Genomic DNA, 101,871 nt, shown 5'->3' on the forward strand with positions numbered 1-101,871 from the left:
GTCTCCATATTTTTATTAAGCAAGAGCAATAGCTTCTTGTAACTTTTATCTTTAAGGAGAATTAGATGGCCAGTTCTGGTTTATATCGCTCGAACCGACACAGCATGATCGCCGGTGTAATGGGTGGTATTGCTGAACGTTTTGGTTGGAACGTAACTTTATTACGTGTCATTTTTGTTTTGATCTCAATTATGAGTGCTGCCTTTCCAGGAATTTTAGTTTATCTGGTTTTATGGTTAGTGATTCCAAAAAAACAGCCAGAACATATTGAAGGCTATCGACAATCCGTCCGAACAGTAAATGAAGAACAAGTACGTTAATTAATAACTTTGGTCGCTACGGTTGCAGCCCCTAATCAACCGTAGCTTTTTTTATTCTAAAAATTATAACTTTCGATTTAACTGTTGCTGTAATGCAGCAATCATATCTGCACGGCTAATCATTCCTATAAGCTTGCGATCTTCAACCACAGGAATGTAATTAAAAGACTTTTCAACAAAGTATGGCACCAAATCTTGAATAGGTTGAGTTGGCAGTACGGTAATCACTCTACGGCTCATAATTTGTTTTACATAATGCTGCCAAGAATTTCTTGGGTCGGCTGCGCCTTTAAACCATTCTACGACTTCATATAACGCTAAAGTTCCGACCAAATGATTTTCTGTATTTACTACAGGTAGGCTCATTAAGTTCACTTGTTTAAACTTATCGAGTGCCTGATGAATATCATCATCTTCATGTAGTTTAATCACATCACGGCTCATAATATCCTGACAGATATATTTATTTACCATACGCTCATTGGCATGTTCCTGAGCTTCTAAAATGATTTTTTCTAAGTCGTATTGGCTAATATCTAAAAGTTCAGTGTGATGCCCTAATGCATACTCAATATCTTTCGGCTGAATCGATACTTTTTGAGTTGGCGTTGGGTCCTTACTTCGCTCATTTAAATGCGCGGTAACCGGATAATGTCGCCCAATCAATCGATTAAAGAAAACAGCAAACCCAAGTAGAAGTAACGAATTGAGTAAAACTGGATAAAAAATAAAGTAAAAGCCCAACTTATGAATTGTGGCCCCACCTAGTACTGCTGTAATCGCAACCGCTCCACTCGGTGGGTGCAAAGAGTCGGTGGTCATCATTAAAAAAATGGCAAAAACAACTGCAACACTAAAAGCTGTGGTTAAATCCGGAATCCACTGCGCACAAGCAACCCCAATAATTCCAGCCAACGTATTACCGACAATAACATTCCATGGTTGGGCCAAAGGACTAGTCGGCACAGCAAACAATAGAACAGATGAGGCGCCCATTGGGGCGATGTACCATGCATTAATTCCACCGAGAACATACCAGCTAATTAAGGAGGAAATTGCTAAACCACACAAAGCCCCAATACCGCAAAGTAACCGTTCTTTTAAGGGTAAAACTTTAAAATTTGGCTTTAAAATCTGTAACCATTCTCGCTGTATAACACTCACAGTACACCTTAGGGGATATGCCGTCATTTATAACGGGCAAAAGTATACGCCCAAAGCCACATAAAGTGCATTTAAATTATACCTTTTAACTATCAGAAAACTTATTAAACCTATTCTTACTATTCTAAAACTTTAATATTCCATCAATTTTTCATTTAAATAACGCCAATAACGCTTCGGCAAATATTGCACATGAAGTTTTATATTTTGCCGTTCAGTAATATTAACGCTCTTAAAATAATCCTTCCAAAGCTGATCATATAAAACTTCCTGCTCATCAAGCTCAAGCTGAAAGCTTTGGCTCATTCCATTTTTTAAATTACGATCAACATCCGAGGCTTCTAATGAAACTTCATGTATTTCACGTAAATCATAATAGATTCCAAACTTGCGTTGTTCGTCATAAATAAGCCAACGTTGATCTTGATAACGCCGTTTAAAATGAGGCTGAATAAGCGGTAAAACATTAAAATCAGGACGTACTAAACTTAAAAAAAGTTCATCCTTGGTTTTCTTAAACCGAATAAAAGCCTCCATCCGATGCTTCTCTCGCCCGACCTTTTTCGTCCACTGCGCAATCGCTAAAACACTAGGATTTGAATAATCTTTTTCAATGGAAACATGGCTAGTAAACACATAGATACAATAATCAAATAAGTGCTGATAGGCGTCTAAAGATTCAGATAAAGAGGCAAAATAAAATTGTTTTAACGAAGATGGTGAAAGCTTTTTTTGTAGCGCTGACCAAACACGTTCAGCATGCCGTTCGTTATTTGCAACCTCAATTTTATCGGCAAATAAGCCATGTTGAGCTGCATTATTTAAACAGAGCCTGACCTGTAATTCTTTAAATTGAAATGCACGAAAAACACAGCTCAGCAGCCCAACCATTGAACCATCAAAATAGTAAGCCACTTCCTCATTAAACATGGCTAAAACCCAAGGCTTAATTGTGGCGAGAGTTGCTGCACATATTTCGAGGAACCCTGCGTTAAAATCTGTTGCCGAATGTAGCCAGAAGATAGTTCTTTTTGGAATTTTGGACTGTCTTCGCAGCGAATAAAGAATTTTGCACGCTGATAGGCCACGCCTAGTTTTTTTAATAAATCAATATGGATTTTTCCAAAACGGCGAGCTTGCACAATTTTCTTCGCCGATTTCACACCAATGCCTGGTACACGCAAAATCATCCGATAATCAGCACGATTTAAATCTACCGGAAACTGTTCGGGATGCCTTAATGCCCAGCTTAATTTTGGGTCTACATCAAGGTCTAAGTTTGGGTGTTTTTCATTGACGATTTCATTAACCTCAAAACCATAAAAACGCATCAACCAATCGCTTTGATAGAGTCGGTTTTCACGAAGTAATGGCGGTGCAGAACCTACTGCGGGTAAATAATTATTTTCATTATTAATTGGGATATAGCCAGAAAAATAGACGCGTTTGAGTTTAAATTCTTTGTAGTGCTTGTCTGCCATAAACAAGACATCTTGGTCTGACTCTTGATGAGCACCAACAACCATTTGCGTAGTCTGCCCTGCCGGCACATATTTCGGTACATGCTTAATGATTTGCCGTTCATCTTTAAGCTGAATCAGTCTATCACGGACCAAACCTAAATCTTTTTGCACTTCCTGATGTGATTTTTCTGGTGCAAAAGTTTTTAGACCAATTTCGGTCGGCATCTCTAAATTAATACTCATCCGGTCAGCATATAAACCTGCTTCATGAATCAGTTCAGGAGATGCCCCCGGAATGGTTTTTAGATGAATATAACCATTAAAGTTTTCTTCAAGACGCAACTTCTTTACGACTTGAAGCATACGCTCCATCGTGTGATCTGCCGATTTAAAAATGCCTGAGCTTAAAAATAAGCCTTCGATATAATTACGGCGATAAAAATTAATGGTTAAATCTACAACCTCTTGCACCGTAAATGCTGCACGTTGGACGTCATTGGAACGGCGTGAAACGCAATAGGCGCAATCAAAAATACATACATTACTAAATAGAATTTTTAAGAGAGATACACAGCGGCCATCTTCAGTATAGCTATGGCAAATTCCTGAATGGCTGGCATCTCCTAAACCTTTATCTTTATTTTTACGGTCACTGCCACTTGATGAACAAGACACATCATATTTAGCAGCATCAGCAAGAATCTGTAGTTTTTCCCGAATGCGATCAGACATATCAAACGACTCATTTATGGCATCGTTTAAAAAATATCATTTTGCATTCTTAAATTTAATCCAGTGAAGTACGCTCGGCGTCATGAGGTGACGTTTAAAATAATCCGCCTTAATTAACATATTCTTCTAGTTGCTTTACACGCTCGGCATACTCTTGCATTGGGCAATATGAATACATCGGTGAGCCAATGTATGAGCCTGCATTACTACATTCCTGATCTACATAAGCTTTCCAAAGTCTCTGAGATTTTAAAATATCTTGGTAACGTTCTGGCTGTTTGTATTCTTCGCTTTGTGTACGAATTTGATCAATCAGAGCAACAATTTTTTCTTCATAAGTCTTTTTAGCTCGTTCAGAGCAACTATGCACAACCATGTTATTAATACTCTCGAGCTGCATTTCTTTAATAGTCTGCTCTACACATTGGTTGTATTCATCTTGCTCGTCAGCATCAGTCTGCGCATATAGCCATGGACTACAAAAAAGACTGGATAAAACAATGAGTTTGCAGCAAAATTTCAGCATAATTTATTCTCGATTCTATAATTTTTAATATGCTTCAATATAACAAAAAAATGATTATTCGCGCACTTGCGCTAGCTCCCATCCCTTTGTTGAGTATATCTGCCTTAGGAATAATCATCTTCAATGCGGAATTTAGTCTTTATTCGGTTGCAGTTATTTTTCTAGCCCATTTCTTATTTTATTTACTTTTTTATGGCCTTCTAGTTATTCCTTTCGCATATATCACTTCATATTTTCTCGTGCGTAAAAATCGTTTAAATCTGATGAGTATTTTTATCTGCGCAACTGTCATCTGGATTTTGATTAGCCCTATTACACGCTTAATTTTTGTCGGTTCATTCCCTTCTCCTTGATGGCATATTTATAAGATCTATAGTTTTTATCTTATGATTTTATTTACCAGCTTTTGCTACTGGCTAGGCTTGAAATGGCTGAGGCGAAAACAAATAGGCTAAACACATATTCCTGTGATTAAGCCTTTGCCACTCCCCCACAAAATCCTTATACTTAGTGGCAATTTTTCTCATAAATTCGTGGATGCTACATGAGTCGCGCCATCTCGCACATTGATACATTTCAGGGCTTAATTCTTGCCCTACAAAACTATTGGGCCGAACAAGGCTGCGTCGTATTGCAACCTTACGACATGGAAATGGGCGCTGGAACATTCCACACCGCAACATTCTTACGTGCTTTAGGGCCTGAAACTTGGAACGCGGCATACGTTCAACCTTCACGTCGTCCAAAAGATGGCCGCTATGGTGAAAACCCGAACCGTTTGCAACACTACTATCAGTTCCAAGTGGTACTTAAGCCAAACCCAGACAATATCCAACAGCTTTATCTCGATTCTTTAAAAGCAATCGGGATTGATACGCTTACTCATGACATTCGTTTCGTAGAAGACAACTGGGAATCTCCAACGCTAGGTGCTTGGGGCTTAGGTTGGGAAGTTTGGCTTAACGGTATGGAAGTAACTCAGTTCACTTACTTCCAACAAGTCGGTGGTGTTGAATGTTACCCAGTAACAGGCGAAATCACTTACGGTTTAGAACGTCTTGCAATGTACCTTCAAGGTGTTGACTCGGTTTATGACCTTGTTTGGACTAAAGGCCAATTTGGTACTGTAACTTACGGCGACGTATTCCATCAAAATGAAGTTGAACAATCGACTTATAACTTTGAATACGCTCCAGTTGAAAAACTATTTGAACTGTTTGATTTTTACGAATCAGAAGCAAACCGTTTAATTGAAGCAAAACTTTCTCTTCCTGCTTATGAGCAAGTCGTTAAAGCTTCTCATACCTTTAACTTGCTTGATGCACGTGGTGCAATTTCTGTGACTGAGCGTCAACGTTACATTTTACGTGTACGTACTTTAGCGCGTGCTATTGCACAAAGTTATGTACAAGCACGTGCAGAACTTGGCTTCCCAATGGCAGAACCACACTTACGTGATGAAGTATTGGCACAGCTAAAAGCACAAGCTGAAAGTGAAGCGGCAAAGGCGGAGAAAAACTAATGAGCAAACATACTGTTTTATTCGAACTTGGCTGTGAAGAGCTTCCACCAAAAAGCTTAAAAACGTTACGTGATGCATTACAGGCAGAAACGGTAAAAGGCTTAAAAGATGCTGGCTTAAACTTCGCATCAATTGAAGCTTATGCAGCTCCACGTCGTTTAGCGCTCAAAATTGTCGACATCGATGCTGCTCAAGCGGACACTCAAAAACGTTTTGATGGTCCTGCTGTTCAAGCGGCTTACGATGCTGAAGGCAAACCGACTAAAGCGCTCGAAGGCTTTATGCGTGGTCAAGGTATTACAGTTGATCAGCTTTCTACTTTCCAAGCAGGTAAAGTTGAAAAAGTTTGCTATTTAAAAGATGTAAAAGGTCAAAGCCTTGACGCTTTACTTCCACAGATCTTACAAACTGCATTAGACAATTTACCAATTGCTAAACGTATGCGTTCTGCTGCAAGCCGTACCGAGTTTGTACGTCCGGTTAAATGGGTTCTTTTACTCAAAGACGACCAAATTATTGACGCCACTATTCAAGATCACAAAGCTGGTAATGTAACTTATGGTCACCGTTTCCATGCACCAGAAGCTGTGACTTTAGCGCATGCAAATGACTACTTAGCTGCTTTAGAAAAAGCGTATGTTGTTGCGAACTTTGAAAAGCGTCAAGCAACCATTCAAGAACAAGTGAAAAAGTTAGCTGATGAAGTGAACGCAACTGCAATTGTTCCAACTGACTTACTTGATGAAGTAACAAGTCTGGTTGAATGGCCTGTAGCTTTACGTGCAACTTTTGAAGAGCGCTACCTAGCTGTTCCTCAAGAAGCTCTTATTACGACAATGCAAGACAACCAGAAATATTTCTGTTTGATCAATGCGGAAGGTAAATTACAGCCTTACTTTATTACTGTTTCAAATATTGAGTCTAAAGACCCGACTCAAATTATTGAAGGTAACGAAAAAGTTGTTCGCCCTCGTTTGTCTGATGCTGAATTCTTCTTCTTACAAGATCAAAAGCAACCGCTTGCATCTCGTAAAGAAAAATTAGCAAACATGGTATTCCAAGCACAGCTTGGTACGCTTTGGGACAAATCAACACGTATTGCAAAACTTGCAGTTGCATTATCTTCAATCACTGGTGCAAACCCAGCTGATGCTGAAAAAGCTGCATTACTTGCTAAATGCGACTTAACCTCTGAGCTTGTTGGTGAATTCCCAGAACTTCAAGGTATTGCGGGTACTTACTACGCGCGTATTGAAGGCGAAAACACTGAAGTTTCAGAAGCTTTAGGTGAACAATACTTACCAAAATTTGCAGGTGATGTTTTACCTAAAACCAAAACAGGTACAACTATTGCTCTTGCTGATCGTTTAGATACGCTGGTTGGTATTTTCGGTATTGGACAAGCGCCTACAGGTTCTAAAGACCCGTTTGCTCTTCGTCGTTCAGCAATTGGTATCTTACGTTTAATCATTGAAAATGAGCTAGACGTAACAATTGAAGAGTTAGTGAATCTTGCACTTCAAGGTTATGGCGATATCGTTAAAGACCACGACAAAACTCGCGCTGATGCTGTTGCGTTCTTGGAAGGTCGTTACCGTGCTAAGTATGAAGACCAAGGCGTTGCTGTTGACGTACTTCAAGCAGTTCAAGCTCTTGCACCAAAATCTCCACTTGATTTTGACAAGCGTGTAAATGCTGTTAACCACTTCCGCACATTACCTGAAGCTGCTGCACTTGCTGCTGCAAATAAACGTGTTGCCAATATTCTTGCCAAAGAAGCAACACCTGAAGGTTCTGTAGTTGAAGCAAACTTGGTTGAAGACGCTGAAAAAGCATTATTTGCTGAACTTCAAGCAGTGACACCTGTGGTTGAACCATTACTTGCAGCAAAAGATTACACAGCTGCCCTTTCTAAGCTTGCAGCACTTCGCGCACCGATTGATGCATTCTTTGATGGCGTAATGGTTATGGCAGATGATGCTGACCTGAAGGCAAACCGTTTACGTTTATTAGCTCAGTTGCGTAACTTGTTTACTGCTGTGGCTGATGTGAGTGTGTTGCAAGGCTAAGCTCTGTAATTCATTGAAATAACTTAGAAACCCTGCTAATAATAGTGGGGTTTTCTTTTTAAACAGATCTACTCAAGTATGTCTAAGTTATCACAAACGCAAAAAGTCGCAGAATTCTTAAAAACGTATCCAAATAAAAAATTTAATGCACGAGAGATTGCCGAATCTATCATTCAAAAATATCCAGAAGATTATGACCAAAAAAGGAAAAATAATCGTTTTGAATCAGAAGCAGACTTCTTACAACAAATTGTCCGTGAAATTAGTAGCGGAGCAAAAACCAATATTCTAAAAGTATCCCCACATATTCACCTACAAGATCAACCTCGGCCAAGACAATTCTGGTTTGATCCCCACACAATTTATGAAGCAAACCATAATATAAATTCAGATATTAGCGAATCTCTTTTAGACAGTTTAGAACCTGAAATTAATTTGCCAATTATAAAGTCTGGGAATTTATCTGAGCATGATTTATACCCTATTCTTACCGAATTTCTAAAGTCAGAACTCAATTTATATTGCCTCAGAATAGATGAAAAACGATCTAAGAATTCTCGAGGACAAAATGGTAATCAATGGTTGCATCCCGATATTGTTGCCATGCAACCTTTAGACAGACACTGGAATGAACTAGTTAAAAGTTGCGTTAAACACGGTTCTGGACAAAATGCTCGCTTATGGTCATTTGAAGTAAAAAAAGAACTCAATAGCACAAATATTCGTAGTAGCTTCTTTCAAGCTGTAAGTAACTCAAGCTGGGCAAATGAAGGATATTTAGTTGCAACCTCGATTTCTACAAGTGATGTTGAAGATGAACTCCGTATGTTATCTGCATTACACGGTATTGGTGTCATTTTATTAATACCAGAAAACCCAACTGAAAGTGAAATTTTATTGCCCGCACGCAGACGAACAGAAGTTGATTGGCAATCTATTAATCGTATTGTGAATGAAAATGCTGACTTCAAAAATTTTATTGAGCTTGTATCTATCTATTATCAAACTGGTCGTATTCGTACACAGGATTGGAACCATTAATAAGAAAGGAGAAGGGGTCCCATCACACCCCTTTCTTTCTCCTCCAATTCATCCACACCAAACTCCCCACAATAATCACTCCACCTAACAGCACCATCATTGACGGTTTTTCATTTAAGAAAACAACTGCCAAACTCATTGCGACAATCGGCGAACAATATAAAAAATTCGATGCAATTGTTAACGGCATATTTTTAAGAACATAGCCCCAAAGTACATAAGCCATCGCACTTGGGAAAATACCCAACAAAACTATAGACATATTGGCTTGCCAAGTAGCATGTAAAATTTCATGGGGTAAATGAGTACTATAAAATAGTAAAGGAATGGTTCCGAACCAAATGATGTAGCACATCATGCTCAAGGCATCATAATTTAAAGCAAATTTCTTATATAAATTAAAGTACAGCCCCCATGCAATTGCAGCTAAAACAATTAATAAACTATAAGGGCTCGGTACACCAAAACCATGATCTCCACTAACCACCAACACGGCGCCGCAAAGCCCCAATAAAATACATAGCCACTGTTTGAACCGAATTTGCTCTTTAAAAACTAAAGTTGAAATAATAAAGGTAAATAGCGGAATAGATTGACTTAAAATGCTGGAGGCAACCGCAGTCACATATTGTTGCCCTGTATTTATCAGCAAATGATGCAGTGTTACAGAGAAAAATCCTAACACCCCAAGCGCAGGAGCATCTTTCCACTTTAAAGGCTGAATGCCTTTTTTTATGACCAAAAGCAGTAAAGAAAATGAAGCAATTAAAAAGCGAAGCAAGGCAATATGCTGCGGTGTATATGAATGCAAAGCACTATGCACACCAATAGGTGAATAACCCCAACAAAAAACGGTCACAGCAATACACAAATAGAGCTTAAATGCGGGAGGCTGGGTTTCGGCAGCAAGAGGAATTGCCATGTTAAATCTGCACTAATGAAATGGAACTCTTTCATCATATGCGCATGGATAGTTCAATAAAATTAACTTATATTGAGTTTAATATTCATTAAAAGTGAATAACAAAACATGGATATCTCTCAATTAAAGATGTTCCAAACCGTGGTTGAATGCGGAACAATGACTAAAGCATCAATGCAACTGCATTGTGTACCATCCAACATTACGACACGGATTAAACAACTCGAAGAAGAGCTTGGTGCACCTTTGTTTTATCGTGAAGGTAAAGCTTTAAAACTCACTCCATCAGGAGAAATCTTTATAGATTATTGCCATAAAATTTTAGCGCTATGCGATGAAGCTAAACGAAGCATTCATCCAGATGCACCACCTTCTGGCCCATTAAAAATTGGAGCAATTGAATCTTCTGCCACAACACGTTTACCCAATTTACTTGCGAAATATCATCAACGTTTTCCAGAAGTTTCCATTCAAATTATTACCGGCACATGGAAACAGCTATTAGTCGATATTTCTCAGCACAAACTTGATGGGGCAATTGTCGCAGGTAATATTGAGTTTCCGATGCTCAATAAGCTCAACATTTACCAAGAAGACATGGTCTTAATTGCATCTGAATCTTTGGGAGAAATTCATTGCCAAGAAGATTTGATTGGTAAAGAAATTTTTATGTGGACTGAAGGCTGTCCTTACCGTGCAGCTCTCGAAGAATGGCTTAAGCTTAAAAACATCTCTCTTCCCATCACCAGCATTACCAGCTATGCCACGATTATTGGTTGTGTCAGTGCAGGCTCAGGGGTGGCTCTGGTGCCTAAAAGTATTTATGAGCAATATAAGAATTTGGCTCATATCCAAAGTTATAAATTTGAATATCTTGCCTTTATGCAAAATCACTTTTTCTGGCACAAAAATGTGAGCAACCATAAAGCCAGAGACATGTTTATAGAATTGATTAAGACTGAATTTAGTTTATGAATCATTGCAATGATCCGTTTAGCGCTATTAAATGATGATTTATCGTAATCAAATCGTATGGGTTTTATCTCATTGCAGTACAAGCTTTATTTTTAACAGTAAGATCATCACTTCATCTTTTGATTCTGGTTGGGGAGATTGATCCATATGAAAACCTTACAAGTGTTATGCGTTGCAAGTTCTATATTGGCTTCATCAACCTTATTTGCAGAAACAACACAGCCACAGCAAGTTGTTGAAACGACACCTAAAACACAACCTTATGGTGACAATCCTAGCTTAGGGCGCGTACTGTTGTATAAAACAGGCAAAGGTATACAAAATTTAGGAAACTCTATTCAAGGTGCTTCTGAAAAAACATCGAATAAAATTAGTGAGAAATGGCAAAACACCAAAGAATTTACTGCTGAAAAAGCAGAAGTGGTTCAACAAAAAACAGATACCGCCAAAGTATTTACCGAACAGAAAATAGAGCAAGCCAAACAAAATATTACCAGTAGCCGAAATGGTGAAAATATTCCGATCGAGCAAGGTGAATTAAGTAAATCGAGCACAACAGCTAACTAATTTTTGGATAGCGCGATAACTTCACGCTCTTATAAACACAGATATTCATCTAGAAATAATGTCATTAACTATAAGAAAGCTAGGAATCTGCCTTATGAATAGTCAAAAACTCCTCTTTTCAACACTATGCTGCTTAGCATTAACTGCATGTGCGACCTCTACACCTCCTTCTTCACCTTATTCTCAGGCACAAGTTTTAGAACAAGATACGAATATCGAGGCTTATCCCTCTACCACAGGTAATGTAGCCAAACTCATTAAACAAGATAAACAAGCTTGTATGATTGAATTTACTGGCTATTTAGGGGGTGGACATGTAACTGAGCACTGGACTTTTAATAATAATGGTCTGATTTCAGCGACCTCATCGACTATGCAATATCCTGATGAATCAGGCATATTAAATCAGGCAACTAACTCTACAACTAAAAGCTCAACGACATTTAATATTCAAGATCCAGAAATTCAGAATAATTTCAAGAAGCTCCAAAACAACTTTAATCCAGCGAATCTAGCAAAGTGTAATTAATACTTTTTACATAAAAAGCCCGTTGCAGAAGTTACCCTTTGCAACGGGTTATAGCTATTTATAAATTTCTTGGACCTAATTTAAAAAATTATAAATAAGCTATTTAATTAATAGTCAAACCATTTGTTGCAGCCATTAAATCAATACGAGGGAAAACCAATCCCGTTCTTGGGTCAGTAATTGGTTTACCGGTCGTTTTTAAACGACTAATCGTTTGATCAATACTTTCTGTCGGACTCACACGATTTGCTCGTAATAAAGCAATTGCACCTGCCACATGTGGTGTCGCTTGAGATGTACCTCCCATGGTATAACCACCCGCCGTGATCATTGCTCCCGGTGCCAATAAGGTCACAAGACTACCACCATTACTAAAGCACGCTACCTTATCTGCCGCTGTGGTTGGGTCGGAACATTTCACTGGATTCCCCCATGACACACCACCAATATTACTATCATAAACAGCACCTACTCTTACTGCACCAGCTACACAAGCAGGAGATGAGATGCCATCTGAAAATGCATCATTACCTGAAGCGACTACAGGCACCACACCAGCAGCTCGTGCATTGGCAAATGCAGTTCCATAACTGCTATCACTACACTCAGAGGTATATTTAACACCCGGTACGCCAAGGCTCAAGTTAACTGCTTTAATATTATAGGTTTGTGCATTATTTACAGCCCAGTTAATCCCTGCGAGGATATCACTATCATAAGCTGTGCTTACCCATTTACCTTGGGATCTCACTTTTCTAAAGACATCAATGCCTATAATTTTGGTCTTGGTAGCAACCTTAGATACGATCCCTGAAACATTACTACCATGCCCATCATCATCTAAAGCGCCATCATCTGGTGCACTATCAAATGAATAAACCACTCGACATGTGTTTGATGGTGTATTTACTGCCGTACAGCCAAAATCAGAGTGAAGATAATTCACACCTGTATCAATCACCGCCACACTAGAGCCTTCGCCCGTAAAACCATTGGTATTGGCTTGTGGTTGATTAATTAAAGGTAAACTTTCATTGGTCGTAGTCTGGTTAATACGGTTCGGATAAACCGCTTTAACATTTGGATCATTTAATAAAGTCACCAAAGCTTCGCGATTACTAATTCGATAGAAAGCTAAAGGCAAATTATTGTAGTCCCGAAGTACTTGTACACCACCAGCACGGTTAAACCTTGCCTGTATATTCTTTTTATTTGTTGCAATATAACTCCGCCGTTCTAAACCGGAAGGCACACTCACCGAAGGAATATTGTATTCGACGATTAAATCATTCGAATCATTATTAACCAAGGCATCCAAATCAATTTTGCCCTGAAATACTTTTTGTTTTGCTGCTTGATTTAACCGCTGTTTAGCACCTTTAGAGTCCAAAGGAAGAGCGGATGCAGTTGTACTTAATATTGTACATAGACCTAATAGAAATAACGTTTTACTTTGCATTATTTTTCTCCGTAGTTTTTCAACTAACAATTTGCTTATTTCGCTTTTATTTCATTTGCTGGATCTTTTTCTGGATCAATCGGTTGAATAGAAAGATCACTTTTTGTGTCATAAAAAGGGACGGTATCAGCTGATACCGATTGAGGATGAGTTGAATGTTGAGATAGATTTTTAGGTTGAGTAGGCTCCTTAAGTTTAGAAAGAAAGGACGCGGTGTCTGGTTGTGGCGAATTCGACTCATGTAAAGCAGAATTGAACACATCAGATGCACCACTTGTTGGCTTAAGATAAAGAACAACGGCGACCAAGCCGACCAATACAAGAAGGGAAGCAATAATTTTCATCTGTCATATCTCTGTTTTTTTGTTTATAGATATCTATTTTTATTTTTGATTATTCGAAATAAAGTGTCATTTCTTTCAATATATTTCATGTGAAATTTCTATTTCATGAAATATACAAACCTGAGAAAAGCCAAAGTACCTTTTCCCGAATAAGCAAAAATACAGTTCTGCCCTGTACATTTATATTTCTGGCAGAAGATGGTTCAAAAAAGTGCTAAAAAAGCACTCCATTCTCATAATAAGCAATAATTATGCCGTTTCCTCTAATAAATAATTAGATTCACATCACATTTAAAGATATAAAGAACAAGTCAGGAAAAAACGAAAGAGAAAAAATTAAAGGATCTTTTTTAAAAAAGGAAAGACAATGGAGTTTAATTAGAATATCTAACAAATAAATGTTCTTTTTCACTTTATTATTAATTTTTATTAATCTTCACAATTTATCCCTAGTCTGTTTACTCAACGTAACACTGTTGTAACATTTTTATGAAGTTAGTTCCCAAGCCCATATTTCCTTGGCTATGATTCGTTTGCGTTTATGAAATACCTCACTAAAAGGGTATATTCTTTGAAGGATATCGCAATGAAAATTATGAAAACAGCTATCGTTACTGCAAGTGTTCTTGCTTCTGCCTCTATTTTTGCACAAAGTGCGGGCGTTAATGCAGGTGCTTCTGCTCAAGTAAATGTACAACCGGGTGGTCTTGTTAGTGGCGTAGCCAATACAGTCAAAAATACTGCACATACTGTGGGTAGCACAGCCAAGCATGCTGGTCATGTAGCGGCTGACACTACAGTTAAAGCAACAAAAAAAACAACAGGAAAAGTGACTGAACTTTCTTCTAAAGCTGCAAATGGTACAAAACATTTTGCTGCCGAAGCTGCGACAGGTACTAAAAATGTAGCAACTAAAGCTGCAAACGGTACTAAACATTTTGCTACCGAAGCAGTAACAGGTACTAAAAATGTAGCGACTAAAGCTGCAAACGGTACTAAAAATCTAGCAGTTGAAGCGAAAGCTGATACAAAAGCAAGTGTTGATGCTGTAAAAGCTAAAGTTGCAGACAAACAAGCAGACCAGAAAGAATTTACTGCTGAAAAACAAGCTAATGCTCAAGCACATGTAGATGCTGTAAAAACTCGTGTAGCTCAAAACCAAGCCGAGCAAAAAGAGTTTGTAGCTGACACAAAAGCAGATGCTCAAGCGAAGTTAAATGCAGCTCAACCAGCACATGAAATTAATGCTCAAACTGGTGTAAATGTTGGTGTTAACGTTGGTCCTGTTGGAGTTAACACAAATGCAAATATAAATGCTGGTGCTCAAGCATCTACACAAAAAGCTGAAAAGAAATCTTGGGTTAAAGGTCTTTTCGGCACTAACTAATCAGTTATAAATAAAAAAGGGCAATTAATTGCCCTTTTTTTATTTCTCAAAAAACAAGTATTCAATTCGCTTCAGTTAAAATTAAGCCCGCACGCAAACCAAGCTTCACATTTGGATTTGGAAATAAAATCCAGACCTGATCTTGCTCAACCACATAATTACCAGAAGGTTGAGTTGCAATGATTTCACCTTTGGTAAAAGTTGAAAAATTCGGAGCTTCAGCAGATAAATTCATCTGGAAGTCTTCATCTTTTTTAATTAAAGAATCAGACACTTTAAAGACTCGAATTTTTGTTTTATTGCGTAGCGGTAAGGCTTGCTCAGAAACTACATTACGAATGACTTCATCAATTGCTGCAAATTGGCTCAAGTCATTTTGCCCAAATGGTAAGGCTTTACCTAACTCTAAAGTTGCGCTCGCCGCTTTAAAATTCTCACTCGTAAAATGTGTAAACGTTTTACCTACTGCATTGTGATAAACCAAAGCATCTAAATCGGCTGCTTCAAGACTTGCTGTTAAATCAGCATCATAGCTATGGGTTTGATAGGGAAATAAAGCAAATGTTGGTAACAATGAAGCACGAATTGCTGTATGTAAATCATAGTGATAGCGTTTAGCGTCACTTGCACTTTCTTGAAAGAAGTTTGTGACAACTTGCTCCAAAACTTCAGCACGCTTTGATTCTTCAGTCACGGGTAGAGTTTTATACCCGCCACAAAACATTCGATTTACATCGTCATGCACATAGCGTTTGCCTTGACGCATTGCATAAGGGTTCCCCAATACAAGCAGCAACCTCACAGCAAGGTTTAAACGCCCTGCAAATAAATCCGTGCAAAGATGAGATAATAATTCAATTGGCGCTGTTTCATTACCATGCACTCCAGCTGACAGTACGACAGCTTTGTCGTACTGTGCGTTTGGGGTACATTCAAGAAGTCCTTCACCTAACCAACGCCAAGAAAAGTTATTTTGCTTCCCTTCTAACGCTGTAGGTTGCTCACCTTGTAAGGTTAATGCTAGAAAATCTTGCATGTCACCTCCTCATTATTTTTGGAAAGGATAAACCGAACCTAAACCTAAAATTTTGGTTAGTTCGTCAAGTGCCATACGGCTTTCCATTAACAAATGCGGATCAGCCAAATCTTCTTGTGCTAAACGATCACGATAATGTTTATCAACCCATTGATTGAGTGTGCCAAACAATTGATCGTTCATGAGTACTTTTGGATTTACGGCATTTAACTCAGTTTCGTTTAAAGCTACACGTAAACGTAGACAAGCTGGACCACCACCGTTACGCATACTTTCGCGTAAGTCATATACCTGAATAGCATCAATTGGTGTGCCCATTTGAATCATGTCATTCAAATAGCCCCACACTGCTGCATTTTGACGAGACTCTTCCGGTACAACAATAGTCATTCCACCATCTGGACGAGTCAAAATTTGGCTATTAAATAAATAGGTTGCTACGGCATCATCAACGGTAACACGGTTTTCAGGGACTTCAATCGAAATAAAATCTTCACCGATGCTTGCCATTTTTTGACGAATTTCAGCAAAGGCCTGATCTTGATTTAAAAAGGCATGTTGATGATGGAATAAAACCTGTTGGTTACTTACCGCGATCACATCATTGTGGAAAACGCCCTGATCAATTACATCCGGATTTTGCTGAACAAAAACAGTATGTGCATCATCTAAACGATGCAAACGTGCAATTGCTTCACTTGCCTCACGCGTTTGACGAGCCGGATAACGTTTTGGTCCCGGCAAGCCATTATTTAAATGTTGTTGACCATAAACAAACACCTGAACACCGCGCTTAGCATAATCACCACCTAAGCGGTTGTGATTGGCTGCACCTTCATCACCAAACAAAGCCACTTGTGGCAATGCTTCGTGATGTACAAAGTGGCGTTCATTTTTAAAGATGGCTTGTAAAACTTGGCTTGTAGTTTCAGCTTCAATTGAACGGTGAAACTTATTGTTCAAGTTCGCTGCTGTGAAATGCACACGCTCATCTTGGCTATCTGCCGAAGGTGAAACAGTAGCCGCATTGGCAGTCCACATTGGAGAAGCTGAACTTAAAGATGACAATAGTTCAGGTGAATGACGCATTGCTTGAGCAATAACGCTAATGTCATCACCTGTAAAACCTAAACGGCGTAACATTGGAACATGTGGACGCTCATGCGGAGCAAGTACACCTTGTTTCATTCCCATGTCAGCCAAGGCTTTCATCTTTAGCAAACCTTGTTTCGCTGCTAATTTTGGATTCGAGGTATTATTACGGTTTTTCGTCGATGCTTCATTACCAAACGACAAACCCGCGTAGTGATGTGTTGGTCCCACTAAACCATCGAAGTTTACTTCATATCCTTTCATTTTTTTCTTTCCCTAGTGTTTAAGGCAACACAATCCCTGGAGATAATTTTTCTGGTAAAGTTAAGCTGTCACTTTCAAGTGATGCCATTGGCCAAGCACAATAGTCGGCAGCGTAAAAAGCACTCGCGCGGTGATTACCTGACGCCCCTACACCACCAAACGGTGCAGCACTTGAAGCCCCAGTTAATGGCTTATTCCAATTCACAATACCGGCACGTGCTTCAATGAGTAAGTCATCAAACAGTTCGCGTTTTGGTGAAACCAAACCAACTGACAAGCCAAAACGAGTTGCGTTAGCAATTTTTAATGCTTCATCAAAGTTGTCATAACGTTGAATAGTCGTAAGCGGACCAAAATATTCTTCATCTGGAATATCTTTCACGCCTGTGACATCAACAATGCCTGGCGTAAGTAACGAACTATCTTCTTGAGGACGCGTCATGGCTAATAAACTTTTTGCACCCAGCTCAAGTATTTTTTGCTGAGCATGCATCATGTTTGTTGCAGCAACTGACGAGATTACCCCACCCATAAATGGTTGTTGCTCGTCGTTCCAACGGCCAACTTTTAGGTTTTTAGCAACTTCAACAAAACGTTGAATAAATGCATCACCTTCAGCACCATTTTTTACCAAAATACGGCGCGCACATGTACAACGCTGACCTGCCGAAACAAAAGCAGATTGAATAGCAAGATTAACTACTGCATCAACATCGATAATTTCATCAATAATCAATGCATTATTGCCGCCCATTTCAAGCGCAAGAATTTTTTCAGGTGCACCTGCCATTTGCTTATGCAAGTGATAACCAGTGTTTGCACTTCCGGTAAACAATAAACCATCAATTTCATGTGAAGCAGCTAGCGCTTCACCCGTGGTACGTCCACCTTGAACCAAGTTCATCACACCATTTGGCAGACCAGCTTGTTGCCAAAGTTTTACAGTTTCTTCAGCAGTCCAAGGCGTTAATTCACTTGGTTTAAATACAACTGTGTTGCCAGCAAGCAATGCAGGAACAATATGCCCATTTGGTAGATGGCCCGGGAAGTTATATGGACCGAAAACCGCAAGTACACCATGCGGACGATGACGTAAAGATGCTACACCATCGGCCATTTCAGTTGAGCTTTCGCCTGTACGCTGGTGGTAAGCACGAATCGAAATCGCAACCTTGCCAATCATTGATTGAACTTCAGTTAACGTTTCCCAAAATGGCTTACTGGTTTCTTGGCTAATGACTTCTGCTAAATGCTTTTTATTTTCTTCAAGCAAAGCGGCAAATTTTTCAACAATCGCTACACGCTCTGCAAGTGGTAAACGCGCCCAAGCTGGAAACGCAGTACGCGCTGCCTGACAAGCTTGCTCTACATCAGTAGCAGTAGCCTCGGCACCTGACCATACAGTTTGGTTATCAACCGGATTTGTTTTTTCAAATATTGCACCGCTGCCTTGTAACCAGACACCGTTTATAAATAAAGAGTTTGACATCAGGATACTTCCATTGGATTTAGTGATAACACACGAACAACGTGGCCTTCTTGCACACCGAGTTTTTCAGCTTGTTCATGTGTTAAATTTATTGTGTTATCAACAAGATCAAGCTTTAACAACATTGCCTTATAGTCATGATAATTATCATTGGCAATGAGATATTGGGTCTTACCGACCACAACTTCACTTATAATTTTGACGTTTAGTAACTGACTTTCTTTTACTGCTCGCAATTCATCAATATTGGCTTCAATGGTTGGACCCGCATCAAAAATATCGACATATCCTTGATAGCGTAAGCCTTCCGACTCAAGCACATGATAAGCAGGTAAAGTTTGTGGATGCATTTTTCCAATTACCTCTTGCGCATCTTTTGGCAAGAGATCTACATAGACTGGGAAACGTGGCATAAGCTCTGCAATAAACACTTTTTGCCCAATTCCACTTAAATAGTCTGCTGTTGAAAAATCCATATTAAAGAAATGGTGACCAATAGCATCCCAAAATGGAGAACATCCATTTTCGTCTGAGAAACCACGCATTTCAGCAATTAACTTTTTCTCGAAATATTGCTTAAAGGCAGCGATAAACATAAAACGGATTTTCGATAAGAATTTACCGTTTTGGTTTTCACGACGCTCTGGATCTAAAAATAATGTACAGAGTTCACTACTACCTGTTCTGTCATTACTTAAAAATAAAGTAGGTAATGACTTATACACATTTAATGCTTTTGAAGCGTGTACTTGAGTACCAACATGAAAGTTGTACCAAGGTTCAATGAGTCCAACAGCAACTTCAATTGCACTTAACCCAATAACACGTTGAGCTTCTGTATCTTCAAGAACAAACAGATAACCTTGTTCACTTTTATGGACATTGCCATTTAAAGTATTGCGAGTACGTGAAATTCGAGCCGAAAGTGTATCCATATTTTGTGGCAAGGAAGTCAGGCCTACACCTGACTTACCTGCTAATTTATAAATATCTTCAAGATCTCGAAACTCGGCATGACGGACGATCATCATGGCTAGCTTTCCTTTTTTTTATTTAGCCAACTTTGCCAATGCGCGTTTTAAACGAGCAATTCCTTCATCAATATCTTGTTCAGGAATAATCAGAGACGGTGTAAAACGAACCACGTTAGGTCCTGCGATTAAAGCAAGTAAACCTTCTTCGCCTGCCCATGTGGTAATGTCTTTCGCTTTCCCTGCATACTCAGCTTTTAATACACAACCAATGAGTAAGCCTTGACCACGAATTTCTTCAAAAATCGGGTACTCAGCATTTAATTTATTTAATGCGTCGATGAAATATTGATGACGATGTTTTACACCCTCAAGCACTTCAGGTGTATTAATAAACTCAAATACTGCACCAGCAACCGCACTCGCTAACGGGTTACCACCGTAAGTCGTACCATGTGTACCGACAGAAAAATGCGGTGCAAATTTATCAGTTGTTAGCATTGCACCGACTGGGAAACCACCACCTAGTGCTTTTGCAGTAGTTAATACATCTGGAATAACACCAGAGTTCATGTAAGCATATAGTGCACCTGTACGGCCAACACCAGTTTGTACTTCATCAAAAATCAGCAATGCACCAAACTCATCACACAGTGCACGTAAACCTTTTAAAAATTCAATATCAGCAGGAATAACGCCGCCTTCACCTTGGATCGGCTCAACAATCACGGCACAAGTTTGTTCATTAATGACCACTTTTGCAGCTTCTAAATCATTAAAGGCAACATGGTTGATACCGTTTGGAAGTGGTGCAAAGTCTTGTGAATATTTAGGTTGACCACCCGCTGAAACGGTAAATAAGGTACGGCCATGGAATGCATTGTTAAATGCCACAATGCCACTTTTGCCAGCAACACCGCTATCTAGTCCAACTTTACGAGCTAGTTTTAATGCCGCTTCGTTCGCTTCTGCACCTGAGTTACAGAAGAACACTTTATCTGCAAATGTATTTTCAGTGAGTTGTTTTGCAAGGCGTAGAACCGGTTCATTTGTATAACCGTTGCCTACATGCCAAAGTTTTGTTGCTTGTTCTGTTAAAGCATTCACTGCCACTGGATGCGCATGACCTAATGCGTTTACTGCAATCCCGCCTGCAAAATCGATATATTCTTTATTTTCTTGATCCCAAATACGTGAACCTTCACCACGTACCGGAATGAAATTTGCCGGTGCAAAAACTGGAACCATCCAGTCGTTAAAGTTGCTTCGAGTTACAGAAATTGGCTGTTCCATGCTTACCTCAGTATTTATTTAATATATTCGATAACACTTAAATTTGAATAATTCAGAAAAAGGGACTGAACAAATGAACCCTATAACATCCTTTATATTTGCTCAGACCACTTTTTCTAAAAGTAATTTCCGCAGATTAGCCTGGGAAAATACCGCGCTCTTTACGAGCTTTTAAGATACGCTCACATGCCAAGATGTAAGCTGCTGTACGTAAAGTACAAGCGTTGCTGTTCGCTGTATTCCAAACATCATCCATAGCTTGAACCATCAACTTGTCTAAACGCTCGTTGATTTCTTCTTCGCTCCAGAAGTAGCTCGCCATGTCTTGAACCCATTCGAAGTAACTTACAGTTACACCGCCGGCGTTACATACCACGTCAGGAACTACAACAATGCCACGCTCAACTAATACATCTTCAGCTTTAGGATATGTCGGGCCGTTTGCGCCTTCTAAAATCAACTTAGCTTTAAGTTTTTGAGCACGTTCAACAGTGATTTGGCCTTCCAATGCAGCTGGAACAATAATGTCAACTTCAGCTGTCCAGAAATCTTCGTCAGCAATTGATTGCGCGCCAGCAAAGCCACCAACACCTTGATTTGCATTTACGTGATCACGTAATGCTTCAAGATCAATACCATCAGCATTGAAAATTGTGCCAGTGTGGTCTTGAACGTGTGTAACTTTCGCTTTTGATTCAACAAATAAGAAAGCTGCTTCACTACCTACGTTACCAAAACCTTGAATAGCAACTTTCGCGCCTTCAATTGGCAAATTAATTTTTGCTGCTACTTCACGACCTGTAACGAATACGCCACGACCAGTTGCTTTCACACGACCTAAAGAACCGCCTAAGTGAACTGGTTTACCAGTTACAACACCAGTTACAGTGTGACCTTGGCTAGTAGAATAAGTATCCATCATCCAACCCATGATATTGGCATTAGTACCAACGTCTGGAGCAGGGATATCTTTTTGAGGCCCAATAATATGACCAATTTCAGTCGTATAACGACGAGTCAAACGCTCTAATTCACGAGTTGATAATTTACGTGGATCAACACGGATACCACCTTTTGCACCGCCAAATGGCAAGTTCAAAACAGCAGTTTTAATTGTCATCCATGCAGACAATGCCATTACTTCATTCAAATCAACATTTGGATGGTAACGAACACCGCCTTTACCCGGACCACGAGACAAGTTGTGTTGTACACGGTAGCCTTCAAAGTGCTGGATCGAACCGTCATCCATCACGATTGGCACGTCAACAATAAGCGCACGCTTAGGACGTTTTAAAGTATCGATATAATCAGCTAAGTGTTCTAAATATGGCGCTACACGGTCAATTTGTGCCAAGTAAGTTTGCCATGCATCGCTATGTTCGTTTACGTATGAAAGATCTGACATCTTTTTTCCTATATACCTTCATAGACTCAGATTTGATAAATCCGTAGTCTTTATTATTCAGCAACTAAAACCTTGCAATAACAAAGTCTTAGTTTATTTACTAAACCTTCTGCTCTTCTAAAGCATTAGGTTTTTTAAATTCCATTTGTTGATACTAAAAGTACGATCTACTTTTATATATCGATATCTTTTACAAGCTTTCTTTCATTTAACTTACTGTTTATAAAGCTATCTTTATAAAAGCAAAGTTTAACCACAACCCACTTAATCCAGTCGGCTGAAATATAAATACAAAAGAAATGGCATAACCGTTTGGGAGTTAAAAAGAACGATGATTTATAAAAAAATCATATGTCCATAAAAATTATTTTGACTAATCGATAGATCCCTCCATTAGTCTTTTTAAAAATAAAAATTGTTCAATAATGCTACAGATTAATTATCTCTACACATACCGCTTAAAATTAAGCCGGAACATAGCTATAAAATCTTCCAATAAATATAGCATAGAGCACACCCATTTAGAACATTTTAAAATAAATAAGCAGAGAAAAAATAATCAAATCGCAGTAATCCTTATAATAAAAAAACAACAAATATTAAAAAAACCTTAACTTTAATAAAAAAAATTTATAGGAAACATAAAATCATAATTTAAAAAAATATAAAAAATTAAAATTATAAATAACAATAACTTAAAAATTAATCATCTTCGTAAAATTGTCAAAAAACTATACCCTCTCTACATTAAATCTATAATAAGTCCATTTCTAATTCATATTTCATAAAATCCCAAAAACCTCTTTATCAAATAACCAGGCTAAACATAGACTTAATCAAATATTAATAATAAATAAATATTAATAAGAATCCGATAAATGGTAATTTCACAAAACAATATTTGTTTTCATGATCAAAAATAAAACTTCATTTTTAAAAAAAATATATAAATTCCTTCTTTTTTAACTTCCAGTAAGACACAAAAAAGGCCCCTTACGGGACCTTTAAAAAGACATTCTTTAGACTCTAGAAAGCTCAGCTCTGCACCAGATCTTTCTTTCGATAAAAAATGAAGTAGCTTGCATAGCATAGAAGTATAAAAACAATACAACAGATAAAACCAACTTGCATGGATGGGTCAAAGACCATACTGATGCAGGTAACGAGACAGAACAACCCACCCACAATTGGGGTAAGAGGGAAAAGAGGTGCCGCGAAACGCAAATCTTTTGCTGTTTTTCCTGACTTATACCACTGTCTACGGAAGTTAAACTGCGAAATACAAATGGCAATCCAAACCACAACCATCGTAAAAGCTGCAACCCCCAATAGATTCTTAAAAATTGTTTCTGGTGCGAATTGTTCTGAAAGCAATCCAGGAATTGCACCAAACATAGTTACAGTAATAGCAACAATCGGTGTTCCAGAAGGAGTTAATTTAGAAAATATTTTTGGTAACTGATTTTTCGCCGAAAGCGACCACATCATACGTGAAGCAGCAAACAAACCAGAATTTGCAGCAGAAAGTAAAGCCGTAATAATTACAAAGCGGATAATATCTTCTGCATATGGAATACCAATATAGTTAAATACCGTCACAAAAGGACTATTACTTACTTCATTTGCACTAAGGCCTGCAAGTTGAAACGGCAGCAATGAACTAATCACCACAATTGTACCAACAAAGAAAATTAGTAACCGCCAAATAGCCGCATTGATTGCTTTAGGAACTGTCTGTGCTGGATTCTCAGCTTCCCCCGCCGCTACCCCAATTAATTCTGTGCCCGAAAAAGCAAAGTTAACAATAAGCATAGTGGCAAAAATTGGGAAGAGACCGTTTGGGAACCAACCGTGGGCAGTCAGGTTACTAAATAATGGCGCTGTTTCATGTCCGTGGTAAGGAATAAAACCGAAAATTGCCAGTAGACCCAAACCAATAAAACAGATGATTGTAATAACTTTGACGAGTGCCAACCAGAATTCAGATTCGGCAAATAATCGAGTTGAACTGATATTAAGAAAAAAAACTAAGGCACCAAAAAAAAGAGTCCAAGCCCATACCGAGGTAGATGGAAACCACTCCTGCACCAATAAAGCCGCTGCAGTAAACTCAGTCCCCAAAGTTGCAGTCCAAGTTAACCAATAGAGCCAAGTAATCATATAGCCCGTACCAGGACCAATATAACGGCGGGCGTATTCACCAAAAGAACCTGATTCCGGCACATGAACCGCAAGCTCACCAAGGCATAACATCACGGTATAGGCAATTAAACCGCCCAAAAAATAAGAAATAATTGCGCCAATTGGGCCTGCTTGGGAAATTACATCACCAGACCCTAAAAAAAGACCTGTACCTATGGCACCGCCAAGGGAGATCATCACCAAATGTCGAGTACTCATTGCTCGTTTCAAAGGTGCAGAACTTCCATGTTGCGATGCATCATTATTCCGATAATTTAATGATTGCATATAAAAAACTGTAACGACAATTTAGTAAAAAATCATTTTAGGAGAAAAAAATAAATATGCAATTATCTTTGAATAGTGAACTTATTTTAACCAAGCTCTTTATGTAAAAATAAAATATATAGAAAAAACATTTAGTTATATTTTTTTATAGCTATATCTGTATTTTAATTAATCTTATATTATTTCTATAATTTATGTAGTAGAAAAACCCATTTATCTTTAAATATAGTATTTATATATATTACTGGTTATGCCTACTTTAAATACAGCAGATCACTATATAACAAACCTACTATTTATTTAAATAATGAGTTTTAAAAAAATATACAAATAAGTTTATAAAAAAATATTTTTTAAGCAAAAAATAAAGCCCAAACCTAAAGGTCTGAGCTTTATTTAAACACTATAAAGGTTTAATAGCTGATGGTGCTCAACTGTTCGGTAGATTGAATTGAACCTTCCGTAAACTCACACAGCCCTTGTTCATCACAAGATAAATTTAATTGCTTATAGCTAATCGCTAAAGAATCCGAATATTTTTTGATTACAAACGGACTCATATCCGATGTTAAGGGCTCTTCACGCTTGAAAAATTTAATAATCTTACGATCATTCATCGCTAACAAATAAATTTCATTATTTAATTCAATGTGCACTACACCAGTTTGCTCAGCCACAATTGGAACCAAATAAGATTTATTCGCCAGTAGAGTATCTACTGTATAACTTTCAAACTTTGAATTGATGAGGTTAAATACCAAAATTAAACCAAAGCTAGTCTGCAAGCCTTCTCTATAATTTGCATCTTCTTGAATTCGCTGCACTTTAATACCGAGCTTTTGAAAGTCCAACTCAGTTGCTTGATTTGTTTTTATCAGACTACGTGTAATAGCCTGTTTAAGGGGATTATCAAAATAACGTTCATCTAACTGAAAATCATTTTGATGCAATATTTTTAACAGCATTTCATCATGATGAGTAAGAACATGGGCAAGTACATTACGGAAGTAAAACTTACTTTGTTTTTTGACCTTACGAACCTGCTGATAAAAATAGATTTCATCGAAATCATGTTCAATAAAATCATGTAATAAACTTGAACTAGCCAATACTGACAATGCTTCATGACCAGTAAATGGCAAATGAATCGTATGTAAGCTTGGTAACAGCTCTTTTATTTTTAAGTAATGTTCGCGATCAATTGAAAAGTAAGGGTCATAAACAATAATGTATTCACGCGCTGTATTGACATCTTGTGGCTGAATCTGCATGTCCTTGTTTGCTACCGAATCAAAAAACTCAGCATAGCGTCGGTCTTCAACATGTTCAGGGTCAATTGAATATTGCGGTACAAATGCAATCACGCGGTTCATATTCAATAAATTAGAATACTTGATTGCCGCATAGCCGCCCATTGAACCGCCATAACCCACAATATTTTTAAAGCCTTCTAGAATAGGCGAAATTGCTTGTGCCAGCTCAATCATGCTTGCTTGAGGAAACCATGATTTTTGTTTTGGCATTACCCCAATAACATTATATTGGTATTTAATTAGAGACTTTTCAGCATTGATAGATAAGCCACTCGCTCGGGTAATCAAATCGCCAAAAGAGAGAACTAATGTATTAGAATCGCCTGGTAAAAAAATGGCTCTAATGTGTTCGTCTTCAAAAATAATTTGCTTATCCATGCTCACACCGAAAGAAAATTTACTCCCACATACAACGTCAAAAATGAAACAAAATAGGTGTTTTGCCAATTTATGATTGCGGAGTATCTTATTTTATAGATGCCAGTCAGATTAAAAAGCGCAAAATATGACACAATCCTTACATCCTGCCGCTCAAAAAGGCTTCAGTTCAGCTGCTGAACTATATCAGCAAGTTAGACCCAATTATCCCGCAGAAATAGTAAGTTGGCTGCAAAATTGCCTACAAATACAGGAAAAATCTACTGTTATTGATCTTGGATCTGGTACTGGCAAATTCTTACCCTACTTAAAACAAACACATGCTGATGTTATTGCAGTTGAGCCAATTGGCGAGATGTTACAGCAGCTTCAACAAGTTTATCCTGATATCAAAACATTACAGGCTTTTAGCCATTCAATTCCTGTAGAAGATCATAAAATTGATGCCATTATTTGTGCGCAATCTTTTCACTGGTTTGACAACCTCGATACCCTAACAGAAATGCATAGAGTATTAAAACCAGAAGGACATTTAGGGCTAGTTTGGAATCAACGAGACGAACGTACAGATTGGGTCAAGGCTTTAGCTGACTTCCTACTCCCACTTGAAGGTGACACACCTCGTTATCATAGTGAAAAGTGGAAACGCGTATTTGAACAACAAGATTTATTCGTATTTGATAGCCTACAAACATTCACACAGTCACAACACGGTTCTGTCGAACAAGTCGTAAGTAAACGTTTACTCTCTACGAGCTTTATTGCTGCAATGACTGAAAAAGATCAATTACAACTCAAAGCACTGTTTGAAAAAATTGTTTATGATTTTACTGGATTAGGTCCTCAAGATCAGATTGATTTTCCATATGTTACGTACGCATATCACTTTCAAAAAAGTACGTTACCCGTTAAATAATTAGTGAATAGGTTTGGTTGAAAGTTATGAAGAAAACACCTCAAATCATATTAATGTCTTTGCTTTGCTCTAGCCTATTTCTGACTGCTTGTAAAAAAGCGGATGAGCCTGCTAAGACGGAGCAACCTTCTGCCACCTCATCTACCGATCAGGTTTTAGAAAAACTAAATGAAAGACCTGTTAAGACCTTCCCTGCCACTGCTGATGATGCACACGATATTGCGCTGTTAGAGGATTATGATCGTCGCTTTACAGAAATGAGTGACGAGATGGAAAGTGAATTAGCAAAAATGCATGAAGCTGGAACCCTCACTACAGAGTTTGAGCAACAGCGTACTCTCGATAATGTGCGCTCTTCTCTGACCATGTTAAAAGATTTAGATTTAAAAACTGAGCAAGGTCGTTACATTCAGGGTCTACTTTATCAATATTGGGAAAACCAAGAAAAACACTTGAGTGATAAGCAAGCCAATAAAGATGAACAGATCAATGATCTTGCCGACTATTTACAAGCGCAAAATCAATTAAAATATTGGAAAGCATCGCAACAGAAATAGCAATGTATTGGTTATAAAAAAGCCTTCAAACTTATGAAGGCTTTTTTATAAATTATATATTTTGCTTTTCAACCCAATGAATTGCCTGAACGCGGAATAACTCACATGCACCATCACCCGTATCAGTCGGCGTAAGTGAGGATTTCCAAACTAAATTTTTGTCCTTAATCTCGACAAGGTCACCTTTTAGATAAACTAAATCACCACGTTTAACCTGTTTAATCTGCTGAGCAATTTCAGGATTTGCAGGAATGATGTGCATGTTAGATACCATTTGCATCGCTTGCTCTGCTGGAACAGGTAATTTAGGAATTTTCCAGTTTAAATAACGGTCATATTGTTTCACTGAAATATGACGTGCGATTTCAGGCTTTGCAAACAATCCCCAACTTACGGCATAGTCAATAGGAGAAAACTTAGCTTGTTCATCATTTTGATAAACTTTTGAACCCAAGATTCTGAAATTTCCTTGAAAAGGTTGTAATACAGAAATAGATTGATCTTTTTCTATCGGGCTCAAACCATTGGCAATATTATATTCACTTGAGGTCGATGCAAATGTTGAACTCATGCCAATCACGGCGAGTAAGCCCATCATCAAACTTTGTTTTTTCATCGTGTTACACCTCAAATATTGCTAGATCAAAGTGATTAGATCTTCAATTTATAATAGCTTTAAGCGATGAAAAAAATATCGAAATTTAGTAACAATACAGATCAATTTCGTCTATTTTTGTGCTGAATTAAACAGCTTGTTAATCTTCGAAATCTATTCTCAACGTTTCGAAACGAACCTTACCTTGTTGAACAGCTTGGGCAATTGCTTGTTGACCTTTCGTAAGTCTAGCTCCACCACTTTTTACATCAAGCAAAATAATATTGATGTCTTCTGCCGTACCATCGCCATCGCGAAAATCGGTATATCCATCAAAAATAATATAGTCCACCGGATCGCCCATGAATTTTGCATCGATTGGTAAATACTGAAATTCAGGTAAAACCGGAGCAAATTGTTCTGCCATTTTTCCTTTCAACACCGCACGACTTGTATTTACACTTCTCTTTTGTGCTTGAGTAAGCGCTTGTTGATGCTCTAGTTCAAGTTCAGCAATATATTGCTCATATTCAGCCTTAATTCGTCCATTACGTGTATTTGATAAAATAATAGTAGTGATGATAATACCAATGCCAGCACCAATAAGCATGGCAAGCCATACAGACATAAATTTTCCTTAAAAAGCGCGAATTAAGATTACAGCTCTAATCATATCTAAAATAACGAAACAGCTTAAACTTTTGTCAAATGCAGTCATCTACTTCTCACAAAAAGATGCTAAGGTATAAAACATAAACAAATGTGCTGCTGAAAATAATTGGATTTATGAAAACGATACTTATTGCAAATCAAAAGGGCGGATGCGGAAAGACCATGACGGCCATTACGTTGGCAACAGCATTGGCACAAAAAGGATATAAAGTAGCATTAGCAGATTCGGACAATCAAAAATCGGCTTTACAATGGTTAAAACAGCGCCCTGATACTGTTGCAACGATTCAAAGCCTAGACTGGCGTCATGAAAAATCAATTGGTGATGCACCCAAAAATCTGGACTATTTAATTATTGATGCGCCTGGTGCTCTGTCAGGTGAGCATGCTGAACAGCTTATTAGTGAAGCGCATGCCATTATTACTCCACTTCAACCTTCATTTTTTGATATAGACAGTACTCGTCGTTTTTTAAAGCATTTACAAGACATTAAACGCATTCGTAAAGGTAAAGTTCAGATTTTACTTCTTGCAAATCGTGTAAAACCAAACAGTGCAAGCTCAAAAGATATCCAACAGTTCTTTGAAAAAATTGAACAGGAACCTGTTGCATGGATTGCTGAACGCACTGCGTATGGCAGCTTAGCAATGCAGGGCTTAAGCATTTTTGATAAACCGCAAAAGAACTTTATTAGTATCCAAAATCAATGGCAACCTGTTCTAAACAAGTTAATTGAAGATAAAGCTGAATGGTTTTAAAGGAATTTTAGCCTCTAAAACTGCATGTATAAGGTTCTTTACATTACGGCCTTAAAATTTGCCTCAGGTTATTTTTCAGTTAATATGACTTTATTCTATGTAGAAAATTAGAGAAATATTGTTCGTGCATCCATACGCTCCTAATTTACAGCGCGTTTTATTGTTTGGGCTGTTTTTTATTTTGATTTTTTTAGGATTTAATATCCTGAAATACTTTATTGTTCCTGTACTTTGGGCTGCTATCATTGCATATATGACTTGGCCTATTTATTTAAGAATTCAGCGCTTTTTTGGAGAAACCCGTAATACTTTAAATGCAACTCTAATGATTAGTCTGGTCATTTTGGTTGTTGGTGTACCGTTTACATGCGCTATTTTCATTTTGCAGCATGAAGGACGCAACTTATATTTTGACTTACAACGTCAGGTTTTTTCGGGCCATTTAAGCGTTCCAGATTTTATACGCGAGCTTCCTTTTGTAGGAAAAGAAATTTCTCGTACACTTAATGAATTAAACAACGATCCTAATAGCACCATTCAAAATATCGCAGCTTGGGTACAAAGTCATTTAAGTTATGGCCGTGTACTGCTCGGTGAGATTAGCAAAAATATTGTCAAACTTGGCTTTGCAGTATTCAGCCTATTTTTCTTCTATCGTGATGGTCAAATGATTTTGTCTCAAGTAAGTAAAGCTTTAGAAATGGTCATTGGCCCTCGTATTCATCACTATCTTGATACGATTTCCGAGACAACTCGTGCAGTAGTCTATGGTGTAGGTTTAACTGCAATTGCTCAAGCTGTTTTGGCTGGATTAAGTTACTTCGTAGCAGATGTACCAAACCCTATGGTACTCACTATTGCTACGTTCTTATTAGCTTTAATTCCATTTGGTACTCCAATTTCCTATTTAGGTGTCGGTCTATGGTTGTTCTCTCAGGGACAAACCATGGAGGCAATTGGTGTTGTGGTTTGGGGTGTGCTGATTGTCAGTAGCTCAGATAATGTGATTAGACCACTCGTCATTTCTGGTGCCACCAAAATTCCATTCTTATTAATTATGTTTGGCGTATTAGGCGGTATTGCGAGTTTTGGCTTGGTCGGTTTATTTATTGGCCCTGTAATTTTGGCTATTTTACTGGCAATTTGGCGTGAATGGTTGCATGAGACGATTGAACCTGAACCTATGCCAAAAACAACCATGATTTATGATTCTGAGAGTGAATCGTCCAATGACAAAGAGTGACATAGTAATTTAATTTAAAAATGTTTCTAGATACAAATTAACTATTTAAATTAACTTGTAGGTCAGACCTCTGTTTGTTTGAATCAAACAATCATATATATTTATAAGGACATCCAATCATGCAGATGTTTAATAAAATTAGCGCAGTTTGTGCGCTTACAGCCCTTTTTACGGTTGGCTGTAGTTCGGTAACTAAAACTGTATCTGACACAGCTCAAGCATTAACCTCAATGCATACAAAAAAAGTGGTCGACGTAAATGAAGTGACAGCTAACGGTATTGGCAAAAAAATAGGTACGATCAGCTTTCAAGATAGCGACAAAGGTTTAATTATTACCCCTGCTCTTGCTGATTTACCAAGTGGTACTCGTGGTTTCCATATTCATGAAAACGCTTCTTGTGCACCTGCTGTAAAAGATGGAAAACCTGGCGCTGCTTTAGCTGCGGGTAGCCACTATAACCCGAACCAAGCCCCTCATCATGGTACTCCAACCACTGGCCATTTAGGCGATCTACCTGTTTTAGTTGTCGATAATACAGGTGTTGCAACAACTGCCGTAATCGCACCTCGATTGAAACTTGCTGATATTCAAGGTCGAGCTATTATGATCCATGCGGGTGGCGACAACTATTCAGACTCACCTCAACCTCTTGGTGGTGGCGGAGCACGAATTGCATGTGGTGTGATTAAATAATTTATGTATTTTTCAAATTGTGGGTATCTCAAAAGATATCCACAATTTTGTTAATTTATTGATCGTTACAACTTGGTTTAAATCTAATAAAATCTTAAAAAATGACTGACTTTTGTAGATAAAAAGAATAATATTTTTGAAGTAATAAAAATTTAAAGTTACATACTGCTTTCTCACGTATTCTCTAATTTAGAACAAAAGCCGTGAATTATCTGACCCAAATATTTAATAGCTTTAAGACAAACTCTATTTTAATCTATTGCCTGCAAATTCTGATTGTACTCACTGGCACAACTTTAGGTTTGCTTTGGCTGGGCTATAATCAACTTATTGTTCCTGTAACCTTGGGCGCAATTGCAGCAGCATTAACAGACTTTGATGATCGCTTAAGTATTCGATTACGCAATTTGGTTTATGTCTGCCTGCTCTTTTTTACAGTCAGTAGTATTCTTGGCTTTTTAGCACCTTACAAAATTTTCTTTATTTTATATCTCTCTATCTCAAGCGCTTTTTTCATATTACTAGGCGCCTTAGGGCAACGTTATGCCACGATTTCTTTTGGCACGATTCTGCTCTCTATTTATAGTATGTTTGGTTTAGGCGAATACGCACATTGGTATCAACAACCTACTTATTTTGTTTATGGTGCTCTCTGGTACGGTTTAACTTCTATTTTATTTTTTATTATTAAACCGACACTTCCCTTACAAGATAAGCTCTCACAAATTTTTAAAGAAATTTCTGTTTTACTAAAAGCAAAAGCTCGTTTGTTTGATCCAGACAATAAAGAGAATGTTGAACAGCTTTTATATGAATTATCGCTACAAAATACGCAAGTTGCCCAAAGCCTCAATCAAATACGCAGTTCACTACTTACTCGACTCAAAGCTTCCAGAGTCAGTAATAAAAGTATCTATTGGCTAAACCTATATTTTTTCGCACGAGATATTCACGAGCAAGCCACTTCAAATTATTTACATTACGAACATATTCAACAGAATTTTAGCCGTAGCGATCTTATTTTCCGTTTCCAAAAAAATCTGCGCCTACAAGCGCAAGCGTGCCAAGACTTAGCTCAATGTATTTTATATAACCAGCCATATCAGCCTTCGCAAGAAAGTCAGAAAGTACTAGGACATTTGGAAAGTTCTTTAAAAGATTGGATACAACAACATCCTCAAAATTTTGAAGTTAAAAATTTAAAACTTATTTTTGATAATTTAAAAGGAATGCATGAACAGTTTGAACAACTGCAATATGCCCAACCTGTTCCTGAAAATAACACTCAAACAAGACAAGAACACTTAAATTTACTTGATGATGATATTCAAGGATTTTCAGATCTTATCTTAAAACTTCGGCAACAACTTACGCCACAATCAGCGCTGTTTAGGCATGCCATACGAATTGCTGTGGTTTTCGCCGCAGGTTATGCAATTTCACTGTTACCCTTTGCGCAGCATGGTTACTGGATTTTACTCACCAGTTTGTTTGTCTGTCAGATTACTTATTTTGCGACTAAAAGCCGTCTTAAATTAAGAACGATTGGTACCTTACTCGGTGTTTTATTAGGAATACCTATTTTATATTTTGTACCGAGTATTGAAGGCCAGCTCATCATTACAATTATTTCTGGAGTCTGCTTTTTTTACTTACGTCAAAAAAAATATGCTTTGGCTACACTCATGGCCACCCTTATGGTGCTATTAATTTTCAACTTAAAAGGCGCTGGCTACAGTATTATTTTGCCTCGACTGATAGATACCTTATTAGGCTGCTTTATTGCATGGCTCGCCGTAAACTTTATTTGGCCCGACTGGAACTTTCGAAACATCCCCAATAATATTAATAAAAGCAGCAAAGCGACCTTAGATTATTTCAATGTGATTGTTGAGCAATATCAATATGGCAAAAATCAGGATATAGAGTACCGCCGAATTCGTCGTGCTGCGCATAACGCTCAAATTGAGCTATCCAACATGATCTCGAGCCTAAGCGCTGAACCCAACCCGAATCCTCAACTCATCCATTATGCTTTTCGTTATCTGGTTTATAGCCACAGCCAACTAAGTTACGTGGCAGCGTTAGGAAGCCAACGACAGAAAATTGATGATCAACAAGTATTACAACTCTTACTGGATTGTCAGCAAATTCTTAAACAGAGCTTGTTTGATCCGGCTTATATTGATTTCAATTTCCTTGAGCAGACTTTAGCGCAAATTCAAAGCCCAACTACTCATGAGCACTTTTCAGAAAATTACACACTCGTGTTAAAACAAATCAGTTTATTGCTAGAAACCTTGCCAGAACTATTAACACTTAAAGACAAACTTTTAGAACAAGAGATTAAGTAGAATAAAAAAATACCGGAATATCACTTCCGGTATTTTTTATTTAATTGTTGCCTTGTTGCAGTCTTTCTTGCATTTCCTGCTTCAAAGCACTTCGCGGTTGGCTAAACCAAAGAGCAATAAAGGTAAATGCAGACAATGCAAAAGCCCATAAATGAAATTGTGTATAGAGATAACGTATAAGCTCAATCATTGCAAAGAAGCTCATCATTAGTAACATTGAAACTGCTGCTGCAACTGTTCCTTTTGATACCTCAGATGACATGAGTGCAAAGCGATATAAGACTGAAAAGCTAATTCCCTCACCAAAACAGATGAGCGTCATGCCTGTAAGCAAACAAGGTATGAGATAGGTTTGCCACACCACACCTAATATTAAAATAAGTGTACCAGTGAGCATAATCGGTAAACCCATCATGACAGTTTTACCTAAGGACAAACGGTCAATAATTTTGATTAAGACAATGTTGCCTACAATCAAACCCAAAAATACGGGAAATTGAGCTAAGCCATATTGCACACTAGTGAGCTTTAACTCATCTACTAAAATGATTGGAGACAAAGCAATCCATAGCATTAAAGGCATACCCACTAAAGGTAATGCGAGGCTTAAACCTAAAAACCGGCGGTTGGTAAACACCTTTTTAAAATCATCAAAAAGATAACTAAAAGGTTGCTTGGTTACACTGACTTGCTGGCTCGGCATCTGTTTTTTCAACCCGATCCAACTGAGTAATGCCAATACAGCGATGGCGACAAAGCCCCAGTGCCAAGACACATAATCAATTAAGAAAGCGCCAAGTACAGGTCCTAGCAAGGGTGCAAGTAATGAGATATTTGCCATGAGTGCCATGACTTTAATTGCATCACGTTCAGCAAAGCTTTCTTGAATAGCCGCATATCCAACTGCTGAAATTACGGTTAAGCCAATTCCCTGCAAAAATCTTAATGCTAGAAATTGCTCGATTTGCGTCGTGAGTAAAATTAAAAAACAGCATAGAGCAAAGAATAAAACTCCAGCTAATAGTACTTTTTTACGTCCGAGACGATCCGACAAAGGACCGAGTAACCATGCAACAGATGCGCCACCTAACAAATAAAATGACATCGAAGATGGTGCCCAAGTTGCACTTACACCAAAGTCCTCAGTAATTGCCAACATGGCGGGCTGAATCAGGTCATTACCAATATAAACCGCAAATTCAAATAGCACTAAGGCCAACGGAAACATCAACGTTGTACGGTTCAACGTTGTCGTTTGAATATTTTTCATGAGTTGTACACTTTAAAATAGCGGCCATATGTCTGTACGACTATCTATAAAATAAGATGTAGTCATGACGATGACATGTAGGGTCAATCAATCTTTAGTTAAGTTGTTATATGCCGTGAGAGTGCATGTTTAGAATGTGAAACACCGTATTCACAAGGTGTCTAAAACGAGAAAAAATATATGGCGTGAGATTCGGTAATTTTTACCAATTGGCACAATTGCCGAGCGCAACAATAGCACTTTTTAAATTGATCAGCAATCATGCAATTTCAAGAAGCTTAAATTTTAGTTTTTTACACAAAAAGGCCTGCAAATTATGGTTGTGCACAAACTCAAAGTTATCCACATATTCGATAAAAAATTAAGCATTATGGACAGGGGTTAACTTGAAAGTCTGTGATTTCCTCTCCTTTTGTACATTGATAGCTTTGTTTTTTATTCACAATTTTCCAGATTTGCTGATCTCGTTTTAATAAATATTCAGTACGTGTTTTCGACACCGCATCTGGACTAGGCTCTGTTTGCAAAATAGTAACTTGCGCATTGGAAGGATCATCCGAAGCATTCATTTGCTGTGAAATATCTAAATTGCTTGCATTATTTAAAAGATCAGGTTGATCGAGTAATACAGCCTGTATAGGACTATCGGCGAGTTGAGCAGAAGAATTTTGAGGTGGAGCACAAGCTGTTAATATGCTTAAGCTGAAAATAATCAACAAACCTTTCTTTTTCATCACTCTTCCCCTCTATTTACTCAAAATTAATGCTAAAGATAATAGGCCACTTTTTCCTTTTGAGCTTTGTAAATAGACATAAATTTATTAATATTAATGAGATAGATTAATTTTCAATAAAAAGTCCACAATAATTATTGATTTTTTATCAACAATATTTTTCCTATTCATGCATTTTTCTACAACAGTAAATCTCATAGAGTATGCGTCAAATACAGGAATTTAATGAGAGCAACCTCCATGAGTAAGATTTTAGTGATTAATGGTGCTAAACAATTTGCCCACTCAAACGGTGAATTAAATGACACATTAACCACCCTTGCAACGACACATCTCACGGAACTCGGCCACGAAGTTCAAGTCACCCGTGCAGACAGCAATTATGATGCTGAAAGTGAAGTTGAAAAATACTTATGGGCAGATGTTGTGATTTATCAAATGCCAGGCTGGTGGATGGGCGCACCTTGGACAGTCAAAAAGTACATTGATGATGTCTTTACCACTGGTCATGGTTCACTTTATGCAAGTGATGGGCGTAGCCGCTCTGATGCCTCAAAAAAATATGGTTCAGGTGGTTTAATTCATGACAAAAAATATATGCTGTCATTGACTTGGAATGCTCCAATGGAAGCATTTGAAGATGCAGATCAATTCTTCCACGGCGTAGGTGTAGATGGCGTTTATTTACCATTTCATAAAGCCAATCAGTTCTTAGGCATGAGCACCCTTCCGACATTTATTGTAAATGACGTGATTAAAATGCCTGACGTTGATAGTTATGTTGAAGAATATAAAGCACACTTAAATACTGTATTTGCAGCAGCCTAATAAGGAGAAATCCATGCTAACCATTATTGCGGAAATTCGTACTAAATCGGGTGGACAGCATCGCCAGAACGTATTGGATGCCTTTCAAAAAATCATTCCAACTGTTTTAGCAGAAGATGGTTGTCATGGTTATGAACCTTTAGTTGACCACATCTCAAATGCAAGCTTCCAAAACAAAGACCCAGACATTATTGTGATGTTGGAAAAATGGGAAAGTGTTGCCCATCTTGAAACGCATTTAGCAACGCCTCATATGCAAGCGCATCATGAAGCAGTCAAAGATGATGTCGTTGACGTCAAAATTAAAATTTTAGAAAGCGGCGTATAATTTAGACTATAAAAAAAGACGATATATTTATCGTCTTTTTTATTTTTAAAAGCAAAGCTGGGTTTGAAAACCTCTAGAGCCTTTCCCTCTCGCGCATTGATAGCTCTTTTGCTTATTTTGCAATTGCCACTTTTCATCAACCAATTTAAATGAATATTCTGTTCGGATTGCAGAAACAGAATCATCCATTAAACCTGTTTGGATAACGGTAATACGGGAAACTGTTGGAGATTCTACTCGGTTAAATACTTGCTGAACTGAGGTATTATTGTGCTCTTTTACGATCTCAGGCTGGGCTTTAAGTACTTGTTGCATCGGAGTTTCCGAACCCACAAAAGGAATTAATTTACTGGTCGTCGCACACCCAGTGAAAAGCCCAGCACAAAGCGCTGAAATTAAAAATAAACGTTGCATTTTTATCACCAAAAACAAAAGCCATAGCTTTATGATGCTATGGCTTTGTCGGTTACTCTGTAGAAACTATGTAGTCCTACAAAATAGATCTAATTTAAAGATCAAACAATTTACCTGGGTTCATCAAACCATTCGGGTCAAATACTTTCTTCAAAGCTTTCATATATTCAATTTCTTCAGGCGAACGTGAATATTCCAAATATGGCTTTTTCGTCATGCCTACACCATGTTCAGCAGAGATTGAACCGTCGTATTTTTTAACAGTATCAAACACATATTTATTAACCACCTGACACTTCGCAAAGAACTCATCTTTGGTTAAGTTTTCAGGTTTTAAAATATTTAAGTGCAAGTTACCGTCACCAATATGGCCGAACCAGCAAATTTCAAAATCTGGATAGTTTTCTTGAACAATCGCGTCAATTTCACGAATAAATGCAGGTACGTGAGTAATTAATACTGAGATATCATTTTTATATGGAATAAACGGCGCGATTGATTCAGAAATATCTTCGCGTAAACGCCATAAGCTTTCTACTTGGTCAAGGCTCTGGCTCATTACACCATCAAGTACCCAACCCTGCTCCATACAATGCTCGAAAATTTCCATTGCTTTATCGAGAATCGGCTCATATGGTGCTTCAAACTCAAGTAATACATAGAACGGACATTGAGTTTCAAATGGGCGTTGTACATGTCCATGATCTAAAACTTTTTGCATTGCAAGTTCACCAAAGAACTCAAATGCAGTTAAGTCGATGTCTTTTTGGAAAGCATGTAATACAGGCATTACCGCATCAAAATCAGGAACACCTAAAACTAAAACTTGTAAGTTTTGTGGTTGACGCTCAAGTTTAATTTCAGCTTCGGTCACTAAACCTAATGTACCCTCACCACCAATAAACAAATGCTGTAATGCATAACCAGTTGCATTTTTAACCATGCCTTTGTTTAAACGTAGAATGTCACCTTTACCAGTCACTACAGTTAAACCAAGTACCCAGTTACGTGTCATACCATATTTAATGACTTTAATACCGCCGGCATTTGTTCCGATATTACCGCCAATCTGACTAGAACCCGCTGACGCAAAGTCCACTGGATAATACATGCCTTGTTCTTCTGCATAATTCTGCAATTGCTCAGTCACAACACCAGCTTGCACTCGAACCATACGGTCTGCTGGGAAGAACTCAAGAATTTGGTTCATTTTGTCCATGCTAATGACAATTTCACCATTGGTTGCTACCGCACCAGCAGAGAGACCAGTACGACCACCTGACGGTGTAATCGCAACATTAAACTGGTTCGCAAGCTTAACAACCGCCTGAACTTGTTCAGTCGTTGAAGGAAAAACGATGACCGATGGGTTCGGATTAAAATGCTTGGTATGATCTTTACCCCAGTTTTCGAGACTATCAGCATCAGTTTTAATACGGTTTTCACCGACAATTGCTGTTAATTGGGTGAGTAACTCAGGTGTTAAAGCGACTGGAGCATTCATCGTTTGCAGACCTAGCAAGAAGTAAACTGTGGTGGGACTATGACCTCATAATTCTCAAGGTTCTCACCTGAGCAAAGCCATAATGTTCAAGGAACTTCTATATTCTACATGTATCCGCGCAAGCGATAAAGTTCAGAATAGAGATACTGTCACTACAAAACATGTTTAACGTAAATAAATGCTTTCTATGGAGCTTTCAGAGAAAAATCACATTTATCCCCCTACCAAGCATATTTTAAAATGCTCGACAAGCCATAAACAGAAGTAATTAGACATAGATAAAATTGCCATAAGGCGATGGTATAAACGAAATATCTATAGCGCTGCCCAGTATGTTATTATACCGCCACCAAATTTGGCCTTTGTAGCGGAGCCGTAATGAGCCAACATCTTTCACTACCTAAAGATAAAATCCGTTTCCTTTTGTTAGAAGGCGTTCACCAAAACGCAGTCGATACTTTAAACGCTGCGGGTTACACCAATATTGACTATCGTAAAACTGCTCTTGAAGGCGAAGCGCTTAAAGAAGCAATTAAAGATGCTCACTTTATTGGTATTCGTTCGCGTACCCAATTGACTGAAGAAGTTTTCGAAGCTGCAAATAAATTGATCGCTGTAGGCTGTTTCTGTATCGGAACAAACCAAGTTGATCTTAAAGCAGCAATGGCACGTGGTATTCCTGTATTCAACGCACCGTATTCAAATACGCGTTCGGTTGCAGAGCTTGTACTTGCTGAAACAATTCTTCTTCTTCGCCGTGTTCCAGAAAAATCGGCGGCTTGTCATCGTGGTGGTTGGGACAAGTCTGCTGTCGGTTCTTTTGAAACTCGTGGCAAAACTTTAGGTATTGTGGGTTACGGTTCCATCGGTTCTCAACTTTCAGTTCTTGCTGAAAGCATGGGCATGCATGTTATTTATTATGATGCAGTAACCAAATTACCAATGGGTAATGCTCGCCAAGTTGGTTCTCTAGATGAACTTTTAGCAACTGCAGATGTTGTAACGTTGCATGTGCCAGATGTTCCGTCTACACGTAACTTCTTCACTAAAGAACAATTTGCGAAAATGAAAGAAGGCGCGATCTTCTTAAATGCTGCACGTGGTACATGTGTAGTGATTGAAGATTTAGCTGATGCAATCAAGTCTGGTCATATTGCTGGTGCAGCGGTTGACGTATTCCCGAAAGAACCAAAAGCAAATGGTGAAGAATTCCAGTCTCCACTTCGCGGCTTAGACAACGTGATTTTAACTCCTCACGTTGGTGGTTCAACCATGGAAGCGCAAGCAAACATTGGTTTAGAAGTTGCAGAGAAATTTGTTGCTTACTCTGACAAAGGTATGACACTTTCTGCGGTGAACTTCCCGGAAATCGCATTACCATTGACAGCTGGTCAACACCGTTTACTACACATCCACAAAAACGTGCCAGGTGTATTGTCTAAAATCAACAACTTGTTTGCTGAACAAGGCATCAACATTTCTGGTCAGTCACTTATGACTAAAGGTGACATCGGTTACCTCGTCATGGATGTTGACGCTTCTGCTTCTCAAGAAGCTTTAGATATGTTGCATGAAGTTGAAGGTACAATTCGCGTGCGCGTATTGTTCTAATACAGACTGTAAATTCAAAAGCCACAGCATTGTCTGTGGCTTTTTTATGGGCATTTACATTATCATGTGAAAAGTATACCAATCGATCAAATAATAAAATGTCCACTTTAAACCAGAAATCTCAGCTACATGCTTTGGGTTTTCTTATTCTTGCTATGTTAAGCGTTCAAAGTAGCGCATCTTTAGCTAAAATTTTATTTCAGAACTTCCCTGTACTGACTGTTTCTGCAATGCGCCTATGTTTAGGTGCAATTATTCTGGCGATTATTTTTCAAATTTGGCGAATTAATTTTAGTCAGGTCCGCTGGAAAGCAATTTTAGCTTATGGATTTGCGCTTGCAGGCATGAACGCCTTATTTTATCTATCGATCGAACGCTTACCAATTGGAATTGCGGTTGCTTTTGAATTTATTGGCCCTTTAAGTGTAGCGTTATACCACGCACGTCAAAAATATGATTTTGTTTGGGTGAGCTTCGCAATTATTGGGCTGATTTTACTTTTCCCTTTCAATCAGGCTCATAGCTTAGATTGGATCGGCGTTTTATTTGCAATTAGTGCAGGGTCTTGTTGGGCGCTTTATATTATTGCTGGGCAAAAACCTTCTGGTATTTCAGGTAATCATACGGTGTGCTTGGGAATGAGTGTAGGTGCATGCATCTTATTACCCATTACCTTTTTTTCAGGCTCGATTGGTCAAGTGATTGAACTTCCCTATCTTTTTTATTTTATTGGTTTGGCCATTTTAGCCAGTGCTCTTCCATTCTCTTTAGAAATGTTAGCACTGCGCAATTTGACACCTTTAAGCTTTGGAACATTGATGAGCCTAGAGCCCGCAGTTGCAGCACTATCTGGGTTTATCTTCTTGGGTGAATATCTTTTATGGAATCAATGGCTAGCACTTGCAACCATTATCACTGCTTCCGTTGGTTGTACCGTAACCACCCAAAAAGCTCGCCAAGAACGTGAAAAAGCAGCAAGTTAATTTAATGAAATCTGCCAGCTAAAACATAGTATTCGTTATAATTGTCCACCATTATTTTTAGACATCAGATGAAGCGCTAGAGTATTTTCCATGCAAAATCTTCCAATTATTGCTGTGCTGTATATGATTTTGTCGATGGTCTCATATCAAATCAGCGCTTCATTTGCCAAACAGCTCATTGCAACATTAGACCCTCTCACCGTTACAATTTTAAGGCTGAGCTTTGCAACGGTTATTGTCGCAATTATGTTCCGATCTTGGAAAATCTGGTCACGCTTACCCTATTTAAAATGGCGTGATTTATTGATGTACTGCGCTTCTTTAGGCTTAATGAATATCCTATTTTATACCTCACTTGGAAAACTACCCCAAGGTATTGCTGTTGGATTAGAGTTTATTGGTCCATTGGGTCTTGCGCTTCTTTCTATTAAACAAAAGAGCGACTACATTTGGGTAGCACTGGCCATGTTAGGCATTGCACTCATGGTACCTTGGCAAAACCCTATTCAACACCATTTCTCGTATGTAGGTGCAGCATGTGCGCTAGGTGCTGGTCTTTGCTGGGCTTTCTATATCTATTTCGGTCATAAAGTTGTGACCCAAAATATCGGGATGCATGCATTAACGATTGGGATCGGTGTATCTGCACTTGCCTTATTGCCAATTGGAATCTGGCACAATGCTCCTGCATTACTTGAAACACAGTACTGGGGCAAAGCCTTACTTATTGCGGTGTTAGCGACTGCAATTCCATATGCACTCGATTTAATGGCTCTCAAACAACTCAATAAATTAACTTACGGGACTCTAACGAGTTTAGCACCAGCATTGGCAGCATTAACGGGTTTCTTATTGCTTCACGAAGAAATCAGCATGCTGCAATGGGTGGCTTTGGCTTGCGTAATGCTGGCCTCTATTGGTGTTACTTTAAGAAGTACTAAAAAGGCTGCATAGGTTTACTCTACTGCTGTTTTTTATACTTTTTATATTCCTTTAAATATTTATTACCCAGCGTTTCTTTTTCGCTGTCTTTAAGAATTTTTCCGGCTTGCTGGAAAAATTTATGTTCTTCCTCTTTTAAATGATGATGGACTTTTTCACTCAACTGTTTAGCGGTTGCTAACCAGCTCGGGCTACTCATATCGGTTTTTTCAAGTTGTTCGACCAACTCATCCATTTCATGATGTTCAGATAAAGCATGTCTCGTAATATCTAAACCGACATCATCAAACATTAAAGGAATATAGAGGTAACGGTCTTCGGCAACTGAATGGGCATAAAGTTCATTTTTTAATGCTTCAAATAATTCTTTTCTTTCTTCGGTTAAACCGTGTGTCTGAATGAGTTGTTCAGAAAGGTTACGTTGATTTTCATGGCTTTCTCTTAATGCTTCGAAAATATTCATTCTCTTCCTCATTTTTTAGCTAAAAAATCTTTTTTATTTCAAGGTTTATCATACGTTGAAATTTATAATGTTTAAGTAGCTTAAAATGAGACTATTTTTTACACAGTTTTCTTTCTAGTAAATTTCTGTAATGATTTTTATATTTCTAGCCTTAAATGATACAAAAAAGTATGAACTGCATTTTAGGGACAGCTCATACTTTCAATCTTATTTAACCCGTAACAAACATTTGATAGCCCAAACGGCAAATCAGAATACTCACCAAGATTAAAAAGATAATACGCACAAAACCACTACCGTACTTAAGCGCGGTACGTACCCCAACAATAGAACCAAGTACGTTAGCCGCTGCCATCATTAAACCAATATGTAAAATAGCGTGACCAGTTGGGATGAGGAAACTCAGCGCAGCTAAGTTAGTCATAAAATTACCGATTTTTGACAAAGCTGAAGCATGCAAGAAATCAACTTGTAAAAAACGGATAAAGAAGAAAATAAAGAAACTACCTGTACCTGGCCCAAAAATACCGTCGTAAAAACCAATCGCCAAACTACCGATACCAGCTAAAATTAACATTTTCGTGGTAATTTTTTGCTCGGTATGAACTTGACCGAAGTTCTTTTTAACTAGGGTATAAATCGCAATCACAATCAACATTACGAAAACGAAAGGACGCAATACCGATTGAGGAATAAGTGATAAGCATGCCGCGCCGGCAAAAGAACTAATCAAGGCACAAATGGCAATAACTGCTAGAAGCTTCCATTGCAACTTTACTTTTTTAGCAAATGTATAAGCCGCCGATGCAGTACCAAAAATGGATGAGACTTTATTGGTACCAATCACCGTAGCAGTCGACATGTTAGGAAAAGTGCTCATGATCCCGGGAATCTGGATGAGTCCACCGCCGCCTACAGCAGCATCAATTGCTCCTGCAGTAAACGCAAAAAAGATCAAACTAAGGATAACATCCCATTCCATGCCCATGCTCTATACTCTACATCTACTACAAATTTAAGATACGCTTAGGTACCAACCGCTTTTTATCGGTAATCTCGGCTAAACCTAAACAGCGCTCACCCGAAAAAACTAAAACTTCTGCTTCTGCAGAATGCTCAATATTGCTTTCTAAACCGTTGCAAAAATATTTTTCACGCCCTTCCGGAACTTGAATTTTTAAGAAATGATCAACTGGTGCATAAACTGGAAGTAGCAAAGCTTCTCTTTGCTCTTCTGTTAAACTTTCCAGATATTCAATGGTATAACTCGGTATAAGCTCAAAATGTCCTGTTTGAGTCCGGTTTAGCATCGTTAAATGCCCACCACAACCAAGTGCTTCACCAATATCTTCACCTAATACACGGATGTATGTCCCTTTAGAACAGGTTACATCCAGAGTGATACTATTTTCAGTAAACTCAATAAGCTCTAAAGCATAAATCGTGACTGGACGCGCTTCACGCTCAATCTCAATACCTTTTCTCGCCAACTCATATAACGGCTTACCTTCTTTTTTCAAAGCCGAATACATGGGTGGAACTTGTTGAATATCGCCTCTAAACTTTTCTAAAGTTTGTTCAATAAGTTCTTGGCTAAGCACCGGAATAGGACGCTCTTGTAAAATCTCCCCTTCCACATCACCTGTTGTAGTGGTCTGTCCCAATCGAACAGTGGTTTGATAACGCTTTGTTGAGTCCAGCAAATAATGTGAGAACTTGGTCGCCTCTCCCAAACAAATCGGGAGCAAACCTGTCGCCAAGGGGTCTAACGCTCCAGTATGGCCTGCTTTTTGGGCGCGATATAACCAACGCACTTTTTGCAAAGCCGCATTTGAACTTAAGCCTAATGGTTTATTTAATAGAAATACACCACTGATATGGCGACGAGAAATTTTTTGATTTTTTGTCGTCATTTTTACTGGAACACAAAGCTAGAAAAAAGTGCCGACATGTTAGCAAATTCGGCAAGATATTTTCACAATATTTAGGTGCCTTTTCACTTATTTTATGGCACATTAATGATCGAGTAAAAAAACAACAAATTAAAACTTAAGGAAGATATCTTTATGCAAGGGATGCAGAAGAAGGTATTGTGGTGCGTGCTCGGATTTTTTATTTTGAGCCTCATTGCATGTGTATATTGGTTAAGTCCTGATTCAAAAAACACATCAACCCAAGTCAGTGAAAACACAGCTCAAAATTTAGCATCAGCTCCACCCACAAATAACTCAACGCTAAATGCAGATGCTTATTACCATAGTAAAAGTCAGCAAGATACTGAAGTTAACTGTCAGTTAAAAATTGATAGTTCCCAACATTTGGTGGTTAACAGTCAAACACGTGACTGCTTTGAATATTTTATTACCCAATATGGAGAAAATGATTTAGAGCAAATCAAAAATCACTTTGGGAAATTTATTCAGGGAAAATATTTAGAGCCAGCTCGCTCACAGATTCTGGATTTATGGACCCGCTACTTAAAATACCGTGAACAGCTTGCCCAAATCCAAACGCCTCCATCAAAACAACAAGATAAAAATTATTTTCAAAAAATCTTTAATTCAATTCAAGAGCTAAGAAAACGTTTCTTTTCGGCCGCTGAAATTGATGGACTCTTCTCAACTGAAGATATCTATCAGAACTACACGCTAGATCGTATGCAAATACTTGAAGATTCTTCTTTAAGCGAAATTGAAAAGGCTCAAAAGCTTAAAGAACGTTTTGAAGAACTTCCTGAAGACTGGCAGCAAAACCTACAAGAACTTTCTAAACTTGATGACTTACATGCACTGACCAAACAAATTAAAGCACGACATGGTTCAGCAGAAGAGCTTAGACAAATGCGTACAGCACTCGTTGGAGCTGAAGCAACTCAAAGGCTAGAAACTTTAGATACGCAACGGAATGCTTGGCAACAAAGGGTCACAAGCTACCTAAGTGGGCGAGATGAAATTATTAAAAGTAACATGAGTGATAGTGCTAAAAGCCAAGCCATACAACAATTACGCCAACAACAATTTAACTCATCACAAGAACAATTAAGATTGCGAACTTTTGAAACGGTCCATGATCAGGGAGGTGAACTGCCATTTAATTATTAAGTCTTTCCTATTAGGGACTGGCTAAACAAGCACTAGCAGTAAGAAGCTGCTTTTCATACAAAATAAAAATAGTGAGTAAAAAATGAAAAGGAAGTTAACGTTTTTTTGCGCTGCAATACTCTCAGGATTGAGTATTTCAGCAGCCCATGCCACAAATGCTGAACAAGTTAAAAACTCGTTCGTTTATTCATCTTACGCACAAACCAAATATCCACTGGTTTTTAACCACGGTATGGCAGGTTTTAACCGAGTTGGAACAGATACGCTTGGTCTCGATTACTGGTACCAAATCCTTCCGGATCTTGCTCGTAATGGAGGAAATGTCTGGGCAACCAGAGTGTCACCTTTTAACTCAACAGAAGTGCGTGGTGAACAACTTGCCCAGCAAGTAGAAGAGATTATTGCCATTACTGGTAAGCCTAAAGTCAACTTGATCGGTCATAGTCATGGGGGCCCGACAATTCATTATGTGGCCGGTGTCATACCAGAAAAAGTTGCCTCACTCACCACGATAGGTGCACCTCATAAGGGATCACCAATGGCAGATGTTATCCTGAAAGTTGAGGGTACTCCTCTGTCTGGAATAGCAACATTAGTAAACTGGTTTTCAGCAGCAATTACTTGGGCAGGAGGACTAGACCCAACAAGCTATCCTCACGACTCTTTAGCAGGTGCTCATAGCTTATCAACTCAAGGTTCAGCTCAATTTAATGCTCAGTTCCCTATGGGTATACCAACTACGTCTTGTGGCGAGGGAGCATATCAAGAGAAAGGCATTTATATGTATTCTTTCTCGGGGAATAAAGCGCTGACCAACCCATTAGATCCATTTGATATTGCTCTTACAGGCAGCAGTTTAGTGGTCGATCCATTTGGTGATAATGATGGACTTGTTTCCCGATGCAGTGCCAAATTTGGTAAAACAATTCGTGATGATTACAACTGGAATCATTTAGATGAAGTGAACCAAGTGCTTGGTATACGTTCTATTTTTGCTTCCGATCCTGTCTCGGTTTACCGTCAACATGCAAATCGTCTGAAACTTCAAGGACTATAGTTTTTAAACAAAAAATGCGCCAAAAGGCGCATTTTTTTACTCGCTATAAGCTTACGCTTTACGAGCTGGTAATTTTTCACGAATACGTGCAGCTTTACCAGACAAGTCACGAAGGTAGTAAAGTTTAGCACGACGAACGTCACCACGACGTTTCACTTCGATTTTAGCAACAACTGGTGAGTGAGTTTGGAATACACGCTCAACACCAACACCGCTAGAAATTTTACGTACTGTGAACGCAGAGTTCAAACCACGGTTTTTCTTAGCGATTACAACACCTTCAAATGCTTGAAGACGTTCACGATCACCCTCTTTTACTTTTACTTGAACGATGACAGTGTCACCAGGAGCAAAAGCAGGGATATCAGATTTTAACTGTGCATTTTCAACAGCTTGAACTAAAGGATGTTTACCACTCATTGTGGGAATCTCCAATATGTGCGGAGTCAGAAGAGGTCTGAATTTCCGCTGGGGATAGAGGCTAAATCGCATATCAACCCGTTTATCTTTCCCTTTACGACAATATGTCTATAAAGAGCCTTTAAATTTACATAAAACTATTGTTTAAATAGAATTATGTTTTAACTCGAAGCATTGCTTCTCGTCTTGTTGCAGAACTTTCGTTCTTGAGAATAACGATTAAGAGTTACCGTTATTCACTTGCGTATCTTTTAGCCATTTTTTTTGCTGCTTAGTCAACTCTACGTTTTCAACCAATTCTGGTCGGCGCTCTAGAGTTCTTTGATATCGCTGCAAAAAACGCCATTTTTCAATATTGCCATGATGTCCAGATTTTAATACCTCTGGCACATCCAGCCCTTCAAAATGGTCAGGCTTTGTATATTGCGGACAATCTAAAAGACCGTCAACAAAAGAATCTTGTACTGCTGATTGTTCATCTGACATTACATTCGGCAAACGGCGAATAATACTGTCAAGTAACACCATAGCGGGCAGTTCACCACCAGATAAAACATAATCACCAATTGACCATTCTTGGTCAACATAATGCTGGATCAAACGTTCATCTACTCCCTCATAACGTCCACACAGTACGATTAAGCCGTCATAATCGACAAACTGCTGTACTGCCTGTTCATTTAAGGTTTTGCCTTGTGGGGACATATACACCACAGGGACATTAACATGTCCTGCTTGTGAGGCAAGCTGTTTGGCATATGAAATTGCTTTCGCCAAAGGCTCAGCCATCATCACCATACCGGGGCCACCACCAAATGGACGTTCATCCACTCTTCTGTAGTTTCCCTCAGCAAAATCACGAGGATTAATACAAGTGACTTGTACAATATCTCGTTTTGCCGCACGTCCGCTGATGCCGTAGGCTGTAATCGCTTCAAACATTTCAGGAAAAAGCGTAATGACTGCAAAAAACATCACAGACTCCTCTATTTTCCTGCTGTATTAATCCTAAAAGGATTAATAATCTACGCCCCAATTGACGTAAATACGACCAGCTTCAAGATCAACACGTTGTACTACATCTTTATGCCAAGGAATCATGCGCTCTTCTGAATCAATGCTGTCTGGGGTAGCATGTACCACCATCACATCATTAGCTCCAGTTTCAAACAACTCATGAATTTTCCCTAAGTTTACTTCCTGTTCTTCTTCATCAAGACCTAACACAGTTAAGCCTTTTAAATCTGACCAGTAGTACTCATCTACATCTGCTTTTGGCAGTTGAGACTTAGCAATCCAGATATTAGCTCCAACCAAGCTTTCCGCTCCAGTGCGATCACTCACACCTTTCAACGCAACAACCAGGCCTTTGCCATGTGGTTTCCAACGTTTTACATCTATTGTTTGCCAACCGGCCTTGGTCTCAATGTACCAAGGCAGGTAGTCAAACATGTTGCTCATAGGTTCTGTATTTGAATACACCCAGAGCCACCCATTCAATCCATAAGCTGAACGTAACTGTCCAATCTGAATACGATCTTCGGGAACATTCTGTGTTGATGTCATGGGCTACCTACTACAAAAATTATGCAGTAGCTTTTTTAGCTTGAGCAGCTAAAGAAGCAACACGTTCAGAAGGTTGAGCACCTTGAGAAACCCAGTGAGCAAAACGGTCTGCATCTAAACGAAGTTTTTCTGCTTGACCTTGTGCAGTCGGGTTAAAGAAACCGATACGCTCGATGAAACGACCATCACGTGCATTGCGGCTGTCAGTCACAACGATTTGATAGAATGGACGTTTTTTTGCGCCGCCACGTGCTAAACGAATAACAACCATGATAAAAGCCTTATAATTCTTACGGATTTTCCCTGCGCCGACCATCGGCAACACTTCAAACCCCTTTCATAGAGGGCGACATTCTACGTGATTTTCGCCCTGAAAGAAAGATTATTTTTTGAGTTATCCGCAGTTTTGAATTTAAAATTACTGTAGCCAATTTGATGCGGCAGATAACGCACAATCAGTTGCACCTTTTGCCCAAAATTTTTGACCTTGATCATTAAGACAAATGATCCCATCACCAGCTTGAGAACTAGTAGCAATAGGTGTAGCAGTTAACACCCAGCTTGAATCAGTTATGCTAGCAAAAGCTAAGTTATATAAGGCTTGGCCTTGTTGAGGGCTGACACTAGACCCATAAATCGAAGTAATCGTCGCATTCGACGGATAACGATTGTGAACTACTTTTTCTGATTCTAATGTTTGGGCAATATTCATCATTTCAGATTGAACAGCTGTACGATGTCCTTTACGTAAATACTGCAAATACGAAGGTGTCGCTATAGCTGCTAAAATTGCAATTATTGCTACTACAATCATGAGTTCTATTAAGGTAAAACCATTCTTCATTGCCAATTCTCACTATTTGTTTCACATACATTGCAAGTGACTGTTCCACCACAGTCATTATCAACAGCCGTAGCTGTTAAACTTTGGCAACGCAAACCTGAATTCTTAGCAATAAAATTAAAGTTTCTTGAATCTGTAGTTGTCGCTTTAATGACCCATGTTTGCCCATTTGCAGCAGCATTCGTCAATAAATTTCCTGTCCTCGTATCATCACTAATTTCAATCGTATAACCACCCCGTGGCAAAGTTACAGATGTGGTCGTAAATCCTCTATAAGTAAAGTTCTTGGATTTATGCCGTTCCAATTGTTCTGCCAATTTTAGAATTTCACCTTTAGCAGCAGAGGCAGTCGCTCTACGGCTATAACTTTGATATGAAGGGATAGCAATCGAAGCAAAAATAGCGACAATCATGATGACAACCATGAGTTCAATCAAGGTAACACCCTGATTGAACCGCTGGATATAGTATTTATTCATAAATAATCCCTTAGCGATAACGCTCATACCAACGCGTAGGAACTAAATGACTTGTACACTGCCACTCGCCTGTTCCACTCTCGTTTCCAGCCAGTTGTAATTTTCCACAACTATTAGTCACTGGAGGTTCATCTCTTTTTGGCACAAATGCTACGCCACGGATACCTGAGCCAATAACGTTTTTATTACATTCAGAAACTCCTGCTGGGCAGTTACTACCCGTTTGTGTTTGAAACCCGCTATCCTCTTCTTTATCACGATTAATCGTTCCATCAGAATTAAGACAGGCACCAAATGGTAAACAGTAAGTCTGTTGATCCGTTTCACCTACTACACGGGGTAAACATGGGTCTGCCGCTACAATACCTGTTCCCTGCGGGTCATAAACAGGCACAATTAAAGTCCCTGTAATTGCCATAGGCTCTTCAAAAGCTTTTAGCCCACCTTTAATACGGAAACTATTATTAGCTTTCTCGGTACCATCGCTCATACTAGAAAGCGAGCGATACCAACCATTTTGTCCCGCCCCAGTGTTGGGAAAGAAAATCTGTGCTACTCGAGTTTCTCCAGATCGTAAAATTTGTGGATTTTTTCGAAGCGTTGATCGAGTAATATCTTTTGTTTCAAGTTGGCTATCAGTCAAAGACATTAAATTCTTTTTAATAAAGTCTTTATCGATAATTCCATAAACGTTGTTTACAGGTCTTCCGCTTAATGCCGTGCTCGGTGACATCCCCTCACGACCTGTAAGCGGATAAACATCTAAAGGTGTACTACGGTCACCTGAAGCAATACCTACAGTAATAAAAGTGCGGATTCCATAATCGTGAATTGTCACTGTTGGCGGTTCATAAAAACGCGGCGCATGCCCAGCGGTATAGTCGTTCGAGGCATCGTAAGTTGAATCATTCGTTGCCAAATTAGCTAATCGAACAACTCGAATACCGAAACTGCTATAAGTTGAATTTGTTTTTGTCTGGTTATTATTAAGATCGATACGGAAAATTTGCCCGCCTAAATCGCCAAAATATAAATGATCTACCAAACCATCAGCATCTCGATCTAAGGTACTAATGCGACTAACAATACTGTGCTTCATATTAGAGTTATCTATATTAGAGCCTGTATCACTAGTCCACCATAAGCGCTGCCCAGTTTTAGCATCAATAATATAAACAGCGTTTCCTTTTGCTTTTCCATTCGTAAAGCAAGAGTTACTCAAAGTAATATTCGGGTTTTCATAACATTGGTCGTAGCCACCACCAACAATCATAACCCGTTTAATAACCCCGTTATAACGTATATTTGCAAGTACAGGTTTAGACCAACTCTGCCCCATACGACTATAATCAGTTTGATCTGCTCCTACTCTAAACAGGAGCTTAGGTGAAGCAGGATTTAAGACATTTAAGCCATAATAGCTGCTGCCCCCCATTCGCATACCACCATAAATATTCATTTGCTTTGCAGTTACTTTTGATACTGCTGAGCTACCGCTTCCCGTTGTAGTAATACTATATGCAGGGTCAGATACCCAAGCCCCATCCATACCGTGAGCAGGAGCTGAGGCATCACTTTGGCCAACCACTAAAGCTTTTGATGCAACGGGATCATTTAATATATCTGCAGGAACGAAAGCCATTTGTTCTACCCCTGTTGAGGCATCCACAATATGCAGACCACCTTCCATCGTTCCATAGAGAATGGATTGTTCACGCGCAGATGTTAAATTCCCATTTTCATCTAATGTTCCATTATAGGTAAGCTGTACCGGTAAAGAGTGAATACTACCGCCCATCGATAAATAGGGTTCATTCGATGTAACTAATGACGAAGGTAAAGTCGTAGCGCTAATATCAGTTGAGTAACCTAGATAATTTAATATTTTTAATTTCAAGCTAATTGGGAAAGCTTTTAAAATATCTTGTCCAGTTGATGGATTAAATTTTCCTAAAACATAACTTGCTGTATTAGCCACACTATCAAAAGGATCAGTTCCTTCTGGTGGAGTAGCTGGAATTTTTAGCAAATTAGTTCCAGAAGTCGATATTTTCGTTAAGCTACCATCTGATGCGACGGCAGAAACATCAGTAAATAAGTTGCGGATTTTAGTTTGTACTGCGTAATAATATTTTGTGATATTTCCTTCTTCATCACGCGTTTCATTTTGTCCCGCAATTGGTAAAGGAACTTTTGCATATGAACCACCCAAAAAGACTTTACCTCCATCATTATAAGTAGAGCTATTCCAATAATCTTTTGTAGCCGTTCTAAATGCCCCAGTTGCGTTGTAAACCAACCCACCAGTATTAGCTTCAAAAGCACCAGCATTTGTTCCCGATAAAACAACATGATATTTCTTTAAATTTCCTCGCCATGTTAAGTAAGTGTTAGCTGGGTTTGGCTCAAAAGCACGTAAGTAACCATATTCCTGTAAATTTTTAGGATTTAATGCATCATAAGGAACTGAGATAGCACCTGTGGTTAAAGGTTCTAAAGGAACTTTATCTAAGTTATTAATAAATGCAATAACGCTGTCTGTTACACCTTGCGCACTTTGGGTAGGGAAAAATCCTCCATTTCCATAACCAGGTGCAGTGACCGCATTTGTGGTCTGATTCGGCGAACAATTATCATCACTTTTACGATCAGATTGGGTTCTCGAACTTAAACGACAGGCATTTTTTACATCAGAAGAACTTAAACTAGAAAAGTCACTACCAAAACCGACAAATGCTGTTTGAATAGAAACTCCAGCTGGGTTTTTTGTTTTATCAAATAATCTTTTTGCAAACTCACCCATACAGGCCCAACCAGAGTCTGCTGTCGTGTTAGATAAACCTCCAGAACAAGTAAAATCAGCTCCCAAAGTACTGCCTAGGGCAGTCGACATGACACTTGCCGAACGTGTATTTGTTGTTCGATTCGGTTCCCCATCTGACAAGAAATAAATACCCTGCCCATCACAGCTTTGGCGATTGGCCACCGCTGGCAAAGGAGATTGGTAAATAGCATTTAAATTAGAGGCATTTCTATCTACAACAATATTCGGATTGCTAGCTGTATCGTTTGATTTTGATTTTGGGATACCACTATCTGCATTTGCTACAGCATAATTAAAGGTGGTGTAGTAATAAGTATAAGAATAGGTCCAATCCGACGAAGTATCATAAGCAGTTGCCGCATCCACACCCGGATTAGAAGCTGACCAGTTACTCCAATAGTTATCAGAGCGACAAGGTTGCCATAGATTTGTGGTATCGATTTGTGAATCACGATAATTCGTACAATATGAGTATTCCGTTCTATTATCAGATTTTCGCACACGCTTTATATAGCTATCTTTTCGGATAGCATAATTCACCTCTGAATAAGTCGTTGTACCCATCAAATAAGCAGCGGCTTCCGCATAAGCATGAGCCGAAGGCGTTGACCCGCCAGCAGTTAAATTTGCAACAGCCTGTTTTAATTTATAACGCTGAGAACCCACTGTATTTAAAGTACTCGCATCCCCTAATGGAGCAGCGGCCACCAAAATTTGTCCACTTCGGCTATCACCATTTGCAGAGAAATTTCCCAACCCCACACGAGTATCATTTAAAACAGGATTATTACTTGCTAAAAAAGCATTCATACCATTTTTAAGCATGGCCAGACGGTTTTCACCATAACTATTGTTGGTCATACTTCCTGATGTATCCAACATCATCACAATGGTTTTTTTTCCAGCTGTAGGTGAAGCATAAATTTGTAAATCACTCGCCTGCACAACGGAGCTTGTCATTAGCCATGTAAAAGCAACCGAACTCGAACAGATGGCATACCATAAATTATTTGGCTTAAAATTCTTCAATTTTATTTTCACGATATTCCCCGTTATGAACCTGGTGCCGTAATTTGAGTGAGTTTATTGGTATAGTTAAATTCTTGAACTTGAGTACTAAAAGGCACGTTATGATTTGCCAAACACTCCGCCAATGTTTGTTTAGCCGTTAATGCGGTATCAAAATTATCACTAATTTTTGCCGAACTCGTGCTTAAGCAATCTCTTTGTAAAGTTTCAATAGAGGTAGAAGCATAGGCTGGTAAAAACGCAGTTGTGATCACTCGAATACGTTGCGTAGACAACATGCTTTTAGGAAGTTGCGTGCCTTCCGAGGTGTTTGTTCCTCGTGGTAAATTTGAACCTGGGATATCGCTAGCAGCATCTGTTGGAACACTTACAGCAACTTGGGTAACCACTGCTTGACGATTACTTCCATAGTCAGTTGTTAAATTGCAGAAACCCGCCACTCCGCCATCTTCGACAACCGCATTATTAGCACTTCCTGCTCGAAGTAAACTTGCACCTCTGGTTTGAGCAAAATTTGTTGCTGTAGAAACAGGCTTATAACAAAAGTTGTATTCTGCGCCTGGGTTACTTTCATGCTCTTTAAGCGCGGCGCCAATCACATTGGTAATATTAGTTAGGGTGGTAGGATTCATCTGCACAATGAGTTCTAAAGGTGTGTCAGATGACTGAAAATTTAATTGGCTAACTTGGCTATTCGTAGCAACTTTTAAAGAAACAATAGCCACTCTTATTGCTAAAACACCTACAGAAATAACAATCAATAAAATAATAAGTACAACAATAAGGGTTGCCCCTTTTTCTTTAGACCTACTTTTATGAATTAAATGGGTCATAGACTTTCCCCCATCGCGTTGCGTAGAGCAATTGTTAAGTTATAAGTGCGGCGTAAGAATCGAGTTGTATTATCAGAAGCATGCACGGTTTGATCTAACATAAAAAAAGATTGCTCAGGATCTATTGCTTTGCTTTGAGCATTATTAGTAGAGCGCGCTAATACAGATATTTGTATTGAAAGAATTCGTGGCGGCATTACAGATGGTGTGGCATCTCGTGCAGCCTGTGCAGCAGCGCGATATTGGGGAATGGTATAATAAGCAAAATTGCCAGCCGCATTTTTTGCACCAAACAGCACATGGAAATGATCAATACGCGGCAATACAATTTGACCAGCGTCGCCCAACCCAGCAATAGTGGTCGGTTGAGCTGTGGCTACAGCTGAGGGAGTATTTGCATCACATGCAAGAGCATAATCTTGCTGGGAACTACCATTACTATCCAGACGTAAAAAATAACGCTCTACAATTAAATCTCCTGCAAGTACATTTACACCTTCACAATTGGTCATATTCGTAGGCGCAATAAATTGGATAGTCAATTGATCACTTTGCACAACTGCATTTGAACTATTCTGTATATTTGAAAGACCTTTCCAATGATTACTCACGGTACTCACCGTATCGCCGGCACCACGACTGAGTAATGTGTCAGCAATATAGGTATTTGTTCCAACGTTAGGGACAAAATTAACATTGTTATTATTGGTTGCAGTTGAGCCAGTTAATACAACACCACCCCAAGGGGTTGTATCGGTTAATATTGGATTGGTTACATTCCCATAATTTAGAAGGCGTATATCTCGGGCAATATATTCCAATCCAAAAATACCGCTATCTTGTATTTCAGCATTTGCTTTTTGTAGACGACTTGATAGAAGTCCACCAATAAATAATTGAGTCGCCGCGGCCACCAAAATTAGACCTAAAGCCAATGCCACCATCAGCTCAATTAATGTAAAGCCTCGTTGTTTCCACGATATAAATGAGTGAGCCATTAATATGCCTCCATCATTAAACAGTTCGAATTATTGACATAAACGCCATTTGTACTCATACAACTCGACACATCCGCGCTAGTGACTCCCTCATTTGTTGTAATTACTGGAGCGGTTTTCCCCCAAAAAACAAACAAACATTGCCTCTGCTGGGCCATTGTGCTTGTAACCCCTGGGCAATTCGTCATTGTGATTTTCATGCCAAGTTGATCAGCATTTCTTGCTGCTTGATATGCATCAAATTGGGCAAGCTGAGAAGGTGTACAAGCTGCATTGAAACACAAAGTAGGAGCAGTGGTGGCAGATGAATAGTTGCTATAACTACGGACAAATGCGGGATACTGACTAGCTTGAGAACTATTTACGCGAATGTTTTCTGCTAATCCTCTCATGATCATAATCGCTTGAGATTTGCTTAATGCCTCTGAAGAAGCATCCATAGCACGGACTTGCAAGGCAACATATCCTAAAACCCCTATCGCAATTAAAATTAAGGCAACCAACACTTCTAATAAACCCACCCCAACTTGAGCCTTTTGTTTAGAGCCCTGCATTAACATGTCTCCTCAGCTTTAAAAATTAATGTGCCAAGCTTTGTTAGAATAAGAATTTTCTTTTTATTTATTTTTGAATTACAAATAGATAAAAGTGTGTCTTGGGTGATATTGGTTATCACTCCATTCGCATTAAAAGTTAAAGTGGTCGCTGTTAATGAACTCTGCGCACCATCAGCAGCGATATTTTTAAGCTCAAGACTGTTATTGGAATCAGCTTTCCAATTCAAGGAAGTGGGAGTATTTAAAGCCGTTGAATTCAGATTAATAGAAACATCCTGTCGACCAAGTATGGCTTGGTTCTTTGCTTCCGATAAAGTATTGATTAGATCTCGTTGGTTTCCATCTAGTCGTCTGCTTTCTAATAAATTCGACATAGATGGTGCAGCCATCATCGCAATAATAGCCATGACCGCAATCGTCACCATAAGCTCAACCAAGGTGAACCCATCTTGCGGAATAATTACCCTCATCCCCATACCCCAAATAAACTTTAAAATTTTTTATTTATTAATTAAATTTTACTTCTTATGTTTACAAAACAAATACAAAACAGATAAAGGGTATAAAAAAACAGATAACTGTCATATCAACACTTATCTGTTTAATTTTTTAAAATCAGTATGTTAAATACATCACACTTTACGCTTGAGTCACATGAATGCGTAATTCTTTAGGAAGACTAAAGGTTATGTTCTCTTCACGCCCATCTAATTCTTTCGGTGCTTGAGCACCCCAATCTTGTAAACGTTGAATTACTTGTTTAATCAAGATTTCTGGCGCAGAGGCACCAGCAGTAACACCAATTTTACAAGTCTCATTGAACCATGACTGCTCTAATTGATCAGCGTTATCTACAAGGTAAGCGGCTTTACCCATACGCTCTGCAAGCTCACGCAATCGATTTGAATTTGATGAGTTAGGTGAACCTACAACCAATACGACATCACACTTCTCAGCTAAATCACGCACAGCATCTTGTCTGTTTTGAGTTGCATAGCAAATGTCATCTTTACGCGGACCTTGAATATGCGGAAATTTTGCACGCAAAGCATCAATAACCTTAGCTGTATCATCAATAGAAAGTGTTGTTTGAGTTACAAATGCAAGTTTCTCAGGATGTCGTACGGTAAGTGCAGCAACATCTTCTTCATCTTCAACCAGATAAATATCACCGCCTTTTAATTTGTCATATTGCCCCATTGTACCTTCGACTTCCGGGTGCCCTTCATGACCAATTAAAATCGCTTCAGTACCTTCACGCGCATATTTAGTAACTTCAATATGAACTTTGGTCACTAAAGGACAAGTCGCATCGAAAACTTTTAAACCTCGGCGTTCAGCTTCTTGTTGAACTGCTTTTGAAACACCGTGCGCACTAAAAATTACAATTGAATCATCTGGCACTTGGTCCAGCTCATCAACGAAAACAGCCCCTCTTTGGCGTAAGTCATCTACCACAAATTTATTGTGTACAACTTCATGACGTACATAAATAGGAGGATTGAAACATTCTAAAGCCCGATTGACGATTGCTATGGCTCGATCAACACCGGCACAAAAACCACGCGGATTAGCTAACACAATTTCCATAACAGCCTCAAAATTAATAAAACAGGGGAATTTCTCTTGAATATTTGCAATTAAAACTATTCAGTTTAAACGCACGGTACACTACAATAGCGAAGATATTTTATCATATCAGGAAAAATATCATGTCGGGTCTATTGTTTGTCGTTTCTGCTGCATCAGGAACGGGCAAAACATCTTTGGTAAAAGCCCTGCTTGACCGTGTGAGCAATTTACATGTTTCAGTCTCGCATACAACCCGAGGTCAACGTCCCGGTGAGTTAGATGGTGTTCACTATCACTTCACTACAAAAGATGAATTTCTAGACCAAGTCAACCATGATGGATTTATCGAATACGCTGAGGTATTTGGTAACTACTATGGCACTTCTCAAGCTACTGTAAAACAACAGCTAGCTCAAGGACACGATGTCTTACTTGAAATTGATTGGCAAGGTGCAGAACAAGTACGCAAACTTTTCCCTGAATCCAAACAAATATTCATTTTACCCCCAACTCAATTTGATCTACGTCAGCGTTTATCTAATCGCGGCACTGACTCAGTTGAAGTCATTGAGCATCGTTTAAGCTGTGCAGTAGAAGATATGCAGCACTACACGAACTTTGATTACATCATTATCAATGATGATTTTAATAAAGCCTTACATGAGCTTGAAGCTGTAATTACAGCGAACCGTTTGGTGCTATCTCAGCAAGCAAAACGTCATCAAGCTTTAATTCAGGACTTGATTACTCCTCAACCAAAACAGGAATAACTTGAGTCTAGATCGAAAGCCTTTTATACTATTTAGTCTGTTCAAATTTACCATTCCAGAACGAGAACTTTTATGGCACGCGTCACCGTTGAAGATTGTTTAGATCATGTAGACAACCGTTTTGAGCTTGTGCTCGTTGCAAGTAAACGTGCTCGTCAATTGGCACGTCAAGGCATGGAGCCAACTGTAGAATGGGATAACGACAAACCGACTGTAGTTTCTTTGCGCGAAATCGCGGCAGGGCACGTTACGAAAGAAATTCTTAAACAACGTGAGCAAGATTACCAAACTTCTAGTCTTGATCTTGCCCTTTCTACAAACAGCTTGAATTTAGAAGGTTTTTCTTTCTAATTTACTCTGTTTCATAAAAAAACCATCGTTTTCCTGCGATGGTTTTTTATTTGGCTTTGCGCCATATTTAAAGATATTGAGAAAAGCAATTATTTTCATTGAAAAAAAAATACACTTTTTCAAATGAAAAAATTGACAAGTTCCGCAATATGCTTTTCATTAAGAAGCAGATAGATTTAGTTTTTCAGTAATAGGAAAAAGGGTGATTTATGCCAGGCGAAGAGGTCAGCCAAGCCAAGCAACAGCTCAAATTAATTATCGACCCTTACTTATCGGTAAGCGAAGTCGAAAAAGTGCTTGCTGCCTGCGATTTTGCCGATCTAGCGCATACTGGCATTACACGTAAAAGTGGTGAGCCCTATATTCTGCACCCTATCGCTGTAAGTTGCATTCTTGCAAACATGCGTTTAGATGCTGAAACTTTAATGGCAGCACTTTTGCATGATGTTATTGAAGATACTCAATATACAAAAGAAGATATTATTGAAAAGTTTGGCCTAACAGTTGCAGAGCTAGTCGATGGTGTAACCAAACTTAGCCAATCAAGCGATAAAGAATATAACAAGGCAGCTTCATTCCGAAAAATTCTGCAAGCAACCTTACAAGATCCACGTGTCATCATTATTAAATTAGCAGATCGCTATCACAATATGACAACTCTAGGTGCTTTACGTCCAGACAAACGTGCCCGCATTGCTCAAGAGACTTTTGATATATTTGTACCGATGGCAAGATTAGTCGGCATGAATGAAATGGGCGATAATCTAGAGAATCTTTGTTATCAAAACCTTGACCTTGATATGTTTGATAACGTTCAAAATGCTCTGCTTCAAACAAAACCCGAACGTTGTAAATATCAAAGTATCTGGGAACAAAACCTCGCTGAACTCCTTCATAATTATCATATTCAAGGCCGTATTAAAAAGAAAAATAACAATATCGAATTATTACGCCATTTCGTTAAAAACGAGATGGACCTCCAAGAGCTTACCCATAGTCATGCTTTTGAAATTGTTCTACAAAGCATTGCCGACTGTGACCGCTTAGAAGAAGCATTAAGAGAAAACTTTCAGGTTATCCAGTACCAAGACCATATTCGTCGACCATTACCCGGCGGTAATCAGTCTTTATTGATTAAACTTAAAGGCGAAAAAACCACACTATCTCTTACTATTCAAACTGAGCTCATGCGTAAAGCTGCCCGTTTTGGGGTAGTGTTAGGTGAAAATGCGCCGCAAACTTGCCGCTCTGCCATTCAGGCTTCAATGCAGAACTTAAATACATTGATTGACGGTGAATGTGCTAAAACAACTTTTAATGATTTGCTTGATTATCTGCATCAAGAAAAAATCTGGGTATATACGCCCCATGGCCAATTGCATGAGCTACCGCAAGGCGCTACCGTAGTTGATTTTGCTTATTCAGCAAGTTTATTTTTAGGTAACCACGCAGTTGGCGCAAAAGTCGATGGTGAGATTAAACCACTTTCTACCCCATTAGTTAGCGGTCAGGTTATCGAAATTATTACGGATGTTTTAGCGACACCAAACCCAGACTGGCTAAGCTTTATTAATACGCAAAAAGCACGTCGTGCATTACAGCATGTACTAAAAGATCAAGATATCGAAGAACAACGTCTTGTTGGTGCACAAGCGCTTTCTCGAGCACTAAAACTCTTTAATCGTTCAATCAATGATCTTTCCGAAGCTGATTGGCTAGATCTATTACAATGGCGCCATATCGATAATAAAAATACATTGTTTGAACAAATTGCGGTTGGTGATTTACTACCTCAGCTTGTAGCAAATCACCTGTTTGCTCATGATAAACATCCGCAAGTAGAAAACTCAGATCGACTTATTCAAAGTACGGAAGGAGTCGACGTTAAATATGCGCACTGCTGTAATCCTATTCTAGGCGATCCAATTCAAGGACATTTAACGCGTCGCGGATTAATTGTGCATCGTATTCGCTGTCATAACTTGCTACATGAACAGCATCTACATCCTGAAAATATCATGCCGCTTCAATGGAAAGCAGATGATGTAGATGATGTCCGTTTTACAGCCTACCTTGCTATTTATATGGCAATGAATGATGAACAAGTATCAGACCTAATCTATCAATGTCGTAAAAATAACGCTGGGGTAGAGATGGTTCACTCAAATGAGCAAAGAACTTTTGTGAATATTGTAGTGAATAACCGTAAGCATATTGCAAAAGTCATTCGTGATTTACGCATGCACTATGGTTTCCCGCGCATTGAACGTTTAGATGCTCCTGCTCCGCAAATGGAAATTTCAAAAGTAAGCTAAATTTCTATAGAGACGACTGACTAGATTTATGTTTCCTTAACAAAATCAAACTTTCCAAATTCACTTAATCAATTAAATCGATGATACTTTTGTCCAAAGCTATCATCGATTATGATGGAAATAGATTTAATCAAGGAGAACCAAATGTCCCGCCAAGTCATTCATACTGAAAATGCCCCTGCTGCTATCGGCACATACTCTCAAGCTATTTTAGTAGACAATACGCTATATCTTTCAGGGCAAATTGGTTTAGACCCATACAGTATGGAACTTGTAGAAGGTATCGAATCTCAAATTCGCCGTGTATTTGATAATTTAAAAGCAGTTTGTGAAGCTGCTGGTGGTTCACTTGCAGATATTGCTAAGCTCAATATTTTTTTAACTGACCTATCAAATTTCCAACTCGTGAACCAAATTATGGGTGAATATTTTGCTCAACCCTACCCTGCACGTGCAGCTCTTGGTGTAGCAAGCTTGCCAAAAGGTGCATTAGTGGAAATGGATGGAATTGTAATTATTAATCAATAAGATATAAAAAATTAAAATATCTAAATTTCAATATTTAGTTTTTAAAACACGAACCACCTTTGCATAAAAATCTAAATTCTTCTTGGATTTCCGCTTAGGTGGTCTTTTTTTATTCAAAATCCCAATAATGATAAATGAGATTTTAAATGAATTTCATTGACAAACGATAATAATTATCAATAATATCAATTATCGCATTTATATTTGGGGATCACTCCCATGTACGTTTGCTTGTGTCGTGGCATTACCGATCAGGATATTAAAGACGCTATTGAAAATGGCGCTGAAAGCTATCGTGAAATTCGCGATTTGCTTGATCTTGGTACATGCTGTGGACGCTGTGCACCAGAAGCTCGCGCTATCATTAGCGAAGAATTAGCAGAAATCGCTGCTCGCATTTCTGTAGCTGCATAATAAAAATTAATATTTAACTAAATTTATTGACTCCTCCACCGCTTTTTGCGGAACATTCACAGTTCCTCATTCAAGCGGTTTTTTTTGGCATAAAAACACCCTTTCTAATATTGTGTTGTTTTTGATTGCGATTTTCATTTGCTGTTCCATAAATTACTCGCCATCGCTATGATTGTTCACTAAAATGAATTTATAGATTGCCTTAATTAAGTTTGAGGCAGAAATTGTTTTGGAGTAGCCACAATGAAAGGCAATCGTGATGTCATTAATCAGCTCAATCAAGTGCTGTATCATCATTTAACTGCAATTAATCAATACTTTTTACATTCGCGCATGTTTAATGACTGGGGAATTGAGCAGCTTGGTTCTGCTGAATATAAAGAATCAATTCGTCAAATGAAACATGCCGATAAAATCATTGAACGTATTTTATTTTTAGAAGGACTACCTAACCTCCAACATTTAGGTAAGCTTTATATTGGTCAACACACAGAAGAAGTTCTGCACTGTGACATTCGTAAAGTAAAAGAAAATATAGAAGCAATTCAAAAAGCGGTTGCTTTAGCTGAAACAGAGCAAGACTATGTCACCCGCGACCTTGTTCAAGAAATTTTAGAAAAAGAAGAAGAATATTGGGATTGGTTAGATACTCAAATTGATCTTATTGGCAGCGTAGGTATTGAAAACTATATCCAGAGCCAAATGTAATTTCTCATAAAAAATCCCCTTGAGTACAAGGGGATTTTTTTATTACTTTTCTTTTAATAACCCTGATAGCGTTATTTTTTGCTTATAGAGTCGCTGTAAAATAAATATTTGCTGCTGTGCCTGCTCCACTTTTCCATTATAAGCCAGTAATTTTGCGTATTTACGCAAGTTATATGGAGTAGGTTTATTCTTCACAAAATTTTCCCATTGATCCAAATTAGCTTCAGATAATAGTGTGTGGGGATTAAGTTCAATCCAACGTAAACGCTGCTCAAACTGCGTTAAAACAAAAATTTTACCGCTTCCCATAAATTCGGCATTTGGACGCTTATTATTAAAAAGCAAATTACTATTTAAAACATAGACATTATAATCACGTAAAATCGCAATAATAAGCAGTAAACTTACACCCCATGATAAGCGAAGAATATGTTTGTTGAGGATAATTCCTTTCAGAACAGGAGTCTGAGCTTGCACAATACCAAGCAGGAACCCGCAAGTAAGCAAGAAATAAGCATAACGTTGTGGAAACTCTAACATGGCATGAATAAGTACTGTACATACCATCATAATCGCTATGATCGAGATGGCATTTTTAGCTTGTTGATTTAACCAAATAAACCAGCAAGCAAAGTAGGTAATGATTACAGCACCCAGTGGAATACCATTCCAGATAATTAGATCAAGCAGTACATTATGAGCACTGGTAGTCCACTCTCCTGTTGGGAAAGCATGATAAACCGTCATTTGTGCCACACTGGTTTGATTCCAACCATAACCCAACCAAGGGTGCTGCTGTACGGCAAGCAACATTTGTGACCAGATATTAAAGCGCAAATACCCAGAGCTTGCTCTTTCAACCAAACTACTTGCCTGGGTTACATCAGTACTTGCCCATGCTTCAATTAAACTAGTAGCAAACGGCAATACTATGCCTGCCATTACAAAAAAACCAACACACCACAAAAAACCTTGAATAAATCCAAATCTTTTTTGTTTTCCAAATTGTTTAACTATCCAGTAGATGAATAAGAATGGAAAAACGATCCATGATGTTCGCGACTGACTCAATGCAATCGTAAACAAAATAATTAGTGCTAGAGGTAGGAGTAGCCAGACTGTTGCCTTATTTTTTTCATAGAGATATAAACACCCTAACAATCCAACAATTAGGAATGTTGCCATATTATTTGGCTGACCGAAATTACCGTAAGGGCGATTACCAATCAGATTGAGCATATAAATAAAATCGGTCTCTAAATTTAACCATTGGCAAATCGCAATAAAGCTTGTGCCGACAGAGACTGCTAATACTAAAATACTAAAACCAGAAAAAATTTGGTCGCGCTTTTGTTGATCTAAAGATAGGTTGTAACCAGCCACGACCATAAACCAAAAGCCTAGTAAATAAAATGCGCTCAGTAAAGCTGTACTTAAATCAAAAACTAAACCAAAGCCCCATTGTATCATTGGTATTAAAGCAAATGGCAACAATAAGAGCTGTGCTCTAGGAATTTTAATATCTTGCTGAACTAGAGTAGCCAATACACACAACCCAGCCCCAAAAGTACTCACTTCACTTGAGAACATCACCCAAGGACTATAATGAAATGGGGATAACCATGCAAAACCCAACAGAATTGCAGCGAGGAATAGGAGGAATACTTGCATAGTGACAGAGGTTAAGAGATAAAACTTAAAAGAATTATACCTATAATAAAATATTCTTAGAGTTATATTTTTAGGTAAAATTAAGTTAACAGATTTCCAATTTACATAAAAAAGCACCTCTTAAGAGGTGCTTTTTTATGTAAATTTTTAATATTAAATTATAGTACAACCCTTTGGTGCGATTGCTGAAGAAATATCTGTTGTTCCTTTAGTAATAGAACACGCCCAGCCACCCACATTTGCATTTACTCCAGAAGCTGCAGCTACATCTGCACTACGTGTTAAAGTTAAAACACCACCTGTAATTGTAGCGGAACCTTGTAAAGTACATGTAATTGTACCAGTAGTTCCATTTGCAGTTACATTAACAGCTGAACAATTATTAGTGGTACTTTTTAAACCAATTGCTGCTGGACTATTATTCACACTGCTAGCCGTACCTTCAGATAAAGCTAGTTCAAATTGAGTTTTTCCTGGGCTGATTTCCGCTAATGCTGCTGTAATTTGAGAACGAGCAGTATATTTTTGATATTGCGGAATCGCAATTGCAGCTAAAATACCAATAATGGCAACTACGATCATGAGTTCAATTAATGTAAAACCTTTTTGTGCATTCATAGCCTTTTCCCCAAAGATTGTATGTATGTTTTTATATAAGCTTTTTCAGCTATCAACTATATTGCAGCATCCATGCCAACTCTTATTTTATTTAAAAAACAAATACTTAAATTAAATTCAACTATTCTTAAATATCAAATGAGCGTAAGTAATTGACAAAAAATGTCATATAACTTTTTATAAAAACACCTCACACATTAAAAAAAATAAATTACACAATTCAAAGTTTATATTTATTTATGTGAACAAAATCTCTTTAAAAAATAAACAAGTAGGTGACATTTTTTGTCAGTCACCTTTGAAAACAAAATTATAAGAATTAGCTAATATAGGAATGTTAAAAAGCGAGTTAATTAAGAATAATCGGAGCATTCCCCAATTCATTGGATTGATGAGGCGTGTTTTCGTCATAAAACTTTGACAGTACCTCTCCAATTTGTTGTACGCCAATCACTACAGCTTGTTGATATTCTTTTTGTTTAAGCTTCTGTACCATTGCTTCACAAATCTGTTGCCAGACTTGCTCGTTAGTCGCATTTCGAATGCCACGATCAAATATGATTTCTACTGTTCGTTCACATAAATTTAGGTATAACAATACGCCACTATTTAATGCAGTATCCCAAACGCCTAGTTCTGCAAATAACTGCTGTGCTCTTAAACGAGTATTCTGTCTATAAGCTTGTGACACTGGAATATGGCCTTCAATTACAACCTGTATTTCTCCAACATGCCCATGTTCTGCTTGCTGTACAGCATCTGCAATAGCTTGCTTATCTTGTTTTGAAAAATAACGACTACTAGCAGGTAAATAGCATAGATGTTTAAACCAACGTTTTATGCTTGGCTCTACAGATTCCTCAATTTTTGGTTGAGTAATAATTTGTGTTGTTTCTGATGTTGTTACCATGAGCCTGAAGCACCTCCACCGCCAAAACGGCCTCCGCCGCCACCATAGCCTCCGCCACCTCCGCCGAAGCCTCCTCCGCGTCCGCCACCGCCAGAACCACTTAAAATAGCCTGTAAAATAAGTTGGGCAATTGATGTAATGAGTAAAAAGAAAATACCAAAACCAAGTAGTAAGCTAGTGACCAACCCTGCCCCATTTACGAATCCTGCTACCGCAGCAGCCACACCTGCTGTAGATGCACTAAGCGGACGACCAACAATAAATGATCCCACAACCCCAGCAACAAGAATAAATAAAGCCATTGTAAGCGTTTTTTGTTTGGCTTGTTGTTCTTCGGCAGCTTGATGTTGGCGTTCTTTTAAATCTTGGGCAGCTTGCTGAGCTACTTCTGGGTCAAGATTTAAAATTCTTCCAATTTCATCCAGACCTGCATTTAAACCTTGCGCATATTGGGCTTGTTTAAAATAAGGCGTAATTTGGTTTCGAATAATCCGACTTGCCACAATATCCGGCAACACACCTTCTAAACCATAGCCAGTTAGTATTTGTATACGGCGGTCATTTACAGCGACTGCAATGAGTAATCCATTGTCACGTTTAGATGATCCTAATTGCCACTTTTCACCAACACGTAATGCATAATCAAAGATATCTTCTTGGCCAGTGGTAGGAACAATAACGACACCAATCTGCGCTTTGCCTTGTTGGTACAAACTTAGAATTTTTTGATCAAGTTGTTGCTTCTCAGCCTCGCTTAAGATATTGGCTTGATCAATAACAGGCTGGTTTAAAGTTGGCAAACCACGAATTGATTCGCCATCAGCCATATCATTCGCAACTTGGACTTGAGGAGCAGGGCTTGAAGCAGCTTGCCCTTCTAGTTTAGTTGCAGTAGCTTGAGTTTGTTGCTTTTGAATAATTTTGCCAGCAACTATTGCGTCTGCCTCATCGGTAGCAGTTGCAATATTACTTTCACTCCATGCCGTATTCTGAAAAAGAACACCACAACAGAGCAAAATTAAGGTCGAAATAAAGACCTTAATTTGCTTTGATTGCAGCAATAGAGTATTTCTCATACGGCACTCCTTTGATTTATAAAATTAATCAAAAGAAACTTTTGGAGCCTGTTGTGCGGATGCTTCTGCAGAGAAATTGGCTTTTGGATGCATACCAATTACTTTTGCTGTTACTGCCTGTGGGAACTGACGCACATATGAGTTATAGTCTTGTACTGTTGTAATGTAACGATTACGTGCAACAGCAATACGGTTTTCCGTACCTTCAAGCTGAACTTGTAATTCTTGGAATTGAGTATTGGCTTTCAAATCTGGGTAATTTTCCGAAACAGCAATGAGTCGAGATAACGCCCCTGTTAATTGACTTTGAGCCTGTTGATATTTTTCAAGTAAAGCCGGATCTTCTAAAACTTCCTTATCAACTTTTAAACCTGCAACATTAGAACGTGCCTGAGTTACTTCGGTTAATACTTGCTCTTCGTGCTTAGCATAGCCTTTAACAACGTTTACAAGGTTTGGTACCAAATCTGATCGACGTTGATATTGGTTCTGTACTTCAGACCACGCTGCTGTTACAGCCTCATCTTTTACTTGTAGAGTGTTATAGCCACATCCCGAAAACAGTAAGGTACTGGCAAGTGTTGTTGCGATTGCAAATTGTTTCAACGTTTTCATCGTCACATTATCCTCAAGTTTTTCTTTATATTTTTAACCTCTTTACCTGATTGTATGATGAATTAGGCATTATTGTGTTGCTTTTATTTTATTGATTTAAAAAAAACCGGATTTTTAAATCCGGTTATCTATTAGCTCAATCGCTGATCTTTTTCTTGTTCAAAACTTGCCATTTGATATTCTTCTGCTAAAGAGCTTTTCCAATAATTAACCATCCTGCCATAATCTTTTTGACTCGGATGAAAGTCTTTTTTGTAATATGCGAAGTATTCAGGCATTAACTGAATCAGCATCTTCATCAGCAAATATAATCCAAATAAATTACCCCCGATTTTAGGTAAGCTATTCCATTTATCTTGCCAAAATAAACGAGTTGTCCCATAAAAAGCGAGACTCGCAAATCCTGTAGTGACGCTGCGCATGAGTAAACGACGGATACGATCATCACCATATACATGTTGATAAACATCAAATGCAACCGAACGGTGTTCAATTTCTTCAATCGCATGCCATACCCAAAGTTTTAGCGCATCTTCATCTAGGGTTTTTAATAACTCTGGATGTTGTAAGATATATCCCCCAAGTAAAGCAGTGAAATGTTCAAATGCACAGGTCAACGCCAATTGCAGCTTAGGTGGAATTGTTCTTAAATATTTATCGCGCTCATTTAGCCAATTTTGAAAACTGTCCAGATTATAATCATCACGTCGCCAAGCTTCATTAAACTCGCCATGTGCTTTGGAATGCATGGCCTCTTGTCCAATAAACGCCGCAATTTGTGCTTGTAGCTGAGGATCTGAGACTTTATCACGCACATTACGTACACTATTTACAAAAAATTGCTCACCCACCGGAAACGTTGATGAGAGTGCAGTTAAAAAATGCGACATGAGGGGTGAATTTGCAAAATAGTGCCGCTTGATCGCCTTTGGATTAAATTCAAGACGACGCACTGTAATACCCAACGCTTTTCGACGATTTAAATATGATTTTTCTGCCGTCATACCTGCGATGTTCATATTCAACACCTACTGTATTGAAGAAGGAAGTTTCGAGTATGTCGCGAGCTTTAAACGCTAAAAAGGGCAAAAAAGCTTATTATATTTGCCAAAAACATCAAAGTGACTAATGGTAGACAATAAAAAGCCCACTTGAAGTAGGCTTTTTTGAGTGTTTTAACAAATGTCTTTATTAAACACCAAGATAATCCAAAATGCCTTCAGCAGCTTGACGGCCTTCCCAGATCGCAGTAACGACAAGATCTGAGCCACGCACCATATCACCACCAGCAAAGATTTTCGGGTTTGATGTTTGGAATTTGAATTCTTGCTTTTCAGCTGCGACAACACGGCCTGAACCATCAAGATTGATATTCACATTACCAAACCAGTCTGCTGGGCTTGGGCGAAAACCGAAAGCAAGTAAAACTGCATCAGCTGGTAATACTTCTTCAGAACCCGGAATTGGCTCAGGGCTACGACGGCCACGACTATCTGGTTCACCCATTTGTGTCGTTACCACTTTTACGCCTGTCACTTTGCCATTTTCACCAACAATTTCGACTGGTTGACGATTGAATAGGAATTTAACACCCTCTTCGTAGGCATTTTTTACTTCTCGTGCAGAGCCTGGCATGTTGCTTTCATCACGGCGGTATGCACAAGTTACATCGTGAGCACCTTGGCGTAAAGAAGTACGGTTACAGTCCATAGCGGTATCACCACCACCTAGAACAATCACCTTTTTACCATCTAAGCTGATGTATTCACTTGGATCTTTCTCCCAACCTTGGCAACGGTTCACGTTAGAGATTAAGAAATCAAGTGCATCATAAACACCATCAAGATCTTCACCTGGGAAACCACCTTTCATGTAGGTATAAGTACCCATACCCATGAATACCGCATCATATTCTGCAAGTAATTCATCAATCGTGATGTCTTTACCAATTTCAGTATTTAAACGGAATTCGATGCCCATACCTGTGAAGATTTCACGGCGGCGTTTCATTACATCCTTTTCCATTTTAAATTCTGGAATACCGAATGTAAGTAAGCCACCAATTTCAGGACGCTTATCAAATACAACTGGTTTAACACCACCGCGAGCTAGAATATCCGCACAGCCTAAACCTGCTGGACCGGCACCAATAATTGCAACTTTTTTGTCAGTCCATTTTACACCTGACATATCTGGACGCCAGCCTAACGCAAAGGCTGTGTCATTGATATATTTTTCAGCATTACCAATGGTTACTGCACCAAAACCATCATTTAAGGTACAAGCACCTTCACACAAACGGTCTTGTGGGCATACGCGACCACATACCTCAGGTAATGTGTTGGTTTGATGACAAAGCTCAGCAGCTTGGAAAATTTGGCCTTCAGCGATCAGTTTTAACCAGTTTGGAATGTAGTTATGTACAGGACATTTCCACTCACAATACGGGTTACCACAGCCTAAACAACGGTGAGTCTGATTAGTGACAGTTTCCGATGTAAAAGGTTTATAAATTTCCACAAATTCTGCTTTGCGGACAGTAATATCTTTTTTCTCTGGATCTTGGCGTGGTACATCCAGAAATTGAAAGTCATTATTTAGGCGTTCTGCCATGTCTCTCTCCGTGGGTAGGCGCGGATTTCCTTGTTGCCCGCACCTGCCTATGTCTTTGCAGTCGTGGAATTATTGTGGGTCAGCTTGTGTTGTTTTCAAAAGCGTTTGCAAATTAGCAGCTTTTGGTTTCACAAGCCAGAATTTACGGCTGTAGAAATCGAACTCATTGCGGATTTTATAAGCCCAAGCACTACCAGTTTCTTTGATATGCTCATCGATAATACGCAACAAGAACTCTTTATGATCTTCCATAGATTCTGTTGAAATACGATTTAAATCAATCAATTCGTGGTTGTAGTAATCTACGAAGTCATTATCGAGGTCAAGTACATAAGCAAAACCACCAGTCATGCCCGCACCAAAGTTATGGCCTACTTTACCAAGTACAGTCACAACACCACCTGTCATATATTCACAACAGTGATCACCGGCACCTTCGATTACAGCAAACGCACCAGAGTTACGAACTGCAAAACGCTCACCCGCTGTACCTGCTGCAAAAAGCTTACCGCCAGTTGCACCATACAAACAGGTATTACCAATAATTGCTGTGTTTTGTGTTTGGAAAGGTGAACCTTGTGGTGGGAAAATCGAAATACGACCACCCGCCATACCTTTACCTACGTAGTCGTTTGCATCACCTTCAAGACGGATGTGTAAACCACCAGCATTCCAAACACCAAGAGACTGACCAGCTGTACCAGTTAAGTTCATTACAACTGGATGTGCTTCCATACCCAAGTTGCCATAGCGACGAGCAATTTCACCCGAAACACGAGCACCGATTGAGCGGTCACAGTTCACGACGTTGAAGTTGAACTGACCACCAGCGCTTGACTCAATTGCAGGAAGCATTTCAGCGACCATTCTCTCAGCCAATACACCTTTATCAAATGGTGCATTACCTTCCACTTGACAGTATTGTGCTTTACCTTCAGCAGAAGGATGAGAAGTTAATAGAGCACTTAAATCAAGGTGAGCATGTTTTTCAGTTTCACCCGGTAATACTTCAAGCAAATCAACACGACCAATCAAGTCTTTCAATGAAGAAACACCTAATGCAGCCAACCATTCACGAGTTTCTTCCGCGATAAAGTGGAAGAAGTTGATGAGCATTTCTGGCTCGCCAATGTAGTGTTCTTGACGCAAATGATCTTGTTGAGTTGCAACACCGGTTGCACAGTTATTTAAGTGACAAATACGGAGGTATTTACAACCTAAAGCGATCATTGGTGTTGAACCAAAGCCGAAACTTTCAGCACCTAAAATTGCTGCCTTGATCACATCAAGACCAGTTTTTAAACCACCATCAGTTTGTACACGTACTTTTCCACGCAAGTCATTTACACGAAGTGCTTGGTGCGCCTCACTCAAACCCAATTCCCACGGAGAACCCGCGTGGTGAATTGAAGAAAGTGGAGATGCAGCCGTACCGCCGTCATAACCTGAAATGGTAATGAAGTCTGCATAAGCTTTTGCAACACCTGCAGCAATTGTTCCCACACCCGGCTCAGATACCAATTTCACCGATACCATGGCTTTCGGGTTAACTTGTTTCAAGTCAAAAATTAACTGAGACAAATCTTCAATTGAGTAAATGTCGTGATGTGGAGGAGGTGAAATTAGCGTTACACCCGGTACTGAGTAACGTAAACGTGCGATTAAACCATTTACTTTACCACCTGGTAACTGACCACCCTCACCCGGTTTTGCACCCTGAGCAACTTTAATTTGCAAGACTTCAGCAGAAGTTAGGTATGCAGGAGTTACACCAAAACGACCAGATGCGATCTGTTTGATTTTCGAGTTACGAATTGTTCCGTAACGAACAGGATCTTCACCGCCTTCACCAGAGTTAGAACGACCACCGATCGTGTTCATCGCGATTGCGATTGCTTCATGTGCTTCTGGAGACAGAGCACCTAAAGACATCCCTGCCGAGTCAAAGCGAGGCAAGATATCTTCAACTGATTCAACTTGTTCAACTGGAATTGAGTTCGTTGTTTTTAACTTAAATAAGTCACGAATAGTCGCCACTGGACGATTATTCACCAACTCAGCATATTCTTTAAAGTCTTCGTACTTACCAGAGCGAACGGCTTTGTGTAATGCGTTAATCACATCTGGGTTAAATGCATGGTACTCTTTATCAAATACGAATTTGAGCAAACCACCCTGATCAATTGGCTTACGATTTGACCAAGCTGTCGCTGCTAATTTTTTCTGGTCTTTTTCAAGATCAGCAAATGTTGCGCCCTGAATACGACTTGGAACACCTAAGAAACACTGATCTACCACTTCTGATGATAAACCTACTGCTTCAAATAACTGACCGCCACGATAAGAAGCAACTGTAGAGATACCCATTTTTGAAAGAACTTTTAGCAAGCCTTTCTCAATACCTTTACGGAAGTTTGCTTGCGCATGAATTGGGTCACCTAAAAGCTCACCTTTAGCGATCAAGTCATTGATCACATCATATGCAAGATATGGGTAAACAGCCGTTGCACCGAAACCAAGTAATACTGCAAATTGATGCGGATCACGTGCAAAACCAGTTTCAACCATGATGTTTGCATCAGTACGCAAGCCAGTTTTGATGAGGTAATGATGTACCGCACCTGTTGCAAGTGCTGCGTTTGCAGGTAATAAACCTTGGCGGATATTTTTATCAGTTAAAACAATTAAAGTTTTACCATCACGAACCGCTTGCGCCGCTTCTTCACAGATACGCGTGATCGCAGCTTGCAAGCCTTCTTCTTCGGCATAGTTTAAATTGATATCAACTGCTTCATAACCCTGACGCTCAATGCTACGGATTTGCTGCATTTTTGAATTTGACAATACAGGGCTAGAGATGATGATACGGTCAGCATGCTCAGGGCCTTGCTCAAAGACATTTTGTTCACGACCTAAACAAGTTTCAAGCGACATTACAATTGACTCACGTAGCGGGTCAATTGGCGGGTTTGTCACTTGAGCAAACTGTTGACGGAAATAATCAGTCACATGGCGTACTTGACGAGACAATACAGCCATTGGCGTATCATCACCCATAGAACCAACAGCTTCTTGTCCGCTTTCAGCAATTGGACGTAACAACTGGTCGCGCTCTTCAAATGTCACCATAAACATTTTTTGAGCCGCTTTTAAAGCATCGCCAGTTAAACCTTTATCGACTAATTGCTCTTCAAGTTCTGGGTTTGCATTTAAACGAATCGCATGATCACGTAACCACTCACGGTACGGACGCATGTTTTTCAAATGTGTACTAACATCTTTAGTATCAAGTACTTTGCCTGTTAAGGTATCAACTACCAAAATTTGGCCAGGGCCTACACGACCTTTAGAAACTACATCTTCAGGCTCATAACCCCAAACACCGATTTCAGATGCCAAGGTAATGTAATCATTTTTGGTAATTACCCAACGCGCAGGACGCAAACCATTACGATCAAGCATACAGATCGCATGACGGCCATCTTGAATAACAAGACCAGCTGGGCCATCCCAAGCTTCCATATGTTTAGAGTTGAACTCATAGAATGCGCGTAAGTCTGCATCTAAAGTTTCTACGTTTTGCCAAGCTGGTGGTACGAGCATACGTAAGGCACGGAATAAATCCATACCACCACCGACTAAGATCTCAAGCATGTTATCTAAGCTTGAAGAATCCGAACCTGTACGGTTAACGATTGGGTTAAGCTCAGTAAGACCTGGTAATAATGGGTTTTCAAATTTAGGAGTACGCGCCAACGCCCAGTTACGGTTTGCTGTAATTGTGTTGATTTCACCATTATGCGCAAGGTAACGGAACGGCTGAGCCAACGGCCAACGCGGCAACGTATTAGTAGAGAAGCGTTGGTGGAATACCACGATATGTGATTTTAAACGCTCATCTGCTAAGTCTGTATAGAACTCAGCAATTGCAGCCGGCATCATCAAGCCTTTATAGCTGATTACTGTCGAACAAAGCGTAGTCACATAGAATGAAGAATCATTTTGTAATTGTTGTTCTGCACGACGACGTGCCAAGAATAATTTACGGTTAAATTCGACTTCAGTCACGCCCATTGGACAGTTCACAATGACCTGTTCAAAAGCTGGTAAAGATTGAAGCGCAATTTCACCTAGTGCATCGTTATTTGTAGGGACAACACGCCAAGCCAGTACACGTAAGCCATCTGACTCGATTTCTTTCGTTAAAATATTTTTAGAATGTTGCGCTAATGCCGGATCAGTATTTAAAAATACAGTACCCACAGCAAAAATTTCACTCAGTGTAATATCACTCAGTTTTTTTGCTTCATCACGGAAAAATTGCTTTGGCATCGCCAATAATAAGCCGCAACCATCTCCCGTCTTGCCATCTGCGGCAATACCACCACGGTGCGTCATGCAACTTAAACTGTGAATCGCGGTTTCAACTAGATGATGACTTGATTCACCCTTCATATGGGCGATCAGTCCAAAACCACAGTTATCCTTAAACTCATCAGGTTGATATAAACCTTGAGCGGGAGCTACAGTATTAGGCGATGGCATGTGCATAGCGTACCCTTCTTTCAATAAGGCTCTTTCGAGCGTCAAACAAACAACTTCTTTTTGCGATAGTGCCTACGGACGACAGTTAGCTCAATGTTTCACAAAAAAAATTTTGGGGCTGATAAGCCAATATACGCTGTTCCATTTTTACGTACACTGGTTTTTGCTAGAAAAATGTTTTGACTTATTTCGCACTCTTTTAAAGCAGTTCGACCCCTCGACTCTGCATAGAATTTACTCTTTAGAGCGCTAAAATAGTTTACAGCACATTAATAAGCACAAGAATAAAGCAAAAACCATGCCAATGTTATTTTTTGCATCTAAGTATTTATAATTGTTGAAGATAGATAGGTTTTATTCGCGTTATCATTTTAATAAATGACCAAACATGCACCACAGGTGATCAAAAAATATATATAACCATTATTATTGCACCATATTTGTGCAACATATCCTTATAATTAATTGCCTCGCGTGCCCTCATTTGTTGCATTTTTTACTGTAGGCTCTGTTGTACGATTCTGTTGAGCCTTTTTAGGCACATCAACTGCCGAATTAGACTGATGTACATCCACAACATTTCCCTCAGCATCTCGACGAATAATTGTTGTTCGAGTTGTAGAGTTTGTTGCGGGAGCAGCCACCTTAGGTTGTGTATTCGCAGCTCCACTTACGCCAGTCCCTATGAGTAAAGACTCATCAATTTTAGGCAAGGCAGCTGGACGTAAACGCACTTCATAAGTTTGACTCATTCCACCTTTCATTTCATCCGCACCTAAATCATTGACTAATGGTGCATAAGTTGAAAATTGTTGTGGTTGTGGTTTGATTGACGCAGGTAAATCAAGATTCAGTTGAGTTAATTGCTGAATTGCATCTTCAGAACGTTTAAATACGCCATACGTCAAAACATATTGTTCAGATTGCTTATCTCCACTTAAGCGGAAGTAGATAAATTTATTTCGCTCTGGACGATTTTTTAAAAAGTTTTTAATAATATCTTCATCAGACGCACGAAAAAGCTCAAGCGTCCATTGTTTCTTGTTTTCATTAATAAACTTTGTACCACGGAACTCTGCCTCATGCTGACCAGACGCAACCGTACGGGTTGTTAAATCAAGAGGCCTCACTTCATCAGCTAGTGCCCCTAAATTTGCAGTTGTTGCTACCTTCTCTGGCTGGATTTGTACTGGGGCATCTGAATCAGCTGCTTTTTCAACTTCGACAAGCTTTTTACTATCAGTCATTACCCAGAAAATAAAAGCCAGAAACAAGCAGACAATACCACCCACCAACCAGATATATTGTTGAACATTCTGCCAAAGTGTACGTGATACAGTCATGTGTTACCTTAATTTATTATCCGTGTTGATTCGCCAAAATAGCTTGTTTCATGAGTTCAACATCAAAGTCCTTAGTAATTACTGCTTGACCAAGTTGTTTTAACAACACCAAACGTAATTGACCATTGAGAACTTTTTTATCATGTGCCATATATCTAAGGAATTCATCCAATGGAATTTTTGGACATGATATCGGCAAATTAGCGCGTTGAATAATTTTTTTTGTACGCTCTACATCATCGCTTGAAATCCAACCTAAACGTTGTGATAAATCAGCTGCCATCACCATGCCTGTCGCTACTGCTTCACCGTGCAACCAAGTACCATAGCCAAGATAAGATTCAATGGCATGACCGAAAGTATGACCCAAGTTGAGTAAAGCTCGTTCGCCTTGCTCTTTTTCATCGTTAGCAACAATACGCGCTTTATGAGCACATGAACGATAAACAGCTTCTGCTAAAAGTTCAGCATCTCGCCCAATTAAACCATCCATATTCTGCTCTAACCAAACAAGAAAATCAGCGTCACCTAACAAAGCATATTTAATGACTTCTGATAATCCGGCAGATAACTCTCGATCTGGTAAAGTATCAAGTTGAGCCATATCCGCCAAAACAACTTGAGGTTGCTGAAATGCGCCCAACATGTTCTTACCAAGAGGATGATTAATCCCCGTTTTACCACCCACACTTGAGTCTACTTGTGAAAGAAGTGTAGTCGGAACCTGAACAAAATAAACACCACGTTGGAAACATGCTGATGCAAAACCAGCCATATCCCCAATAACACCACCACCCAAAGCTAAAACCGTACAATCACGATTAAAACCAGCTTCAAGTAAAGCATCAAAAATTAAATTTAGATGTTGAATATCTTTATATTTCTCACCATCTGGCAAAATACAAGTCGCTACAGTTTTACCCAAACTTTTTAAAGCTTCTTGATAATGAGATAAATATAAAGGAGCGACCGTTTCGTTACTCACGATCATGACCTGTTGACCATGAATATAAGGCTCAAGCAACTGCTTAGGATCAAGTTGACTGCCAATAAAAATAGGATAACGGCGTTCGCCTAATTCAACATGTAAAGTTTGCATGAGTTTATAAAACCACAAGTAAGTTTGGCTATTTTAGCGGGTTGGACAAAATAAGTTGCAAAATCTTTTGAGCAAGATCACGAGCAGCACCCTGATTGGTTTCAATCGTGTAATGCGCAACTTCACGATATAAAGGATCACGTATTTTTAACAAATCACGTAATTTTTGTTCAGGGTTTTCAACTTGTAATAGAGGTCTATTTTTATCGCGGTAAGTTCGTTGTAATTGTAGTTCTACAGGAGTGTAAAGATAAACAACAATACCACGTTGCTTTAGAAATTCGCGGTTGGGTGCTTGAGTAATTGCACCTCCGCCTGTCGCCAACACTAAGGCTTTACGTGAAGTCAACTCATTTAACACTACAGTTTCACGAGTACGAAAACCTAACTCCCCTTCTTTCTCAAAGATCCAAGGAATAGTGGCGCCTGTTTTGCGTTCAATTTCATGATCACTATCTAAAAAATCACGCCCTAATATTTCGGCTAAATGACGTCCAACGGTTGTTTTTCCTGCCCCCATGGGCCCTACCAAATAAATATTTGGCAGGGTTTCAAACGCTTTGCTTGGCAAGGCGCCACCTATTTCAATTGCTTTCATTGAAAAATATATTAATGATTTCTCACCAAAGTGTCATTAACAATTCGTGGCGTAACGAAAATCAATAACTCTTGCTTATCATCAGATTTCACATCTTTTCTAAATAAACGTCCAACTACAGGCAGATCTCCAAAGAAAGGAACTTTGGTTTGTGAGTTAGTTGTAGTCTGCTCAAATACTCCACCTAAAATGACTGTTTCTCCATTATTCACCAGTACATTAGTATTGATATTATTTTTATTTAGAATCAACTCGCCATTTGGTGCCTCACCTGCCACGGAATCCTTAGAAATATCCAATTTCATTTGGATTTTACCATCTGGCGTAATACTTGGAGTAACATCTAGACTTAATAGTGCATCTTTGAATGATGTACTTGCTGTCGCTCCTGCAGCAGAATTAGTCGTGGTTTGATAAGGAACCTGCTGACCTGTCGCTACTCTCGCAGTTTGTTTATCTGTAGTCATGACTTTTGGTGTTGAGATAACTTCACCATAACCATCCGCCTGCAATGCCGATAACTCTAAATCCAACATAAAATCAGACATACTGATCAAACTAAAAGCTATACTACTAGCTCCAGCCGATGTAACACCCAAATCAACGTTTAAATTATCTGGCCGCTCAATCGTGTATTTCCCGTCGTCATCCGGCTCTCTTAAATTCCAAAGCGTTGTATCACTACCACCTACCAGTAAACTGTTATTACTGTTTACCCCTTGAGATAATATTCCCCATTTCACGCCAAGCTCTTTAGTAAAAGAAGTAGATGCTCTTACAATGCGCGCCTCAACCATAACCTGTTTAACTTGCACATCCAGCAAATCAATCATTTTACGAACTTTATCAATGTTCTGGGCTGTATCATTTACAATCAAAGTATTAGTACGCGTATCAGCAACAGCACTGCCTCGTGAGCTCAATAAACTTTCTAAAGCAAGAGAGTCTGAATTTGCGGTACGGTTTGCGACAGCTGTCTTACCATCACGAGTATCTTCAATTAGCTTAAGCACATCTGCTGCTTTTGCATAATTTAAGCGAATATAATCTGTTTGAATTGGTGCTAATTTAATACTTTGTGCTAACGCTTTTGCCTCATCATCTTCTGCTTTGATTAGCTCCGCAACTGGCGCAATCCAAATTACATTCCCATTTCTGCGTTTATCTAGATTTTTGGTTTTTAAAATAATATCAAGTGCCTGATCCCAAGGTACATCTTTTAGACGCAAAGTGATATTACCTTGTACACTATCAGCCGCAACCATATTAATGCCGGTAAAATCAGCCAGTAACTGCAGGACCCTACGAACTTCAATATCTTGAAAATCAAGAGAGAGCTTATTACCTGAATAATTAGCTTGCTTAGATGAAGCACTTACATTTTTATCCTGAGGACGCTTTAGGCTAATAGTTAATTTATTTTCTGCCTGATAAGCCATATATTCATAGCTACCAGTAGATTGAATGATAATAACACCATTGCCTTTATCATTATAAGATTCAATGGTCGAAACAGGAGTTGCAAAATCATTTACATTTAAGCGCTTAGCTAAATGCGTGGGAATTTTAGAACCTAATGTTTTTACTACAACTTTGCTACCTTGTTGTTGCACATCAACAGGAGTATTACTTCCCAACAGGTCTATAACGATGAGGCCTTCCCCTTGACTACCACGTTGGAAACCAATATTTGAAACACCTTGGGATTGCATCGTACTTGTTGATACAGGTTTAACTATGGCTTCTGTAGAATTAATCTTTAAAATAAAAGTGTTACCTTCAATACGAGTTGTAAAAGCACCAGCCTCTTTCAAATTTACTGTTAAGCGTGAACGCTGATCATCAGAGCTTACATCGACCGAACTCGCCTCATTTGTACCAATCGCTACTTTTGACTGTGTTAGATTCTGCTGCGCTTTATTAAAATCCAAAATCAAACGTGAAGGATTCTCAAGCTGATATGCCTGTGGTTGCGGCGGCAAACCATTAAACATAACCCGAATTTCTGTACCCTGTCCCGCTATTTGTGTCGGTACAATATTAGTCATGCTGACCTGTGCAGATGCAACCTGCATAACTGCAATTGCTACAGCCCCCATCGAAAACTGACGGAATACGTGATTCATTGTCTAACCATCCCCAATAAATAATCTTTAAAAATAATTTTTTCTTTGTTATTCCCTAAATTCTAGGGTGCAGGTCCAATTAACACTAAGGTTCTTGGTCTCTCCACATAACCTTCTCGCCCATCAGGAACAATTTCTACCAGATCAATCTGAGTCGGCCCAATATGGGTAATACGACCTTGATTCATTCCAATATAGTTCCCTACCTGCACTCGCTCAATTTGGTGATCAGGCGTTTGGATCAGAGCCATGACTTGTCCACGACTATTACGCATGCTTCCTTTCATATTTAAAGATTCTAATGCATAACTTTCGAGCGGTTGAGGTGCACGTGAGAAATTCGGATATACTCGTTTCCCTGCCATAATTTTTAGCTCAGCAGCAAGTGAGCTTGGTAAAAATGGGCTCTTTAACTGATGGGCTGCATAATTAAACTGTGGCACAGGAGTAAAAACAGGTGCTGGTTCTATGGCTTGTGGTGGTTGATTACGTATATCGGCCATTTGTTGATTTACAGCGTCGATTCTCGACTCACATCCAGCTAAAGCCAAGCATGCCAAAATAGAAAGAGAAAATTTTTTAAGTTTCATCGTAATTCTCCTATTTCAGCTGTGTGTTAGCAGTAGAAGAATCAGGGGCTACCGAAGAAGCCGAAGCATTTTTTTCCTGATGCTCAGGATTTTCTACAGCACCCATATAGCGATAAGTTTTTGCTTTGATAGAATAATTAAGCACAGGAATATCTGATTTACCATCCTTAACAGGAGCAGCTTCAACAACAAAATCATGCATCGTCACAATACGTGGCAACGCCGCAATACTGCTAACAAAAGCCCCGAAAGCGTGATAATCCCCAGTTGCTTCGATAGTAATAGGCTGTTCAATAAAAATTTCCTGCTTCACTTCACCTTCTAAGCGGATATTTTTAAACTTTAGACCAGAATTCACTCCCGTTAAGTTAATATCTTCAACTAAGCTTGGAATTTCGGTTTCTTTTGGCAATTGTTCTAACTGCTGATTGAAGTTGGCTTGCATCTCTTGAAGTTGAAGCTGGTATTGTTGCAAGTTGCGTAATTTTGAGTCTTTTTCTCGAAACTCATTTAATAAATTACTTTCTTGTGCTTGAGCATTATCAATTGCTTGTAGCTTTGGTTGAATAGCAACAAAATACCCCAAAGCCAATACAGCAAAGAAAATAAAAATCCAACACGTAATTTTCACAGATAATGGCCAGCTGCCATAACTGTTCATATCGAGCGTGTTAAATTGCTGAAGAAATTTTTCTAAGGTGATCTTTTTTTTCTTAGATGGAGCTTGTTCTAAAGACAGTTCATGAAGTTCATCAGGACTCATTTTGCTACCTCCTTATCCGTACCTACAGACGTATTAGCGGTATCATCTGTTGTAGTCACCCCCATTTCCCCCACATCAACAGTAACAACAAAACTGCCATAGCTATCTTCAACTCTAGGAAGCAAAGAACTCACAGCCTTATCTTTTTTCTCTTCGGTCGCCAAAAAAGAATTCATAAAAGCGTTGCGATACCATGGTGATGCCTCGAGATTACGTAATAACTCTGCAACAGTATTTGGACTTTCAGCTTTACCTTCGATGGTGAATTTATCTCCAGTTCGACTAAATTTAGTCAAATACATGGCTGCAGGAGTCACACGAACCAATTCATCCACTAAACGTACAACAACTGGACGCTGGCTTTGCAATCCTTGAATGAGCTTCATACGCTCAATAATTGCGTCACGCTGTTCTTGCAAGCCATTTAAGGTTTTAAGTTGTTGATCTAGATTCTGGTTTGTACTGATGATGAGCTGATTTGCTTGTTCTTGATCATTTAATTTTTGATTTAAATAAAACCACCCTGAAAATACAGTGGTTATCCCCAAAACAACGACCCCAAGACATAAAATAATAAATTGTTTTTTACGCTGCTCCCTAAGCCCATATCGCCAAGGGAGTAAATTAATTGTTGCCATTAATCAAAACTCCTTAAAGCCAAGCCACATGCCACCATTAATGAAGAAGCATCATTTTCAATTTTTTGAATGTCGACTTGAGGAGAGAAACCCATTTGTAAAAACGGGTTGGCAATAGTGACTCGGTAACCGAGTTTTTGCTGCAACAATTTAGCAAGCCCTGGAATGTTGGCATTACCACCCGCTAGCAAAATATGGTCAATTTCATTGAATTGGGATGAAGAGAAGAAAAATTGTAGAGATCTAGCCGCTTGCTGAACTACAGCATCTAAAAATGGTTCTAAGATTTCGATGTCATAATCATCTGGCAAAGAACGTTCTTTTTTAGCGCGTCCCGCTTCTTCTAATGACAAACCATAACGACTTTGAATTTCCAAAGTAAGCTGTTTACCGCCAAAGACTTGTTCACGGGTATAAATGATTTTGCCATTTTGCATAACCGATAATGTGGTCATGGTATGGCCAATATCTAAAATACCAATGGTATTTGCACCCATGGGTAAGCTATCAGCAAACACACTAAAAGCTCGCTCAACAGCATAACTTTCAACATCAGCAAGCTTAGGCGTTAAATCAACCAGTTCCAGTACTTCTACGCGTGTTTCAACATTTTCTGTTCGTGTTGCGACTAAAAGTACATTCACACGATTTGGATTCGGCAGTCGATCTGGTAAAACCTCAAAATCAAGGCTCACCTCATCTAAAGGGAACGGTATATATTGCTCCGCATCTAATCGAATCTGAACTTCACGCTCATCATCGTTCATATCTGCATCCATTTCGATGGTTTTATGAATAACCGTCGATGTTGGAACAGCAATTGCAGCGTTAGAGGTGTGGGGATTTGCTAAATTCATCGCCCGTTCTAAAGCTTCTGCAACTGCTTCTGGATTCAAGATATTTTTTTCAACTACACTGTTCTCAGGTAAAGGCGTCAAAGCATAGCTTTCTACCCAATATTTACCGTTCTTAACAGAGAGCTCTAACAACTTAACAGAAGTCGAACTAATATCGACGCCCATTAACCCCTTATTCGGTTTACGATATAACCTGAGCACACTATTGTCCTATTATTTTTTTATCCCCAAAAAAAATTACAAACCAATAATCTCGGTCTTTATTTTTACACGGATACAATATCTCATCTAACAATCCGCATGTCTAAAGGCTATACTGACCACAATTAGTTTGTATTCGATCTTATTAAAGCTTACTTATCATGAAAAAGCTATCCAGTTTGGGCTTCGTGCGTCCAATTTTTTTGATCATTATTATTATCTTAGTCTCACTTCCGATGGGCTTTTATGGCATGTATCTCTATATCGCCCCATCGCTTCCAGAAATGAGTTCACTAAAAAAAGCTCCCCTTTTAAAACCATTACAGGTCTACACTTCAGACAATCAACTGATTGCCGAGTACGGTGGTAAGCTTTCTATTCCTGTTGAATACAAACAAATCCCTCCTACTTTTATTCATGCATTTTTAGCAGCAGAAGACTCTTCTTTCTTTGAACATAGCGGGATCAGTTTTAAGGGTTTAGGTCGTGCTTTGAGCGAAAGTGTGACGGGTTCAGATGTGCAAACTGGTGGTTCAACAATCACTATGCAAGTTGCAAAGAACTATTATTTGAGTCCAGAAAGAACCCTAAAACGTAAAATAACCGAAATCTTTTTGGCTCGAAAAATTGAGCAAAATTTATCTAAAGAAGAAATTCTCAGCCTCTATGTGAATAAAATCTTCTTAGGGAAAAATGCGTATGGTATCGCGGCAGCAGCCAAAATTTATTACAACAAAAGCATTAATGAGCTCAGCATTGCTCAAATGGCGATGATCGCTGGTTTACCCAAAGCACCATCTAAATATAACCCTGTAGTTAATCCAGAACGCGCTCTCGAACGACGCAACTGGATTTTAGGACGTATGTTACAGTTGGGTTATATTTCTCAAGCAGAATATCAAAAAGCAGTTGCAGAACCGATCAATTTAAACATGCCCAATCGGGATTTAAATAATATTCATCCCTATGCTGGGGAAATGGTTCGTTCAGAACTTGTAAAGCATTTTGGTGAACAAGCCATTGATTCTGGCTATAAAGTCTACACAACAATTAATGCTAAACGCCAAGCGATTGCAGAAAAAGCTGTGCAAGATGGCCTTGAAGCTTATGACCGTCGCCATGGCTGGCGTGGTGCAGAAGCACATGACAAACCGTTAACTGAATTTAGAGCATATGCCAACACCTATCCTGCACAAGTTACTAAGGTAAATAGCAGCTCTTTTGAAGCATTAATGCAAGATGGCTCAACCGTTACGGTTCAATGGTCAGGCATGTCATGGGCACGCCCCTATCGCAATGCAAATAGCGTAGGTGGCTCTCCTTCACGTGCATCTCAAATTGTTAAAGTTAAAGATATTGTTCGTTTACGCCCAAATGACAATAAAACAGCTTGGTCTTTAGTTCAGGTTCCAAAAGTTCAAGGTCAACTCATTGCAATTAACCCGAATGATGGTTCAATTGAAGCAATCGTAGGTGGCTATAACTTCTATCAATCAAAATTTAACCGCGCCTTACAAGGCTGGCGTCAACCGGGTTCCACGATCAAGCCATTCCTCTATGCTTTAGCATTAGAAAGAGGTATGACCCCGTATAGCATGGTGAATGATAGCCCTATTACGATTGGCAAATGGACACCGCGAAACTCTGATGGCCGTTACTTAGGTATGATCCCATTACGTCGTGCTTTGTATTTGTCTCGTAATACCGTATCAGTAAGACTTCTACAAACAGTGGGTATTGAACGTACTCGTCAGTTATTCATGGATTTTGGCTTACAGGAAGATCAAATTCCTCGTAACTTCACCATTGCGTTAGGTACCCCTCAAGTATTACCAATTCAGATGGCAACTGGTTATGCAACGTTTGCAAACGGCGGTTACCGTGTTCAACCGCATTTCATTCAACGTATTGAAGATGCTTACGGCAAAGTCATTTATGAAGCCAAACCAGAATACGCATGTATTCCATGTATTAATGCACCTGACACCACAAATGATGAGCAAAAACCTAAAACGACTGATGATGAAGTTATTGAAGTTACGAATAAAGACATAGAACAGAAAGAAAACGCAGCTAAGCAGCTTAATCTTAAACAGACTGACAAAAACAACAGTCAGTATCGCCAAGCTCAACGTATTTTAAAATCAAGCTCTGCTTATGATATGGCGAACATCTTACGTGATGTAATTGAGCATGGTACAGGTCGTGCTGCGCTTAAAATTGGCCGTAGTGATTTAGGTGGTAAAACAGGTACTACGAATGATGCAAAAGATGCATGGTTTGCAGGTTTCAACGGCAAGTTAGTAACAGTAACATGGGTTGGATTTGACCAACCGACTACGCTTGGTCGCCGTGAATATGGTGGTATTGCTGCCTTACCAATCTGGATTAACTTTATGGGTCAAGCATTGCAAGGTACACCAGCATCTTGGGTTCGCTTAGACAAAGATGCTCAAGGTCCTATTTCACGTGACAAACAAGAAGCCGTTACTGAAATAGTCGACAAGAAAACTTATCGTGCAGCTCCACCACTAGCGCGTCCGCTCTATCGCCCAGCACCGCCACAACCGAAACTTAACAATGACAATGACTTTTCCGACTTACCAGGTGAAGAAATTATTATTCCATCAAAAGCTGCGCCTCCTGCCATGAGACCTGCACAGGAGTCCACTCCTAAGCGAGAAAAAGATGCACTAGAGAATCTGATTAATCAGATTGAATAATAAAAAAGCCATCGTTAGATGGCTTTTTTATTGCATTTTTGAAAGACATAAATTTGAAATGATGCCATTACTTCCAATTGTAATTGCTGCTCTAACTGCAAGCGACGCTCAGGAGAAGCTTTATAAGCATAAGGCGTCATAGCAATCAGATTTTTTAGGGCCTGTTGATCAAGCACAAAAGGCGCATCAATAATTTGCTCTTGCTTTAGCTCAAACAAATCTTGCAGCTGCTCTACGAACTTTTCTGGTGTATGTGGGTTCACTTGCTCAAATAAAGCTTCACGCATGGCATACAAATGTTCAGAAGCAGGCGTAACAACAATTAAATAGCCATCATCTTTTAAAACACGCGCGATTTCTGCTTGCGGAATTGGGCTAAATAAACTGGTACAAGCATCCATACTCCGATCCAATACAGGTAAAGTTGCTCCTGTTCCCACCACCCAAGTTACTTCAGTGTTGAGTTTTGCCGCACGTTGTACCGCGTTTTTTGCAATATCAACTCCAACACACTGCTCAACGACTTGCTGCATAGCACTTGTATAGTAGCCCTCACCACATCCGATATCGAGTATTGCTTTTACATCTAGTTGCTTTAATAAAGCGACTACAGCCTGTTGTAAAGGCTGATAATAACCACTTTGTAAAAAAGCTCGTCGCGCATCTACTGACTCGGGTGTATCCCCTGGGTTTTTACTATGCTTATGTTGCACCACATGTAAATTGACATAGCCTTGTTTAGCTACATCATAACTATGTCCTTGCTCACATCGCCAAGTTCTTTCAGTTAAATTTAGGGGCTGACGACACACAGGACACATTAAAATTTGCTTAGCCACGTTTAATTATTCTCTTGTTCTTTTTGTTGTAAATAAGCCTTTGCATGCAGTCCCACAAAGGTGCGACCTGCATTTGTACCATTAATCCACTCATCTACCTGAAACAAATCAAACAGACCTACCTTCACTAAAGTTGGAATTGCAATCTTTAGTTCTTCCTCAATTTGTCCTCTTTGCCCTGCATTATATAATTCAATATTGTGCAGCATTGTCGCTACAGTTCCTGTTTGCACCTGACTTCCATCTTTAAGTACAACTTGAGGTAATACTTCGCCCTCTCCAACTACTTTTTGATTAATTACAGATAATTGGTCTAGACCAGCAACTTTTGTCATTTATCTCTCCAATAAAAAAAGCCAGTAGAACTGGCTTTATATTGACACTAAAATAAGATCTATCGCAATTTTAAAGTCATTAGACCTAAAACTACTAATATAATTGTAATAATCCAAAAACGGATCACCACTTGCGTTTCTTTCCAGCCCTGCTTTTCATAGTGATGATGCAGCGGCGCCATTAAGAACACACGTTTATTACGCATACGCAAAGAGCCGATTTGTAAAAATACAGATACTGCCTCCATTACAAATACACCGCCCATAATTGCAAATACGATTTCTTGACGAACCATAACTGCAATTGTTCCAAGCATCGCACCTAAAGCTAAAGCACCGACATCACCCATAAATACTTGAGCAGGATGCGCGTTATACCAAAGGAATGCTAAACCAGCACCAATCATGGCAGAACAGATTACTACGAGTTCAGATGTATATTTCACATATGGAATATGTAAATAGTTAGCGAAACGGATGTCACCAGACAAGTAAGCAAATACGCCTAAGCCCGTAGCTACCATGACAACCGGCATGATTGCCAAGCCATCTAAACCATCTGTTAAGTTAACAGCGTTAGAAGCACCATTAATCACCAGATAGGTAAATACAATAAATGCCAAACCTAAAGGAATAATTGAGAGTGGAATTGAAAGATTCTTAAAGAATGGAATCAATAAATCCAGCATGTTTGCCGTATGTTCTGCATTGGACTGTTGAGTTGCGATTAAATATAACGCAATACCAGCACCCAGCGATGCAACAGAAGTCCAGAAAAACTTCTTACGTGCAGGTAAACCCGCATTGTCTTTATAGCGGATTTTAATCCAGTCATCTGCCCAGCCTACAGCACCGAATACAACCATTACACCAAGCACAATCCAGACATAAGGGTTAGATAAATCAGCCCATAGCAAAGTACTAATACCAATTGAAAGCAGAATTAAAATTCCGCCCATCGTCGGCGTACCCATTTTTTTAGCATGATTTTCAGGAGCAAACGAACTTACTGCCTGACCGTATTTTAACGCTTGTAATTTACGAATCATGATCGGTCCGAGAACCAAACCAATGGTCAGTGAAGTTAATACACTGAGTAAAGAACGTAATGTTAAATAACGAACGACCTGAAACGAGCTATGATAGCCCGCAAGTTGTTCAAACAACCATAACAGCATTTAAAGTTTCTCCATCAAATCAGCCATCAACGTTTCCATATGAGTAAAGCGAGAACCTTTAAACAGGAAACTCATGGACTGGGGTTGATGTGTTTGGATTAGATTGATTAAAAATGGAAGCGCCTCAGCTTGTGTCTGAAATGCTTTCACTTTATTAGAATAAGAGTCTGCACCCTCGAGAGCAGCTGAAGCGAATTGTCCAACTGCAATAATATGATCTAAAGGAAGCTCGGCAAGATCACGACCTAAATCATGATGCTCTTGCCAACTACTATCACCTAACTCACCAATATCCCCCATGACCATCACTTTTACGCCTTGTTGCTGTAACAATACTTGTGCAGCAGCGCGCATAGAAGTCGGATTAGCATTGTAGGTATCATCAATAAATAAGTAAGGCGATTTTTGAATAAAGTTCAAACGACCTTTGGCTCCCTGAGCTTGCTCTAAACCTTGGACAATATCTTCTAGTCCAATACCAATTGCTAAAGCAAAAGCTACGGCTGCCGTTGCATTTTGTACGTTATGGTCACCAGCAAAAGGAAGCTTAACTGCACTGCTACCTTGCGGTGTATGAAGGTTAAAATTCGTTGATTGAGGCAATAATTCCACATCTGTTGCATAGACATCACCTCCTACACCAAATGTAGAAATACGATGAGCTTTTGCAGCATCAAGAATTTCGGCAGTAAAGTCATCTTGTTGCGGCACGATTGCAACGCCATTTGGTAAAATATGACGATAGATCTCCGATTTAGCACGGCAAATACCATCACGTCCACCGAACTCACCTAAATGAGCAGTACCAATATTTAATATGCCCGCAACATGAGGCTGAACGAGTTGTGATGTGTAATCAATCTCGCCTTGATGGCTTGCACCCAACTCCATCACCGCATATTGATGTTCCTTGCGAAGCTCGAGCAACATCATTGGTACACCAAGGTCATTATTTAAATTGCCTCGGGTGATTAGTGTCGGTGCTAAGCGCGACAATATACTTCCCAGCATTTCTTTGGTTGTAGTTTTACCACTACTTCCCGTTAAGGCAATCACCTTTAATTGTGAGTTTTGCTCACGGCGATAAGCACCGAGTTGCCCTAAAGCCAATCGGGTATCGGCAACAACGAGTTGTGCAATATCTACATCTAGCGGACGTTCAACAATAGCTATTTGACAACCATTTGCAGCAACTTGCGCAACGAAATCATGCGCATCGAAACGCTCACCTTTTAGTGCTAAAAAGGCATCCCCAGTTTCCGCATGACGAGAGTCCGTCAAAATACGTTTAATTTCAGTTTGAGGGATTTGGTCTTTATGCCAGTAGCCCTGTGTTGCCTGTTGTAATTGTTGAGCTGTCCACGGTTCCAAAGGTACGGTACTGGTGGTTGAAGTATGCATAATTTGTCCTATTGTGCAGGGTAAGCAGCGTCTACAGTGTGATGTTGTGCATCAATCGCAGAACGCACTTCAACAACATCATCAAACCAGTGACGTACGCCATTAATTTCTTGATAATTTTCATGTCCTTTACCAGCAATTACAACAATATCACCAGCCTGGGCCTGCTGTGCAACAAATTTAATCGCTTCACGGCGGTCATGAATTTCATGCATACGGTGCCCTGAAAAATCGATTCCTTGCTTCATATCAGCAAAAATTTGTTCAGGGTCTTCTGTTCTTGGATTATCCGAAGTCAAAATAACTGGATTTGCGCCATCCAGAGCTGCTTGAGTCATGAGTGGACGCTTACCGCGATCACGGTCCCCGCCACAACCAAATACGGCCCAAAGTTGATTAGACACATGACGTTTTAATGTTTTAAGCACTTGAATTAATGCATCTGGTGTATGTGCATAATCAACAACAAATAAACGTTCATCATCACGAATAACTTGCATTCGGCCAGGTGCACCTATCAGTTTAGGAACAAAAGTAGCTAATGCTTTTAAATCAAAGCCTGCTTGCTCAGCAGCAATAAGTGCTGCAACCAAGTTTTCGACATTAAAATGCCCCAACAATGGACTTTGCACAGCAAAAGAACCTTGCGGGCTCACTAAATTAAATGTCGCCCCTGCTAAACTATAACTCAGGTCAGTAATATAATAATCAGCAGTATTTTGAGTAAGTGAATACGTTAAAATTTTCGGTTGAGCAGGATTTTGCTTTGCTGCATTGATCATGAGAGCTGCATGCTCATCATCTAAATTAATAACAGCTACTTTTAAAGAGCTAAAACGAAATAAAAGAGCCTTCGCTTCTGCATAAGCCTCTAAAGTGCCGTGGTAATCCAGATGGTCACGACTCAAATTGCTATAAACAGCAATCTCAATCGCACAACCATTTAAACGACCTTGTTCCAAACCATGTGAGCTTGCTTCTAAAGAAGCAAAAGTCGCACCTTGTTTTGCATAATCATGCAATGCATTTTGCAGTTGTAAAGCATCAAGCGTAGTGTGAGTTGAGGGTGTTAAGTCTGGTAAAATACCATTGCCTGTAGTACCCATCACAGCACAGCGCTGTTGTTGTGAACTAATTAATTCAGCCACTAGACGCGAAATTGTGGTTTTACCATTTGTACCAGTCACTGCAATAATACGCACTGGTGCCACGGGATCTATACGCTGTAAATAACGTTCTTGCCACTCACCCATACGTTGACGCACATCAGAACATACCCACTCATTCGCTACGCCCAACTTAGTCTCACTAATAATGGCAAGAGCACCATTAGCTAAAGCTGACTCAGCAAAAGCACGTGTTTTTTCAGGTTGGCTATAACTGGTCAAAGCGATAAAGATCTGGCCCGACACAACCTTACGGCTGTCTAAACTAAAGCCTTGAAAAGGCTGTTTAGACCACTGTGCATCGATCTCGACTGGATTAATTTCTTGGAAAGAAACAGACATAGCTTACCTGCGAATAGGATTTTCTGGAGTATCAAGGGGCTTATCAAGCGGCACATTCATTAAGCGCAATGATTCTTGCATAATGCGTGCAAAAACAGGGGCCGCAACCAAACCACCGTAATAACGGCCTTGTGGATTTTCAACAACTACAATAACCGCTAAACGAGGATCACTAATCGGAGCTACACCTGCAAATAAAGCACGATATTCATTATTAGAATAACCTTTACGGTCTGCACGAAGTTTATGAGCTGTACCTGTTTTACCACCAACGCGATAACCCGGAATATTAGCTTGCTTTGCAGTACCGCCCGGCATCGTCACCTGCTCAAGCATAAGCAAAACCTGATCAGCAATTTTTGGAGCAAGAACTTGCTCACCTTTAGGTGCTTGATCGAGTTTATGCAAACTTAGAGGCATTTTTACCCCATGGTTTGCAAGCATTGCATAACCTTGCGCCAACTGAAGAATAGTTGCATTTAGACCATAACCATAAGCCATAGTACCAATTTGGGAAGAGTTTAATTTGCTTACAGGAAGTACTAAACCAGAGCTTTCACCGGGGAACTTCACAGCAGAACGTTTACCAAAGCCAGCACGGTTAAAGAAGCTTGGTAATGTTTCCTTAGGAAGTGACAACGCAATTTTTGCTGAACCCACGTTTGATGACTTAATAATTACGCCACTGACAGTCAAAGCACCATAATTATGCGTATCACGAATAGTATGCCAGCCTAAACGCATTGAACCTGGCGAAGTATTGACAATAGTATTTGGCGTATATTGTCCAGTTTCAAGTGCAGCAGAAACTGTAAAAGGCTTCATGGTAGAACCTGGCTCGAACATATCAATCGCACCGCGGTTACGCATGGCATCTTTATTAGATAACCCGTTTTTATCATTCGGGTTATAAGATGGCCAACTGGTCATGGCCAGAATTTCGCCTGTTTTAACATCAACAGCAATTGCTGTCGCCGAACGAGCGTTATTTGCAACACCAGCAGCAGTCAACTCACGATACATAATATATTGCAAACGAGAGTCGATACTTAAAGTGATGTTTTCGCCTGGTTCACCCTCACGAATAACCTCTGAAACTTTTAAGCGGTTACCACGTTTATCACGAATAATTTTTTGTTCGCCATCTACCCCCGACAGTTGTTTATTCAACTGCATTTCCAAGCCTTCAATCCCTTGGCCTTCACTATTGGTTAAACCAATAATCTGAGCATTTGGTTGCGGTTGAGGATAATAACGTTTATAGGTTTTCTCAGCATAAACGCCTTGGAAATTACCCTTTGTAATAATATCTGCCTGTTGCGGCGGCACTTCTTTTTTCAAAACCAAATAACGAGAACGTGGGCGTGCATTCATTTGTTTTTTTAGATCTGCGCGATCTAAACCAACCACATCCGCCAACTCATCAAGGTTTAGGTTTTTATCTGGTAATTGTCGTTTTAACTTACGATTATTTGGATCTTTTTTTAATTCAGCTGTAATTTCGTCATATAAATGCTTGGCGTCAAAGTAATCACGTGGATCAATGACAATTTTCATAATAGGCGTGCTAATGGCCAAAGGCACGCCATGACGGTCACTAATAACCCCACGCATTGCCTCAATACGTTCCGTACGCAAAATATTGGCATTGGCCTTGTTTTGCAAAAAGTTTTTATTAATCACTTGCACATAAAATGCACGTGCAATTAAAACAACAAAACAGAGCAGTACTGTTGCCCAGAGCAGATAAAACCGCCACATATCGAAGGCAAGAGTTGGCTTTTCCGAAATAGACTGCTGTTTTTTCCGTGTTTGCTTTGTTCGCTTATCTACCATACAGCAAGGCCTTACTTATTTTGCTCTGAGGTCATCGGTAAAGAAATTACCACCGTTTCTGCAGCAGGTGGTGAAAACATGCGTAGTTGGGTTACAGCACGCGTACCAATCTGTGCTGTTGCACCGAAGGTTTGTTGCTCAATAAGCAAACGTCCCCATTCAGCATTGAGATCATCACGTTCACGCATATAAGAGCTAAGCTCTCTATAATCATGACGATATTCAAACACTTGAAATACCACCATCATGGCACTGATAAAAACAAGCGCCACTAATACGGTGTATGCCACAACTTTTTTCCCCACTTTATTTTCAGTGGTTTCAATTTCATCACTGCTTTTCATTACGCGCCTTTTTGTTCCAAGCGTTCAGCAACCCGAAGCCATGCACTACGTGAACGTGGGTTCGCTTTTACTTCTTCTTCACTCGCACGAACCCGTGAAATTTTCTTTAACCTTCTTGTATCTACCTGTTGCTGTGGCATTCCCCAGCCAATATCTTCTGCCAAAGTCGATTCTTTTTGAATAAATTGTTTGATTAAGCGATCTTCAAGAGAATGAAAGCTAATCACAGACAAACGCCCTTTTGGTTTTAGTAAGTCTACAGCTTGTGGTAAAAATACTTCAATATCATCTAGTTCTTTATTAATAGCAATACGAATTGCCTGAAATGTACGTGTTGCTGGATGTTTATGCTTTTCCCATTTTGGATGAGCTGTTTTGACAAGTTCTGCCAATTGGGCTGTTGTATCTAGTTTTCCAGCCTGTTTAATCGCTTTTGCAATACGTCGACTATAACGTTCTTCGCCATATTGATAAATAATATTTGCTAATTGTTCTTCTTCAATTTCAAGTAACCACTCAGCTGCGGTTAATCCCTTAGAATTATCCATTCGCATGTCTAGAGGACCATCTTGCATAAAACTGAAACCACGTTCAGCTTGGTCGAGTTGAGGAGATGACACCCCTAAGTCAGCCATAATGCCATCAACACTCATCACACCAATTTCCTGCATTTTTTCTTTAATATCAGCAAAACTGGCATGAATAATGGTAAATCTTGGGTCTTCTTGTGCCAAAGCAGCCGCAACTTCCAAAGCTTGAGGGTCTTTATCAAATGCATATACTCGTGCATTTTCATCAAGTTTTGAGAGCAATAAACGTGTATGCCCACCTCGTCCGAAGGTTGCATCGATATACACCCCTGTTGTGCGATCTGCCAATAAGCTCTCAACGGTCTCAAAAAGTAAGACAGAAATATGCGACATAGGTGTTAAATCATTGCGTAAAAATGTAACTGCACATTATCACCTTGTTTATGATCAACGCCAAACGGCTTTTTGTAGGAAAATATTAATTTTTCATAGATAAAACCGTTTTGTTAGCATTTTTTAAGCAAAAAAAGAAAGCAAGCTAACCTTTTTAAGTTTGCCTGCTTTCTTTATGAATATTTATCTTTTAAATTTTCTTTTTGAACTACTGTTTTTTAGGTAATTTTATTTACTGCTTCCCATCATAAATTTGATCAAAGACAGCTCCATTAGCAAAGTGAGTTTTCTGAGCTTTCGCCCAACCACCGAACACATCGTTAATAGTAAATAATCTAATTTTTGGGAATTGTGCTGCATATTTTGCTGCCACTTGAGCATTACGTGGTCGGAAATAATGCTTAGCAGCCAGCTCTTGCCCTAAAGGTGAATATAAAAAATTCAAATAGCCTTTTGCTAAAGTGCGGTTCCCATCTTTATCAACGGTTTTATCTACAATTGCGACTGATGGCTCTGCCAAAATTGAAATTGATGGGTAAACAATTTCATATTTGTCTTTATCAGGTCCTTTCGTTGCCAATAAAGCTTCGTTTTCCCAAGATAATAAAACATCACCAATGCCACGTTCGGCAAATGTTGTTAGCGAACCGCGAGCTCCCGAATCAAGTACTTTTACATTGTGATAAAGCTTTTTAACCAAGTCACGAGCCTTGGCATCATTACCACCCGGTTGTTTTAAAGCATAACCCCACGCAGACAAATAGATCCAACGAGGTGCGCCCCCTGTTTTAGGGTTAGGGGTGATAATTTCAACACCCGGTTTTGTTAAGTCATTCCAATCACGTATATTTTTCGGATTACCTTTTCGTACTAGAAATACAACAGTCGAAGTATAAGGCGCAGAATTATTCGGAAATTCTTTTTGCCAGTTCGGCTGGATAAAACCTGCTTTCACAATCTCATCAATATCATTCGCTAACGCTAACGTTACAACATCAGCTTCTAAACCAGTAGCCACCGCCCGAGCTTGTTTACCAGATCCACCGTGCGACTGTTTAAATTCAACATCTTGCCCCGTACGCTGTTTCCAGAACTTCCCAAAAGCCTGATTATATTCTTGATAAAATTCTCGGGTCGGATCATAAGAAACGTTTAAAAAAGAAGTAGCAGCCTGAGCTGCTGTTGCCATTCCCAAATATACAGCTACAGCCATTATTGATATTTTTTTCATTTACAAAATCCATCATTGGTTTTAATTTTACTATATTTTTAATTTTATAATTTACAATCAATCACTTATATTAATATATTTTTTATTAATCTCTTTAAAATATATAGATTAAGATGTCTAAGTTATTTCATTTTTGAAAAGTTTTGTAATTATCCTTACAACTTAATGAGGGCCTTCACTTTATCTACACATTAATTTGTTAAATAATGAAGCTCAAAGGATACATATGACCTACATTTGGGTCGACCAGATTAAAATATAGATAATTTTTGTAAAAAGTGTGATGCAGTTCCACTTTTTTATTAAGATTTATGTTTAAATCGTAGTATTACCGTAATTTTACATTTCGTTAAACTCAAAAAATAGATGAAATGTAATGAACAGAGGGGATGATTAATAATGAAAATTCATTATGGAAAAGCGTTAAGCTTAAGTTTGGTGCTGGGTTTGGCATCACAGTTTTCTGCAGCAGCAGTACTTAAAGATACTCCAAACAAAACTGGCTCAGATAAGCAGACTTCGCTTATTGAAAAAGCTTTAGATCAACAGAAACGTAATCCTATTGTATTACCTTCCACAAATGATGAACTTAAAGTACTCAATTCAATTCGCGTTACCCCCACTCAAAACTTTCTTGCTGCTCAGCACGAACGTTTTTCACGTTTTGTTCAGGCGATCTTTCAGCCGCATGCTTCTTAAAATCTGAAACACCCCCTCTTCGTTTCAGTTTGAGCCCAGTCTGATGTTAAATAAAACGTCAGAATACTGGGCTTTTTCGTTATAATAGTTTCAATTTTTATTTTGACCCATTACCTATGAAAGTTCGTACTCGTATTGCACCTTCCCCTACCGGTTTCCCTCATGTCGGCACCGCCTACATCGCCTTATTTAACATGTGTTTTGCGAAACAACATGGCGGAGAATTTATTTTAAGGATTGAAGATACAGACCAACTTCGCTCTACACCAGAGTCTGAAAAAATGATTTTGGATTCATTGCGTTGGTTAGGTCTAAATTGGTCTGAAGGTCCAGATGTGGGGGGCCCACATGCACCATATCGCCAATCTGAACGTATGGGAATTTATAAGCAATACGCATTAGAACTTGTTGAAAAAGGTCATGCTTTTTATTGTTTCGCAACAGCTGAAGAACTGGATCAGATGCGTGCAGAACAACAAGCACGTGGCGAAACACCAAAATATGACGGCCGCGGTTTAAAACTTTCTCAAGAAGAAGTGACTCGACGTCTTGAAGCAGGTGAACCTCATGTCATTCGCATGAAAGTGCCTGAAGAAGGTGTTTGTAAATTTAATGACTTGCTACGTGGTGAGGTTGAAATTCCTTGGGCTCAAGTCGATATGCAAGTCCTTCTAAAAACAGATGGTTTACCAACTTACCATTTAGCTAACGTTGTTGATGACCATTTAATGGAAATCACTCATGTATTGCGTGGTGAAGAATGGCTTCCTTCTGCACCAAAGCATCAGTTGCTTTACCAATATTTTGGTTGGGAAATGCCAACACTTTGCCATATGCCACTGTTGCGTAACCCTGATAAATCAAAATTGTCTAAACGTAAAAACCCGACATCAATTAACTACTACCGCGACATCGGTGTATTACCTGAAGCCTTATTAAATTATTTAGGCCGCATGGGTTGGTCAATGCCGGATGAAAGAGAAGTTTTCACATTACAAGACATGATGGATAACTTTGATATTCAACGTGTATCACTAGGTGGACCAATTTTTGACGTTGAAAAATTGAACTGGCTTAACGGTCAATGGATCAAAGGCTTGACACCTGGCGAATTATTAGACCGTTTGTTAACATGGAAGAGTGATCGCAAAACTTTAGAAGACATTGCTGCCGCTATTCAACCACGTATTAATTTACTTTCAGAAGCTGTAAATTGGGCTGGTTTCTATTTTAACCATATGCCACAAATTACTGCTGAAATGTTTGAAAGTAAAAAATTGACTCAAGAGCAAGTTCGTCAAAGCTTACAATTTGCAATTTGGCGTCTTGAAGGTCAGTTTACTTGGAATAATGACACCGTTAGCCAAACCCTAATGGATCTTGCGAATCAGATGGGCATTAAATTACGTGATTTCATGCCAACGTTCTTTATTGCAATCGCCGGTTCAACGAGTTCGACCCCAGTGATGCAATCAATGGTTACGCTTGGACCTGATTTAACTTTCGCTCGCTTACGTCATGCCCTAGAAATTGTAGGCGGACCAAGTAAGAAAGAAGTTAAAAATTGGGAAAAACTCAATGAGAGCTTAAAATTGCCGAAAAATGACGCAACTAGCGAAGTTTAATTCATTTTTTTGTTGACGTGTGAGCGCATTCACCCTAAGATTGCGCTCACACAAACTGGGGTCATAGCTCAGTTGGTAGAGCGCTACAATGGCATTGTAGAGGTCAGCGGTTCGATTCCGCTTGACTCCACCACGCTCCTTTGTGTTTGCCTCATCAAGTCCCTATCGTCTAGAGGCCTAGGACATCGCCCTTTCACGGCGGTAACCGGGGTTCGAATCCCCGTAGGGACGCCATATTCTGCTTTAAAAATTATTAAAAGACTCTATCGTCACCTTACTGTTTATTCTTTATCTCTTTCTAGATTGCACATTTGTCTATTTTATCTAAAATAGCGTCTTTCTTAATTCTCTCAATGTGTAATATGCAGCCATCTGACAAACAACTAGATGCTCATCAGCATCAGAACAGTACTGCACCTTTAAAAAGAGCCATGAGTACTCGCCACCTTGTGATGTTATCACTGGGCGGAGCGATCGGAACTGGTCTATTTTTAGGTTCAGGGGAAGTCATTTCACAAACTGGAGCTATTGGCGCAATTATTGCCTATATTCTTGGTGGCGCGATCGCTTACATGGTCATGCTCTGCCTAGGAGAACTCGCTGTACACATGCCTGTTTCAGGTTCTTTTGGTGCCTATGCCAAAAAATACATTAGTCCAAGTACAGGCTATATGATTTCTTGGATGTACTGGTTAACTTGGACTGCAACGCTTGGAACAGAATTCACAGCCGCAGCATTGCTCATGCAAGAATGGTTCCCTCAGATTTCAATGTGGATTTGGACAATTATTTTTGCAGTTACTATTTTTGGCTTAAATATTAGTTCAACGCGTATTTTTGCTGAGTCTGAGTTTTGGCTAGCCCTTGTTAAAGTCGTTACGGTCATTGCTTTTATTGTTCTTGGCTTATTAGCAATTTTTGGTTTAATTCCATTCCATGGTGCCCAGACTGCTCCACTATTTAGCAATCTTACAGCTCAAGGCTGGTTCCCTCATGGTTTAATTCCTATTTTTACGACCATGCTAATTGTTAACTTTGCTTTCTCAGGAACTGAATTAATTGGTGTAGCAGCTGGCGAAACAAAAGATCCAGCTCAAAATGTACCAAAAGCGATTAATGCCGCGATCTGGCGCCTACTTATTTTCTTTGTAGGTACCATCATCGTTATTAGCGCCTTACTCCCATTCCAACTCGCAGGTCTAGGCGGTGATGGTGTAAGTAGCAGTCCTTTTGTGACGGTATTTAATTATATTGGCATTCCATATGCGGATGACATTATTAGGTTTGTAATTATCACAGCTCTGCTTTCAGCAGCCAATTCTGGCCTATATGCAGCTTCACGTATGATGTGGTCTCTGTCAGAACAAAAATTACTACCTAGTGTGTTTGCGACTTTATCAAAAAGTGGAACACCAATCGTTGCTCTAGTTGTAACCATGTTTGGAGCAATTCCAGGTTTGCTATCAGAGCAATTTGCACCAGAGACTATTTTTAAGAATCTGCTTGGCGTAGCGGCTTTTACCATGGTGATTGTATGGATGAGCATTTGTTTAAGCCAGTTCAATTTCCGCCGCCAATGGTATAAATCAGGCCATACTGTTAAAGACTTACAATATGCTGCGCCTTTATTTCCTATTGTGCCAATTTTAGGTTTTATTTTCTGTTTCATTACTTGCTTGAGTATGGCAGCAGACCCTGAAATGCGTGCTGGTTTTGTAGGCTGTCTTATTTTTACAGCTTTATGTTATGTCAGTTATTTTATTTTTTATCGCAATAAAGACTAAACCTGTCGTTATTCAATTAAAGTGTAGCAAAAAGCTACACTTTTTTTTGCCTACATACTGGTTTTATATATCAGACCACGGTAAATTAAAATTTATATTAAAAACAATTCTTTGTATAGAATGAAAATTATATTTATCCATGGGATGAATCAACAAAACTACACAGCACATCGCTTGAAAGAGCATTGGTTAAAAGTGTTTAAGCTCGGCCTAAAACAAATGCCTTGCAGAGTTAATATCCGTGATCTTCATATTCACATGCCATTTTATGGCGACTTAATGACCAAATACCAATTAAGCAATCAATTAGACCTTAACACGTTGTTACCTAAATCATTTTTTAATAATTATTTCCCTATTAACGTACACCCAAGTAATCCTCCACCTAAAGAGCACACTCCATTTGTTCCGTTGTTACGCCCCTCAACCGATCAAGCTGATAAAAGCTTCTCAGAACGACTTTATCTCACTTCTCAATTAGTTAAAGATCGCGTACTGAAAGAACTAGTTGTTCTATTAAATAACTTTCCTAAACTGCATGAAAGTTTGATTCAACAATTCCTTATCGAAACTTATATGTATTTATCTAATCCAGAGTTCATGCAGGAAGTACATCAAAGAATTTTAAAGAAAATGCGAGAAGAAGAAGATTATATTGTGGTCGGACACTCTCTCGGTTCAGTTATCGCTTTCCAATTATTATCAGATCCATCTTATCAATTCTCAGTTAAGCGTTTTATCACCCTAGCTTCCCCTTTAGCTTTTCGCGTGATTCAAAGTAAGCTCCCGAATCCAATTTCTAGACCACCCTGTATTCATGGTGACTGGTTTAATTTTTACTCTCAAGATGATTTTTTGACCGCTTTTCCCTTATGCGAGGCCCCATTTAATTTTGATCCTGCCATTATCAATCAGAAAATTTATACCTTTGCCCACCAACCACATGAGATTTTAGGATATTTACAACATCCATCGGTTATAAAGGCAATTATTGAACCTTTTCAGAAAAATGAGGGCTAAATGTATATATTTTCTACAATTTGAGTTATTTTTAATCGCTTGATTGTTTTTTTTAATATTTCTTCAGAAAACTATTTGACACTTTTATTAAATCGACCTAATATACGCCCACCTCTGAAACGTCCCTATCGTCTAGAGGCCTAGGACATCGCCCTTTCACGGCGGTAACCGGGGTTCGAATCCCCGTAGGGACGC

93 protein-coding genes, 3 tRNA genes and 2 pseudogenes are annotated in these 101,871 nt (G+C 39.0%); 37 read left to right on the forward strand and 61 right to left on the reverse strand.

Annotated features, from left to right (window positions below; translation table 11 throughout):
* The first annotated feature begins 65 nt into the window (after positions 1-65).
* Positions 66-320, forward strand: a complete 255-nt coding sequence (locus tag HJG58_RS12625; RefSeq protein WP_002116779.1) for a PspC domain-containing protein — start codon at positions 66-68, stop codon at positions 318-320.
* Positions 321-383: 63 nt separating this feature from the next.
* On the opposite strand, the gene HJG58_RS12630 is transcribed toward HJG58_RS12625, so the two are convergent.
* The 4 genes from HJG58_RS12630 to HJG58_RS12645 form a co-directional block, all read right to left on the reverse strand.
* Positions 384-1,484, reverse strand: coding sequence for an HPP family protein (locus HJG58_RS12630; RefSeq protein ID WP_170249121.1), 1,101 nt, complete (start codon positions 1,482-1,484; stop codon positions 384-386).
* A 132-nt stretch (positions 1,485-1,616) separates the two neighbouring features.
* On the reverse strand, positions 1,617-2,414 hold the full coding sequence (locus HJG58_RS12635; RefSeq protein ID WP_170249123.1) for a TIGR03915 family putative DNA repair protein: 798 nt from the start codon (positions 2,412-2,414) through the stop codon (positions 1,617-1,619).
* A 2-nt stretch (positions 2,415-2,416) separates the two neighbouring features.
* The gene (locus tag HJG58_RS12640; RefSeq protein WP_170249125.1) at positions 2,417-3,679 is read right to left on the reverse strand and encodes a putative DNA modification/repair radical SAM protein; all 1,263 of its coding nucleotides are present in this window, start codon (positions 3,677-3,679) and stop codon (positions 2,417-2,419) included.
* Between the two features lie 109 nt (positions 3,680-3,788).
* Complete coding sequence (locus tag HJG58_RS12645; RefSeq protein ID WP_161282733.1) at positions 3,789-4,205, reverse strand: lysozyme inhibitor LprI family protein; 417 nt, start codon at positions 4,203-4,205, stop codon at positions 3,789-3,791.
* Positions 4,206-4,234: 29 nt separating this feature from the next.
* Here HJG58_RS12645 and HJG58_RS12650 point away from each other — a divergent pair.
* From HJG58_RS12650 to HJG58_RS12665, 4 genes and pseudogenes are all read left to right on the forward strand, one after another.
* A pseudogene (locus HJG58_RS12650) lies at positions 4,235-4,660 on the forward strand (hypothetical protein).
* An 89-nt stretch (positions 4,661-4,749) separates the two neighbouring features.
* Positions 4,750-5,727, forward strand: coding sequence for a glycine--tRNA ligase subunit alpha (gene glyQ / locus HJG58_RS12655; RefSeq protein WP_002044989.1), 978 nt, complete (start codon positions 4,750-4,752; stop codon positions 5,725-5,727).
* Positions 5,727-7,796: a glycine--tRNA ligase subunit beta gene (gene glyS / locus HJG58_RS12660; protein ID WP_170249126.1), complete on the forward strand. Its 2,070-nt coding sequence runs from the start codon at positions 5,727-5,729 to the stop codon at positions 7,794-7,796. The genes glyQ and glyS overlap by 1 nt, the downstream gene beginning before the upstream one ends.
* 78 nt (positions 7,797-7,874) lie before the next feature.
* Entirely contained in the window at positions 7,875-8,837 is a 963-nt protein-coding gene (locus HJG58_RS12665; RefSeq protein WP_170249128.1) for a COG2958 family protein, read from the forward strand.
* 22 nt (positions 8,838-8,859) lie between these two features.
* Here the strand turns inward: HJG58_RS12665 and HJG58_RS12670 are convergent, their stop codons facing one another.
* The gene (locus HJG58_RS12670) at positions 8,860-9,759 is read right to left on the reverse strand and encodes a DMT family transporter (RefSeq protein WP_170249130.1); all 900 of its coding nucleotides are present in this window, start codon (positions 9,757-9,759) and stop codon (positions 8,860-8,862) included.
* Positions 9,760-9,867: 108 nt separating this feature from the next.
* Between HJG58_RS12670 and HJG58_RS12675 the strand changes: the two genes are divergently transcribed.
* The 3 genes from HJG58_RS12675 (at position 9,868) to HJG58_RS12685 (ending at position 11,830) form a co-directional block, all read left to right on the forward strand.
* Positions 9,868-10,734 (forward strand): LysR family transcriptional regulator, encoded by an 867-nt coding sequence (locus tag HJG58_RS12675; protein ID WP_170249132.1) that lies wholly within the window; start codon positions 9,868-9,870, stop codon positions 10,732-10,734.
* A 147-nt stretch (positions 10,735-10,881) separates the two neighbouring features.
* Entirely contained in the window at positions 10,882-11,301 is a 420-nt protein-coding gene (locus tag HJG58_RS12680; protein WP_170249134.1) for a hypothetical protein, read from the forward strand.
* 94 nt (positions 11,302-11,395) lie between these two features.
* Complete coding sequence (locus HJG58_RS12685; protein ID WP_170249136.1) at positions 11,396-11,830, forward strand: hypothetical protein; 435 nt, start codon at positions 11,396-11,398, stop codon at positions 11,828-11,830.
* Positions 11,831-11,933: 103 nt separating this feature from the next.
* Here HJG58_RS12685 and HJG58_RS12690 read toward each other — a convergent pair whose 3' ends face one another.
* Both HJG58_RS12690 and HJG58_RS12695 read right to left on the reverse strand, forming a co-directional pair.
* On the reverse strand, positions 11,934-13,289 hold the full coding sequence (locus HJG58_RS12690) for a S8 family peptidase (RefSeq protein WP_170249138.1): 1,356 nt from the start codon (positions 13,287-13,289) through the stop codon (positions 11,934-11,936).
* A gap of 35 nt (positions 13,290-13,324) precedes the next feature.
* Positions 13,325-13,633: a hypothetical protein gene (locus HJG58_RS12695; RefSeq protein WP_046811856.1), complete on the reverse strand. Its 309-nt coding sequence runs from the start codon at positions 13,631-13,633 to the stop codon at positions 13,325-13,327.
* 586 nt (positions 13,634-14,219) lie between these two features.
* Here HJG58_RS12695 and HJG58_RS12700 point away from each other — a divergent pair.
* A complete protein-coding gene (locus tag HJG58_RS12700) occupies positions 14,220-15,020 on the forward strand; it encodes a hypothetical protein (RefSeq protein WP_170249139.1) in 801 nt (266 codons plus the stop codon).
* Positions 15,021-15,081: 61 nt separating this feature from the next.
* Here HJG58_RS12700 and astE read toward each other — a convergent pair whose 3' ends face one another.
* The 8 genes from astE to HJG58_RS12740 form a co-directional block, all read right to left on the reverse strand.
* The gene (astE, locus tag HJG58_RS12705; RefSeq protein ID WP_170249141.1) at positions 15,082-16,056 is read right to left on the reverse strand and encodes a succinylglutamate desuccinylase; all 975 of its coding nucleotides are present in this window, start codon (positions 16,054-16,056) and stop codon (positions 15,082-15,084) included.
* Between the two features lie 12 nt (positions 16,057-16,068).
* On the reverse strand, positions 16,069-17,412 hold the full coding sequence (gene astB, locus HJG58_RS12710; RefSeq protein WP_068563901.1) for an N-succinylarginine dihydrolase: 1,344 nt from the start codon (positions 17,410-17,412) through the stop codon (positions 16,069-16,071).
* 19 nt (positions 17,413-17,431) lie between these two features.
* Positions 17,432-18,901 (reverse strand): succinylglutamate-semialdehyde dehydrogenase, encoded by a 1,470-nt coding sequence (gene astD, locus HJG58_RS12715; protein ID WP_170249143.1) that lies wholly within the window; start codon positions 18,899-18,901, stop codon positions 17,432-17,434.
* The gene (gene astA / locus HJG58_RS12720; protein ID WP_170249145.1) at positions 18,901-19,932 is read right to left on the reverse strand and encodes an arginine N-succinyltransferase; all 1,032 of its coding nucleotides are present in this window, start codon (positions 19,930-19,932) and stop codon (positions 18,901-18,903) included. Before astA ends, astD begins: the two co-directional genes overlap by 1 nt.
* A gap of 18 nt (positions 19,933-19,950) precedes the next feature.
* Positions 19,951-21,165, reverse strand: coding sequence for an aspartate aminotransferase family protein (locus tag HJG58_RS12725; RefSeq protein WP_170249147.1), 1,215 nt, complete (start codon positions 21,163-21,165; stop codon positions 19,951-19,953).
* A gap of 136 nt (positions 21,166-21,301) precedes the next feature.
* Entirely contained in the window at positions 21,302-22,573 is a 1,272-nt protein-coding gene (locus HJG58_RS12730) for a Glu/Leu/Phe/Val family dehydrogenase (RefSeq protein WP_017481698.1), read from the reverse strand.
* 1,035 nt (positions 22,574-23,608) lie between these two features.
* On the reverse strand, positions 23,609-25,042 hold the full coding sequence (locus tag HJG58_RS12735) for an amino acid permease (protein ID WP_017481699.1): 1,434 nt from the start codon (positions 25,040-25,042) through the stop codon (positions 23,609-23,611).
* A 413-nt stretch (positions 25,043-25,455) separates the two neighbouring features.
* Positions 25,456-26,733, reverse strand: a complete 1,278-nt coding sequence (locus HJG58_RS12740; protein WP_170249149.1) for a hypothetical protein — start codon at positions 26,731-26,733, stop codon at positions 25,456-25,458.
* A 127-nt stretch (positions 26,734-26,860) separates the two neighbouring features.
* Between HJG58_RS12740 and HJG58_RS12745 the strand changes: the two genes are divergently transcribed.
* Positions 26,861-27,649: a class I SAM-dependent methyltransferase gene (locus tag HJG58_RS12745; protein ID WP_170249150.1), complete on the forward strand. Its 789-nt coding sequence runs from the start codon at positions 26,861-26,863 to the stop codon at positions 27,647-27,649.
* Between the two features lie 26 nt (positions 27,650-27,675).
* Entirely contained in the window at positions 27,676-28,206 is a 531-nt protein-coding gene (locus HJG58_RS12750; RefSeq protein WP_005078420.1) for a hypothetical protein, read from the forward strand.
* A gap of 52 nt (positions 28,207-28,258) precedes the next feature.
* Here the strand turns inward: HJG58_RS12750 and HJG58_RS12755 are convergent, their stop codons facing one another.
* Both HJG58_RS12755 and HJG58_RS12760 read right to left on the reverse strand, forming a co-directional pair.
* The gene (locus HJG58_RS12755; RefSeq protein WP_046811865.1) at positions 28,259-28,822 is read right to left on the reverse strand and encodes a hypothetical protein; all 564 of its coding nucleotides are present in this window, start codon (positions 28,820-28,822) and stop codon (positions 28,259-28,261) included.
* Between the two features lie 139 nt (positions 28,823-28,961).
* Positions 28,962-29,429, reverse strand: a complete 468-nt coding sequence (locus HJG58_RS12760) for a Holliday junction resolvase-like protein (RefSeq protein WP_170249152.1) — start codon at positions 29,427-29,429, stop codon at positions 28,962-28,964.
* Between the two features lie 158 nt (positions 29,430-29,587).
* Between HJG58_RS12760 and HJG58_RS12765 the strand changes: the two genes are divergently transcribed.
* The 4 genes from HJG58_RS12765 to yccS all read left to right on the forward strand — a co-directional run bounded on the left by HJG58_RS12765 (position 29,588) and on the right by yccS (position 34,524).
* Positions 29,588-30,232 carry a ParA family protein gene (locus HJG58_RS12765; RefSeq protein WP_005804567.1) on the forward strand — a complete coding sequence of 215 codons (645 nt, stop codon included), beginning with the start codon at positions 29,588-29,590 and terminating at the stop codon, positions 30,230-30,232.
* Between the two features lie 124 nt (positions 30,233-30,356).
* Positions 30,357-31,475 carry an AI-2E family transporter gene (locus tag HJG58_RS12770; protein ID WP_170249154.1) on the forward strand — a complete coding sequence of 373 codons (1,119 nt, stop codon included), beginning with the start codon at positions 30,357-30,359 and terminating at the stop codon, positions 31,473-31,475.
* 125 nt (positions 31,476-31,600) lie between these two features.
* Positions 31,601-32,170 (forward strand): superoxide dismutase family protein, encoded by a 570-nt coding sequence (gene sodC / locus HJG58_RS12775; RefSeq protein WP_081309087.1) that lies wholly within the window; start codon positions 31,601-31,603, stop codon positions 32,168-32,170.
* Between the two features lie 203 nt (positions 32,171-32,373).
* Positions 32,374-34,524 (forward strand): YccS family putative transporter, encoded by a 2,151-nt coding sequence (yccS, locus tag HJG58_RS12780; RefSeq protein ID WP_170249156.1) that lies wholly within the window; start codon positions 32,374-32,376, stop codon positions 34,522-34,524.
* A gap of 40 nt (positions 34,525-34,564) precedes the next feature.
* On the opposite strand, the gene craA is transcribed toward yccS, so the two are convergent.
* Positions 34,565-35,794, reverse strand: a complete 1,230-nt coding sequence (craA, locus tag HJG58_RS12785; RefSeq protein ID WP_170249158.1) for a chloramphenicol efflux MFS transporter CraA — start codon at positions 35,792-35,794, stop codon at positions 34,565-34,567.
* A gap of 368 nt (positions 35,795-36,162) precedes the next feature.
* Positions 36,163-36,531: a hypothetical protein gene (locus tag HJG58_RS12790; protein WP_170249160.1), complete on the reverse strand. Its 369-nt coding sequence runs from the start codon at positions 36,529-36,531 to the stop codon at positions 36,163-36,165.
* A gap of 237 nt (positions 36,532-36,768) precedes the next feature.
* On the opposite strand from HJG58_RS12790, the gene HJG58_RS12795 reads away from it, so the two are divergent.
* Positions 36,769-37,356, forward strand: coding sequence for an NAD(P)H-dependent oxidoreductase (locus HJG58_RS12795; RefSeq protein ID WP_014207799.1), 588 nt, complete (start codon positions 36,769-36,771; stop codon positions 37,354-37,356).
* A 13-nt stretch (positions 37,357-37,369) separates the two neighbouring features.
* Positions 37,370-37,684 (forward strand): putative quinol monooxygenase, encoded by a 315-nt coding sequence (locus tag HJG58_RS12800; RefSeq protein WP_170249162.1) that lies wholly within the window; start codon positions 37,370-37,372, stop codon positions 37,682-37,684.
* A gap of 45 nt (positions 37,685-37,729) precedes the next feature.
* Here HJG58_RS12800 and HJG58_RS12805 read toward each other — a convergent pair whose 3' ends face one another.
* Together HJG58_RS12805 and HJG58_RS12810 are read right to left on the reverse strand one after the other, a co-directional pair.
* On the reverse strand, positions 37,730-38,098 hold the full coding sequence (locus HJG58_RS12805) for a hypothetical protein (protein WP_170249163.1): 369 nt from the start codon (positions 38,096-38,098) through the stop codon (positions 37,730-37,732).
* Between the two features lie 94 nt (positions 38,099-38,192).
* A complete protein-coding gene (locus tag HJG58_RS12810) occupies positions 38,193-39,602 on the reverse strand; it encodes an FAD-binding oxidoreductase (RefSeq protein ID WP_002116692.1) in 1,410 nt (469 codons plus the stop codon).
* A 378-nt stretch (positions 39,603-39,980) separates the two neighbouring features.
* Here HJG58_RS12810 and serA point away from each other — a divergent pair, with 378 nt between their 5' ends.
* From serA to HJG58_RS12825, 3 genes are all read left to right on the forward strand, one after another.
* Positions 39,981-41,213, forward strand: coding sequence for a phosphoglycerate dehydrogenase (serA, locus tag HJG58_RS12815; protein ID WP_002116919.1), 1,233 nt, complete (start codon positions 39,981-39,983; stop codon positions 41,211-41,213).
* A 98-nt stretch (positions 41,214-41,311) separates the two neighbouring features.
* On the forward strand, positions 41,312-42,196 hold the full coding sequence (locus tag HJG58_RS12820; protein WP_078219776.1) for an EamA family transporter: 885 nt from the start codon (positions 41,312-41,314) through the stop codon (positions 42,194-42,196).
* Between the two features lie 90 nt (positions 42,197-42,286).
* Positions 42,287-43,150: an EamA family transporter gene (locus HJG58_RS12825; protein WP_014207805.1), complete on the forward strand. Its 864-nt coding sequence runs from the start codon at positions 42,287-42,289 to the stop codon at positions 43,148-43,150.
* 7 nt (positions 43,151-43,157) lie between these two features.
* Here the strand turns inward: HJG58_RS12825 and HJG58_RS12830 are convergent, their stop codons facing one another.
* The 3 genes from HJG58_RS12830 to truB all read right to left on the reverse strand — a co-directional run bounded on the left by HJG58_RS12830 (position 43,158) and on the right by truB (position 45,514).
* Entirely contained in the window at positions 43,158-43,601 is a 444-nt protein-coding gene (locus HJG58_RS12830) for a hemerythrin domain-containing protein (protein ID WP_170249165.1), read from the reverse strand.
* A 211-nt stretch (positions 43,602-43,812) separates the two neighbouring features.
* Complete coding sequence (locus tag HJG58_RS12835; RefSeq protein ID WP_000525218.1) at positions 43,813-44,589, reverse strand: sulfite exporter TauE/SafE family protein; 777 nt, start codon at positions 44,587-44,589, stop codon at positions 43,813-43,815.
* A gap of 19 nt (positions 44,590-44,608) precedes the next feature.
* Positions 44,609-45,514 carry a tRNA pseudouridine(55) synthase TruB gene (gene truB, locus HJG58_RS12840; RefSeq protein ID WP_002116937.1) on the reverse strand — a complete coding sequence of 302 codons (906 nt, stop codon included), beginning with the start codon at positions 45,512-45,514 and terminating at the stop codon, positions 44,609-44,611.
* 153 nt (positions 45,515-45,667) lie between these two features.
* Between truB and HJG58_RS12845 the strand changes: the two genes are divergently transcribed.
* Entirely contained in the window at positions 45,668-46,702 is a 1,035-nt protein-coding gene (locus tag HJG58_RS12845) for a lipase secretion chaperone (protein WP_170249167.1), read from the forward strand.
* 115 nt (positions 46,703-46,817) lie between these two features.
* Positions 46,818-47,759, forward strand: coding sequence for a lipase family alpha/beta hydrolase (locus HJG58_RS12850; protein WP_170249223.1), 942 nt, complete (start codon positions 46,818-46,820; stop codon positions 47,757-47,759).
* A gap of 51 nt (positions 47,760-47,810) precedes the next feature.
* On the opposite strand, the gene rplS is transcribed toward HJG58_RS12850, so the two are convergent.
* From rplS to ispH, 12 genes are all read right to left on the reverse strand, one after another.
* A complete protein-coding gene (gene rplS / locus HJG58_RS12855; RefSeq protein WP_002116654.1) occupies positions 47,811-48,179 on the reverse strand; it encodes a 50S ribosomal protein L19 in 369 nt (122 codons plus the stop codon).
* Between the two features lie 219 nt (positions 48,180-48,398).
* Entirely contained in the window at positions 48,399-49,154 is a 756-nt protein-coding gene (gene trmD / locus HJG58_RS12860; RefSeq protein ID WP_170249168.1) for a tRNA (guanosine(37)-N1)-methyltransferase TrmD, read from the reverse strand.
* A gap of 42 nt (positions 49,155-49,196) precedes the next feature.
* Positions 49,197-49,745, reverse strand: coding sequence for a ribosome maturation factor RimM (rimM, locus tag HJG58_RS12865; RefSeq protein WP_002116736.1), 549 nt, complete (start codon positions 49,743-49,745; stop codon positions 49,197-49,199).
* A 19-nt stretch (positions 49,746-49,764) separates the two neighbouring features.
* Positions 49,765-50,016 (reverse strand): 30S ribosomal protein S16, encoded by a 252-nt coding sequence (rpsP, locus tag HJG58_RS12870; RefSeq protein ID WP_000260334.1) that lies wholly within the window; start codon positions 50,014-50,016, stop codon positions 49,765-49,767.
* 147 nt (positions 50,017-50,163) lie between these two features.
* A complete protein-coding gene (locus HJG58_RS12875) occupies positions 50,164-50,589 on the reverse strand; it encodes a type IV pilin protein (RefSeq protein ID WP_170249170.1) in 426 nt (141 codons plus the stop codon).
* Positions 50,586-51,068 (reverse strand): type IV pilin protein, encoded by a 483-nt coding sequence (locus tag HJG58_RS12880; protein ID WP_170249172.1) that lies wholly within the window; start codon positions 51,066-51,068, stop codon positions 50,586-50,588. Before HJG58_RS12880 ends, HJG58_RS12875 begins: the two co-directional genes overlap by 4 nt.
* Before the next feature lie 10 nt (positions 51,069-51,078).
* On the reverse strand, positions 51,079-54,933 hold the full coding sequence (locus HJG58_RS12885) for a PilC/PilY family type IV pilus protein (RefSeq protein WP_328704630.1): 3,855 nt from the start codon (positions 54,931-54,933) through the stop codon (positions 51,079-51,081).
* A gap of 11 nt (positions 54,934-54,944) precedes the next feature.
* On the reverse strand, positions 54,945-55,754 hold the full coding sequence (locus HJG58_RS12890) for a PilX N-terminal domain-containing pilus assembly protein (RefSeq protein WP_005067126.1): 810 nt from the start codon (positions 55,752-55,754) through the stop codon (positions 54,945-54,947).
* Positions 55,751-56,752, reverse strand: coding sequence for a PilW family protein (locus tag HJG58_RS12895; RefSeq protein ID WP_170249174.1), 1,002 nt, complete (start codon positions 56,750-56,752; stop codon positions 55,751-55,753). The genes HJG58_RS12890 and HJG58_RS12895 overlap by 4 nt, the downstream gene beginning before the upstream one ends.
* A complete protein-coding gene (pilV, locus tag HJG58_RS12900) occupies positions 56,752-57,312 on the reverse strand; it encodes a type IV pilus modification protein PilV (RefSeq protein ID WP_170249176.1) in 561 nt (186 codons plus the stop codon). The genes HJG58_RS12895 and pilV overlap by 1 nt, the downstream gene beginning before the upstream one ends.
* Entirely contained in the window at positions 57,306-57,779 is a 474-nt protein-coding gene (locus tag HJG58_RS12905) for a pilus assembly FimT family protein (RefSeq protein WP_170249178.1), read from the reverse strand. The genes pilV and HJG58_RS12905 overlap by 7 nt, the downstream gene beginning before the upstream one ends.
* A 169-nt stretch (positions 57,780-57,948) precedes the next feature.
* Entirely contained in the window at positions 57,949-58,899 is a 951-nt protein-coding gene (ispH, locus tag HJG58_RS12910) for a 4-hydroxy-3-methylbut-2-enyl diphosphate reductase (protein WP_002116992.1), read from the reverse strand.
* Between the two features lie 122 nt (positions 58,900-59,021).
* Here ispH and gmk point away from each other — a divergent pair, with 122 nt between their 5' ends.
* The 7 genes and pseudogenes from gmk (at position 59,022) to bfr (ending at position 63,967) form a co-directional block, all read left to right on the forward strand.
* The gene (gene gmk / locus HJG58_RS12915; RefSeq protein WP_005804544.1) at positions 59,022-59,651 is read left to right on the forward strand and encodes a guanylate kinase; all 630 of its coding nucleotides are present in this window, start codon (positions 59,022-59,024) and stop codon (positions 59,649-59,651) included.
* A gap of 72 nt (positions 59,652-59,723) precedes the next feature.
* Positions 59,724-60,002, forward strand: coding sequence for a DNA-directed RNA polymerase subunit omega (gene rpoZ / locus HJG58_RS12920; RefSeq protein ID WP_002116990.1), 279 nt, complete (start codon positions 59,724-59,726; stop codon positions 60,000-60,002).
* Positions 60,003-60,040: 38 nt separating this feature from the next.
* A pseudogene (locus HJG58_RS12925) lies at positions 60,041-60,193 on the forward strand (hypothetical protein).
* Positions 60,194-60,211: 18 nt separating this feature from the next.
* Positions 60,212-62,317 (forward strand): RelA/SpoT family protein, encoded by a 2,106-nt coding sequence (locus tag HJG58_RS12930; RefSeq protein ID WP_002116807.1) that lies wholly within the window; start codon positions 60,212-60,214, stop codon positions 62,315-62,317.
* Positions 62,318-62,461: 144 nt separating this feature from the next.
* Positions 62,462-62,845: a RidA family protein gene (locus HJG58_RS12935; protein ID WP_170249180.1), complete on the forward strand. Its 384-nt coding sequence runs from the start codon at positions 62,462-62,464 to the stop codon at positions 62,843-62,845.
* 219 nt (positions 62,846-63,064) lie between these two features.
* Positions 63,065-63,259 carry a bacterioferritin-associated ferredoxin gene (locus HJG58_RS12940; protein ID WP_000289091.1) on the forward strand — a complete coding sequence of 65 codons (195 nt, stop codon included), beginning with the start codon at positions 63,065-63,067 and terminating at the stop codon, positions 63,257-63,259.
* A gap of 243 nt (positions 63,260-63,502) precedes the next feature.
* Entirely contained in the window at positions 63,503-63,967 is a 465-nt protein-coding gene (gene bfr / locus HJG58_RS12945; protein WP_016143648.1) for a heteropolymeric bacterioferritin subunit Bfr, read from the forward strand.
* A 42-nt stretch (positions 63,968-64,009) separates the two neighbouring features.
* Here bfr and HJG58_RS12950 read toward each other — a convergent pair whose 3' ends face one another.
* The 16 genes from HJG58_RS12950 to HJG58_RS13025 all read right to left on the reverse strand — a co-directional run bounded on the left by HJG58_RS12950 (position 64,010) and on the right by HJG58_RS13025 (position 84,230).
* On the reverse strand, positions 64,010-65,638 hold the full coding sequence (locus HJG58_RS12950) for a PglL family O-oligosaccharyltransferase (protein WP_170249182.1): 1,629 nt from the start codon (positions 65,636-65,638) through the stop codon (positions 64,010-64,012).
* 153 nt (positions 65,639-65,791) lie between these two features.
* Positions 65,792-66,256 carry a pilin gene (locus tag HJG58_RS12955; RefSeq protein WP_032036626.1) on the reverse strand — a complete coding sequence of 155 codons (465 nt, stop codon included), beginning with the start codon at positions 66,254-66,256 and terminating at the stop codon, positions 65,792-65,794.
* 349 nt (positions 66,257-66,605) lie between these two features.
* Entirely contained in the window at positions 66,606-67,166 is a 561-nt protein-coding gene (locus tag HJG58_RS12960; RefSeq protein ID WP_170249184.1) for a TPM domain-containing protein, read from the reverse strand.
* Complete coding sequence (locus HJG58_RS12965; RefSeq protein WP_170249186.1) at positions 67,160-68,242, reverse strand: TPM domain-containing protein; 1,083 nt, start codon at positions 68,240-68,242, stop codon at positions 67,160-67,162. The genes HJG58_RS12960 and HJG58_RS12965 overlap by 7 nt, the downstream gene beginning before the upstream one ends.
* Positions 68,243-68,266: 24 nt before the next feature.
* Positions 68,267-68,857, reverse strand: coding sequence for a LemA family protein (locus HJG58_RS12970; RefSeq protein ID WP_002117090.1), 591 nt, complete (start codon positions 68,855-68,857; stop codon positions 68,267-68,269).
* 131 nt (positions 68,858-68,988) lie between these two features.
* A complete protein-coding gene (locus HJG58_RS12975; protein ID WP_170249188.1) occupies positions 68,989-69,876 on the reverse strand; it encodes a metal-dependent hydrolase in 888 nt (295 codons plus the stop codon).
* A gap of 172 nt (positions 69,877-70,048) precedes the next feature.
* Positions 70,049-71,470, reverse strand: a complete 1,422-nt coding sequence (locus tag HJG58_RS12980) for a glutamate synthase subunit beta (RefSeq protein ID WP_002117101.1) — start codon at positions 71,468-71,470, stop codon at positions 70,049-70,051.
* 69 nt (positions 71,471-71,539) lie between these two features.
* Complete coding sequence (gltB, locus tag HJG58_RS12985; RefSeq protein ID WP_170249190.1) at positions 71,540-76,015, reverse strand: glutamate synthase large subunit; 4,476 nt, start codon at positions 76,013-76,015, stop codon at positions 71,540-71,542.
* Positions 76,016-76,476: 461 nt separating this feature from the next.
* Positions 76,477-77,358: a hypothetical protein gene (locus tag HJG58_RS12990; RefSeq protein ID WP_170249192.1), complete on the reverse strand. Its 882-nt coding sequence runs from the start codon at positions 77,356-77,358 to the stop codon at positions 76,477-76,479.
* Positions 77,359-77,374: 16 nt separating this feature from the next.
* The gene (gene aroB, locus HJG58_RS12995) at positions 77,375-78,457 is read right to left on the reverse strand and encodes a 3-dehydroquinate synthase (protein WP_216076569.1); all 1,083 of its coding nucleotides are present in this window, start codon (positions 78,455-78,457) and stop codon (positions 77,375-77,377) included.
* A gap of 28 nt (positions 78,458-78,485) precedes the next feature.
* The gene (aroK, locus tag HJG58_RS13000) at positions 78,486-79,055 is read right to left on the reverse strand and encodes a shikimate kinase AroK (protein ID WP_086264798.1); all 570 of its coding nucleotides are present in this window, start codon (positions 79,053-79,055) and stop codon (positions 78,486-78,488) included.
* An 11-nt stretch (positions 79,056-79,066) separates the two neighbouring features.
* Positions 79,067-81,181 (reverse strand): type IV pilus secretin PilQ, encoded by a 2,115-nt coding sequence (gene pilQ, locus HJG58_RS13005; protein WP_170249196.1) that lies wholly within the window; start codon positions 81,179-81,181, stop codon positions 79,067-79,069.
* Between the two features lie 62 nt (positions 81,182-81,243).
* On the reverse strand, positions 81,244-81,771 hold the full coding sequence (locus tag HJG58_RS13010; protein ID WP_086264796.1) for a pilus assembly protein PilP: 528 nt from the start codon (positions 81,769-81,771) through the stop codon (positions 81,244-81,246).
* 10 nt (positions 81,772-81,781) lie between these two features.
* The gene (locus HJG58_RS13015; protein WP_170249199.1) at positions 81,782-82,534 is read right to left on the reverse strand and encodes a type IV pilus inner membrane component PilO; all 753 of its coding nucleotides are present in this window, start codon (positions 82,532-82,534) and stop codon (positions 81,782-81,784) included.
* Entirely contained in the window at positions 82,531-83,172 is a 642-nt protein-coding gene (locus HJG58_RS13020) for a PilN domain-containing protein (protein ID WP_170249201.1), read from the reverse strand. The genes HJG58_RS13015 and HJG58_RS13020 overlap by 4 nt, the downstream gene beginning before the upstream one ends.
* Positions 83,172-84,230: a pilus assembly protein PilM gene (locus HJG58_RS13025; RefSeq protein ID WP_309171426.1), complete on the reverse strand. Its 1,059-nt coding sequence runs from the start codon at positions 84,228-84,230 to the stop codon at positions 83,172-83,174. The genes HJG58_RS13020 and HJG58_RS13025 overlap by 1 nt, the downstream gene beginning before the upstream one ends.
* Before the next feature lie 161 nt (positions 84,231-84,391).
* Here HJG58_RS13025 and ponA point away from each other — a divergent pair, with 161 nt between their 5' ends.
* The gene (gene ponA, locus HJG58_RS13030; RefSeq protein ID WP_170249203.1) at positions 84,392-86,953 is read left to right on the forward strand and encodes a penicillin-binding protein PBP1a; all 2,562 of its coding nucleotides are present in this window, start codon (positions 84,392-84,394) and stop codon (positions 86,951-86,953) included.
* A gap of 14 nt (positions 86,954-86,967) precedes the next feature.
* Here the strand turns inward: ponA and HJG58_RS13035 are convergent, their stop codons facing one another.
* The 9 genes from HJG58_RS13035 to HJG58_RS13075 form a co-directional block, all read right to left on the reverse strand.
* Positions 86,968-87,792, reverse strand: coding sequence for a putative RNA methyltransferase (locus tag HJG58_RS13035; RefSeq protein ID WP_170249205.1), 825 nt, complete (start codon positions 87,790-87,792; stop codon positions 86,968-86,970).
* A gap of 2 nt (positions 87,793-87,794) precedes the next feature.
* Positions 87,795-88,127, reverse strand: coding sequence for a DUF7709 family protein (locus HJG58_RS13040; protein WP_017481735.1), 333 nt, complete (start codon positions 88,125-88,127; stop codon positions 87,795-87,797).
* Positions 88,128-88,186: 59 nt separating this feature from the next.
* Complete coding sequence (mraY, locus tag HJG58_RS13045) at positions 88,187-89,305, reverse strand: phospho-N-acetylmuramoyl-pentapeptide-transferase (RefSeq protein WP_170249208.1); 1,119 nt, start codon at positions 89,303-89,305, stop codon at positions 88,187-88,189.
* Positions 89,306-90,706 (reverse strand): UDP-N-acetylmuramoyl-tripeptide--D-alanyl-D-alanine ligase, encoded by a 1,401-nt coding sequence (locus HJG58_RS13050; protein ID WP_170249209.1) that lies wholly within the window; start codon positions 90,704-90,706, stop codon positions 89,306-89,308.
* An 8-nt stretch (positions 90,707-90,714) separates the two neighbouring features.
* Positions 90,715-92,214 (reverse strand): UDP-N-acetylmuramoyl-L-alanyl-D-glutamate--2,6-diaminopimelate ligase, encoded by a 1,500-nt coding sequence (locus HJG58_RS13055; RefSeq protein ID WP_170249211.1) that lies wholly within the window; start codon positions 92,212-92,214, stop codon positions 90,715-90,717.
* 3 nt (positions 92,215-92,217) lie between these two features.
* Complete coding sequence (ftsI, locus tag HJG58_RS13060) at positions 92,218-94,050, reverse strand: penicillin-binding protein PBP3 (RefSeq protein WP_170249212.1); 1,833 nt, start codon at positions 94,048-94,050, stop codon at positions 92,218-92,220.
* Positions 94,051-94,061: 11 nt separating this feature from the next.
* A complete protein-coding gene (ftsL, locus tag HJG58_RS13065; RefSeq protein WP_170249213.1) occupies positions 94,062-94,394 on the reverse strand; it encodes a cell division protein FtsL in 333 nt (110 codons plus the stop codon).
* On the reverse strand, positions 94,394-95,317 hold the full coding sequence (gene rsmH, locus HJG58_RS13070) for a 16S rRNA (cytosine(1402)-N(4))-methyltransferase RsmH (protein WP_002116998.1): 924 nt from the start codon (positions 95,315-95,317) through the stop codon (positions 94,394-94,396). Before rsmH ends, ftsL begins: the two co-directional genes overlap by 1 nt.
* 232 nt (positions 95,318-95,549) lie before the next feature.
* Positions 95,550-96,548, reverse strand: coding sequence for a sulfate ABC transporter substrate-binding protein (locus HJG58_RS13075; protein ID WP_170249214.1), 999 nt, complete (start codon positions 96,546-96,548; stop codon positions 95,550-95,552).
* Between the two features lie 399 nt (positions 96,549-96,947).
* Between HJG58_RS13075 and HJG58_RS13080 the strand changes: the two genes are divergently transcribed.
* From HJG58_RS13080 to HJG58_RS13110, 7 genes are all read left to right on the forward strand, one after another.
* The gene (locus HJG58_RS13080) at positions 96,948-97,247 is read left to right on the forward strand and encodes a hypothetical protein (RefSeq protein ID WP_004639749.1); all 300 of its coding nucleotides are present in this window, start codon (positions 96,948-96,950) and stop codon (positions 97,245-97,247) included.
* 116 nt (positions 97,248-97,363) lie between these two features.
* Positions 97,364-98,872 carry a glutamate--tRNA ligase gene (gene gltX, locus HJG58_RS13085; RefSeq protein ID WP_170249215.1) on the forward strand — a complete coding sequence of 503 codons (1,509 nt, stop codon included), beginning with the start codon at positions 97,364-97,366 and terminating at the stop codon, positions 98,870-98,872.
* 57 nt (positions 98,873-98,929) lie between these two features.
* Positions 98,930-99,005 (forward strand) — tRNA-Ala (locus HJG58_RS13090).
* Positions 99,006-99,030: 25 nt separating this feature from the next.
* Positions 99,031-99,106 (forward strand) — tRNA-Glu (locus tag HJG58_RS13095).
* A gap of 128 nt (positions 99,107-99,234) precedes the next feature.
* Positions 99,235-100,656 carry an amino acid permease gene (locus HJG58_RS13100; RefSeq protein WP_170249216.1) on the forward strand — a complete coding sequence of 474 codons (1,422 nt, stop codon included), beginning with the start codon at positions 99,235-99,237 and terminating at the stop codon, positions 100,654-100,656.
* 120 nt (positions 100,657-100,776) lie between these two features.
* A complete protein-coding gene (locus HJG58_RS13105) occupies positions 100,777-101,676 on the forward strand; it encodes a PGAP1-like alpha/beta domain-containing protein (protein WP_170249218.1) in 900 nt (299 codons plus the stop codon).
* A gap of 121 nt (positions 101,677-101,797) precedes the next feature.
* A tRNA-Glu gene (locus HJG58_RS13110) sits at positions 101,798-101,870 on the forward strand.
* Position 101,871: the final 1 nt, after the last annotated feature.

Source organism: Acinetobacter geminorum, from assembly GCF_013009345.1.
Classification (GTDB): domain Bacteria; phylum Pseudomonadota; class Gammaproteobacteria; order Pseudomonadales; family Moraxellaceae; genus Acinetobacter; species Acinetobacter geminorum.

What these genes read in the sequence shown, in the direction of transcription:
- HJG58_RS12745 (WP_170249150.1), top strand. Translation starts at nt 26,861, where the DNA reads ATGACACAATCCTTACATCCTGCCGCTCAAAAAGGCTTCAGTTCAGCT.
- HJG58_RS12845 (WP_170249167.1), top strand. Translation starts at nt 45,668, where the DNA reads ATGCAAGGGATGCAGAAGAAGGTATTGTGGTGCGTGCTCGGATTTTTT.
- HJG58_RS12990 (WP_170249192.1), bottom strand. Translation starts at nt 77,358, where the DNA reads ATGACTGTATCACGTACACTTTGGCAGAATGTTCAACAATATATCTGG.
- HJG58_RS13050 (WP_170249209.1), bottom strand. Translation starts at nt 90,706, where the DNA reads ATGCATACTTCAACCACCAGTACCGTACCTTTGGAACCGTGGACAGCT.
- craA (WP_170249158.1), bottom strand. Translation starts at nt 35,794, where the DNA reads ATGAAAAATATTCAAACGACAACGTTGAACCGTACAACGTTGATGTTT.
- HJG58_RS12965 (WP_170249186.1), bottom strand. Translation starts at nt 68,242, where the DNA reads ATGAGAAATACTCTATTGCTGCAATCAAAGCAAATTAAGGTCTTTATT.
- HJG58_RS12795 (WP_014207799.1), top strand. Translation starts at nt 36,769, where the DNA reads ATGAGTAAGATTTTAGTGATTAATGGTGCTAAACAATTTGCCCACTCA.
- rpsP (WP_000260334.1), bottom strand. Translation starts at nt 50,016, where the DNA reads ATGGTTGTTATTCGTTTAGCACGTGGCGGCGCAAAAAAACGTCCATTC.
- glyQ (WP_002044989.1), top strand. Translation starts at nt 4,750, where the DNA reads ATGAGTCGCGCCATCTCGCACATTGATACATTTCAGGGCTTAATTCTT.
- HJG58_RS12740 (WP_170249149.1), bottom strand. Translation starts at nt 26,733, where the DNA reads ATGGATAAGCAAATTATTTTTGAAGACGAACACATTAGAGCCATTTTT.
- HJG58_RS12880 (WP_170249172.1), bottom strand. Translation starts at nt 51,068, where the DNA reads ATGAATAAATACTATATCCAGCGGTTCAATCAGGGTGTTACCTTGATT.
- HJG58_RS12960 (WP_170249184.1), bottom strand. Translation starts at nt 67,166, where the DNA reads ATGGTAACAACATCAGAAACAACACAAATTATTACTCAACCAAAAATT.
- HJG58_RS12890 (WP_005067126.1), bottom strand. Translation starts at nt 55,754, where the DNA reads ATGACCCATTTAATTCATAAAAGTAGGTCTAAAGAAAAAGGGGCAACC.
- ispH (WP_002116992.1), bottom strand. Translation starts at nt 58,899, where the DNA reads ATGGAAATTGTGTTAGCTAATCCGCGTGGTTTTTGTGCCGGTGTTGAT.
- aroB (WP_216076569.1), bottom strand. Translation starts at nt 78,457, where the DNA reads ATGCAAACTTTACATGTTGAATTAGGCGAACGCCGTTATCCTATTTTT.
- ftsI (WP_170249212.1), bottom strand. Translation starts at nt 94,050, where the DNA reads ATGGTAGATAAGCGAACAAAGCAAACACGGAAAAAACAGCAGTCTATT.
- gltB (WP_170249190.1), bottom strand. Translation starts at nt 76,015, where the DNA reads ATGCCATCGCCTAATACTGTAGCTCCCGCTCAAGGTTTATATCAACCT.
- HJG58_RS13020 (WP_170249201.1), bottom strand. Translation starts at nt 83,172, where the DNA reads ATGGCAACAATTAATTTACTCCCTTGGCGATATGGGCTTAGGGAGCAG.
- HJG58_RS12980 (WP_002117101.1), bottom strand. Translation starts at nt 71,470, where the DNA reads ATGGCAGAACGCCTAAATAATGACTTTCAATTTCTGGATGTACCACGC.
- mraY (WP_170249208.1), bottom strand. Translation starts at nt 89,305, where the DNA reads ATGCTGTTATGGTTGTTTGAACAACTTGCGGGCTATCATAGCTCGTTT.
- HJG58_RS12665 (WP_170249128.1), top strand. Translation starts at nt 7,875, where the DNA reads ATGTCTAAGTTATCACAAACGCAAAAAGTCGCAGAATTCTTAAAAACG.
- HJG58_RS12680 (WP_170249134.1), top strand. Translation starts at nt 10,882, where the DNA reads ATGAAAACCTTACAAGTGTTATGCGTTGCAAGTTCTATATTGGCTTCA.
- HJG58_RS12760 (WP_170249152.1), bottom strand. Translation starts at nt 29,429, where the DNA reads ATGTCTGTATGGCTTGCCATGCTTATTGGTGCTGGCATTGGTATTATC.
- HJG58_RS12935 (WP_170249180.1), top strand. Translation starts at nt 62,462, where the DNA reads ATGTCCCGCCAAGTCATTCATACTGAAAATGCCCCTGCTGCTATCGGC.
- rsmH (WP_002116998.1), bottom strand. Translation starts at nt 95,317, where the DNA reads ATGTCGCATATTTCTGTCTTACTTTTTGAGACCGTTGAGAGCTTATTG.
- HJG58_RS12670 (WP_170249130.1), bottom strand. Translation starts at nt 9,759, where the DNA reads ATGGCAATTCCTCTTGCTGCCGAAACCCAGCCTCCCGCATTTAAGCTC.
- rimM (WP_002116736.1), bottom strand. Translation starts at nt 49,745, where the DNA reads ATGACATCAACACAGAATGTTCCCGAAGATCGTATTCAGATTGGACAG.
- HJG58_RS12700 (WP_170249139.1), top strand. Translation starts at nt 14,220, where the DNA reads ATGAAAATTATGAAAACAGCTATCGTTACTGCAAGTGTTCTTGCTTCT.
- gmk (WP_005804544.1), top strand. Translation starts at nt 59,022, where the DNA reads ATGTCGGGTCTATTGTTTGTCGTTTCTGCTGCATCAGGAACGGGCAAA.
- pilQ (WP_170249196.1), bottom strand. Translation starts at nt 81,181, where the DNA reads ATGAATCACGTATTCCGTCAGTTTTCGATGGGGGCTGTAGCAATTGCA.
- HJG58_RS12725 (WP_170249147.1), bottom strand. Translation starts at nt 21,165, where the DNA reads ATGGAACAGCCAATTTCTGTAACTCGAAGCAACTTTAACGACTGGATG.
- HJG58_RS12940 (WP_000289091.1), top strand. Translation starts at nt 63,065, where the DNA reads ATGTACGTTTGCTTGTGTCGTGGCATTACCGATCAGGATATTAAAGAC.
- HJG58_RS12695 (WP_046811856.1), bottom strand. Translation starts at nt 13,633, where the DNA reads ATGAAAATTATTGCTTCCCTTCTTGTATTGGTCGGCTTGGTCGCCGTT.
- HJG58_RS13055 (WP_170249211.1), bottom strand. Translation starts at nt 92,214, where the DNA reads ATGTCTGTTTCTTTCCAAGAAATTAATCCAGTCGAGATCGATGCACAG.
- sodC (WP_081309087.1), top strand. Translation starts at nt 31,601, where the DNA reads ATGTTTAATAAAATTAGCGCAGTTTGTGCGCTTACAGCCCTTTTTACG.
- rplS (WP_002116654.1), bottom strand. Translation starts at nt 48,179, where the DNA reads ATGAGTGGTAAACATCCTTTAGTTCAAGCTGTTGAAAATGCACAGTTA.
- astA (WP_170249145.1), bottom strand. Translation starts at nt 19,932, where the DNA reads ATGATGATCGTCCGTCATGCCGAGTTTCGAGATCTTGAAGATATTTAT.
- HJG58_RS12675 (WP_170249132.1), top strand. Translation starts at nt 9,868, where the DNA reads ATGGATATCTCTCAATTAAAGATGTTCCAAACCGTGGTTGAATGCGGA.
- HJG58_RS12875 (WP_170249170.1), bottom strand. Translation starts at nt 50,589, where the DNA reads ATGAAGAATGGTTTTACCTTAATAGAACTCATGATTGTAGTAGCAATA.
- HJG58_RS13075 (WP_170249214.1), bottom strand. Translation starts at nt 96,548, where the DNA reads ATGAAAAAAATATCAATAATGGCTGTAGCTGTATATTTGGGAATGGCA.
- HJG58_RS12825 (WP_014207805.1), top strand. Translation starts at nt 42,287, where the DNA reads ATGCAAAATCTTCCAATTATTGCTGTGCTGTATATGATTTTGTCGATG.
- HJG58_RS12750 (WP_005078420.1), top strand. Translation starts at nt 27,676, where the DNA reads ATGAAGAAAACACCTCAAATCATATTAATGTCTTTGCTTTGCTCTAGC.
- HJG58_RS12730 (WP_017481698.1), bottom strand. Translation starts at nt 22,573, where the DNA reads ATGTCAGATCTTTCATACGTAAACGAACATAGCGATGCATGGCAAACT.
- astE (WP_170249141.1), bottom strand. Translation starts at nt 16,056, where the DNA reads ATGCAAGATTTTCTAGCATTAACCTTACAAGGTGAGCAACCTACAGCG.
- HJG58_RS12975 (WP_170249188.1), bottom strand. Translation starts at nt 69,876, where the DNA reads ATGAACATCGCAGGTATGACGGCAGAAAAATCATATTTAAATCGTCGA.
- HJG58_RS12955 (WP_032036626.1), bottom strand. Translation starts at nt 66,256, where the DNA reads ATGAATGCACAAAAAGGTTTTACATTAATTGAACTCATGATCGTAGTT.
- HJG58_RS12640 (WP_170249125.1), bottom strand. Translation starts at nt 3,679, where the DNA reads ATGTCTGATCGCATTCGGGAAAAACTACAGATTCTTGCTGATGCTGCT.
- HJG58_RS12905 (WP_170249178.1), bottom strand. Translation starts at nt 57,779, where the DNA reads ATGAGGGTAATTATTCCGCAAGATGGGTTCACCTTGGTTGAGCTTATG.
- HJG58_RS12830 (WP_170249165.1), bottom strand. Translation starts at nt 43,601, where the DNA reads ATGAATATTTTCGAAGCATTAAGAGAAAGCCATGAAAATCAACGTAAC.
- HJG58_RS12735 (WP_017481699.1), bottom strand. Translation starts at nt 25,042, where the DNA reads ATGCAATCATTAAATTATCGGAATAATGATGCATCGCAACATGGAAGT.
- trmD (WP_170249168.1), bottom strand. Translation starts at nt 49,154, where the DNA reads ATGTTTTTTGCAGTCATTACGCTTTTTCCTGAAATGTTTGAAGCGATT.
- HJG58_RS13100 (WP_170249216.1), top strand. Translation starts at nt 99,235, where the DNA reads ATGCAGCCATCTGACAAACAACTAGATGCTCATCAGCATCAGAACAGT.
- truB (WP_002116937.1), bottom strand. Translation starts at nt 45,514, where the DNA reads ATGACGACAAAAAATCAAAAAATTTCTCGTCGCCATATCAGTGGTGTA.
- HJG58_RS12765 (WP_005804567.1), top strand. Translation starts at nt 29,588, where the DNA reads ATGAAAACGATACTTATTGCAAATCAAAAGGGCGGATGCGGAAAGACC.
- HJG58_RS12800 (WP_170249162.1), top strand. Translation starts at nt 37,370, where the DNA reads ATGCTAACCATTATTGCGGAAATTCGTACTAAATCGGGTGGACAGCAT.
- HJG58_RS12835 (WP_000525218.1), bottom strand. Translation starts at nt 44,589, where the DNA reads ATGGGCATGGAATGGGATGTTATCCTTAGTTTGATCTTTTTTGCGTTT.
- HJG58_RS12625 (WP_002116779.1), top strand. Translation starts at nt 66, where the DNA reads ATGGCCAGTTCTGGTTTATATCGCTCGAACCGACACAGCATGATCGCC.
- HJG58_RS13010 (WP_086264796.1), bottom strand. Translation starts at nt 81,771, where the DNA reads ATGAAACTTAAAAAATTTTCTCTTTCTATTTTGGCATGCTTGGCTTTA.
- glyS (WP_170249126.1), top strand. Translation starts at nt 5,727, where the DNA reads ATGAGCAAACATACTGTTTTATTCGAACTTGGCTGTGAAGAGCTTCCA.
- HJG58_RS12950 (WP_170249182.1), bottom strand. Translation starts at nt 65,638, where the DNA reads ATGCAAGTATTCCTCCTATTCCTCGCTGCAATTCTGTTGGGTTTTGCA.
- HJG58_RS13080 (WP_004639749.1), top strand. Translation starts at nt 96,948, where the DNA reads ATGAAAATTCATTATGGAAAAGCGTTAAGCTTAAGTTTGGTGCTGGGT.
- bfr (WP_016143648.1), top strand. Translation starts at nt 63,503, where the DNA reads ATGAAAGGCAATCGTGATGTCATTAATCAGCTCAATCAAGTGCTGTAT.
- HJG58_RS12895 (WP_170249174.1), bottom strand. Translation starts at nt 56,752, where the DNA reads ATGGCTCACTCATTTATATCGTGGAAACAACGAGGCTTTACATTAATT.
- HJG58_RS13105 (WP_170249218.1), top strand. Translation starts at nt 100,777, where the DNA reads ATGAAAATTATATTTATCCATGGGATGAATCAACAAAACTACACAGCA.
- HJG58_RS12685 (WP_170249136.1), top strand. Translation starts at nt 11,396, where the DNA reads ATGAATAGTCAAAAACTCCTCTTTTCAACACTATGCTGCTTAGCATTA.
- aroK (WP_086264798.1), bottom strand. Translation starts at nt 79,055, where the DNA reads ATGAAAGCAATTGAAATAGGTGGCGCCTTGCCAAGCAAAGCGTTTGAA.
- HJG58_RS12810 (WP_002116692.1), bottom strand. Translation starts at nt 39,602, where the DNA reads ATGAATGCTCCAGTCGCTTTAACACCTGAGTTACTCACCCAATTAACA.
- HJG58_RS13015 (WP_170249199.1), bottom strand. Translation starts at nt 82,534, where the DNA reads ATGAGTCCTGATGAACTTCATGAACTGTCTTTAGAACAAGCTCCATCT.
- astB (WP_068563901.1), bottom strand. Translation starts at nt 17,412, where the DNA reads ATGAAAGGATATGAAGTAAACTTCGATGGTTTAGTGGGACCAACACAT.
- pilV (WP_170249176.1), bottom strand. Translation starts at nt 57,312, where the DNA reads ATGTTAATGCAGGGCTCTAAACAAAAGGCTCAAGTTGGGGTGGGTTTA.
- HJG58_RS12645 (WP_161282733.1), bottom strand. Translation starts at nt 4,205, where the DNA reads ATGCTGAAATTTTGCTGCAAACTCATTGTTTTATCCAGTCTTTTTTGT.
- HJG58_RS12635 (WP_170249123.1), bottom strand. Translation starts at nt 2,414, where the DNA reads ATGTTTAATGAGGAAGTGGCTTACTATTTTGATGGTTCAATGGTTGGG.
- rpoZ (WP_002116990.1), top strand. Translation starts at nt 59,724, where the DNA reads ATGGCACGCGTCACCGTTGAAGATTGTTTAGATCATGTAGACAACCGT.
- astD (WP_170249143.1), bottom strand. Translation starts at nt 18,901, where the DNA reads ATGTCAAACTCTTTATTTATAAACGGTGTCTGGTTACAAGGCAGCGGT.
- HJG58_RS12755 (WP_046811865.1), bottom strand. Translation starts at nt 28,822, where the DNA reads ATGAAAAAACAAAGTTTGATGATGGGCTTACTCGCCGTGATTGGCATG.
- HJG58_RS12970 (WP_002117090.1), bottom strand. Translation starts at nt 68,857, where the DNA reads ATGAAAACGTTGAAACAATTTGCAATCGCAACAACACTTGCCAGTACC.
- HJG58_RS12820 (WP_078219776.1), top strand. Translation starts at nt 41,312, where the DNA reads ATGTCCACTTTAAACCAGAAATCTCAGCTACATGCTTTGGGTTTTCTT.
- serA (WP_002116919.1), top strand. Translation starts at nt 39,981, where the DNA reads ATGAGCCAACATCTTTCACTACCTAAAGATAAAATCCGTTTCCTTTTG.
- HJG58_RS13040 (WP_017481735.1), bottom strand. Translation starts at nt 88,127, where the DNA reads ATGACAAAAGTTGCTGGTCTAGACCAATTATCTGTAATTAATCAAAAA.
- HJG58_RS12690 (WP_170249138.1), bottom strand. Translation starts at nt 13,289, where the DNA reads ATGCAAAGTAAAACGTTATTTCTATTAGGTCTATGTACAATATTAAGT.
- HJG58_RS12930 (WP_002116807.1), top strand. Translation starts at nt 60,212, where the DNA reads ATGCCAGGCGAAGAGGTCAGCCAAGCCAAGCAACAGCTCAAATTAATT.
- gltX (WP_170249215.1), top strand. Translation starts at nt 97,364, where the DNA reads ATGAAAGTTCGTACTCGTATTGCACCTTCCCCTACCGGTTTCCCTCAT.
- ponA (WP_170249203.1), top strand. Translation starts at nt 84,392, where the DNA reads ATGAAAAAGCTATCCAGTTTGGGCTTCGTGCGTCCAATTTTTTTGATC.
- ftsL (WP_170249213.1), bottom strand. Translation starts at nt 94,394, where the DNA reads ATGAAAAGCAGTGATGAAATTGAAACCACTGAAAATAAAGTGGGGAAA.
- HJG58_RS12805 (WP_170249163.1), bottom strand. Translation starts at nt 38,098, where the DNA reads ATGCAACGTTTATTTTTAATTTCAGCGCTTTGTGCTGGGCTTTTCACT.